This is a genomic window from Demequina sp. NBRC 110052, assembly GCF_002090075.1.
Classification (GTDB): Bacteria; Actinomycetota; Actinomycetes; order Actinomycetales; family Demequinaceae; genus Demequina.
In genome coordinates, this window is record NZ_BBRI01000002.1 from 1 (window position 1) to 115,052 (window position 115,052).

107 protein-coding genes and 2 tRNA genes (1 of these 109 running past the window's edge) are annotated in these 115,052 nt (G+C 69.7%); 80 read left to right on the top strand and 29 right to left on the bottom strand.

The genetic code is table 11. The features are described from left to right. Positions 1 to 1,361: hypothetical protein (locus tag B7K21_RS00010; protein WP_144015995.1), on the bottom strand; the 1,361-nt coding region annotated here is incomplete at its 3' end. On the opposite strand from B7K21_RS00010, the gene B7K21_RS00015 reads away from it, so the two are divergent. From B7K21_RS00015 to B7K21_RS00055, 10 genes are all read left to right on the top strand, one after another. Then, positions 1,350 to 2,018, top strand: a complete 669-nt coding sequence (locus tag B7K21_RS00015; protein WP_084072895.1) for a tetratricopeptide repeat protein — start codon at positions 1,350 to 1,352, stop codon at positions 2,016 to 2,018. The genes B7K21_RS00010 and B7K21_RS00015 overlap by 12 nt on opposite strands. Further along, complete coding sequence (locus tag B7K21_RS00020) at positions 2,015 to 3,028, top strand: HAD-IIA family hydrolase (RefSeq protein ID WP_084072896.1); 1,014 nt, start codon at positions 2,015 to 2,017, stop codon at positions 3,026 to 3,028. Before B7K21_RS00015 ends, B7K21_RS00020 begins: the two co-directional genes overlap by 4 nt. A 4-nt stretch (positions 3,029 to 3,032) precedes the next feature. Further along, positions 3,033 to 3,203, top strand: a complete 171-nt coding sequence (locus B7K21_RS12515; protein ID WP_159448364.1) for a hypothetical protein — start codon at positions 3,033 to 3,035, stop codon at positions 3,201 to 3,203. Positions 3,204 to 3,210: 7 nt separating this feature from the next. Continuing rightward, positions 3,211 to 4,059, top strand: coding sequence for a TlyA family RNA methyltransferase (locus B7K21_RS00025; RefSeq protein WP_084072897.1), 849 nt, complete (start codon positions 3,211 to 3,213; stop codon positions 4,057 to 4,059). Continuing rightward, complete coding sequence (locus B7K21_RS00030; protein WP_084072898.1) at positions 4,056 to 4,922, top strand: NAD kinase; 867 nt, start codon at positions 4,056 to 4,058, stop codon at positions 4,920 to 4,922. The genes B7K21_RS00025 and B7K21_RS00030 overlap by 4 nt, the downstream gene beginning before the upstream one ends. Then, positions 4,922 to 6,610 (top strand): DNA repair protein RecN, encoded by a 1,689-nt coding sequence (gene recN / locus B7K21_RS00035; RefSeq protein ID WP_084072899.1) that lies wholly within the window; start codon positions 4,922 to 4,924, stop codon positions 6,608 to 6,610. Before B7K21_RS00030 ends, recN begins: the two co-directional genes overlap by 1 nt. Positions 6,611 to 6,615: 5 nt before the next feature. After that, a complete protein-coding gene (gene steA / locus B7K21_RS00040; protein ID WP_084072900.1) occupies positions 6,616 to 7,797 on the top strand; it encodes a putative cytokinetic ring protein SteA in 1,182 nt (393 codons plus the stop codon). Further along, a complete protein-coding gene (locus B7K21_RS00045; protein WP_084072901.1) occupies positions 7,794 to 8,708 on the top strand; it encodes a copper transporter in 915 nt (304 codons plus the stop codon). Before steA ends, B7K21_RS00045 begins: the two co-directional genes overlap by 4 nt. Positions 8,709 to 8,769: 61 nt before the next feature. Further along, positions 8,770 to 10,470, top strand: coding sequence for a CTP synthase (locus tag B7K21_RS00050; protein ID WP_084072902.1), 1,701 nt, complete (start codon positions 8,770 to 8,772; stop codon positions 10,468 to 10,470). Between the two features lie 3 nt (positions 10,471 to 10,473). Next, positions 10,474 to 11,115, top strand: a complete 642-nt coding sequence (locus B7K21_RS00055) for an NUDIX hydrolase (protein ID WP_084072903.1) — start codon at positions 10,474 to 10,476, stop codon at positions 11,113 to 11,115. Between the two features lie 7 nt (positions 11,116 to 11,122). On the opposite strand, the gene ilvA is transcribed toward B7K21_RS00055, so the two are convergent. Together ilvA and B7K21_RS00065 are read right to left on the bottom strand one after the other, a co-directional pair. After that, positions 11,123 to 12,355, bottom strand: coding sequence for a threonine ammonia-lyase (gene ilvA / locus B7K21_RS00060; protein ID WP_084072904.1), 1,233 nt, complete (start codon positions 12,353 to 12,355; stop codon positions 11,123 to 11,125). Next, on the bottom strand, positions 12,352 to 13,278 hold the full coding sequence (locus B7K21_RS00065) for a heme A synthase (RefSeq protein ID WP_084072905.1): 927 nt from the start codon (positions 13,276 to 13,278) through the stop codon (positions 12,352 to 12,354). The genes ilvA and B7K21_RS00065 overlap by 4 nt, the downstream gene beginning before the upstream one ends. A 188-nt stretch (positions 13,279 to 13,466) precedes the next feature. Between B7K21_RS00065 and B7K21_RS00070 the strand changes: the two genes are divergently transcribed. From B7K21_RS00070 to B7K21_RS00110, 9 genes are read left to right on the top strand one after another with little or no spacing between them, the layout of a single operon-like run. Next, positions 13,467 to 14,120 (top strand): metalloregulator ArsR/SmtB family transcription factor, encoded by a 654-nt coding sequence (locus tag B7K21_RS00070; protein ID WP_084072906.1) that lies wholly within the window; start codon positions 13,467 to 13,469, stop codon positions 14,118 to 14,120. Between the two features lie 2 nt (positions 14,121 to 14,122). Next, the gene (gene sufB, locus B7K21_RS00075) at positions 14,123 to 15,559 is read left to right on the top strand and encodes a Fe-S cluster assembly protein SufB (RefSeq protein ID WP_084072907.1); all 1,437 of its coding nucleotides are present in this window, start codon (positions 14,123 to 14,125) and stop codon (positions 15,557 to 15,559) included. Then, positions 15,556 to 16,746: a Fe-S cluster assembly protein SufD gene (gene sufD, locus B7K21_RS00080; RefSeq protein ID WP_200806217.1), complete on the top strand. Its 1,191-nt coding sequence runs from the start codon at positions 15,556 to 15,558 to the stop codon at positions 16,744 to 16,746. The genes sufB and sufD overlap by 4 nt, the downstream gene beginning before the upstream one ends. Further along, entirely contained in the window at positions 16,743 to 17,081 is a 339-nt protein-coding gene (locus B7K21_RS00085) for a non-heme iron oxygenase ferredoxin subunit (protein ID WP_084072909.1), read from the top strand. Before sufD ends, B7K21_RS00085 begins: the two co-directional genes overlap by 4 nt. Positions 17,082 to 17,111: 30 nt before the next feature. Next, complete coding sequence (gene sufC / locus B7K21_RS00090) at positions 17,112 to 17,867, top strand: Fe-S cluster assembly ATPase SufC (RefSeq protein WP_084072910.1); 756 nt, start codon at positions 17,112 to 17,114, stop codon at positions 17,865 to 17,867. 3 nt (positions 17,868 to 17,870) lie between these two features. Then, the gene (locus B7K21_RS00095) at positions 17,871 to 19,145 is read left to right on the top strand and encodes an aminotransferase class V-fold PLP-dependent enzyme (protein ID WP_084072911.1); all 1,275 of its coding nucleotides are present in this window, start codon (positions 17,871 to 17,873) and stop codon (positions 19,143 to 19,145) included. Further along, complete coding sequence (gene sufU / locus B7K21_RS00100; RefSeq protein ID WP_084072912.1) at positions 19,142 to 19,621, top strand: Fe-S cluster assembly sulfur transfer protein SufU; 480 nt, start codon at positions 19,142 to 19,144, stop codon at positions 19,619 to 19,621. Before B7K21_RS00095 ends, sufU begins: the two co-directional genes overlap by 4 nt. Beyond that, complete coding sequence (locus tag B7K21_RS00105; RefSeq protein WP_084072913.1) at positions 19,614 to 19,940, top strand: metal-sulfur cluster assembly factor; 327 nt, start codon at positions 19,614 to 19,616, stop codon at positions 19,938 to 19,940. The genes sufU and B7K21_RS00105 overlap by 8 nt, the downstream gene beginning before the upstream one ends. 6 nt (positions 19,941 to 19,946) lie before the next feature. Further along, entirely contained in the window at positions 19,947 to 20,489 is a 543-nt protein-coding gene (locus B7K21_RS00110) for a DUF1697 domain-containing protein (protein WP_084072914.1), read from the top strand. Between the two features lie 5 nt (positions 20,490 to 20,494). Here the strand turns inward: B7K21_RS00110 and B7K21_RS00115 are convergent, their stop codons facing one another. From B7K21_RS00115 to B7K21_RS00130, 4 genes are read right to left on the bottom strand one after another with little or no spacing between them, the layout of a single operon-like run. Continuing rightward, positions 20,495 to 21,904, bottom strand: coding sequence for a basic amino acid/polyamine antiporter (locus tag B7K21_RS00115; RefSeq protein WP_307155642.1), 1,410 nt, complete (start codon positions 21,902 to 21,904; stop codon positions 20,495 to 20,497). A 48-nt stretch (positions 21,905 to 21,952) separates the two neighbouring features. Further along, entirely contained in the window at positions 21,953 to 22,672 is a 720-nt protein-coding gene (locus B7K21_RS00120) for an energy-coupling factor transporter transmembrane protein EcfT (RefSeq protein WP_084072916.1), read from the bottom strand. Further along, positions 22,669 to 23,373 carry an energy-coupling factor ABC transporter ATP-binding protein gene (locus B7K21_RS00125; protein WP_084072917.1) on the bottom strand — a complete coding sequence of 235 codons (705 nt, stop codon included), beginning with the start codon at positions 23,371 to 23,373 and terminating at the stop codon, positions 22,669 to 22,671. The genes B7K21_RS00120 and B7K21_RS00125 overlap by 4 nt, the downstream gene beginning before the upstream one ends. Before the next feature lie 9 nt (positions 23,374 to 23,382). Continuing rightward, positions 23,383 to 23,988 (bottom strand): biotin transporter BioY, encoded by a 606-nt coding sequence (locus tag B7K21_RS00130; RefSeq protein WP_084072918.1) that lies wholly within the window; start codon positions 23,986 to 23,988, stop codon positions 23,383 to 23,385. Positions 23,989 to 24,121: 133 nt separating this feature from the next. On the opposite strand from B7K21_RS00130, the gene B7K21_RS00135 reads away from it, so the two are divergent. Beyond that, positions 24,122 to 25,720: an ABC-F family ATP-binding cassette domain-containing protein gene (locus B7K21_RS00135; RefSeq protein ID WP_084072919.1), complete on the top strand. Its 1,599-nt coding sequence runs from the start codon at positions 24,122 to 24,124 to the stop codon at positions 25,718 to 25,720. Between the two features lie 6 nt (positions 25,721 to 25,726). Here B7K21_RS00135 and B7K21_RS00140 read toward each other — a convergent pair whose 3' ends face one another. Both B7K21_RS00140 and B7K21_RS00145 read right to left on the bottom strand, forming a co-directional pair. Beyond that, positions 25,727 to 26,272: a hypothetical protein gene (locus tag B7K21_RS00140; RefSeq protein ID WP_084072920.1), complete on the bottom strand. Its 546-nt coding sequence runs from the start codon at positions 26,270 to 26,272 to the stop codon at positions 25,727 to 25,729. A 74-nt stretch (positions 26,273 to 26,346) separates the two neighbouring features. Further along, positions 26,347 to 27,240, bottom strand: coding sequence for an SURF1 family protein (locus B7K21_RS00145; protein ID WP_084072921.1), 894 nt, complete (start codon positions 27,238 to 27,240; stop codon positions 26,347 to 26,349). 150 nt (positions 27,241 to 27,390) lie between these two features. On the opposite strand from B7K21_RS00145, the gene fabG reads away from it, so the two are divergent. From fabG to B7K21_RS00165, 4 genes are read left to right on the top strand one after another with little or no spacing between them, the layout of a single operon-like run. Beyond that, on the top strand, positions 27,391 to 28,095 hold the full coding sequence (gene fabG, locus B7K21_RS00150; protein WP_084072922.1) for a 3-oxoacyl-ACP reductase FabG: 705 nt from the start codon (positions 27,391 to 27,393) through the stop codon (positions 28,093 to 28,095). Between the two features lie 36 nt (positions 28,096 to 28,131). Then, entirely contained in the window at positions 28,132 to 28,899 is a 768-nt protein-coding gene (gene fabI / locus B7K21_RS00155; RefSeq protein ID WP_084072923.1) for an enoyl-ACP reductase FabI, read from the top strand. Between the two features lie 4 nt (positions 28,900 to 28,903). Then, positions 28,904 to 29,410, top strand: a complete 507-nt coding sequence (locus B7K21_RS00160; RefSeq protein WP_084072924.1) for a histidine phosphatase family protein — start codon at positions 28,904 to 28,906, stop codon at positions 29,408 to 29,410. After that, positions 29,407 to 29,862 (top strand): hypothetical protein, encoded by a 456-nt coding sequence (locus B7K21_RS00165; protein ID WP_084072925.1) that lies wholly within the window; start codon positions 29,407 to 29,409, stop codon positions 29,860 to 29,862. The genes B7K21_RS00160 and B7K21_RS00165 overlap by 4 nt, the downstream gene beginning before the upstream one ends. On the opposite strand, the gene serB is transcribed toward B7K21_RS00165, so the two are convergent. Then, positions 29,849 to 30,478, bottom strand: a complete 630-nt coding sequence (serB, locus tag B7K21_RS00170) for a phosphoserine phosphatase SerB (protein WP_084072926.1) — start codon at positions 30,476 to 30,478, stop codon at positions 29,849 to 29,851. The genes B7K21_RS00165 and serB overlap by 14 nt on opposite strands. Further along, positions 30,475 to 31,716, bottom strand: coding sequence for a glucose-1-phosphate adenylyltransferase (locus tag B7K21_RS00175; RefSeq protein WP_084072927.1), 1,242 nt, complete (start codon positions 31,714 to 31,716; stop codon positions 30,475 to 30,477). Before B7K21_RS00175 ends, serB begins: the two co-directional genes overlap by 4 nt. A 72-nt stretch (positions 31,717 to 31,788) precedes the next feature. Here B7K21_RS00175 and glgA point away from each other — a divergent pair, with 72 nt between their 5' ends. From glgA to B7K21_RS00195, 4 genes are all read left to right on the top strand, one after another. Beyond that, positions 31,789 to 32,991: a glycogen synthase gene (glgA, locus tag B7K21_RS00180; protein WP_084072928.1), complete on the top strand. Its 1,203-nt coding sequence runs from the start codon at positions 31,789 to 31,791 to the stop codon at positions 32,989 to 32,991. A 10-nt stretch (positions 32,992 to 33,001) separates the two neighbouring features. After that, positions 33,002 to 33,784, top strand: coding sequence for an ABC transporter ATP-binding protein (locus tag B7K21_RS00185; RefSeq protein ID WP_084072929.1), 783 nt, complete (start codon positions 33,002 to 33,004; stop codon positions 33,782 to 33,784). A 141-nt stretch (positions 33,785 to 33,925) separates the two neighbouring features. Further along, on the top strand, positions 33,926 to 34,360 hold the full coding sequence (locus B7K21_RS00190; RefSeq protein ID WP_084072930.1) for an NfeD family protein: 435 nt from the start codon (positions 33,926 to 33,928) through the stop codon (positions 34,358 to 34,360). 5 nt (positions 34,361 to 34,365) lie between these two features. Then, positions 34,366 to 35,445 carry an SPFH domain-containing protein gene (locus tag B7K21_RS00195; protein WP_084072931.1) on the top strand — a complete coding sequence of 360 codons (1,080 nt, stop codon included), beginning with the start codon at positions 34,366 to 34,368 and terminating at the stop codon, positions 35,443 to 35,445. Positions 35,446 to 35,495: 50 nt separating this feature from the next. Here the strand turns inward: B7K21_RS00195 and B7K21_RS00200 are convergent, their stop codons facing one another. Then, entirely contained in the window at positions 35,496 to 36,500 is a 1,005-nt protein-coding gene (locus tag B7K21_RS00200; RefSeq protein ID WP_084072932.1) for a DUF2157 domain-containing protein, read from the bottom strand. Positions 36,501 to 36,595: 95 nt separating this feature from the next. On the opposite strand from B7K21_RS00200, the gene B7K21_RS00205 reads away from it, so the two are divergent. Continuing rightward, positions 36,596 to 37,390 carry an RNA methyltransferase gene (locus B7K21_RS00205; RefSeq protein WP_084072933.1) on the top strand — a complete coding sequence of 265 codons (795 nt, stop codon included), beginning with the start codon at positions 36,596 to 36,598 and terminating at the stop codon, positions 37,388 to 37,390. Positions 37,391 to 37,404: 14 nt separating this feature from the next. Here the strand turns inward: B7K21_RS00205 and B7K21_RS00210 are convergent, their stop codons facing one another. After that, positions 37,405 to 38,292 carry a hypothetical protein gene (locus tag B7K21_RS00210; protein WP_084072934.1) on the bottom strand — a complete coding sequence of 296 codons (888 nt, stop codon included), beginning with the start codon at positions 38,290 to 38,292 and terminating at the stop codon, positions 37,405 to 37,407. A 120-nt stretch (positions 38,293 to 38,412) separates the two neighbouring features. On the opposite strand from B7K21_RS00210, the gene B7K21_RS00215 reads away from it, so the two are divergent. Further along, positions 38,413 to 39,099 (top strand): hypothetical protein, encoded by a 687-nt coding sequence (locus B7K21_RS00215; protein WP_084072935.1) that lies wholly within the window; start codon positions 38,413 to 38,415, stop codon positions 39,097 to 39,099. Then, the gene (locus B7K21_RS00220) at positions 39,096 to 40,814 is read left to right on the top strand and encodes a hypothetical protein (RefSeq protein WP_084072936.1); all 1,719 of its coding nucleotides are present in this window, start codon (positions 39,096 to 39,098) and stop codon (positions 40,812 to 40,814) included. The genes B7K21_RS00215 and B7K21_RS00220 overlap by 4 nt, the downstream gene beginning before the upstream one ends. A gap of 71 nt (positions 40,815 to 40,885) precedes the next feature. Here B7K21_RS00220 and B7K21_RS00225 read toward each other — a convergent pair whose 3' ends face one another. Then, the gene (locus B7K21_RS00225) at positions 40,886 to 42,346 is read right to left on the bottom strand and encodes an LPXTG cell wall anchor domain-containing protein (RefSeq protein WP_084072937.1); all 1,461 of its coding nucleotides are present in this window, start codon (positions 42,344 to 42,346) and stop codon (positions 40,886 to 40,888) included. A 206-nt stretch (positions 42,347 to 42,552) separates the two neighbouring features. On the opposite strand from B7K21_RS00225, the gene B7K21_RS00230 reads away from it, so the two are divergent. From B7K21_RS00230 to B7K21_RS12715, 4 genes are all read left to right on the top strand, one after another. Beyond that, entirely contained in the window at positions 42,553 to 45,936 is a 3,384-nt protein-coding gene (locus B7K21_RS00230) for an error-prone DNA polymerase (RefSeq protein WP_084072938.1), read from the top strand. Positions 45,937 to 46,012: 76 nt separating this feature from the next. After that, positions 46,013 to 47,506 carry a DNA-3-methyladenine glycosylase 2 family protein gene (locus tag B7K21_RS00235; RefSeq protein WP_084072939.1) on the top strand — a complete coding sequence of 498 codons (1,494 nt, stop codon included), beginning with the start codon at positions 46,013 to 46,015 and terminating at the stop codon, positions 47,504 to 47,506. Further along, complete coding sequence (locus B7K21_RS12885; RefSeq protein ID WP_304441272.1) at positions 47,490 to 47,990, top strand: methylated-DNA--[protein]-cysteine S-methyltransferase; 501 nt, start codon at positions 47,490 to 47,492, stop codon at positions 47,988 to 47,990. Before B7K21_RS00235 ends, B7K21_RS12885 begins: the two co-directional genes overlap by 17 nt. 93 nt (positions 47,991 to 48,083) lie before the next feature. After that, the gene (locus B7K21_RS12715; RefSeq protein WP_200806218.1) at positions 48,084 to 48,230 is read left to right on the top strand and encodes a GPGG-motif small membrane protein; all 147 of its coding nucleotides are present in this window, start codon (positions 48,084 to 48,086) and stop codon (positions 48,228 to 48,230) included. 188 nt (positions 48,231 to 48,418) lie between these two features. On the opposite strand, the gene B7K21_RS00245 is transcribed toward B7K21_RS12715, so the two are convergent. Next, entirely contained in the window at positions 48,419 to 50,641 is a 2,223-nt protein-coding gene (locus tag B7K21_RS00245) for a sodium-translocating pyrophosphatase (protein WP_084072940.1), read from the bottom strand. 23 nt (positions 50,642 to 50,664) lie between these two features. Further along, positions 50,665 to 51,444: a hypothetical protein gene (locus tag B7K21_RS00250; RefSeq protein WP_084072941.1), complete on the bottom strand. Its 780-nt coding sequence runs from the start codon at positions 51,442 to 51,444 to the stop codon at positions 50,665 to 50,667. Between the two features lie 205 nt (positions 51,445 to 51,649). Here B7K21_RS00250 and B7K21_RS00255 point away from each other — a divergent pair. Both B7K21_RS00255 and B7K21_RS00260 read left to right on the top strand, forming a co-directional pair. Beyond that, positions 51,650 to 51,735: transfer RNA gene (locus B7K21_RS00255), tRNA-Leu, on the top strand. A gap of 76 nt (positions 51,736 to 51,811) precedes the next feature. Next, positions 51,812 to 53,110, top strand: a complete 1,299-nt coding sequence (locus tag B7K21_RS00260) for a M20/M25/M40 family metallo-hydrolase (RefSeq protein WP_084072942.1) — start codon at positions 51,812 to 51,814, stop codon at positions 53,108 to 53,110. A 48-nt stretch (positions 53,111 to 53,158) separates the two neighbouring features. Here B7K21_RS00260 and B7K21_RS00265 read toward each other — a convergent pair whose 3' ends face one another. Further along, complete coding sequence (locus B7K21_RS00265) at positions 53,159 to 53,416, bottom strand: DUF5703 family protein (protein ID WP_234989111.1); 258 nt, start codon at positions 53,414 to 53,416, stop codon at positions 53,159 to 53,161. 43 nt (positions 53,417 to 53,459) lie between these two features. Here B7K21_RS00265 and B7K21_RS00270 point away from each other — a divergent pair, with 43 nt between their 5' ends. Then, a complete protein-coding gene (locus tag B7K21_RS00270; RefSeq protein WP_234989112.1) occupies positions 53,460 to 53,771 on the top strand; it encodes a primosomal protein in 312 nt (103 codons plus the stop codon). 25 nt (positions 53,772 to 53,796) lie between these two features. Here the strand turns inward: B7K21_RS00270 and B7K21_RS00275 are convergent, their stop codons facing one another. Continuing rightward, positions 53,797 to 54,759, bottom strand: coding sequence for an aldo/keto reductase (locus tag B7K21_RS00275; protein ID WP_084072944.1), 963 nt, complete (start codon positions 54,757 to 54,759; stop codon positions 53,797 to 53,799). 67 nt (positions 54,760 to 54,826) lie between these two features. On the opposite strand from B7K21_RS00275, the gene B7K21_RS00280 reads away from it, so the two are divergent. After that, positions 54,827 to 55,687 (top strand): undecaprenyl-diphosphate phosphatase, encoded by an 861-nt coding sequence (locus B7K21_RS00280; protein WP_084072945.1) that lies wholly within the window; start codon positions 54,827 to 54,829, stop codon positions 55,685 to 55,687. Between the two features lie 9 nt (positions 55,688 to 55,696). Here the strand turns inward: B7K21_RS00280 and B7K21_RS00285 are convergent, their stop codons facing one another. After that, positions 55,697 to 56,569, bottom strand: a complete 873-nt coding sequence (locus tag B7K21_RS00285; RefSeq protein ID WP_084072946.1) for a PAC2 family protein — start codon at positions 56,567 to 56,569, stop codon at positions 55,697 to 55,699. A gap of 23 nt (positions 56,570 to 56,592) precedes the next feature. On the opposite strand from B7K21_RS00285, the gene B7K21_RS00290 reads away from it, so the two are divergent. Beyond that, on the top strand, positions 56,593 to 57,282 hold the full coding sequence (locus tag B7K21_RS00290) for an HAD family phosphatase (RefSeq protein WP_234989113.1): 690 nt from the start codon (positions 56,593 to 56,595) through the stop codon (positions 57,280 to 57,282). Positions 57,283 to 57,288: 6 nt separating this feature from the next. Here the strand turns inward: B7K21_RS00290 and B7K21_RS00295 are convergent, their stop codons facing one another. Next, the gene (locus tag B7K21_RS00295; protein WP_084072947.1) at positions 57,289 to 58,110 is read right to left on the bottom strand and encodes a PD-(D/E)XK nuclease family protein; all 822 of its coding nucleotides are present in this window, start codon (positions 58,108 to 58,110) and stop codon (positions 57,289 to 57,291) included. An 82-nt stretch (positions 58,111 to 58,192) separates the two neighbouring features. Between B7K21_RS00295 and B7K21_RS00300 the strand changes: the two genes are divergently transcribed. The 22 genes from B7K21_RS00300 (at position 58,193) to pyk (ending at position 84,821) form a co-directional block, all read left to right on the top strand. Next, on the top strand, positions 58,193 to 59,305 hold the full coding sequence (locus B7K21_RS00300) for a site-2 protease family protein (protein ID WP_084072948.1): 1,113 nt from the start codon (positions 58,193 to 58,195) through the stop codon (positions 59,303 to 59,305). An 18-nt stretch (positions 59,306 to 59,323) separates the two neighbouring features. Beyond that, positions 59,324 to 60,352 (top strand): tRNA (adenine-N1)-methyltransferase, encoded by a 1,029-nt coding sequence (locus tag B7K21_RS00305; RefSeq protein ID WP_084072949.1) that lies wholly within the window; start codon positions 59,324 to 59,326, stop codon positions 60,350 to 60,352. Next, on the top strand, positions 60,352 to 61,755 hold the full coding sequence (arc, locus tag B7K21_RS00310; RefSeq protein WP_084072950.1) for a proteasome ATPase: 1,404 nt from the start codon (positions 60,352 to 60,354) through the stop codon (positions 61,753 to 61,755). The genes B7K21_RS00305 and arc overlap by 1 nt, the downstream gene beginning before the upstream one ends. Beyond that, positions 61,756 to 63,267 (top strand): depupylase/deamidase Dop, encoded by a 1,512-nt coding sequence (gene dop / locus B7K21_RS00315; protein WP_084072951.1) that lies wholly within the window; start codon positions 61,756 to 61,758, stop codon positions 63,265 to 63,267. It abuts the gene before it with no gap. Between the two features lie 9 nt (positions 63,268 to 63,276). Then, entirely contained in the window at positions 63,277 to 63,456 is a 180-nt protein-coding gene (locus B7K21_RS00320; RefSeq protein ID WP_084072952.1) for a ubiquitin-like protein Pup, read from the top strand. A 29-nt stretch (positions 63,457 to 63,485) separates the two neighbouring features. Next, positions 63,486 to 64,889 (top strand): Pup--protein ligase, encoded by a 1,404-nt coding sequence (gene pafA, locus B7K21_RS00325; protein WP_084072953.1) that lies wholly within the window; start codon positions 63,486 to 63,488, stop codon positions 64,887 to 64,889. Positions 64,890 to 64,933: 44 nt separating this feature from the next. Next, positions 64,934 to 65,821, top strand: coding sequence for an FKBP-type peptidyl-prolyl cis-trans isomerase (locus B7K21_RS00330; RefSeq protein ID WP_084072954.1), 888 nt, complete (start codon positions 64,934 to 64,936; stop codon positions 65,819 to 65,821). Continuing rightward, on the top strand, positions 65,821 to 66,594 hold the full coding sequence (gene hisF, locus B7K21_RS00335) for an imidazole glycerol phosphate synthase subunit HisF (RefSeq protein WP_084072955.1): 774 nt from the start codon (positions 65,821 to 65,823) through the stop codon (positions 66,592 to 66,594). The genes B7K21_RS00330 and hisF overlap by 1 nt, the downstream gene beginning before the upstream one ends. Next, positions 66,591 to 68,525, top strand: coding sequence for an ABC transporter ATP-binding protein (locus tag B7K21_RS00340; RefSeq protein ID WP_084072956.1), 1,935 nt, complete (start codon positions 66,591 to 66,593; stop codon positions 68,523 to 68,525). The genes hisF and B7K21_RS00340 overlap by 4 nt, the downstream gene beginning before the upstream one ends. Further along, positions 68,525 to 70,297, top strand: a complete 1,773-nt coding sequence (locus B7K21_RS00345; protein ID WP_084072957.1) for an ABC transporter ATP-binding protein — start codon at positions 68,525 to 68,527, stop codon at positions 70,295 to 70,297. Before B7K21_RS00340 ends, B7K21_RS00345 begins: the two co-directional genes overlap by 1 nt. 65 nt (positions 70,298 to 70,362) lie before the next feature. Further along, the gene (gene hisI, locus B7K21_RS00350) at positions 70,363 to 70,731 is read left to right on the top strand and encodes a phosphoribosyl-AMP cyclohydrolase (protein ID WP_084072958.1); all 369 of its coding nucleotides are present in this window, start codon (positions 70,363 to 70,365) and stop codon (positions 70,729 to 70,731) included. Then, the gene (locus tag B7K21_RS00355; protein ID WP_084072959.1) at positions 70,724 to 72,265 is read left to right on the top strand and encodes an anthranilate synthase component I; all 1,542 of its coding nucleotides are present in this window, start codon (positions 70,724 to 70,726) and stop codon (positions 72,263 to 72,265) included. Before hisI ends, B7K21_RS00355 begins: the two co-directional genes overlap by 8 nt. Before the next feature lie 43 nt (positions 72,266 to 72,308). Further along, entirely contained in the window at positions 72,309 to 72,548 is a 240-nt protein-coding gene (locus B7K21_RS00360; protein ID WP_084072960.1) for an HGxxPAAW family protein, read from the top strand. Between the two features lie 48 nt (positions 72,549 to 72,596). Next, positions 72,597 to 72,905, top strand: coding sequence for a CD225/dispanin family protein (locus B7K21_RS00365; protein ID WP_084072961.1), 309 nt, complete (start codon positions 72,597 to 72,599; stop codon positions 72,903 to 72,905). Positions 72,906 to 72,909: 4 nt separating this feature from the next. Then, entirely contained in the window at positions 72,910 to 73,353 is a 444-nt protein-coding gene (locus tag B7K21_RS00370) for a DUF2752 domain-containing protein (protein WP_084072962.1), read from the top strand. 93 nt (positions 73,354 to 73,446) lie between these two features. Further along, on the top strand, positions 73,447 to 74,256 hold the full coding sequence (gene trpC, locus B7K21_RS00375; RefSeq protein WP_084072963.1) for an indole-3-glycerol phosphate synthase TrpC: 810 nt from the start codon (positions 73,447 to 73,449) through the stop codon (positions 74,254 to 74,256). Then, complete coding sequence (gene trpB, locus B7K21_RS00380; protein ID WP_144015998.1) at positions 74,253 to 75,461, top strand: tryptophan synthase subunit beta; 1,209 nt, start codon at positions 74,253 to 74,255, stop codon at positions 75,459 to 75,461. The genes trpC and trpB overlap by 4 nt, the downstream gene beginning before the upstream one ends. Beyond that, entirely contained in the window at positions 75,458 to 76,261 is an 804-nt protein-coding gene (gene trpA, locus B7K21_RS00385; protein ID WP_084072964.1) for a tryptophan synthase subunit alpha, read from the top strand. Before trpB ends, trpA begins: the two co-directional genes overlap by 4 nt. Further along, positions 76,258 to 77,274, top strand: coding sequence for a prolipoprotein diacylglyceryl transferase (lgt, locus tag B7K21_RS00390; RefSeq protein ID WP_084072965.1), 1,017 nt, complete (start codon positions 76,258 to 76,260; stop codon positions 77,272 to 77,274). The genes trpA and lgt overlap by 4 nt, the downstream gene beginning before the upstream one ends. Positions 77,275 to 77,392: 118 nt before the next feature. After that, the gene (gene gltB, locus B7K21_RS00395; RefSeq protein ID WP_084072966.1) at positions 77,393 to 81,928 is read left to right on the top strand and encodes a glutamate synthase large subunit; all 4,536 of its coding nucleotides are present in this window, start codon (positions 77,393 to 77,395) and stop codon (positions 81,926 to 81,928) included. Continuing rightward, complete coding sequence (locus B7K21_RS00400; protein ID WP_084072967.1) at positions 81,921 to 83,387, top strand: glutamate synthase subunit beta; 1,467 nt, start codon at positions 81,921 to 81,923, stop codon at positions 83,385 to 83,387. Before gltB ends, B7K21_RS00400 begins: the two co-directional genes overlap by 8 nt. 15 nt (positions 83,388 to 83,402) lie before the next feature. Next, the gene (gene pyk, locus B7K21_RS00405) at positions 83,403 to 84,821 is read left to right on the top strand and encodes a pyruvate kinase (RefSeq protein WP_084072968.1); all 1,419 of its coding nucleotides are present in this window, start codon (positions 83,403 to 83,405) and stop codon (positions 84,819 to 84,821) included. 67 nt (positions 84,822 to 84,888) lie between these two features. Here the strand turns inward: pyk and B7K21_RS00410 are convergent, their stop codons facing one another. The 3 genes from B7K21_RS00410 to B7K21_RS00420 form a co-directional block, all read right to left on the bottom strand. After that, positions 84,889 to 86,247 carry a hypothetical protein gene (locus tag B7K21_RS00410; RefSeq protein ID WP_084072969.1) on the bottom strand — a complete coding sequence of 453 codons (1,359 nt, stop codon included), beginning with the start codon at positions 86,245 to 86,247 and terminating at the stop codon, positions 84,889 to 84,891. A gap of 273 nt (positions 86,248 to 86,520) precedes the next feature. Continuing rightward, positions 86,521 to 86,976, bottom strand: a complete 456-nt coding sequence (locus tag B7K21_RS00415) for a methylglyoxal synthase (RefSeq protein WP_084072970.1) — start codon at positions 86,974 to 86,976, stop codon at positions 86,521 to 86,523. A 58-nt stretch (positions 86,977 to 87,034) separates the two neighbouring features. Next, positions 87,035 to 87,108 (bottom strand) — tRNA-Leu (locus B7K21_RS00420). Positions 87,109 to 87,129: 21 nt separating this feature from the next. Between B7K21_RS00420 and B7K21_RS00425 the strand changes: the two genes are divergently transcribed. Further along, a complete protein-coding gene (locus tag B7K21_RS00425; RefSeq protein WP_234989114.1) occupies positions 87,130 to 87,753 on the top strand; it encodes an ANTAR domain-containing response regulator in 624 nt (207 codons plus the stop codon). Between the two features lie 290 nt (positions 87,754 to 88,043). Further along, entirely contained in the window at positions 88,044 to 89,306 is a 1,263-nt protein-coding gene (locus B7K21_RS00430) for an ABC transporter substrate-binding protein (RefSeq protein ID WP_084072972.1), read from the top strand. A gap of 378 nt (positions 89,307 to 89,684) precedes the next feature. Here the strand turns inward: B7K21_RS00430 and B7K21_RS12385 are convergent, their stop codons facing one another. The 5 genes from B7K21_RS12385 to B7K21_RS00450 all read right to left on the bottom strand — a co-directional run bounded on the left by B7K21_RS12385 (position 89,685) and on the right by B7K21_RS00450 (position 93,903). After that, positions 89,685 to 90,413, bottom strand: a complete 729-nt coding sequence (locus B7K21_RS12385) for an ABC transporter ATP-binding protein (RefSeq protein ID WP_234989115.1) — start codon at positions 90,411 to 90,413, stop codon at positions 89,685 to 89,687. After that, positions 90,414 to 91,295, bottom strand: coding sequence for an ABC transporter ATP-binding protein (locus B7K21_RS12390; protein ID WP_144016000.1), 882 nt, complete (start codon positions 91,293 to 91,295; stop codon positions 90,414 to 90,416). It lies immediately after the preceding gene. Beyond that, positions 91,288 to 92,271: a branched-chain amino acid ABC transporter permease gene (locus B7K21_RS00440; protein WP_084072973.1), complete on the bottom strand. Its 984-nt coding sequence runs from the start codon at positions 92,269 to 92,271 to the stop codon at positions 91,288 to 91,290. Before B7K21_RS00440 ends, B7K21_RS12390 begins: the two co-directional genes overlap by 8 nt. Before the next feature lie 3 nt (positions 92,272 to 92,274). Then, the gene (locus B7K21_RS00445; protein WP_234989116.1) at positions 92,275 to 93,384 is read right to left on the bottom strand and encodes a branched-chain amino acid ABC transporter permease; all 1,110 of its coding nucleotides are present in this window, start codon (positions 93,382 to 93,384) and stop codon (positions 92,275 to 92,277) included. Between the two features lie 105 nt (positions 93,385 to 93,489). Further along, positions 93,490 to 93,903 (bottom strand): PaaI family thioesterase, encoded by a 414-nt coding sequence (locus B7K21_RS00450; protein ID WP_084074741.1) that lies wholly within the window; start codon positions 93,901 to 93,903, stop codon positions 93,490 to 93,492. A gap of 19 nt (positions 93,904 to 93,922) precedes the next feature. On the opposite strand from B7K21_RS00450, the gene polA reads away from it, so the two are divergent. The 6 genes from polA to B7K21_RS00480 all read left to right on the top strand — a co-directional run bounded on the left by polA (position 93,923) and on the right by B7K21_RS00480 (position 103,208). Further along, a complete protein-coding gene (gene polA / locus B7K21_RS00455) occupies positions 93,923 to 96,577 on the top strand; it encodes a DNA polymerase I (protein ID WP_255373699.1) in 2,655 nt (884 codons plus the stop codon). A gap of 10 nt (positions 96,578 to 96,587) precedes the next feature. Beyond that, positions 96,588 to 97,610, top strand: coding sequence for a 6-phosphofructokinase (locus B7K21_RS00460; RefSeq protein ID WP_084072976.1), 1,023 nt, complete (start codon positions 96,588 to 96,590; stop codon positions 97,608 to 97,610). Between the two features lie 164 nt (positions 97,611 to 97,774). Further along, positions 97,775 to 99,268 (top strand): 30S ribosomal protein S1, encoded by a 1,494-nt coding sequence (gene rpsA, locus B7K21_RS00465; RefSeq protein ID WP_084072977.1) that lies wholly within the window; start codon positions 97,775 to 97,777, stop codon positions 99,266 to 99,268. Between the two features lie 127 nt (positions 99,269 to 99,395). Then, positions 99,396 to 99,989, top strand: coding sequence for a dephospho-CoA kinase (gene coaE / locus B7K21_RS00470; protein ID WP_084072978.1), 594 nt, complete (start codon positions 99,396 to 99,398; stop codon positions 99,987 to 99,989). A gap of 40 nt (positions 99,990 to 100,029) precedes the next feature. After that, a complete protein-coding gene (gene uvrB / locus B7K21_RS00475) occupies positions 100,030 to 102,093 on the top strand; it encodes an excinuclease ABC subunit UvrB (protein WP_084072979.1) in 2,064 nt (687 codons plus the stop codon). Between the two features lie 89 nt (positions 102,094 to 102,182). After that, entirely contained in the window at positions 102,183 to 103,208 is a 1,026-nt protein-coding gene (locus tag B7K21_RS00480; protein WP_084072980.1) for a TerC family protein, read from the top strand. Positions 103,209 to 103,218: 10 nt separating this feature from the next. Here B7K21_RS00480 and B7K21_RS00485 read toward each other — a convergent pair whose 3' ends face one another. Continuing rightward, positions 103,219 to 103,500, bottom strand: a complete 282-nt coding sequence (locus tag B7K21_RS00485; protein WP_084072981.1) for a YciI family protein — start codon at positions 103,498 to 103,500, stop codon at positions 103,219 to 103,221. 101 nt (positions 103,501 to 103,601) lie between these two features. On the opposite strand from B7K21_RS00485, the gene uvrA reads away from it, so the two are divergent. The 10 genes from uvrA to B7K21_RS00535 form a co-directional block, all read left to right on the top strand. Further along, positions 103,602 to 106,448, top strand: a complete 2,847-nt coding sequence (uvrA, locus tag B7K21_RS00490; RefSeq protein WP_084072982.1) for an excinuclease ABC subunit UvrA — start codon at positions 103,602 to 103,604, stop codon at positions 106,446 to 106,448. 9 nt (positions 106,449 to 106,457) lie between these two features. After that, positions 106,458 to 108,338, top strand: coding sequence for an excinuclease ABC subunit UvrC (uvrC, locus tag B7K21_RS00495; protein ID WP_084072983.1), 1,881 nt, complete (start codon positions 106,458 to 106,460; stop codon positions 108,336 to 108,338). Continuing rightward, positions 108,335 to 109,246 carry an RNase adapter RapZ gene (rapZ, locus tag B7K21_RS00500; RefSeq protein ID WP_084072984.1) on the top strand — a complete coding sequence of 304 codons (912 nt, stop codon included), beginning with the start codon at positions 108,335 to 108,337 and terminating at the stop codon, positions 109,244 to 109,246. The genes uvrC and rapZ overlap by 4 nt, the downstream gene beginning before the upstream one ends. Beyond that, positions 109,243 to 110,196: a uridine diphosphate-N-acetylglucosamine-binding protein YvcK gene (gene yvcK / locus B7K21_RS00505; protein WP_084072985.1), complete on the top strand. Its 954-nt coding sequence runs from the start codon at positions 109,243 to 109,245 to the stop codon at positions 110,194 to 110,196. The genes rapZ and yvcK overlap by 4 nt, the downstream gene beginning before the upstream one ends. A 20-nt stretch (positions 110,197 to 110,216) precedes the next feature. Continuing rightward, positions 110,217 to 111,200, top strand: a complete 984-nt coding sequence (gene whiA / locus B7K21_RS00510) for a DNA-binding protein WhiA (protein WP_084072986.1) — start codon at positions 110,217 to 110,219, stop codon at positions 111,198 to 111,200. Between the two features lie 175 nt (positions 111,201 to 111,375). Continuing rightward, the gene (gap, locus tag B7K21_RS00515) at positions 111,376 to 112,380 is read left to right on the top strand and encodes a type I glyceraldehyde-3-phosphate dehydrogenase (RefSeq protein ID WP_084072987.1); all 1,005 of its coding nucleotides are present in this window, start codon (positions 111,376 to 111,378) and stop codon (positions 112,378 to 112,380) included. A gap of 102 nt (positions 112,381 to 112,482) precedes the next feature. Then, entirely contained in the window at positions 112,483 to 113,673 is a 1,191-nt protein-coding gene (pgk, locus tag B7K21_RS00520) for a phosphoglycerate kinase (protein ID WP_084072988.1), read from the top strand. 3 nt (positions 113,674 to 113,676) lie between these two features. Continuing rightward, positions 113,677 to 114,468, top strand: a complete 792-nt coding sequence (gene tpiA, locus B7K21_RS00525; protein ID WP_084072989.1) for a triose-phosphate isomerase — start codon at positions 113,677 to 113,679, stop codon at positions 114,466 to 114,468. Between the two features lie 90 nt (positions 114,469 to 114,558). Further along, a complete protein-coding gene (gene secG, locus B7K21_RS00530) occupies positions 114,559 to 114,807 on the top strand; it encodes a preprotein translocase subunit SecG (protein ID WP_084072990.1) in 249 nt (82 codons plus the stop codon). Positions 114,808 to 114,835: 28 nt separating this feature from the next. Next, positions 114,836 to 115,052, top strand: the 5' portion of a protein-coding gene (locus tag B7K21_RS00535; RefSeq protein ID WP_084072991.1) for an RNA polymerase-binding protein RbpA. It continues 161 nt past the right edge of the window; only the first 217 of its 378 coding nucleotides appear in the window; the start codon lies at positions 114,836 to 114,838; its stop codon lies beyond the right edge, outside the window.

Below are 115,052 nucleotides of genomic sequence, written 5' to 3' on the forward strand. Positions count from 1 at the left end.
TTTAGTACGAAGGGCCGCCCAACGATGGGCGGCCCTTCGTCGTTTGCCTCACAATAGACATACCTGAACAGCGAGAACGGAACACCATGCCCCACGATGACGAGCGCCCCCGCAGGGACGACAACGAGCGACGTCCCCGTCGCGACGGGCAGGGTCCCCGTTCTGGTTCGAACCGCAACGACGGCCGCCGTGGCGGTGATCGTCCGTACCGTTCGCGTGATGGCGAGCAGCGTTCGTACGGCAACCGTGATGGCGGCCAGCGCGCCGGTGGCGACCGCCCGTACCGTTCGCCCGACGGTGAGCGTCGCCCCTACAACAACCGCAATGACCGTGACGGTCAGCAGCGTTCTGGCGGTGATCGTCCGTACCGTTCGCGTGATGGCGAGCAGCGTTCGTACGGCAACCGTGACGGTGGCCAGCGCTCTGGTGGTGATCGCCCCTATCGCTCGCGTGATGGTGAGCAGCGTTCTGGCGGTGACCGCCCGTACCGTTCGCGTGATGGTGAGCAGCGTTCGTACGGCAACCGTGACGGTGGCCAGCGCTCTGGTGGTGACCGCCCGTACCGTTCGCGTGACGGTGAGCGTCGCCCGTACAACGACCGCAATGGCCGTGATGGTCAGCAGCGTTCCGGTGGTGATCGTCCGTACCGTTCGCGTGATGGTGAGCGTCGCCCGTACAACGACCGCAATGACCGCGATGGTCAGCAGCGTTCTGGTGGCGATCGCCCCTATCGCTCGCGTGATGGTGAGCGTCGCCCGTACAACGACCGCAATGACCGCGATGGTCAGCAGCGTTCTGGTGGCGATCGCCCGTATCGTTCGCGTGACGGTGAGCAGCGCTCCGGTGGCGATCGCCCGTACCGTTCGCGTGACGGTGAGCGTCGCCCGTACAACGACCGCAATGACCGTGATGGTCAGCAGCGTTCCGGTGGCGATCGCCCGTATCGTTCGGGTGACGGTGAGCAGCGCTCGTTCGGCAATCGTGACAGCGGCCAGCGCTCTGGCGGCGACCGCCCCTATCGCTCGCGCGATGGCGAGCAGCGCTCCGGCGGTGATCGCCCGTACCGTTCGCGCGACGGTGAGCGCCGCCCGTACAACGACCGCAATGGCGGTGATGGCGGCCGGCGTTCCTACGGCAACCGCGACGAGCGGGGCGACCGCGACAATAGGACGCGCGCGCCGCGTCGGGACGGCGGAGGAGAGGCACCGGCCTCGCGTCCGCCTCAGGCAGAGCGTGCGCTGCGCCCGCGCATCGATGCTCCGGAGATTCCCGAGGAGGTCACGTACGCCCAGCTCGACCGCGAGGTGCGCGCACGTCTGAGGACGCTCAGCAAGGACAATGCCGAGGATGTGGGCCGGCACCTCATCATGGCGGGGCATCTGATCGACACGGATCCTGAGCTCGCGTACCGTCACGCGCAGGTCGCTTCGCAGCGTGGGGGACGCGTGGACGTGGTGCGTGAGGCCGCGGCGCTGACCGCCTACGCGACGGGTCGCTACGCGGAAGCGCTCCGCGAGTTCCGTACGGTGCGCCGACTCAACGGCCTGCATGATCACCTGCCGCTCATGGCGGACTGCGAGCGCGGCCTGGGTCGGCCCGAGCGTGCGCTTGCGCTTGCTCAGGAGGACGGGGCGAAGTCTCTGGACGCGGTCGGTCGGGTCGAGCTTGAGATCGTCGTGGCTGGTGCGCGCCAGGATCTGGGCGAGGCCGATGCCGCACTCGTGCTTCTCAACCGCATCAAGGCACCGAACGAAGAGCTGCGGCTGCGCGTGCTCGAAGCTCGCGCGCAGACGCTCCGTGCTCTCGGCCGGGAGGACGAGGCGGCCGCCATCGAGGCGGAGCTGCCGGACCCTGCGGATGTCGAGGAACCTGAGGAGGACGTGATTCTCTACGACACGGCTGAGCTTCCCGAGGAGTTCGATGAGCACGACGGTGACGAGTCGGTCGAGGTCGCTGATGGTGACGGCGACATCGTGGGTGATGGCGCGACCCGGGGGAGCGAGGACGACGGCGAATGAGTTCGTTGAGCGATCTCAAGGGCACGTCCGCGCCCCTGCAGGAGTTCCACGATGTGGCGCTCGTCGACCTTGACGGGGTCGTCTATCGCGGGCCGCACGCCGTGGAGTCCGCTCCGGAGGCGCTGGCCGACGCGCGGACTGCTGGCATGCGGGTCATGTACGTCACGAACAACGCCAACCGTCCGCCCTCGAGCGTCGCGGAGCACCTGACGTCACTCGGGATGCCGACGTCGACCGATGAGGTGATGACCGCTGCGCAGGCAGGCGCGCTGCTGCTCGCGCAGCAGCTGAAGGCACCCGCGCGGGTGCTGGTGGTCGGAGGCGAGGGGCTGCGCATTGCGGTCGCTGAGCTCGGCTACGAGATCGTGGAGTCCGCGGACGATGCCCCCGACGCGGTGATCCAGGGCTTCAACCCTGACCTTCGCTGGCGGGACCTCGCGGAGGGCGCGTACGCGGTGCAGCGTGGCGCGATCCACGTGGCGACCAACCTGGACCTCACGATTCCCAACGAACGCGGAATCGCGCCGGGAAACGGCGCGCTGGTGCAGGCCATCGTCACCGCGACTGGTGTACGTCCGCCAGCGGCAGGCAAGCCGGAGCCCGCGATGTTCCACCTCGCCGCGGAACGTGCGGGTGCGGAGAACCCGGTGATGATCGGCGACCGCCTCGACACAGACTTGCAGGGGGCCCGTGCGGCGGGCTATCGAGGCCTGCTGGTCCTGACCGGTGTCAATACGGCACGTGACGCCGTGCTGGCGCCGCCAGAGCACCGCCCGTCGTACATCGCGGAGGACCTCACGGGGCTTGCGCTGGCGCATCCCGCGCCCGTCCGCGAGGGGGACCGGTGGACAGTCGGTGGCGCGTCGGCTTCCGTCGAGGACGGCCGGCTCGTCGTGGCAGGAGGGTCGGCGATCGACCAGATCCGCGCGGCATGTGCTGCCGCATGGGCGAGTGCGGACGCAGGTCGACCGCTCGATCTTGAGTCGGTTCCTGACTTCGGAGTAGCCTGACACCATGGGACAGATCAACGAGCACCGCAAGCCCCTGGGCGAGGTCGACTACCCGGATGAGGTCAAGAAGGCGTTGCGCTCGGTTACCGAGATGCCGTCGGACCTGAACGAGCAGGCGGAGTTCTTCGACAAGATTCAGGAGTCGCTCTCCTCGCGTCTGCGCGACGACAGCTGAGGGGCGGATGCGCCTCGACCGCGCTCTTCCTGAGCGTGGCCTCGCTCGGTCGCGCTCGCACGCCACCGAACTGATCCGCGCGGGGAGCGTCCGTGTGGACGGCGCCGTGGTCATCAAGCCCGCCTTCGACGTCTCGTCGGATTCGACTGTTGAGGTCGAAGCGCCGGCGGGGTACGTCTCCCGTGCGGCGTTCAAGCTCGCGGGGGCGCTGGATGCATGCGAGCCCTTGGGGCTCGACGTCACGGGCGCCCACGCACTCGACGCGGGCGCCTCGACGGGCGGGTTCACGCAGGTCCTCCTCGAGCGTGGCGTGGCCCACGTGCACGCCGTCGACGTGGGCCACGGACAGATCGCTCCGGCCATTGCGAGCGACCCTCGCGTCACGGTGCGCGAGGGTATCAACGTTCGCGAGTTGACCGCGGCGGACGACGGTGCCGGCTGCGACCTTGTGGTCGCCGATCTGTCGTTCATCTCGCTTCAGTTGGTCGTTCCCGCGCTCGTGGACTTCGCCGCGCCGGATGCCCAGATGCTGCTCATGGTCAAGCCTCAGTTCGAAGTGGGCCGTGAGCGTCTGGGCAACGGTGGCGTCGTCACTGACCCCGCACTCAGGATTGAGGCGGTCAGCGGCGTCATCGAAGCATGCGTGCGCGCGGGGCTTCACGTCCGCCACGTGGAACGCAGCTCCCTGCCTGGTCCGCACGGCAATGTGGAGTTCTTCGTGTGGGTCGGTGGTCCGTGGCAGGCTAGGACCGATATGGATGCGGACCCGGGCTGGCCCACTCTCGACGAGGATGAGGCGAGGGAGGCCGTGGTCCGCGAGGTGCTCAGCTCCGACGACGTGGGGAGGAACTCATGACACGCAGGATCCTCATCGTCGCGAACCCGCATCGGGCTGACACGGTCGCTGCCGCTTCGGTCGCGCGTGCTGCGCTCACGAGTGCGGGCGTCGAGTCGTGCACGGCCTTCGACGCCGCGGTCGATGCGCCCATTGAGGCGGCGCTGGTGCTCGGCGGCGACGGCACGATGCTGCACGCCGCGCACCTGACACGTGACGCGGGCATACCGCTGCTGGGCGTCAACATGGGTCACGTGGGTTTCCTCGCCGAGCTCGAGCGAGACGACGTCGCGCACGCCGCGCAGCGTCTCGCGAGCGGCGACTATGAGGTGGAGGAGCGTGGGACGCTCGACGTGACGGTGATCGCGCCCGACGGCTCTGCTGAGACCGCGTGGGCGCTCAATGAGGCCACGATCGAACGCGCGAACCCGCGCACGATGCTGGAGGTCGCCGTCGAGGTGGATGGGCGACCGCTGTCGAGCTTCGGCTGCGACGGCGTGGTCGTCGCTACCGCGACTGGCTCGACTGCCCACGCGTTCTCCGGTGGAGGTCCCGTGCTGTGGCCGAACGTGGACGGCCTGCTGTTCGTGCCGCTGGCCGCACACGCACTGTTCGCGCGTCCTCTTGTCGTGGGACCCGACTCGGTGTTCGCGGTCGAGGTAGTCGAGCGGTCGTCGACCTCGGGCCATGTCGTCCTCGACGGTTCGCGGACCTTCGACCTTGCTCCCGGCGGTCGTGTCGAGGTCCGGTACGGATCGGAGAGGGTGCGTCTCGCTCGCATGTCCGATGCGCCGTTCACTGAGCGGCTCGTGCGGAAGTTCCACCTGCCCACGACCGGCTGGCGGGGCGATGGGCACGCGCGCGTGCACGAGGAGGAGCGCTAGTGCTCCACGAGCTCTCGATCGAGAATCTGGGAGTCATCGAGTCGGCACGTCTCGAGCTCGGCCCCGGACTGACCTGCGTGACCGGTGAGACGGGTGCCGGGAAGACGATGGTCCTGACGGGGCTCGGCATGATCCTCGGATCGCGTTCCACACCGGCGACGGTGCGCACCGGTGCCGAGGCCGCTGTCGCCGAGGCCGTGGTGGACGTCGCTGCTGACTCGCCTGAGGCCGCGCAGCTGGACGAGGCTGGCGTTGCGCTCGATGACGACGGCACGGTCATCGTGAGCCGGTCCGTCGGTGCGACGGTGCGCTCCCGCACCGTGATCGGTGGCCGCTCGGTTCCGCAGTCGGTGCTCGCGGAGGTCTCGTCCGCGTGGGTGACGGTGCACGGACAGGCGGATCAGCAGCGCCTGCGCAGCGGCGCCCATCAGCGGTCCCTGCTCGACGAGTACGCGGGGGAGAAGCACCTCGATGCGGTGCGGCGCGTCGGCGAGGCGTACGGCGCGTGGCGCGACGCGGTCCACGCGCTGGAAGCCATGGTGGAGGGTGCGGACGCCGCTCGTGCCGAGGCGGCACGCCTGCGCGACGACCTCGACGCCATCGACGAGGTGGGCCCTCAGCCGGGGGAGGACGACACTCTCGCATCTGAGGCCGCAGTGCTGCAGAACGCCGAGGCGGTGCGCGAGGGCGTGGCCGGTGCGCGCGAGGCCGTCGACGGCGAGGGCGAGTTCTCGCTGGTCGTCGCGGTCGAGGCAGCGCGGCGAGCCCTTGCCGAAGCGTCGCGCCACGATCCAGCGCTCGAGGAGCTTGAGCAGCGGCTCGCGGAGATCTCGTACTCGGCGGCCGACATTGCCACGGAGCTCGGCTCCTACCTGGATCGCCTCGACGCCGACCCGATGCGGCTGGACGCCGTCCTCGAGCGCCGTTCGGCGCTGGCGGGCCTCATGCGACGACTCGGCACGGACTTCGAGGGAGTGCTCGAGCACCGCGAGCGCGCTGCCGCCCAGATCGCTGCGGATGAGGCGTGGGACGAGCGGCTTGACGAGCTGCGTGAGGGCGTGGCGGCCGCGCGTGCGTCCCTGGAGCGGCACGCGCGCGAGGTCACCGAGGGGCGCAGGACCGCCGCGGCGCAGCTCGCCGCAGACGTGGACGCGGAGCTCGACGGGCTCGCGATGCGGGACGCCAGCTTCGCAGTCGAGGTTGCGCCAGCGGAGCTGGGGCGTCACGGGGCGGATGAGGTGACCATGACGCTCGCGGGCCACGTCGGCGCCCCCGCGCTGCCGGTCGCGCAGGCGGCCTCGGGCGGCGAACTGTCGCGCGTGATGCTGGCGATCGAGGTATCCCTCGCGCGCCGCTCGCGCGCTCCGGGCCACACGTTCGTATTCGACGAGGTCGACGCGGGCGTCGGAGGCAAGGCCGCGCAGGCCGTCGGACGGCGTCTCGCGGAGCTCGCGCGGACCCACCAGGTGCTCGTGGTCACCCACCTCGCGCAGGTCGCGGCGTTCGCCGACACGCACATCGTGGTGCAGAAGGCTTCGGACGGCGCCGTCACCCGCTCGCAGGTGCGTGCCGTCGAGGGCGAGGACCGTGTGCAGGAGGTCGCACGCCTGCTCTCGGGCCATGAGGACTCGGTGGCGGCACGCGCCCACGCATATGAGCTGTTGGAGGCCTCCACCGTGGCACGATGAGCCGCATGAGCCGAGACTCCTCCCGCGTCGCCTCCAGCGAGGTCGACGGCCTCATCCAGGGGCCCGCGCGCGTGGAGGGATCCCTGCGGGCGCTGCTGAGGCGCGTGCGGCCTGGAGACGTGGCAGTGATCGACGTGATGGACCTCGATGCCCGCTCGGCGGAGGCCCTCGCGGCTCGTCGACCGGCATGTGTGATCAACGCGCAGCGCACGCTCTCGGGGCGGTACCCGGCGGGCGGGGCGAAGGTGCTGCTCGATGCGGGCGTGGCGGTCGTCGACCACGCAGGCGGTGCCGTCCTCGGCATCAAGGACGGAGCCAGGGTCGCTGTAGACGCCGAGGGAACTGTGACGCGAGGCGGCACTGCGATCGCCAGCGGCGTGAGGCTCACGCAGGCTGACATCGACGACGCGACCGCGGCCGCGACGGAAGGCATGCACGTGCAGCTCGCGTCGTTCGCGGCCAACGCCATGGACCTCGTGGAGCACGAGGCTCCGCTTCTGCTCGAAGGCCATGGCCTGTCCGACGCCGTGCTCGAGGTCGAGGGTCGGCCGGTGCTGGTCGTCGCGCCCGGGTATCTCCACCAGAGGCGGCTGAAGGAGCTGCGTCCGTTCCTGCGCGATCACCGGCCGGCGATCATCGCGGTCGGCGAAGCAGCGCAGACCGTCCTGGATGGCGCCTATCCGGCCACGCTGATCGTGGGCGACGTGGAGCCGCTGGGGGAGCGCGCGCTCACCAAGGCGGGCCACGTCCTGCTGCACGACCCTGCCGGTGGAGAGGCAGGTGCGAGCCGCGTGGATGCTCTCGGCGTGCCCCACAGCGCCGTGTCCTCGACGCTGGCGAGCGAGGACCTCGCGATCCTTCTCGCGCACGCGGCGGGCGCTTCGGCGATCGTGACGATCGGCGTGCCTGCGACGCTGACGGAGCTGCTGGAGTCCGGGTCCGCCGAGGGCCGTCCTGGTGAGGGCGCGGGGACGTTCCTCGCGCGTCTGCAGACCGGTTCCCGCGTCGTGGACTCGACGGTGCTTGCGAGCCTGTACCGGCAGCGCTACCCGTGGTGGGTGCTATTCGCGCTGCTCGCCTCCGCGCTGCTCGCGCTGGGCGTGGCGATCTGGGTCACCCCTGGCGGCCAGTCGTGGATCGAAGGGGCGTGGCAGTCGCTCGCCCGCGCGATCGGACTCGACGCATGACCTCGTTCCGCTACCACGTGGTCTCCCTGGCCGCCGTGTTCCTTGCTCTCGCGGTGGGCGTGGTCCTGGGCTCGGGGCCGATGCGCACGGCGCTGGTGGGGGACCTGAACGACGAGGTCGACCGGCTTGAGGCGGAGGTCGCCGAGGGCGAGGCGCAGGTGGAGCAGGCGCAGCTGAGCGGCGTCGTCGGCGAGCAGTTCGCGATGGAGGCCGAGCCGCTGCTGCTGGGCGGCACGCTCGACGGCGCGACCGTGGCTCTCGTCTCGGTGCTGGGCGCGACGACCGGTCAGGCTGACGCGGTGCGGGATGCGCTCGTCGTCGCGGGAGCCGAGGTGGTGGCGGACGTGACCCTGGATGAGGCGTGGACGGACGCCGGGCAGGCGCCGTTCCGTGCAGCGCTGGCGGACCAGCTCGGTGGTTCGGTCGGCGGCCTGGTGGGCGATGAGACGACCGACGAGGTGCTTGCGCTCGCGCTCGCGCAGGCGCTGCTCGCCGGCGAGGGCGAGCCGGGCGACGGACCACAGGTGCTGCTCGACCTGCTGCGGCAGGCTGAGCTCGTGGACGGCACCGTGACGTCGCCGGCGGAGTCGATCGTGATCGTGAGCGGCGACGTCGGATCGGACGACGACGCCCTCGCCGCGGCGTCGGGCATGGTCGCGCGCACCGTGGGCGTGCTGACGGGCGAGGCGACGGGGGCGGTGGTCGCTGGCGGGCCGGAGGCGCCAGGTGACCTGGCGTCCGCGGTTCGCAATAGTCCTGCTGCGGCAGGTGCGAGCACCGTCGTCGACGCGTTCACGACGTATGGGCGGATCGCCGCTGCTCTTGCGCTCGCGGAGCAGCGCGACGGGGGCTCTGGCCACTACGGTGCGGGCGAAGGTCGCGACCTGATTCCCGCAGGAACGGCGGAGTGAGCGCGGTCGTCGGCGAGTCCGGCGCGACGGCACCCCCTGACGACTGTTAGCATTGAAGCCCGTGGAGCGCACGAGATTCTCGTCCAATACGGACCATGTCACCCGTCACATCTTCGTCACGGGAGGCGTCGTGTCCTCCCTCGGGAAGGGTCTGACGGCGTCGAGCCTCGGCCGTCTTCTCCGGTCGCGCGGACTGCGCGTCACGATGCAGAAGTTGGATCCCTATCTGAACGTGGATCCGGGCACGATGAACCCGTTCCAGCACGGCGAGGTCTTCGTGACCGACGACGGCGCTGAGACCGACCTGGACATCGGCCACTACGAGCGCTTCCTCGACGTGAAGCTCTCGGCGAGCGCCAACGTCACGACCGGCCAGGTCTACTCGCGAGTGATCGCGAAGGAGCGCCGCGGCGAGTACCTGGGCGACACCGTGCAGGTGATCCCGCACATCACCGATGAGATCAAGCGCCGCATGCGCGAGCAGGCCGGCCCTGAGGTCGACGTGATCATCACCGAGATCGGCGGCACCGTCGGCGACATCGAGTCGCAGCCGTTCCTCGAGGCCGCGCGTCAGGTGCGCCACGACGTGGGCCGCGACAACGTGTTCTTCCTGCACGTGAGCCTGATCCCGTTCATCGGCCCCTCCGGTGAGCAGAAGACGAAGCCGACGCAGCACTCCGTCGCGGCCCTGCGCAGCATCGGCATCCAGCCCGACGCCCTGGTGCTGCGTTCGGACCGCCCGGTGCCCGCGTCGGTCAAGAACAAGGTCGCACTCATGTGCGACGTGGAGCCCGACGCTGTGGTCAACACGATCGACGCGCCGAGCATCTACGACATCCCCAAGATCCTGCACTCGGAGGGCCTCGACGCCTATGTGGTGCGCCGCCTCAACGTGCCGTTCCACGACGTCCAGTGGGGCGCGTGGGACGACCTCCTGCGTCGTGTGCACCAGCCCGCCGACCACGTCGAGGTCGCGCTGGTGGGCAAGTACATCGACCTGCCCGACGCGTACCTCTCGGTGAGCGAGGCGCTGCGCGCCGGCGGCTTCCACCACAATGCGAAGGTGTCGCTGCGGTGGGTCCCCTCTGACTCGTGCCAGACGCCGGAGGGCGCGCAGAAGGCGCTCGGCGGCGTCGATGCGGTGCTCGTGCCCGGTGGATTCGGCGTGCGCGGCGTGGACGGCAAGATCGGCGCGCTGCGCTGGGCCCGCGAGAACAAGGTGCCCACACTCGGCATCTGCCTGGGCCTGCAGACGATGGTCATGGAGTACGCCCGCAATGTCGTGGGGCTCGAGGGCGCGTCGAGCTCCGAGTTCGACCCGGACACCAAGCACCCCGTGGTCGCGACCATGGAGGAGCAGCTCGCGATCGTGGACGGCCAGGGTGACCTGGGCGGCACGATGCGTCTGGGCGAGTACAAGGCGCTTCTGGTGCCCGGCTCCGTCGTGGCGGAGACGTACGGCACGACGACGGTGGGCGAGCGTCACCGGCACCGCTACGAGGTGAACAACACGTACCGCGCGCAGCTCGAGGAGGCGGGGCTGGTGGTCTCGGGCGAGTCTCCTGACCGCTCGCTCGTCGAGTTCGTCGAGCTCCCGCGCGACGTGCACCCGTACTACGTGTCGACGCAGGCGCACCCCGAGTTCCTGTCGCGGCCGACCAAGGCGCACCCGCTGTTCGCCGGCCTGATCGGCGCCGCGATCGCGCGCCAGTCGCAGGCTGAGGAGGCAGGCGAGGAGCAGGCCGCCGTCGCGGGAGCCTGACGCATGCCCGACGCGCTGGCCGACCTGCCGGGCTCCCGTCCGGTCCGCACGACGCATGAGCGCTTCACCGGCAAGGTCTGGGACGTCGCCAGCGACGAGGTGGACCTGGGCGATGAGCGGGTGGTGACGCGCGACTACGTGCGCCACACCGGCGCGGTGGTGATCGTGGCTCTCAACGAGCGCGACGAGGTCTACCTTGTGCGCCAGTATCGCCATCCCGTGGGTGCCGAATGCTGGGAGCCGCCCGCCGGTCTGCTCGACATGGCGGGAGAGTCCCCCGTGGACGCCGCGCGCCGCGAGCTGCACGAGGAGGCGGATCTCACGGCCACGCGCTGGGACACCCTCGTCGACTACTACCCCTCCGGCGGGGGCAGCTCTGAGGCGGTCCGCATCTTCCTCGCGCGCGACCTCGATGAGGTGCCGGAGTCCGAGCGGCACGAGCGCACCGATGAGGAGCGCGACATGATCGGCGCCTGGGTGCCGCTTGACGACGCCGTCACGGCCGTCCTGGAGGGCCGCGTGCACGCATCCTCGGCGGTCGCCGGCATCCTCGCCGCTGACCATGCCCGACGCTCGGGCTTCGCCGATCTGCGGCCTCACGATGCGCCGTGGCTGCGCCCGGAGGCGACGCGGCTCGAGCGCTAGCGTGCCGTCAGACGCCGACGACCTCGGGGGAGAAGCCCGCTGACGTGAGCGTCTGCATGACCTCCGCCTGATGGTTCGGCCCGCGCGTCTCGACGGCGACCTGGAGGACGACGTCGTTGAGCGTGAGCCCCAGGTCGTGGCGCGTGTGCAGCACCTCGATGACGTTCGCTCCCACCGCCGCGAGGATCCTTGACACTTCCGCGAGCTGGCCGGGCCGGTCGGGGAGAGGGATGCGCAGCGTCATGTACCTACCGGCGGCGACGAGGCCGTGCGACACGATGCGCTGCAGCAGCAGGGGATCGATGTTGCCGCCCGAGAGCACGGTGACCGTGGGGCCTGTGGGCGCGACGAGCCCCGCGAGGATGGCGGCGACTCCGATCGCGCCCGCGGGCTCGACGACGAGCTTGGTGCGTTCGAGCAACGTCAGCACGGCTCGCGCCAGGTCGTCCTCCTCGACGGTGACGATGTCGTCGACGAGGTCGCGCACGAGTGGGAACGTGTGGTCGCCGGGCCTCGCGACGGCGATGCCGTCCGCGATCGTCGCGCCGCGGTCGATCGTCACGGGGTGACCTGCAGCGAGTGACGCAGGGAGCGAGGCGGATGCAGAGGCCTGCACCCCGACCACGCGGATCTCACGGCCCTGCTGCGCGGCGATCTCCTTCGTGGCGACCGCGATCCCTGAGATGAGTCCGCCTCCGCCGACGGGCACCAGGACCGTCTGGACGTCTGGCACATCGCGCAGGATCTCGAGCCCGATGGTGCCCTGACCTGCGATGACGTCGGCGTGGTCGAACGGATGGATCATCACGGCGCCCGTGCGCTGTGAGTGCTCGGCGGCGAGGGCGAGGCACTCCTCGACGGTGGCTCCGTCCGTGATGACGGACGCGCCGTACGACTTCGTGGCGAGCAGTTTGGGAACGGGGGCACCCAGCGGCATGAATATCGTGGCGTCGATGCCCAGCTGCTGTGCGGCGAACGCGACGCCCTGCGCGTGGTTGCCGGCGGAAGCCGCGACGACGCCGCGGGACTTCTCCTCATCGGTGAGTCGCGAGAGTCGATAGGTCGCGCCGCGGAGTTTGAACGAGCCCGTCCGCTGCAGGTTCTCGAGCTTCATGTACGTCGGCACGCCGAGCAGGTCGCTCAGGTGGGACGCGTGATCGACCGGGGTGTGCTGCGCGACGCCTGCCAGCTCCCTCGCGGCCGCCTCGATGTGGCCGAGCGTTACCTCGCGCGCGGTCATGCCTGCTCCTGGCTCGCCCTCGTAAGGTGGAAGAACGCGGCATGGGCCGCCGTGAGCGCAGCCGCGCCCAGGAGATGCGTGCCCACGATGACCTCGGGCAGCCCGGTGAAGTACTGGAGATAGCCGATCGCCGCCTGCGCGAGCGTGACCGTGAGCAGCACGATCCACGAGCGACGCACCTCGTCGCGATCGCCGAGGGAACGGTCGCCGCGCAGGCGCCACACCAGGAGGATAAGCAACGCGACGTAGGCCCACACTGCCATGGCGTGCGTACGGGCGATCAGCGCCGGGTCGAGCGCGAGCCGCTCGGTCGCGTCGGCGTCGCCCGAGTGGGGGCCCGCACCGGTGGTGAGCGCGCCGAGGAAGAGGACGGCGACGAGTAGCACCACGGAGGCGCGGCGCAGCACCGTCAGCGGCGCGCCGACACGCCGGGGCGCGCGCCGGTACGCGAGCGCGAGCCAGACCGCCTGCCACACGAGCAGCAGCGAGAGCCACAGGTGGGGAGCGACGACGAGAGGGTGCAGGGACACGAGCACCGTGATGCCGCCCACGACGGCCTGCAGGATCACGCCGATCCCGGGAACGAGTCCCCACCACTTGAGGTCGGGCCTGGAGTTCCACACACCGATCGCGAGCAGCAGCGCCACGACCAGCAGCACGCCCGTGAGGGTGCGGTTGCCGAACTCGATGAACGGGTGGATGCCCGCCTCCGCGTGGAACTCGGGCGCGAACTGCCCGGGCTCGCACTGGGGCCACGTGGAGCATCCGAGCCCCGAGCCGCTCAGGCGCACCGCGCCGCCCGTGACGATGATGCCCGCCTGGGTCGCGATGTTCGCAAGCGTGAGTCCGCGCGTGTGCCTGCCCAGGAAGTCGGCGGCGGTGCGGGGGAGACGGGCGGTGCTGGCGTCGGCGGTGTCGGTCACCCGTCGATTCTAGGCGGGAACGTGAGCGGCGGCGGCGACGTTCCTCCAGCGTCGGCCGGGCCCGACGCGAACCGCCGCATGGCACTTAGGTCCGCCTTGCTTGCGGGATTGTTTTTAATGAACCAAAATGTTGCCTAATTGGTCCGCGCGACGCCGGACCGATCCAGCACGAGCAGGGAGGGCACCGCATGCAGCACGCCGACACGACGCGCGATCAGGTGCTCAGCCTCATCGTCACGGCCGGCCCGATCACCGCGGCGGCCCTCGCGGAGGAGCTTCACCTCACGCCCGCGGGCGTGAGGCGCCACCTCTCGATGCTCCTCGACGACGGGCTCATCGTGGACCACGAGCAGCCCGGCCCGTCGGTCCGCGGCCGCGGCCGGCCCGCGCGCTCGTTCGTCGCGACCTCGCACGGGCAGGAGTCCCTCGCGTCCGACTCGTCCGCCGTCGCGGTCGACGCGGTGCGCTTCATGCGCGACCACGGCGACCTCGAGGCGTTCGTCGAGGCGAAGGCCGCCGAGCTCGAGGCCGACATCGCACCCGGCGTCCCTGCCGATGGCACGATGGAGGACAGGGTGGCGGCCGTCTCCGCCGCGCTCGGCACCAAGGGCTACGCCACCTCGGTGAGGCCCGGCCCCGGCGGGTACACGCTCCAGCTGTGCCAGGGCCACTGCCCGGTCCAGGACATCGCGACCGAGGCGCCCGAATGGTGCGAGGCAGAGACCCGCGCCATCGCCCGACTTCTCGACGTCCACGTGCAGCGTCTCTCCACCCTTGCGGGCGGCGCTCACGTGTGCACTACGACCATCCCCGTCTCCCCGGTGACGGCCAAGGAAGGATGACCATGAGCACCCCTACCGACAACGCACCCGCACGGAGCGATGACGAGATCATCGCCTCGATCGGCGGCTACGAGTACGGCTGGCACGACTCCGACGAGGCGGGCGCCATCGCTGCGCGCGGCCTCAGCGAGGACGTCGTCCGCAACATCTCCGCGCTGAAGAACGAGCCCGAGTGGATGCTGAACATGCGCCTCAAGTCGCTGCGTCTGTTCGGCAAGAAGCCGTTGCCCACGTGGGGCTCTGACCTCACGCAGATCGACTTCGACAACATCAAGTACTTCGTGCGCTCCACCGAGAAGCAGGCGACCTCGTGGGAAGACCTGCCCGAGGACATCAAGGCCACCTACGACAAGCTGGGCATCCCGGAGGCCGAGAAGCAGCGCCTCGTCGCGGGCGTCGCCGCGCAGTACGAGTCCGAGGTCGTCTACCACCAGATCCGCGAGGACCTGGAGGAGCAGGGCGTCATCTTCCTCGACACCGACACCGCGCTCAAGGAGCACCCGGAGCTGTTCGAGCAGTACTTCGGCACTGTCATCCCCCCGGGCGACAACAAGTTCGCCGCGCTCAACACCGCCGTGTGGTCGGGCGGCTCGTTCGTCTACGTCCCGCCGGGCGTGCACGTCGAGATCCCGCTGCAGGCCTACTTCCGCATCAACACGGAGAACATGGGCCAGTTCGAGCGCACGCTGATCATCGCGGACGAGGGCTCGTACGTGCACTACGTCGAGGGCTGCACCGCGCCCATCTACTCGTCCGACTCGCTGCACTCCGCAGTGGTCGAGATCATCGTCAAGAAGAACGCCCGCGTGCGCTATACGACCATCCAGAACTGGTCGAACAACGTGTACAACCTGGTGACCAAGCGCGCCACCGCTGCCGAGGGCGCCACCATGGAGTGGGTCGACGGCAACATCGGCTCGAAGGTCACCATGAAGTACCCCGCGATCTACATGCTCGGCGAGCACGCCAAGGGCGAGACCCTGTCGATCGCCTTCGCCGGCGAGGGCCAGCACCAGGACGCGGGCGCCAAGATGGTGCACGCCGCCCCGAACACCTCGTCTTCGATCATCTCGAAGTCCGTAGCCCGCGGCGGCGGACGCACCTCGTACCGCGGCCTCGTGCAGGTGCTCGAGGGTGCGAAGAACTCGAAGTCCAACGTGCTGTGCGATGCGCTGCTCGTGGACCAGATCTCGCGCTCCGACACCTACCCGTATGTCGACGTCCGTGAGGACGACGTCCACATGGGTCACGAGGCCACCGTGTCCCGCGTCAGCGAGGACCAGCTGTTCTACCTCATGTCCCGAGGCATGGAGGAGACCGAGGCCATGGCCATGATCGTGCGCGGGTTCGTCGAGCCCATCGCGCGCGAGCTGCCCATGGAGTACGCCCTCGAGCTCAACCGCCTCATCGAGCTCCAGATGGAAGGATCCGTCGGTTGACCGTCACCGATCACACCCGAGCCACCGCCGACGCGGCTCACAGCCACGGCGTGGGGACCGCGCCTGACGCCTCGCGCGCCGACCGCCCCACCTCGTTCGACCCTGAGGTCTTCGGCGTGCCGAACGGCCGCGAGGAGCAGTGGCGCTTCAGCGCGCTCGCCGACCTCAAGCCGCTCCTGGCGCTCGAGGGCGGCGAGGGCCACCTGGCGTGGGACGTGCCCGAGCTTCCCGCCGGCGTCTCGTTCGTCGAGGTGCCCGCCGATGAGGCCCAGGCACGCTCCGTCCGCGCCCCCGGAGACCGCGCGTCGGCCGTCGCCGTCGCCCGCTCGGGCGGCGCCATGGCGCTCAAGGTCGACGCGAACGCCGTCATCGACGAGCCGATCGCGATCGGCATGCACGGCGCGGGCGAGGACGTCCGCGGCCACCTGCTCGTCGAGATGGGCCCTGGCGCCGAGGCGACCGTGGTGCTCACGCGCACCGGATCGGCGCAGTACTCCGAGTTCGTCTCCGTGGACCTCGGCGATAACGCCGGGCTCAACCTCGTGCTGCTCCAGCAGTGGGACGCCGACGCGGTGCACGCAGGCGAGGTCGTCGCCCGCCTCGGTCGCGACTCGCGTCTGCGCGGCTCGGTCGTGACGCTCGGCGGCAAGGCTGTGCGCCTGAACACCTCGGCCGCGTTCGCGGGTGAAGGCGCCTCGGTGGATCTGTTCGGCCTGTACTTCGCGGACGCCGGCCAGCACCAGGAGCACCAGCTCTTCGTGGACCACGCCGTGCCGCGTTGCACGTCGCGCGTGACCTACAAGGGTGCGCTCGCAGGCAAGACTGCCCGCACCGTGTGGATCGGCGACGTGCTGATCCGCAAGGAGGCCGAGGCGACCGACACCTACGAGCTCAACCGCAACCTGGTGCTCACGGACGGCGCCCGCGCCGACTCCGTGCCGAACCTCGAGATCGAGACCGGCGAGATCGAAGGCGCGGGCCACGCCTCCGCCACGGGACGCTTCGACGACGAGCAGATGTTCTATCTGCGCTCGCGCGGCATCTCCGAGGACGAGGCGCGCAAGCTCGTGGTCCGCGGCTTCTTCGCCGACCTCATCCACGAGATCGGCGTGCCCGCGGTCGAGTCCAGCCTGATGAAGCTCATCGAGCTCGAGCTGGAGCAGATCGAGGAGGATGAGGACGCGTGAGCGAGCAGGTCGCCTGTGACGTCGCGGACGTCGCGCCCGGCACCGCGATGCTGGCCGAGCTGACGCTCGCGAGCGGGGCGGACGTGCCGGTCGCGATCGTGCGCAGCAGCGAGGGCGACTTCTACGCGATCGACGACCTGTGCACGCACGGCGCCGTCTCGCTGTCCGAGGGCGAGGTCGAGGGCTGCTTCGTCGAGTGCTGGGCCCACGGCTCGCGCTTCGACGTGCGCACCGGGGAGCCCGACGAGCTCCCGGCGATCACGCCCGTCAAGACCTATCCCGTCCGCGTCGACGGCGAGCGGGTGCTCGTCGACGTCGACCACCCGAACTCTTAAGACCTACCTTCCCCAAGGAGACACACACTCATGAGCACTCTTGAGATCAAGAACCTCCACGCCTCCGTGGAGACCCCTGACGGCACCAAGCAGATCCTGAAGGGCGTCGACCTGACCATCAAGTCGGGCGAGACCCACGCGATCATGGGCCCCAACGGCTCCGGCAAGTCCACCCTCGCGTACTCGATCGCCGGCCACCCCAAGTACACGATCACCGAGGGCACCGTCACGCTCGACGGCGAGGACGTCCTCGCGATGTCCGTGGACGAGCGCGCCAAGGCCGGCCTGTTCCTCGCGATGCAGTACCCCGTCGAGGTCCCCGGCGTGTCCGTCTCGAACTTCCTGCGCACCGCCAAGACCGCGGTCTCAGGCGAGGCCCCCAAGCTCCGCACCTGGGTCAAGGACGTCAAGAAGTCGATGGACGACCTCCGAATGGACTCGTCGTTCGCCGAGCGCAACGTCAACGAGGGCTTCTCCGGCGGTGAGAAGAAGCGCCACGAGATCCTGCAGATGGAGCTCCTGGAGCCGAAGATCGCGATCCTCGACGAGACGGACTCCGGCCTCGACGTCGACGCGCTGCGCATCGTGTCCGAGGGCGTGAACCGCGTGAAGGAGAACACCGGCCTGGGCGTCATGCTCATCACGCACTACACGCGCATCCTCCAGTACATCAAGCCCGACTACGTGCACGTGTTCGTGAACGGACGCGTCGCCGAGGAGGGCGGCCCCGAGCTCGCCGAGCGTCTCGAGGCCGAAGGCTACGACCGCTTCCTGGTGGACGCGTAAGCGATGCTTCCCGACCTGCGCGGCGACTTCCCGCTCCTGGCCCGCACGGTCAGGAACGGGAAGCCGCTGACGTACCTCGATTCAGGCGCCACTTCGCAGCGGCCCTACGCGGTGCTCGACGCGATGGAGTCGTTCGAGCGTGAGCACTTCGGTGCCGTGGCACGCGGGGCGCACCTGCTCGCCGAGGAGGCGACGGAGGCGTTCGAGGCCGCCCGCGCGTCCGTCGCGCGGCTCGTGAACGCGGCCTCGCCCGACGAGGTCGTGTGGACCGAGAACGCCACCGCCGCGATCAATCTCGTGGCGAACGGCATCGGCAACGCCTCGGCTGGTCAGGGCGGCTCCGAGTCCGCGCGCTTCCGCCTCGGCGAGGGCGACTCCATCGTCGTGACGCAGGCAGAGCACCACGCGAACCTGATCCCGTGGCAGCAGCTCGCCGCGCGCACGGGCGCGACCCTGCGGTGGATCGAACTCGACGACGACGGCCGCCTGCGCCTGGATCAACTCGCCACAGTGATCGACGGCACCACCAAGGTGGTCGCCTTCACCCACGCGAGCAACGTGACGGGCGTCGTGACCGATGTCTCGGCGTTCGTCGCGCGTGCCCGCGAGGTCGGCGCGCTGACGGTGCTCGATGCCTGCCAGTCCGTGCCGCACCTTCCCGTGGACGTGCAGACGCTCGGTGTGGACTTCGCCGCCTTCTCAGGCCACAAGATGCTCGGGCCCACCGGCGTCGGCGCTCTGTGGGGGCGCAAGGAGCTGCTGGACGTGCTGCCGCCGTCCGTGTTCGGGGGCGGGGCGATCCAGATCGTCACGCTCGAGAAGACGACGTGGCACCCGGCGCCGACGCGCTTCGAAGCAGGCACGCAGCCCGTCACCCAGGCGGTGGGCATGGGGGCCGCAGCCGAGTACCTCTTGGGGCTCGGCATGGCGGACGTCGCCGCGCATGAGCGCCGGCTCGCCCAGATCCTGAGGGAGGGCGTGTCCGGCGTGCCGGGCGTGCGCCTGATCGGCCCCGTCGGCGATCCCGGCGCGGACGATGTGCTCGGACTCGCCTCCGTGGTCGTCGACGGCGTTCACCCGCACGATGTGGGCCAGGTGCTCGACGACCAGGGCATCGAGGTGCGCGTCGGCCATCACTGCGCCCAGCCGCTCCACCAGCGCTTCTCCGTTGCGGGCTCGACCCGCGCGAGCGCACACGTGTACACGACCGAGGACGACGCCGCGAGGTTCGTCGAGGCGCTCGCCTCGGTCCGAGAGTTCTTCGGAGTGCCCGCATGAGCAGCCTTGAGCAGATGTATCAGCAGGTCATCATGGACCACGCGCGCGCCCGCCACGGCGCGGGCCTCGTGGACCTCGACCTCGCCGCGGTGGGGGAGTCCCACCAGGTGAACACCACGTGCGGCGACGAGGTCACGCTACGTGTGGGACTCGAGGGCGACACCGTGGCCTCGGTGCACTGGGAGGGTCAGGGATGCTCCATCTCGCAGGCCTCCGTCTCTGCGTTGACCGAGCTCGTGGAGGGACATTCGATCCGCGAGAGCGACGAGCTCTACGAGGCCTTCCGCGCCCTCATGGGGAATCGCGGCGAGGACCTCGGCGACGACCGCGACGACATGCTCGGCGATGCCGGGGCCTTCGTCGGGGTCGGCAAGTATCCTGCCCGTATCAAGTGCGCCCTCATCGGCTGGATGGCGCTGCGCGACGCGATCGCGCAGGCCCAGGCCTCAGGCGCGGAAGGAGAGCAGCATGACTGATACCGCCACGCCGGCGAACGCCGCCGACGTCGAGGAGGCGCTGCACGACGTCATCGATCCTGAGCTCGGCATCAACGTCGTGGACCTCGGACTCGTGTACGGCGTGCAGCTCGACGAGAACCGTCACGCCGTGATCGACATGACGCTCACGTCCGCGGCGTGCCCGCTCACCGACGTGATCGAGGACCAGGCCGCTCAGGCGCTCGACGGGCTCGTGGACGGCTTCCGCATCAACTGGGTGTGGATGCCGCCGTGGGGCCCTGACAAGATCACGGACGATGGTCGCGAGCAGCTGCGCGCGCTCGGCTTCAACGTCTGACCTGACATGGCGGCGACGCACGCCGCGCTGATCAGGGGCATCAACGTCGGCGGCAACAACAAGGTGCCGATGGCGCCGTTGCGAGAGGCGCTGGCATCCGTCGGCCTCGCGGACGTGCGCACGTATATCCAGTCGGGCAACGTGCTGGTCGATGCTTGCGAGCGCACTGCGGCCGAGGTGACTGCCCTCGTGGGCGAGGTGCTACGTGCCGAGTTCGGCGTCGAGACGCCTGTGGTGACGGTCACGGCCGACGCGCTGCGCAGCGCCGTGGTCGACGCGCCCGAGGGCTTCGGTCAGGACGCCGCGTATCGCTGGGACGTCATCTTTCTGCGTGAGACGCTTCCGGCCGCGCAGGCGCATGCGGTCGTCCAGGTGCGCGAAGCGGTCGACGCCGCCTGGAAGGGAGACGCCGTGCTGTACTTCCGGCGTGCGGAGGCGCAGGCAGGCAAGAGCTACCTGTCGCGCATCGTCGGGACGCCCGAGTACAAGCACATGACGATCCGCAACTGGCGGACCACGACCACGCTCGCGTCGATGCTCGACGCCTAGCCGCGTCAGATCGAGATCGCGCCGGTGGCGAGCGCGACGACGGCGACAAGAGCGCCCGCGACCGAGAGCGCGCACAGGATGGCTTCGGCTCGTGAGAACACGCGGAGCCCCCGTTCGCGCCTCGCCCACACGTACAGGGCCGACGCGGGGGCGTACACGAGCAGCGCGAGCAGCAGATACGTGGGTCCGGCCGCGTAGACAAGGTAGGCGGTGTAGACGACGGCGACCGCAGCGATCGCGACGGCACCGCTGAGACGTCGGGGTCCGAGCGCCTCCTTGAGCCCGAATCCTGCGGTCAGCAGGTACGGCAGCAGCGCGAGGGCGCTCGTCAGTGCGAGCGAGAAGTCAAAGGCGCTCGAGGACAGGTGCGTCAGTACGAGGAAGACCTGCGTGGCGAGCGAGGACGCGGTGAGAGCGGCGATAGGGACGCCTCGCGCGTTCGTGCGAGCGAGCACGCGCGGCGCATCGTCCTGCGTGGCGGCCTCGAAGAGGACCTCGGCGGCGAGCATGAGCCACGCGAGGTAGGCGCCGAGCACCGAGATGCTCAGCCCGATGCCGATGAACCACACGCCCCACGCGCCGACGACGTGCTCGAGCACCCCGGCGACGGATGGCTGGCGCAGGCCTGCGAGTTCCTCGCGGGGCATGACGCCGTACGAGAGCATGGTGACCGCCACGAACAGTGCGAGCACCGTGAGGAAGCCCAGCACTGTTGCGCGACCCACGTCCTCGCGGCGCCGCGCATAGCGCGAGTACACGCTCGCGCCCTCGACGCCGAGGAACACGAACACCGTGACGAGCATGGTGGACCTCACCTGGTCTGCGAGGGGCCCGAGCGCGTCCGCTGCTGTCAGGTTCGTGACGAAGGTGTCCCACGAGAAGCCCGCGAAGATGAGCACGATGATGAAGACGGCCAGCGGCACGACCTTCGCGACGGTCGTGATGGCGTTGAGCACTGCGGCCTGCGAGACGCCGCGCGCGAGCAGCAGGTGGAACGCCCACAGGCCGAGGGTGCCGAGCGCGAACGCCCAGCCCGTGTCACCGTCGCCGAGCGCGGGCATCCATGTCCCGAGCGTCGAGGCGAGCAGCACCCAGTAGGTGACGTTGGCGATGCAGGCGGAGGCCCAATACCCGAAGGCGGAGAAGAAGCCGACGTAGGGGCCGAACCCTGCCTTCGCATAGGCGACGATTCCTGAGTCGAGGTCGGGGCGCCGCATCGCGAGGCGCTGGAAGACGAGCGCGAGCATCAGCATTCCGCCACCCGCGACGGCCCAGGCGAGCAGCGCGCCCGTCCCGCCCGCGGACTCGGCGAACGAGGAGGGCAGCGAGAAGATGCCCGCGCCGACCATCGAGCCGACGACCATGCTGGTCAGCACCGGCATCGACATCGTGCGGCGGGACGTCACAGCAGTCACGGTGTCCCCGATCAGAAGAGGGCCAGGCGAGTGCGGCCCACGACGAAACTATCGCGTGCGGCCGCGGCGCGCGCGTGCGGCCTCGCGGCGTGCGCGACGCGAGGCGGGCACCTCGTCCGCACGCGGAGCGTCGGCGTCGAGAGGGGAGTCGGCTTCGGCGGCCGCCGCGTCGGAGATGCCGCGCGCGTGCAGCGCGGCCCCCAGATCGAGCGCGAACCCGACGGTGCGGGTCGCGGTCGGCACGAGGATCGCGCGTGGCGACCGCTCGACCCCACGCGCCATGGCGGCCTGGCGGGACTCGCCCAGGAGGCGCACCATCTCGGGGATCAGGCGAATCAGGAGCGCGAACATCAGGCCGATGGTCTCGTGCGGCACGAAGCGACGCAGCGGTCGAAGCGCCGCGGAGGCGAGGTCGAGCATCCGCTCCATCGACGTGGAGGCAGAGACGGCTAGGGCCAGGAAGACCACGGTGGCAAGATCGGCGGCGACGTCCACGCCAAGCGCCCACTCGCCCCGCCAGAACTGGTACCCGGCCGCCATGACGGCGAAAAGCAGCGTCCAGGCCACGGCCGCGAGCGCCGGGCGCCACGGGGGAGCCGTAGAGATCAGCAGCAGCAGAGACGCGGCCGCGAGACCGAGGCTGGTGACGGGATCCTGGACGAACAGCACCAGGATCGCGACGGCGGCGAGCAGCGTGACCTTGAACCAGGCCGGCGCGCGGTGCATGGGCGTGCGCAGCGGCCGGTACATGCCGATCACAGGCGTCACGCGGACCCCTCGGCGGCGCGGCCGAACATGAGGTCGCGGTACAGCGCCACGGCGTCGCCGGGAGCGCCGTCGAACGCGACCTTGCCCTGGTCGATGACGATGGTGCGCTCCGCCCTCAGCGCCGAGTCGAGGTCGTGAGTGACCTCGATCAGCTGCACGGGAAGGGAGCGCAGCAGCGCGCCCACGTGGGCACGCCAGCGCAGATCGAGCAGGGTGGTCGGCTCGTCCGCGACGATGATCGACGGCGCGACGGCGAGCACGCCCGCGAGCGCGAGGAGCTGGCGCTGGCCCCCGGAGAGGGAGCTGACCGCCACGTCGGCCTTGTCGCCGAGCCCCAGGTCCTCGAGGGCCTCGAGGGCGGCGCGCACGCGCTCATCGCGCCGGGGCACGGTGCGCCGCAGCGACAGCATCACGTCCTCGGCCGCGGTGGGCATGATGAGCTGCGCGCTCGGGTCCGTGAAGAGGAATCCGACATTGCGGCGTACCTCACGCCCCTTCTTGACGGTGTCGAGGCCCTCGACCGTGACGGTGCCGGACGTCGGCTGGATGAGGCCGTTGATGAGCCGTACCAGGGTCGACTTGCCGGAGCCGTTCGCACCGATGATGGAGATGCGGCGCTCGGTCAGGGTCAGCGTCGTCGGCTCCAGGATGGTGATCCCGGAGTCGGGCGCGACGACGGTCGCGTCCTCGAATGCGATCATGCGTCAAGGTTAGGCGGTGGTGGCGGCCTCGCGGGACACGGGTGCCTCCACCGTCGGGAGCAGGCCCGGGTACGCGCGGTGGACGGCCGCGGCGGTGAAGGCCGCGACGACTACCTTGATGATGTCGCCCGGCACGAACGGCAGCATCGCGACCAGCACGTCGCGCGGTGCGACGCCGAAGCGTACGCCGATCCAGCCCCAGCCGATGACGTTGATGACGATGAGGGAGCCGACGGCGCACGCGATGAGCAGCGCGGGCAGGCCGAGGCGGCCCGCGCGTCGGGCGCTGCGGGCGATCCATCCGGTCACGAAGGCGCCCGCGACGAAGCCCGCGAGGAAGCCGCCGGTGGTGCCGGCCCACACGCCCAGGCCTCCCACGTGGCCGGCGAAGATCGGTGCTCCGGCGGTGCCCACGATCAGGTACAGGAGCACCGCCGATGCGCCGCGCCAGGGGCCTAGGCACGCGCCTGCGAGCACTACCGCGAAGGTCTGAAGGGATAGCGGCACTCCCACCGCGAGCTCGAACGCGGGCACGAGCGTCGAGGCGGCGATGAGCGCGGCGAAGACGGTGACGAGCGCGATGTTCGCGCCGGTGAACTGCTGGTGAAGCCTCATGTCTGCTCCCGGGGATAATGGTTGGCGGACACGTTACCGGCCCAACAAAGATTCGGGCCCACCTCCCCCGAGAATGCGTGAATCCTTGTGGGATTCCAACAAATGGGGTGCAGATGTCAAGGAGAGGGATTCTGTGATCGTCGCCCAGGGACTCGAGATGCGCATCGGTGCGCGCGTGCTGCTGCACCCCGCCTCGTTCCAGGTGGGGCCGGGGGACCGCGTCGGGCTCGTCGGACGCAATGGCGCAGGCAAGACCACCCTCACCAAGATCCTCGCGGGCGAGGGACAGCCCACGGCAGGCAAGGCCGTCCAGAAGGGCTCGCTCGGATACCTTCCCCAGGACCCGCGCACGGGCGACCTCGAGCAGATCGCGATGGACCGGATCCTCTCCGTGCGCGACCTGGCGGGGCTCATGCGCAAGATGCGAGAGGCCGAGGAGGGCATGGCGAGCGAGGACCCGAAGGTCCAGGAGAAGGCGATGGACGCCTATCCGCGCCTCGAGGAGCGCTTCCGCGCGGCAGGCGGCTACGCGGCCGAGTCGGAGGCCTCACAGATCGCCGCGAATCTCGGCCTCGACTCCCGCGTGCTCGCGCAGCCGATCGGCACGCTCTCCGGCGGTCAGCGCCGACGTGTGGAGCTGTCCCGCATTTTGTTCTCGGGTGCCGACACGCTGCTGCTCGACGAGCCCACGAACCACCTGGACGCCGACTCGATCCAGTGGCTGCGCGGGTTCCTCTCGTCGTTCCAGGGCGGTCTCATCGTCATCTCGCACGACGTCGAGCTGCTGCGCCAGACCGTCACCAAGGTCTTCCACCTCGACGCCAACCGTGGCGAGCTCGACCAGTACGCCATGAAGTGGGACCTGTACCTGCGCCAGCGCGAGGCGGACGAGCGCAGGCGTCATCGCGAGCGCGACAACGCGGAGAAGAAGGCAGCCGCGCTGATGGCGCAGGCGGACAAGATGCGTGCCAAGGCCACCAAGGCGGTCGCCGCTCAGCAGATGATCAAGCGTGCCGAGCGCCTCTTGGGCGAGACCGAGGGAGTCCGGCAGGAGGACAAGGTCGCGTCGCTGCGCTTCCCGACGCCGGCTGCGTGCGGGAAGACCCCGCTGCGCGCCGAGGGCCTGAGCAAGACGTACGGTTCGCTCGAGGTGTTCATGGACGTCGACCTCGCGATCGACAGGGGCTCGCGCGTCGTGGTGCTCGGGCTCAATGGCGCGGGCAAGACCACGCTCCTGCGGTTGCTGTCCGGCGTGGAGCAGCCCGACACGGGCGAGATCCAGCCCGGCCACGGGCTTAAGCTCGGCTATTACGCGCAGGAGCACGACACGCTCGACATGGCTGCGACGGTCGGGGAGAACATGGCGCACGCCGCACCCGACCTCGGCGAGACCGAGGTGCGCAAGGTACTCGGCTCGTTCCTGTTCTCGGGCGACGACGCCGATAAGCCCGCCGGCGTCCTGTCCGGAGGCGAGAAGACGCGCCTGGCTCTCGCGACCCTCGTGGTGAGCCAGGCCAACGTGCTGCTGCTCGACGAGCCGACCAACAACCTCGATCCGGCGTCGCGCGCGGAGATCCTCAATGCCCTGCGCACCTACGAGGGCGCCGTCATCCTCGTCACGCACGACGAGGGCGCGGTCGATGCGCTCGAGCCCGATCGCGTGCTGTTGCTTCCCGACGCGGTCGAGGACCTGTACAACGAGTCCTACCGCGACCTCATCTCGCTCGCCTGACGGCGCTCAGCCCGCCATCGCGGCGTCGACGAATCTCTCGGGATCCGCGTACAGCGCGAGCGACACCTGCAGGACGCCGTGGTGCACCCGCATCCATTCGCCCATGACCGGCAGCACGCTCACGGCCGTGACGGAATCGCGCTCGCACGCGAGCGACTCCCACAGGCGCCAGCCAGGGTCGCTGCGCGCACCCAGCGACGACAGCTCCACGAACTCGGCGTGCCGCTCGGCGATCCACTCGTCGATCGGCTGGGATGCGTCGTCGTCGCGCATCATCCCGAGCGCGCGCAGTTCGACCGGCCCCACGAGGGGGATGTCGGCGGCCTCCCGCCAGTGCTCGGTGGTCGCGCGGCGCCACACCTCGGCGAGCAGGCGTGCGTGGCGCACGCGCTGCACGTCGCGATCGCTCGCAAGCGCGACCTCGGGCGCGCAGGGCGGCACGTCCCAGGCGAACGGAAGGCACCACGCGTCGCGGCGGTACAGCAGGCGCGCCAGCAACGGCTCCCATCGGACCGTGAGAGCGGCTCCCTCGTCGGCGCCGTCCGGCTGCATCCGCTGCCCCTCGCTGACGGGCCGACGCGTGCGTCCCGCCTGAGCCCACGGTAGCCAGCGCGATCGCCACTGGTCTAGAGCGCGTCCTCGATCTCCTCGTCGCTGAGGGCACGCGCCCGACGCCGGGACGGCTTGGTCTCGACGCGCGGCGAGGGCGCCGGGCCGCCGGGGGAGCGCTTCAGCTCGAGATCGCGGCGCGTCAGCAGCACGGCGCCCACGGGTACGAGCGCCGCGAACGCCCACCACTGCCACGCGTAGCTGAGATGGGGCCCCAGCGACAGCGTCGGCAGGGGCACCTCGCCGAGCGGGCCGTCGTCCCTGCACAGCGTCGCGCAGTCCGCCGTGGCGACGACGTAGCCGGGCACGATCGCACCTGACGGTACGCGTACCTGGGCGGGCACGATGCGCGTCGCGCCGTCGTCGCGGCGCCCGTCGTCCGCCTCGAATTCGCGCAGCGTGCCCTCGAACGCCACCTGGCCGGATGGGAGGGCTGAGGCGAGTGCGGGCGCGGTCTCGTCGGCCAGGGAGGCCGGTGCCCATCCGAGGTTTACCAGGACGGAACCGCCGTCGGCGAGATCCACCCACGCGAGATACTGCAGCGCCGCCGCCGAGTCGACGGCTCGATTGCGCAGCTCCACGATCGAGTCAGGATCGATCGTGCCCGTGACCGTCACCGTGCGCCACTCGGCGTCCGCGGGGAGGCCGGCCCCAGCGTCGGGCGTGTCCCAGGAGGGGACTCCAGAGGCCGGGGCGACGTCCTCCACGGCGGCGACCGGCGCAGTGTGGTTCGACTCGAACTCGGCGATCGCGTCCGCGCGCGTCACGTGCCGCCCGTACTGCCACCGGCCCGCGATGACGCACAGCGTGACCAGCGCGGCGACCACCAGCGCCGTCACGAGCAGGCGCAGCCAGCCGATCTCGCGTGCGACCGCGAGAGCGCGTGAGGCGCGAGAGCCGGGGGAGTCCACCCCCCGATGCTATTGCCGCCGCCGCGCGCACCGAGCCAGGGCGTGGCACACCCGCGCGTGCCCGAGCATGCACGCGCCCCACAAAACCACTCGCAGATCCCGGGGGCTTCCACAGCCGTACGCCGCCCCGACTCGGCTAGCGTGGACGCCATGACTCGACATGTGGTGGTGACAGGAGCGAACCGAGGCATCGGCCGCGCGCTCGCCGAGGCCTTCGTCGCGAACGGCGACACCGTGAGCACGATCTACCGCGGGGGCGACCTTCCCGAGGGCGTCACCGGCGCCATCGCCGACGTCACCGACACCGACGCCGTCAACGCCGCGTTCGACGAGCTCGAGGCGCAGCACGGTCGCGTCCGGGTGCTGATCGCCAACGCGGGCATCACGCGCGACGGACTGCTCATGCGCATGAGCGACGAGGACTTCCAGCAGGTGCTCGACGTCAACCTCACCGGCACGTTCCGCTGCGTGAGACGCGCCGTCAACTCGATGATGCGCGAGCGGTTCGGACGGATCGTGCTGATCGGGTCCGTGGTGGGACTCATGGGCAACCCCGGGCAGGTCAACTACTCGTCGTCCAAGGCTGCGCTCGTCGGCATGGCCCGCTCGATCACTCGAGAGGTGGGGGCGCGCGGCATCACGGCGAACGTGATCGCGCCCGGGTTCATCACCACGGACATGACGGACGAGCTCCCGGACGACACGAAGAAGCAGTACGAGGCCACCATCCCCGCCAAGCGGTTCGGCGCCACCGACGACGTCGCCGCCGCTGCCGTCTACCTCGCGTCCGACGCTGCGGGCTACGTCTCCGGCGCGGTGCTGCCGGTCGACGGCGGCCTAGGCATGGGACACTGACCGACGGCTCGGCTCGAGAACACGGAGGAACACGACATGGGCATGCTCGAGGGCAAGAACATCCTGGTGACCGGAGTGCTGACGGAGGGCTCGATCGCCTTCCACGTCGCGCGGCTGTGCCAGGAGCAGGGTGCGACGGTGCTGCTGTCAGGCGTCGGACGCTCGTTGAAGATCACGCAGGCCATGGGTCGGCGCCTCCCCGTCGAGGCGCAGGTCGTCGAGCTCGACGTCACTGACGAGGAGCAGGTGGCCGCCCTCCCCGAGCGCGTGCGCGAGCACCTCCCGCACCTCGACGGCGTGGTGCACTCGATCGGCTTCGCCCCGCAGTCGGTGATGGGCGGCAACTTCATGACCGGCGAGTGGCCGGACGTCTCGACCGCCGTGCAGATCTCCGCGTACTCGCTCAAGGCGCTCGCGGCCGCGACGGCTCCCCTCATGAGCGAAGGCGGGTCGATCGTCGGCCTCACGTTCGACGGCCGCTACGCCTGGCCGGTCTACGACTGGATGGGTGTGGCCAAGGCCGCGTTCGAGGCCGTCTCGCGCTACGTCGCACGCGACCTGGGCCCGCAGGGGATCCGTTGCAACGTCGTGTCGGCGGGGCCGATCAAGACCACGGCCGCCAAGCACATCCCTGGCTTCGACCAGATGGAGTCCAACTGGGACACGCGTGCGCCGCTGGGCTGGGACTCGTCCGACCCGGAGCCTGCGGCGAAGGCCGTGACCGCGCTCCTCACGGACTGGTTCCCTGCCACGACTGGAGAGATGATCCACGTGGACGGCGGCGTGCACGCCATGGGACAGTAGGCGCGTGCCCACACTGATCCTCGCGCGTCACGCGAAGGCCGAGGCTCCCGCGCCCGGTCTTCACGACATCGACCGCGCGCTGGCGCTCATCGGACGCAAGGCATCGCAGCGACTGGGTGAGGCGCTCGTCGAGGCAGGCCTGACGCCCGATGCGGCGCTCGTGTCGCCAGCGACGCGCACACAGCAGACGTGGAAGCTCATGTCGGGCGCCATCCCCAGCTGCGAGTCGCGCACCGTGGAGTCCCTGTACGAGACGCACGTGCCCGGCGTGATCGAGGTGCTTCGGGGCCTGAACTCGCAGAGCGTGGTCGTCGTCGTGGGTCACGAGCCGACCTCATCCGCCACAGCCGCACACCTTGCGGGGCCGGGATCGGACAAGGCGTCGCTCCAGCGCGTGGCTCTCGGGCTGTCGACGGCGACTGCGGCAGTCCTCGAGTTCGACGGCGCGTGGAGCGAGCTCGACTCCCGTGGCGCGCGCCTCACCGCGGTGGTCTCCGGCCGCGACGTATGACCGCCGGACAACCTGAGGTCGCTGCGACCGCCGAGCTCGACACGCTGCGCTGGTGGCTCCTGAGATGGGGCCCGCGCGCGGACTCCGGAGTGATCCTCGCGGGAGAGCCAGACGCCGATGGCAACGGCCGCGTGGACGCCGCGACGCTCGCCGTCGCACTGCCTGTGCTGGCCATGACGCGCGACTTCGCTCCCGCCGACATGCAGTACCGCATGCATCGCGAGCTGCTGTGGGACGAGTCGTCTCAGGCGTGGGCCGCGTCCGCCCCGGTCGACGCGAGGGGTGTCGCCGCCAGCGCGCACAGACCGGCGAGCGCCGCTGCGACGCGCGTCGTGATCGACGCGCTGCGCACCGCGCTCGCCATCGGCGGCGACGCCGTGCCGGAGGAGATGCGTGGTCGCTGGGCGCGACAGCTCGACGAGCTTGTGGAGGCGCGCGTCAGCGCGGGATGATCTCGAGCGCCTCGTCGAGGCGCGGCCCGTTGAGCGCGACGTCGGCCTGCTGCTGCACCACGGGCTTGGCGTGCCACGCGATCCCGAGGCCCGCGGCGCTCATCATGTCCAGGTCGTTCGCACCGTCGCCGATGGCAGCCGTCTCGCTCAGCTCGCACCCCAGCTCAGCTGCGAAATCGCGCAGCGCTTGCGCCTTCGCGGCGCGGTCGATCACGGGACCGAGGGTACGTCCAGTGAGACGGCCGTCGGACACTTCGAGAGAGTTGGCGCGGAACCGCGTGATTCCCAAGCGCGTCGCGAGGTGCGCGACCACCTCGACGAAGCCGCCGGAGACGAGAGCGACCTCGCAGCCTCGTTCCTGCAGCCCTGCGATGAGCTCAGTGACGCCAGGGGTGAGCTCCACCTCGGCGAGCACGTCGGCGAACACGGTATCGGGCACCCCTGCGAGCGTCGCGACTCGCTGACGCAACGATTCGGCGAAGTCGATCTCGCCGCGCATCGCCGCCTCGGTGACGGCGGCCACCTCGGCGCGCGTGCCCGCCCGCTCGGCGATGAGCTCAATGACCTCCTGGGTGATGAGCGTCGAGTCGACGTCCATCACGACCAGTCGGGTCATGCGGTGACCACGGTGTTCTTAGCGACGACGGTGATGCCGGACTCCGTGACGGTGTAGCCGCGCGCGATGTCGGACTCGCGGTCGATGCCCACGCGCGCGCCTTCCTCGATGACGACGTTCTTGTCGAGGATCGCACGGTGCACCTGGGCATGGCGGTTGATCACCACGTCGTCCAGAAGGACCGAGTCCGAGACCGTGGACCACGAGTGCAGGCGCACGCCAGGGGAGAGCACCGAACCTGTCACGGTCGCGCCGGAGACGATGACGCCTGGCGAGACGATCGAGTCGGCCGCGTGGCCCAAGCGTCCCTCCTCGGAGTGGATGAACTTGGCCGGCGGGTGCGTGATGAGGCCCTGATGCAGCGGCCACTCGTCGTTGTACACGTTGAACACCGGCTGCACCGCGATGAGGTCCATGTGGGCGTCGTAGTACATGTCGAGCGTTCCCACGTCGCGCCAGTAGTCGCGGTCGCGGTCGGTCGAGCCGGGCACGTCGTTGCGGATGAAGTCGTAGAAGCCGCACGTGCCCTTGTTCACGAAGTAGGGGACGATGTCGCCGCCCATGTCGTGCTTCGAGCCGGGGTCGTCGGCGTCCGCGATGAGCGCCTCGAGCAGCGCGTCGGCGTTCGCCACGTAGTTGCCCATCGAGGCGAGGATCTCGTCGGGGCTGTCGGGCAGGCCCTCCGGGTCCTTGGGCTTCTCGAGGAAAGCGCGGATGCGGTCAGGGCTGGCGGGATCGATGTCGATCACGCCGAACTGGTCCGCGAGGCCGATCGGCTGGCGAATGCCCGCCACCGAGAACTCGGCGCCAGACTCGATGTGCGCGTCCACCATCTGCGAGAAGTCCATGCGGTAGACGTGGTCAGCGCCGACGATCACGACGATGTCCGGCTTCTCATCCTCGATGATGTTGACGGTCTGGTAGATCGCATCGGCCGAGCCGAGGTACCAGTGCGGGCCGCGACGCTGCTGCGCCGGCACCGGCGCCACGTAGTTGCCCAGCAGCGGCGACATGCGCCATGTCCGCGCGATGTGGCGGTCCAGGGAGTGGGACTTGTACTGCGTCAGCACGACCACGTGCAGATAACGCGAGTTCACCAGGTTCGAGAGCGCGAAGTCGATCAGCCGGAACGTGCCTCCGAAGGGCACGGCGGGCTTCGCGCGAGAGGCGGTGAGGGGCATCAGACGCTTGCCCTCACCTCCGGCAAGGACGATGGCGAGAACTTTCGGCGCTGACATACGTCCAGCATAGGGGGACCGGCGCGCGCCGCGTCGGGCGCATCGCCGAATCCGAGGCGATAGCGTGGGAACATGCGAGTCGACATCCTCACCCGTGAGTACCCGCCCCACGTCTATGGAGGCGCCGGGGTCCACGTCAACGAACTCGCGGCGGTGCTGCGAGCGCATGCGGACGTGCGCGTCCGTGCGTTCGACGGCCCGCGCGACGAACCGGGAGTGACCGGCTACACGGCGCTGGGCGGCGGAGTCGGTGACGCCTCGCTCGACGTGCTCGCTCACAACCTGCCGATGGCGAAGGACTGCGCGGGCGCCGACCTGGTGCACTCGCACACGTGGTACGCGAACATGGCGGGTCACCTCGCGAAGACCCTGCACGGCGTGCCGCACCTGATCTCCGCGCACTCGCTCGAGCCGTTGCGGCCGTGGAAGGCCGAGCAACTGGGGGGTGGCTACCGCGTCTCGAGCTGGATCGAGCGCACCGCCTACGAGGCCGCGGACGGGATCATTGCCGTGAGCGCCGGCATGCGCGAGGACGTGCTGCGGTCGTACCCGGCCGTGGATCCCGACAGGGTGCACGTCATCCACAATGGCATCGACGTGGATGGCTGGGCAGCGCCCTCGACGGACGCCGAGCGGGAGGCCGCCGACGCCGTGGTCGCCCGCTATGGCATCGACCGGTCGCGCCCCGCGATCGTCTTCGTCGGCCGCATCACGCGCCAGAAGGGCCTGCCGTACTTCCTCAAGGCCGTCGAGCAGCTGCCCAAGGACATCCAGGTGGTGCTGTGCGCGGGTGCGCCCGACACGAAGGAGATCGCCGCCGAGGTCTCGGGTGCCGTGGCACAGCTGCAGGAGACGCGTGACGGCGTGGTCTGGATCGAGCAGATGCTGCCCAGGCCCGAGCTGGTGGCCGTGCTCGATGCGTGCACCGCATTCGTGTGCCCCTCGGTGTACGAGCCGCTGGGCATCGTGAACCTCGAGGCGATGGCAGTCGGCCTGCCCGTGGTCGCCACGGCCACGGGAGGCATCCCTGAGGTCGTCGTGGACGGCCGCACAGGGACGCTCGTCCCGATCGAGCAGGTCCAGGACGGCACGGGCACTCCCTTGAACCCCGACGCGTTCGCGGCTGACCTCGCGGCCGCCCTCACTGACATGGTCTCTGACGAGGCACGCGCCCGGGAGTGGGGCGCGGCGGGCCGCAGTCGGGCGGCGGAGCACTTCTCCTGGGAAGCGATCGGCGAGCGCACCATGGCGCTCTACCAGCGCGTCCTCGGCTAGGCTCGCGACCATGGCCCCGGTGCTCGAGATGACCGGCGTGACGCTGCGCCGAGAGGACAACACGATCCTGCGAGGAGTCGACTGGACCGTCGACTCCACCGACCGCTGGGTGGTGCTCGGCCCCAACGGAGCCGGCAAGACCACTCTGATCACGCTCGCTGCGGCGCGCATGCACCCGACCGAGGGATCCGTCGTGGTCCTGGGCGAGCGTCTCGGCGAGGTGGATGTGCAGGACCTGCGCATCCGCGTCGGGCTCTCCAGCGCGGCACTCGCCGACGCGATCCCCCCGCAGGAGCGCGTCTTCGACGTCGTCATGACCGCCGCGCACGGCATCACTGGCCGCTGGCGCGAGGAGTACGACGGCATCGACGAGGACCGTGCGGCCGCGGTGCTCGCCGCGTTCGGCATGGACGGCTACCGCGACCGTGAGTTCTGGACGCTGAGCGAGGGCGAGCGCAAGCGCGTGCAGATCGCCCGTGCCCTCATGGCCGACCCCGAGCTGCTGCTGCTCGACGAACCCGCCGCGGGTCTCGACCTCGGCGGCCGTGAGGAGCTGCTCGGTGCACTCACCGAACTCGCCGGCGACCGTCGCTCGCCTGCGATCGTGATGGTCACGCACCACGTGGAGGAGATCCCCGTGGGCTTCACCCATGCCCTGCTGCTGCGCGACGGGGACGTCGTCGCGGCCGGACCGCTCGCCGAGACCCTCACCTCCGAGAGCCTCTCCGAGACCTACGGGATGCCGGTGACGCTCACCGAGTCCGGCGGCCGCTACAGCGCTCGCCGCGGCTGAGCGACTTAGCGGCGTCTCCCCACGTATCCGCACTGACGGCGGGTCATCCGCCGGGAGGAACCGACCACGCCGCGCGAGTCATCCCCAGGGCCGATGCCGGGGCAGGGGGCGCGCTGTTAGCGTGGCCGCAGGAGGTGGGAAATGGATTCCCTGTGGTGGTTCATCGCAGCACTCGCCCTCGGCATCGCCGAGGTGTTCACGCTCGACCTGACCCTGCTCATGTTCGCGGGAGGAGCGCTCGCGGGCGGCATCGCTGCCGCGCTCGGCGCGCCGCTGTGGGTGTCGATCCTGGTCGCGGCCGGTGTGTCGGCGCTGCTGCTGTTCGCGCTGCGGCCGTATCTGCTCAAGCACCTTCGGCTGCGCGGTCCGGTCGCCGAGACCAACGCCGCGCGCCTGGTGGGCATGGAGGCATTCACGCTCGACGAGATCACCGAGCGCTCCGGCCGCGTGAAGCTCGCGGGCGAGGTGTGGACGGCTCGCACGCGTGACGACGCTCCGACGCTCCCTGAGGGCGTCGAGGTGGTCGTCGTAGAGATCAAGGGGGCGGCGGCCATCGTCGCCGAGAAGGAGGAATAAGGACCATGGAAGACTTCAACGCTGCGGCGATCATCGGCATCGTCGCACTGGTCGTCTTCGCGATCTTCGTCGTCTCGACGATCGCGAAGGCTCTGCAGATCGTGCCTCAGGCGGAGACGCGTGTGGTCGAGCGACTGGGTCGCTACTCGCGCACCCTGGAGGCCGGACTGCACTTGCTGGTGCCGTTCATCGACAAGGTGCGTCAGCGCGTCGACATGCGCGAGCAGGTCGTGTCGTTCCCGCCGCAGTCGGTCATCACATCGGACAACCTGGTCGTGGAGATCGACACCGTCATCTACTTCCAGGTCAACGACTCGAAGGCGGCCGTCTACGAGATCGCCAACTACATCGTCGGCATGCAGCAGCTCACCGTCACCACGATCCGTAACGTCATCGGAACGATGGACCTCGAGCAGACGCTGACCAGCCGTGACCAGATCAACGGTCAGCTGCGCGGAGTGCTGGACGACGCCACCGGCAAGTGGGGCATCCGCGTCAACCGCGTGGAGCTCAAGGCGATCGAGCCGCCGATGTCCGTCAAGGACTCGATGGAGAAGCAGATGCGCGCCGAGCGTGACCGTCGCGCCGCGATCCTCACTGCTGAGGGCGTCAAGCAGTCCGCGATCCTCACCGCCGAGGGCGAGAAGCAGTCGGCGATCCTGAAGGCCGAGGGTGAGGCGCAGTCCCGCATCCTCAAGGCTGAGGGTGAGGCGCGAGCGATCCTCCAGGTCTTCGACGCGATCCACGAGGGCGACGCCGACTCGAAGCTGCTCTCGTACCAGTACCTGCAGATGCTCCCGGAGATCGCCAAGGGCAACAACAACCAGATGTGGTTCGTGCCCACCGAGTTCACTGGGGCCCTCAACGCCATCTCCGCGGGCTTCGGCGTGCCGCAGGAAACCGAGCCGCTCGAGAAGGCAGAGGGGACCGGTCGCCGCAAGTCGCGCATCACGTCCGCTCTGGCCGACCCGCGCGCCGCTCTCGAGGAGGCTCGTCGTCAGGCCGAGGGCGTGTCCGCCGAGGCGGACCGCGCCGGCACCGAGTCGGGCCGTCCGTTCGACCCGAACGCCGAGAAGGGCCAGTAGGACCCACGCGGGAGGGCCCGGGAGCGCATGCTCCCGGGCCCTCCCGCTTTCTAAGGATCCTCGCCAGTGAGGGGTGCCCTCGGAGTCCGTGGGGTGCGCAGCATCCGCACCGCCACCACGATGAGGATGACGCCAGTCACGAGGATCCCCGCCCAGGTCGCGATCGCGCTTCCCACGAAGTGCTCGATGAGCTGAGGGACCAGCGTCAGGAGTCCGATCGCGCCTGGGATCATGAGCAGGATGAGCTCGCGACGCATGATCGCGAGGGCCAGCATCGCGACCGCGAGCGCGACGCCGATCACAAGAGTCAGCCCTCGCGTCGACTCGTCGAACACGATGGTGTTCACGCCGAACAGCATCACGAGGCCCCCTGCGACCAGCGCCGGAGCCTGCGGCGTCAGGACGTTGAGGATCGCCAGGGCAACCCACGCGGCTCCCATGGATCCGATCACGATGCCCGGAACGGCGCCCTCAGTCGCGTCGAGCACCTCGATCGTCATGGCAGCAACTCCCACGCAGCCCGCCAGCAGCGCGAGCTGGGCGAGCGCCCGGCGCCTGAACGCGTAGATCATGCCCGCTGCGATCGCGGCGACCGAGAACGTCCACAGACCCGCAACCTCATCCTGGACGCCGGCCGCGTCGACCGAGACCCAGGCGAGCCAGCCGAAACACACGACCGTGGCGACGAGAAGCGCCGAAGCCAGTCGCTGCCCTGCGTCCTGGAGGGAGCGTGAGGCGAGCACGCCCGCGACCGCGACGATAGCCGTGAGAGTCGCGACAAGCGCGACGCGACCCGCGACGGGGATCTGCGCCCACGTCTGCCCGACGATGAAGCTGATGGCCGTGATCGTGAGGATCGCGCCGAGGTACCCGAGGATCTCGCCCACCAGTGCCAGCGCCCTGTGAGGCTGCGCTGGGGCGTGAGAGAGGGGCTCTGGATGCTGCTCGGGTGGAAGCGCTCTGGTCGCCTCGTAGTCACGAAGACGCGCGGCCGTCTCGGCCTGCAGGAGACCAGCCGAGACCCATTCGTCGAAGCGATCCTGCTGCGCACGCATCGCCGCGTCCCTCCAGCTCGGACCCTCGCGGGCCCTCACCTCCAGGCTACGCCCGCGCGGGTCCGTTCGCCGCGGCGTGCTGGGATGATGGAACCGTGGCCATACGCATCGACGACCCTGCGGATCCTCGGCTCGCGCTGTATGCGAGCCTCACCGACGTGGCGCTGCGGCGCCGGTTCGAGGCGGAGCGCGGCGTGTACATGGCCGAGGGCGCGAAGGTGATCGAGCGGGCGGTCAGGGCCGGACATCGGCCCCACTCGTTCCTCGCGTCAGAGCGATGGCTCCCCACCGTGGAGCCGCTCGCTGGCGAGGCGCCGGTGTACGTCGCGTCCGACGCACTGCTCGAAGCGGTCACTGGATACCAGGTGCATCGCGGTGCGCTCGCGGCGATGGAGCGTCCTGCACTCCCGTCCGTCGCGGAGCTGGTCGCAGACGCGCGGCGGGTGGTGGTCCTCGAGGAGATCGTCGATCACACGAACGTGGGCGCGATCTTCCGCTCCGCCGCGGGGATCGGCGCCGACGCGGTCCTCGTCGCGCCCACGTGTGCGGACCCGCTGTACCGACGCTCGGTCAAGGTGTCGATGGGCACCGTCTTCCAGGTGCCGTGGACGCGGTCCGAGGACTGGCCGGGTGACCTCGATCTGCTGCGCAAGCAAGGCTTCGTGGTCGCAGGGCTGGCGCTCGCGCCCGACGCTGTGACGCTCGATGCATTCTCTGCGGCCGGTCACGAGAGGATCGCGATGGTGATGGGCGCCGAGGGCGATGGGCTCACCGGGGCGGCTCTGTCGCACGTCGACGTCGCCGTGACGATTCCGATGGCAGGGGGAGTGGACTCGCTCAACGTCGCCGCCGCATCGGCCGTCGCCATGTGGGAGCTGCGCGTGCGATGAGCAGGCGGCGTCGGCTAGCCCCAGAGCGACGCGAGCGTGCCGTCGGGGTCGATGAGCTCCCGGATCTGCTCGAGTTCGCCTCTGGTAGGCGCCGCGGCGAAGTCGCTGTCGCGGGGCACGTGGCTCCCGCCGCTCATGAGAGTGGCGACGAGCTCTGCGAAGTCCTCCTCGCCGTAGTGCCAGCGCGCGTCGCCCGTCGGGTGCTCACCGGCGCCCCGACTCCATCGCGTGTCTGGAGGAAGTCCGCGGATCGCGAGGTACTCGGCCCTCAGCGCATCGTCCATCGCCTCGACGTCGATCACGTGCCCGATCTCGTGGCGGACGGTGAGCACATACTCCTCGTGCGTGCGGCCGGGGGTCGCGTTGATGGTGACGATCCGGCGCTCGGCGTCCGTGGTGCCACCGACGCCGGACATCTGGCTGCCGACGACGAAGGTCCAGTCGGGGAAGGTCGTGGCGGCGCCGGTTCCGGCGAGCACCTCGTCGAGCGCTGTCTGGGCGACCTCGGCGGCGGCCTCGGGCGTCTGAGCCTCGGGATCGGTGACGTATACGCGCCCGCACTGGTCGGCGAGGCAGAAGGTCTGAGCGCCGACGATCGGGCTGGAGATTGACGCGATGAGGGTGCCGTCCTCGTCTGCGATGAGCGTGACGGCCCCGAGGCTCTGCCCGTTGGTGCTCGCGTCGACCTGCCCGGCGGCGCCGAGGGCGACGACGTCCACGTAGCCAGGGATGGGGGCGGAGAGGGAGACGATCTCGGTGACCTCGGCCTGAGCGTCGGGCACGCCCGACGCGTCGGTCGGCTCGGTCGTGGCGTCCGGCGCGGTAGGGGCGCAGGCGGCCAGGCCCGACGCGAGGGCGAGGGCGACGACTGCTCGCGCGGCGTGCGGGCCTGGCTTCCTCACGATGCTCCCTCGGTGCCGCGCCGTTCCGGGTGCCGGCGGTCGGAGCCGAGGCTAGCGCAGCGTCGGGCGGGGAACCAGGGAGGCTCGCGCGTGTCAGGGGAGCGTGGCAGAATCGAACATGTGTTCGAACAGTCACCTGGGATCCGCCTCGAGGCCGCACGCGCGGCGCTCGCGCAGGTCGAGGCGCGCGTGGGGGTGACGCGTGAGGCGGGGGAGCGCGCCTGGCCGCTGACCGAGCCGTGGAGCGAGCTGCTGCCCGCGGGGCTGCCGCGCGGCAGGGTGGTGAGCGTCGAGTCGTCCACGTCGCTGCTGCTCGCGCTCGCAGGGCAGGCCTCGGGGCAGGGCGCCTGGGCGGCTGTCGTGGGAATGCCCACGTTCGGCGCGGTCGCGGCGGCGCGCCGGGGCATGGACCTGTCGAGGGTCGCGCTGATCCCGCATCCGGGATCCCAGGCGGCTGAGGTGATCGGGCTGTGCCTCGAGGGGGTCGACGTGGTGCTCGCAGGGCCTCGGCTCGCGCTCTCGGATGCCGACCGCAGGCGCCTCGCGGCGCGGGCGCGTGAGCGGGGTGCGCTGATCCTCGTCGTCGCCCCGTGGGCGGGGGCGGATGTGACGCTGACGGTCGAGCGCGTGCGCTGGGCGGGCCTCGGTGCGGGCGAGGGCCGACTGCGCGAGCGCGAGGCGACCGTGGCGGTCGGCGGCAGGCGCGTGGGCGCCGTGCGCCGCGTGCGCCTCCTGCTGGACGTGGACGCCGGGCTGCGCTCGCGCTCCGCCGTGACAGGCGCGCAGTCCCGCGAGGAGGTCGCATGAGCGCCTCGCCTCGGGCGGCCTTCCGCCCCGACGGCGCCGTGGGGGCGGTGCGTCGCGCGGTGCTGTGGGTGCCGGACTGGCCGGTGGTCGCGGCGGCGGCGGAGGCGGGGATCGGCGCCGACGCGCCCGCGGCGGTGCTGCACGGGCGGGGACTGGTGGCGGTGTCGGCCTCGGCTCGCGCCATGGGGGTGCGTCGGGGGATGCGCCGCCGCGCCGCGCAGCGCGTGTGCCCCGACCTGGCGATCCTCGGCTATGACGAGGGACGCGACTCGCGCGAGTTCGAGGCCGTCGCTGCGGCCGCGGAGCGCGTCGTGTCGGGGGTGGAGATCTCGCGCCCCGGGCTGCTGATCGTTCCCGCCGGGGGTGCGGCGCGCTATCACGGCTCGGAGGAGGCGCTCGCGGAGGCGCTGGTAGGTGCGGTTGCGGAGGACGCCGGGTGCGAGTGCCAGTTCGGCGCTGCGGACGGGCTGCTGGGGGCTGTGATGGCAGCTCGCGCCTCGGTGCTGGTCCCCGCAGGCGCCTCTGCGGACTTCCTGGCACCCTTGCCTGTGGGGTCTCTTGCGCACGCCGCCATGGACCGCTTCCAGCGGGTCGCGGTGGAGGAGCTCGCGGGTGTGCTCGACCGCCTGGGCCTGCACTCGCTGGGGCAGTTCGCCGCGCTGCCTGCCGGGGACGTCCTCGCGCGCTTCGGTCCCACGGGAGCGTGGGCCCGGCGTATGGCCCTGGGTGAAGACGTGGCGCCGCCCGTGCTCAGGCGTGCGGAGCAGGACATCGCCGTAGTCCACGCGTTCGAGGAGCCCGCGGAGCGCACCGAGCAGCTGGTGTGGCTCGCGCGCGAGGCGGCGCAGCGGCTCGATGCCGCGCTGCTGGACGCGGGCATGCGCTGCGGCAAGGTCCGCATCGGCGCGCGCACTGCGAAGGGCGACGCGCTCGAGCGTGTCTGGCGCACCGATGTCGCCACGCGTGCGGGAGCGTTCGCCGGTCACATGGCGGACCGCGTCCGCTGGCAGCTCGAGGGCTGGCTGTCGGGGACTGCAGGCGGGCCTGAGCCCGCTCCGCTGGTCGAGCTGTCGCTGGTCGCGGAGGACGTGGTGCCACTCGGCGCCGAGCAGTCCTATCTGTGGGGAGGTTCCTCGGGTGCGGATGCACGGGCCAGGCGCACGTTCGAGCGGCTCCAAGGACTGCTCGGCGGCGAGGGTGTGCTGTCCGTCGCCGAACAGGGAGGACGCTCGCCCAGGGACAGGGTGCACGCGCTCGCCTGGGGGCAGGAGGGTGAGGCGCCGCGCCGCATTGCGCACCCCTGGCCGGGGCGCATCCCCGACCCGGCCCCCGCGACCGTGCTGGCTGTCCCGCTTGAGATCCAGGTGCTGGATGCGGGTGGGAGTCCCGTCATCGTGGATCGACGCCTGGCGCTCAGCGCTCCGCCGACGTGGGCGAGGCTGCAGGCCGACCCGTCCGATCGTCGGGCGCGTGCGGCACATCGTCACCCCTCGTCGGGGCACGTCGGGGGAGCCGAGGGGCCGGTGTGGGAGCTGCCGCGCCCCGTGGAGGCGTGGGCTGGGCCCTGGCCCGTGGTCGAGAGGTGGTGGGCGTCCGACTCCGACCGGCGCGCCTACCTGCAGCTCGCGCTGCGCACCGATGACGGGGAGCCGGGCCTTGCGGTGCTCGTGGCGTTCGCGGACGGGAAGTGGAGGCTCGAGGCGCTCTACGACTGAGGTGACGGACCAGAGCATGCGGAAGGGGCGGCCCCGCGTATGCGGGACCGCCCCTACGGTCATGGAAATCGCTAGATCTGTGCGCGTCGACGCATCAGCAGGAACGCGCCCACGAGGATCGACGAGGCCGCCGCTCCAGCAGGGGCCCATGGCGAGGTCGGGCCGGTCTCCGGAAGCTCCGGAGCGGCGGGCGTATCGGCGAGCACGATGGTCTCGGCCCTGACGGACATGACCGCGCCCGTCGCCGTGGTGCCGTTCAGCCAATCCGTCGAGAGGACTGCGGTCGAGCCCTCGACGCCCAGAGGCTCAGCGAGTGCGCCGAACTCGAAATAGTCCACTGTGGTGGACGCCGACGAGGCGCCGAGCGCTCCGTCAGGTCCCCGCAGACCAAGCGAGTAGGACACGGAGTCCCAGTCGAAATCGATCGCCGAGTCGGTGAAGGGCAGCGAGAACGGCGGTGCGACCATGATGACTGCGCACGCCTCGGGGTTGACGACCAGGTCGTAAGGTGACTCCGGGTCGACACTCTCCGTGGGGATGCACATGTCCTCGGACGGGTCTGTGCCCTCCGCGACGAGCGCGCCGTCCTCGTCGTACACCTCGATGACGATGTCGGCCAGCGGAACGTCAACCTGAGACGGGTCGACGTCGATGAACAGGGGAATGCCGGCGCCGAAGTACTGAAGGCAGTAGGTGAACTGCCCCGGAGTGTCGATCGTGAAGCCGGCGGTGGACTCGGTGAAATGGGGGAAACCCTCCTCGTAGGGCTCTGCGACGAGGCAAGTCATCTCGCCGACGACGGCGCCTTCAGGGAAGCCTGACCCGGAGAGCGTGTAGGTGCCGAGTGGCAGGCCCTCGCAGGCGATCGAGGCGAGACCCTCGAATGGTGCCTCGTAGTCGCATGCGGGGACGTCGCTTTCCGGGAGGCTGGAGCCGTCGAAGGTGAAGTCGAAGCCCGTGCTGCCGGTGAGGCGGTACTCCAGCTCGCCGAAGCCCAGGAACGTGTCGGTATACGTGAAGAAGCCCGCGCCGAAGATGGAGACCATCATTGCGCCGTATGCGGGGTAGAGCGCGCAGAAGATGTCGTCGCTCTCGCCGAGGCTGATCTCGCCGGTGCCGTCCGCCGCAGGCTCGAGATCAAGGCCCGTGCTGCACTCCGCGTAGAAGCCGAGTGAGGGATCGGCTCCGGCGGCACCGATCGCGTAACTGCCTGCCGGAAGATCGCCGCAATCGAGCGTGTACTCGGTGTAGTCCACATAGTCGTCGACGTAGACGTAGCACTCGCCGCCGCCAGGGACGGCGACGGCGCTGGCCGGGACGGTCGCGTCGATCTCGAAGACAAGGGCGCCGGTACCGCCGAAGATCTCGAAGGTGAGACCGTCGAAGACGTCGGGTGCATCGTCGGGCACCGTGAGTGACACAGTCAGGTATCGGTCGTAGGCAACGGCCTGAGCGGGCGCGGCGACTGCGGCACCTACGGCTGCGATGGACAGAACGGCCGCGGCGCGGCCGAGCATGGCGCGAAGGCGCATGGGTACTTCCCCTCAGTCGGCGCGCCTCGGGGTTGGCGCGTCTGGCGATGAGCGTAGTGCCTGGCAGGCGCGAAAGGGAAGGGATCGTTCCGCGTGTTGTTCGCCACCTTGACGTCCGCGGAGAGCGCGGTTCCTCTGGCGGTCCTCACGTGTCGTAGCCAGGTGGCAGAATCGAACATATGTTCGAACACGCGGGGAGGTGAGGCATGCACGAGTACGCGGAGCTGCACGCGCATTCGGCCTTCAGCTTCCTCGACGGGGCGAGCCAGCCCGAGGAGATGGCGGCCGAAGCGGGACGCCTGGGACTGAGCGCAATGGCGCTCACCGATCACGACGGGCTGTATGGCGCAGTGCGCTTCGCCAACGCCGCGCGCGCAATAGGCTTGCCCGCGATCTTCGGAGCCGAGCTGCATATGTCAGTGCCCGACGGCCCTGGAGGCGCCCCGGTGCTCGACGCCCCCACGAACCGCCCGGACCCACGCGGGAGCCACCTGCTCGTGCTCGCGCGCGGCGCGCGCGGCTACGCGAGCCTGTCGCACGCGATCGGGATGGCGCACCTGGCGACGGGCGAGAAGGGCACGGCGCACTACACGCTCGAGCAACTGGCCTCCGACGGCGGGGGAGACCTGCTGGTGCTCACGGGCTGTCGCAAGGGATCGGTGAGGCGCGCGCTCGCGGGCGTCGGCGTTCCCGGCGTCGGGCTCGACGCTCAGGGAGCGGGCGTGACCTCCCAGGGCTTTGCGGCGGCCAGGGGTGAGCTGGAGAGGCTCGCGGCGCTGTTCGGGCGCGACAACGTGGCTGTCGAGATCACCGACACGGACCAGCCGTACGACTCTGAGATCCATGACGCACTCGCCGACCTCGCGTTCGACGCCTCGCTGCCGCTCGTCGCCACCACGAACGCCCACTATGCGACGCCGCGCGACGCGGATCTCGCCGCCGCCCTCGCCGCCGTGAGATCTCGGTCGTCGCTGGACGATATGGACGGCTGGCTGCCGGGCGGCACCGGGCAGCACCTGCGCTCGGCGGGGGAGATGCTGCATCGGCACCGCCGCCACCCGCAGGCCGTCGTCACCGCAGCCCGACTGGGGGCGGAGTGCGCCTTCGATCTCCAGCTGGTCGCTCCGAACCTGCCGCCGTATCCCGTGCCGGAGGGGCACACCGAGGCGACCTGGCTGCGCGAGCTCACCTATCGCGGCGCGCGCGAGCGCTACGGGCCGCCCGACGCGGAGCGCGTGCCCGGCGCCTGGAATCAGATCGAGCACGAGCTCGCCGTGATCGAAGCCCTCGACTTCCCCGGCTACTTCCTCATCGTCCACGACATCGTGAGCTTCTGCCGCCGCGCGGACATCCTCTGTCAGGGGCGAGGATCCGCCGCGAACTCCGCCGTGTGCTTCGCGCTGGGCGTCACCGCCGTGGATGCCGTCACACATGGGCTGCTGTTCGAGCGCTTCCTCGCTCCCGAGCGCGACGGCCCGCCCGACATCGACGTGGACATCGAGTCCGACCGCCGCGAGGAGGTCATCCAGTACGTGTTCCAGCGCTTCGGGCGCATCAACGCCGCGATGGTCGCCAACGTGATCCAGTACCGGCCGCGCTCCGCAGTGCGCGACGCGGCGCGCGCGCTCGGGTACGACGCGGGCCAGCAGGATGCGTGGTCCACGTCGATCGACCGCTGGTCCACGCTGCGCTCCGATCAGGAGGCGGAGGCGGCGTGGGCCGCGCGCCAGCGCGACGCCATGTGGCCCGAGCCTCCGCCCGCGCAGCCGCTGGACCACATCCCCACGCCGGTCGTGGACCTCGCGGAGCGCATGCTGCGGCTCCCGCGACACCTCGGCATCCACCCAGGCGGCATGGTGCTGTGCGACAGGCCCGTGATCGACGTGTGCCCCGTCGAGTGGGCGCGGATGCCGGGACGCACCGTGCTGCAGTGGGACAAGGACGACTGCGCCGACGCGGGCCTCGTGAAGTTCGACCTTCTGGGCCTGGGCATGCTCTCGGCCCTCAAGTATGCGTTCCGCTACGTCCACGAGGTGGAGCGCGAGGACCTGGGGCTGCACTCGCTGCCGCAGGAGGACCCGGCGGTCTACGACCTGCTGTGCGCCGCGGACACCGTGGGGGTGTTCCAGGTGGAGTCGCGCGCGCAGATGGCCACGCTGCCCCGACTGAGGCCGCGACGCTTCTACGACATCGTCATCGAGGTCGCGCTGATCCGGCCCGGCCCCATCCAGGGCGGCTCGGTGCATCCCTACATCAACCGGGCCCGCGGGCGCGAGGAGGTCACCTACCTGCACCCCCTGCTCGAGAAGTCGCTCGGCAAGACACTCGGGGTGCCGCTGTTCCAGGAGCAGCTCATGCAGATGGCCATGGACTGCGCAGGCTTCGACGGCGCGCTCGCGGACCAGCTGCGGCGCGCAATGGGGTCCAAGCGCTCGCCCGAGCGGATGGAGGCGCTGCGCGCGCGCTTCATGGTGGGTGCGCACGAGCGGGGCATCACGCCAGACGTGGCCCACCAGATCTTCGACAAGCTCAAGGCGTTCTCCGACTTTGGCTTCCCCGAGTCGCACTCGTACTCGTTCGCGTACCTCGTGTACGCCTCGAGCTGGCTCAAGGTGCACAAGCCCGCAGCCTTCTACGCGGGGCTCCTCGCCGCGCAGCCGATGGGCTTCTACTCGCCACAGTCCCTGGTGGCGGACGCCAGACGCCACGGCCAGGTCGCGCTGAGGCCGTGCGTGGTGCGCTCCGAGGCATTGGCGAGCGTCGAGCGCCTCGCTGAACCGTTCGCGGCACCGCAGGAGATGCGCGAGGACATGGCGCGGCTCACGCGCGTGGACCCCACGCTCGCGGTACGGATGGGCTTGCGTGCCATCAAGGGGCTCGGGGCGGAGGCGGCCGATGCGATCGTCGCCGCCCGCGAGGAGGCGCCCTTCTCCTCGCTGTCCGACATGGCCCGCCGCGTGCGCGTGCGGCCCGCCGGTGTGTCCGGGAAGGCCGGGCTCGCGCCCGAGCGCGGACTGAGCGTCGCGCAGTGGGAGGCGCTCGCGACCGCAGGGGCTCTCGAGGAGCTGGGCGTCACGCGGCGCGAGGGCCTGTGGGCGGCAGGCGTCCTCGCGCTCGAGGGCCCAGGGACGCTGCCCGACGCCGTGCCCGGGGTCGAGGCGCCGACGCTGCCGGGCATGTCGGCGGTCGAGGAGGCGGTGGCCGATGTGTGGGCCTCGGGGGTGTCGGTCGACACGTATCCGACCGCCTTCGTGAGGGATGGGCTCGATGCGCAGGGCGTGCTGCGCGTGGCGGATGTCCTCACGCACGAGGCGGATCGTCGGGTCGCGACCGCGGGCGTGGTGACGCATCGGCAGCGTCCCGGCACGGCCAAGGGCGTGACGTTCCTGTCCCTCGAGGATGAGACGGGCTTCCTCAACGTCATCTGCTCGCAGGGTCTGTGGCGGCGCTTCCAGGCCGTGGCGCGGCGGTCGCCAGCCCTGGTGATCCGCGGACGCATCGAACGCGCCGACGGCGCGACGAACCTGGTCGCCGAGCATCTCGCCCCGCTGAGCCTGGCGGTCCCGTCGCGTTCGCGAGACTTCCGCTGACCATGGCCCGCCATCCATCGCTGCGATGTCCGATAACCGCCAGCGCGAGCGCGCTGCGTAGGTCATGCTCGTAGGCATGTGGGACGACGACGCGCGATACGCGGTGATCCGCGGACGCGACGCGCGCTACGACGGCCAGTTCTTCACTGGCGTGCTCACGACCCGCATCTACTGCCGACCCTCGTGCCCTGCGCGCACCCCCGCGCGACGCAATGTCACCTTCTACCGCACCGCAGCCGCCGCGCAGGCCGCGGGCTTCCGCTCGTGCAAGCGGTGCCGGCCCGAGACGACGCCGGGTTCGCCCGACTGGAACGTGCAGGGCGACCTCGCCGCGCGTGCGATGCGACTGATCGACGACGGCGTCGTCGATCGCGAGGGCGTGGATGGACTCGCCGTTCGGCTCGGATACTCGCGCCGCCAGGTGCAGCGCATCCTGCTCGACGAGGTGGGCGCGGCCCCGCTGGCGCTCGCCACCGCGCATCGGCTCCACACTGCCCGAGCGCTGCTCGAGAGCACGGCCATGCCCGTCTCCGATGTTGCGCATGCCTCCGGCTTCGGCTCGGTGAGGCAGTTCAACGACGCCGCTCGCGCGGCTTGGGACCTCGCTCCCACACAGGTGCGTGAGACAGCACGCGGACGCCGGGCCGTGGTCGAGGGCGGCGAGAGGCCGCACGGCGCGGACACGAGCGCCGCGATCACGCGCGTCAACCTCCGGCTGCGGGTCCGCACTCCCTTCGATGGCGCGCGCGTGCTGGAACACCTGGCGGCGCGCGCCGTCGAGGGCGTCGAGATCTCGTCTCCCGGCGCTCACGAGCGCACGCTCACGCTCCACCACGGGCCCGCCGTGCTGCGGGTGCAGCCGGCGCCGGACGCGGTGGCCGCGACGCTTGAGGTCGCGGACCCACGTGACCTCGGAGCCGCCGTCGCGCGATGCCGTGCGCTGTTCGATCTCGACGCGGATCCGGCAGCTGTCAGTGAAGCGCTCGCTGAGGATCCCCTCATAGCGAGGCTCGTGGGAGGTGCGCCGGGACTGCGCGTGCCGGGCACCGTGGATCCCTTCGAGACGGTCGTGCGCGCGGTGGTCGGTCAGCAGGTCTCCGTCGCAGGCGCGGCGCGGACGCTCGGCAGGATCGTCGCGCGGCATGGAACTGCGTGGTCCCCCGACGGTGAGGTCTGTTGGCGCCTCATGCCGGGTCCCGCGCAGCTCGCGGACGTGGACCCCGACTCGGGCCTGCTTCCCACATCGCGGTGGCGCACCATCTCGGCGGTGGCGCGCGCGGTGCTCGAGGGCGAGCTCGACCTGCGGCCCGGAGCGGACCGGGAGGGCGTGCGCGCGGGACTCGCGCGCATCAAGGGCATCGGGCCGTGGACGCTCGAGTACGCCATGCTCCGAGGCTTCGCCGACCCGGACGCGTTCCCTGCCGGAGACCTGGTGCTCCAGCGCGTGACGGGCCTGGGGTCTGCGTCGTTGGAGCGGCGTGCCGAACACTGGCGCCCCTGGAGGGCCTACGCCGCGCAGCATCTCTGGGCGGCCCACACGGAAGGACGGAACGATGCAGAGCAACGGTGACACGAGGGTGCACGGGGCGATGACGATCACCACGCCTCTGGGTGCGATGACACTGACGGGCACTGAGCGCGGGCTGGACTCGGCATGGTTCAACCGCGCCGACATGCCCGCAGACCAGTCGTCGGGGCGTGCGACGGATGCCGTCGCGTCGGGCGCGCGCGCCCTCTCGGCGTATTTCGCGGGCGCGGAGGACTGCGAGCCGCCGCCGCTCGACCTGCAGGGCACGGAGTTCCAGCGGCAGGTCTGGGGCGCGCTGCTCACGATCCCGTTCGGTGAGACGCGCACGTACCGCGAGATCGCGGCGGCGGTGAACAGGCCGCGCGCGATCCGCGCTGTGGCAGCGGCAATCGGCGCCAATCCGGTGGGAGTCCTGGTGCCGTGCCACCGCGTGATCGGCTCCGACGGAACCCTCACGGGCTACGCGGGAGGCATCGAGCGCAAGCGCTGGCTGCTGGCGCACGAGGGCGCTGCGCTCGCTCTCTGAGGTCCGCCGCGGCGGCGCCCGTGGGAATACCAGTGGTGTCGTAGTCGGTTGACCACTGCGTCAGACAAGCACGATCACGAGGAGGCAGTACCTATGTGGGATCTCATCCTGTGGATCATCGCCGTCGTCATCGGCATCATCGGCGTCGTCCGACTGTTCCAGAAGCAGTTCCTGTGGGGCATCGTCCTGATTGTCGTCGCCCTGCTGATCGGGCCTGGAGGCGTGAGTCTGTTCACGTGACCCACGCCGCACGCTGAAGGCGAGGGCCACGGGTCCGCGCTGCAGTGTGCGGCGTCATCGATCACGCAAGGCGAGGGCCGCGCTCCGGTGGGAGCGCGGCCCTCGCGGCGCGTCCGGGGGAGCCGGAGCGCCTGCCCGCCGCGGGTTGGTGGTAGCGCGGCGGACGGCCTTCCTCGAGCACAGGCAGATCAGAGAAGATGCACCGCGGCGGTGACACCGGCGATCACGATCGACTCCATGGACATGAGCTTCACGAGGATGTTGAGACCGGGGCCGGACGTGTCCTTGAACGGGTCGCCGACGGTGTCACCGATGACGGCCGCCTTGTGCGACTCGGATCCCTTGCCGCCATGGTGCCCCTGCTCGATGTACTTCTTCGCGTTATCCCATGCACCGCCGGAGTTCGCCTGGAACATCGACAGTGAGAATCCGGTGACCATCGCTCCGATCAGGAGTCCAAGCACGCCCGGCACACCGAAGATGAGTCCGATGATCACGGGTGCCGCGAGGGCGAGTGCGGCTGGCATCATCATCTCCCTCTGGGCCGCCTTCGTGGAGATCGAGACGCAGCGCGCGTAGTCCGGGTCCGATTCGCCGCTCATGATTCCGGGAATCTCCCGGAACTGGCGGCGCACCTCGTCGACCATCTGACCCGCGGCGCGGCCCACGGCGTTCATCGTGATGCCGGAGAAGGCGAACGCGAGCATCGCTCCGGTGAACATGCTGACGATCACCTTGGGGTTGATCAGCACGACCTCGAAGAAGGACATCATCTCCATGAGGTTGAACGCCTGGAGCTGGTCGACGGCACCCGCGGCGACGACGGTGCCGTCCGGGAACACGAAGTCGGTGCCGCGCTCGAGGATGTGCGAGATGCCGATCTTCACCTCTTCGATGTAGGAGGCGAGCAGCGCCATGCCCGTGAGCGCGGCAGAACCGATCGCGAAGCCCTTGCCGGTCGCCGCGGTGGTGTTGCCGAGCGAGTCGAGCGCGTCGGTGCGTTCGCGTACCTCCGGGGGCAGTCCGCTCATCTCGGCGTTTCCGCCGGCGTTGTCGGCGATGGGGCCATAGGCGTCGGTCGCGAGCGTGATGCCCAGGGTGGACAGCATGCCGACCGCTGCCATGCCGATGCCGTAGAGGCCCAGATTCATGGTGTCGGTCGAGTACTCGAAGCCCGACCCGAAGAAGTACGCGAGAGACGTGCCGAGCACCACGGCGAGCACCGGAACAGCGACAGACACCATGCCGACGCCGATGCCCTCGATGATGACCGTCGCGGGTCCCGTCTTGGAGGCCCCGGCGATGCCGCGCGTCGGCTTGTAGCTCTCCGACGTGAAGTACTCCGCCGCGCGACCGATCGCGATGCCGGTCAGCAGGCCTACGACGAGCGCGAGCCACAGTCCCCACAGGTTCGGCATCTGCATCAGCGCGAGCAGGCCGAGCGACAGTGCCGCGATCAGCACGGCGGAGCCGTTGACTCCGCGACCGAGTGACGCCAGCAGCTCCTTCTGCGAGGCGCCCTCCTTGGTGCGCACGAAGAAGACTCCGAGCACCGACAGGAGCGCGCCTAGCGCTCCGATCACCATCGGGGCGATGACGGCGAGGAGCTGAGTCTCCGCGCCGGCCGAGAAGTAGGCGGCGGCGCCGAGCGCGGCGGAGGCGAGGATCACGCCGACGTAGGACTCGTAGAGGTCGGCGCCCATGCCCGCGACGTCTCCCACGTTGTCGCCCACATTGTCCGCGATCGTGGCGGGGTTGCGTGGGTCGTCCTCGGGAATGCCCGCCTCGATCTTGCCGACGAGGTCGGCGCCGACGTCGGCCGCCTTGGTGAAGATGCCGCCGCCGACGCGGGCGAACAGCGATTGCACGGCCGCTCCCATGCCGAAGGTCAGCATGGTGGTCGTGATCACCACGACCTGCTGCGAGTCGTCGACGTTGTAGAAACGCGTGAGGACGAAGAACCAGATCGCGATGTCGAGCAGGCCCAGGCCGACGACGGTGAGCCCCATCACGGCGCCAGAGCGGAAGGCGACACGGAGGCCGCTGTTCAGTGACTCGCGCGCGGCGTTCGCGGTGCGCGCGGACGCGTAGGTCGCTGTGCGCATGCCGATGAAGCCGGCGAGTGCGGAGAACAGTCCTCCGGTGAGGAACGCGAACGGCACCCACGGATTCTGGAGGTGGAAGCCGTACGCGAGGACGCAGAAGATCGCGGTCAGCGAGGCGAGCACGATGCCGACGATCTTGTACTGCTGCTTGAGATAGGCGAGCGCGCCGTGGCGGACGTGGGCGGCGATGCGTGCCATCGTCTCGGTGCCCTCGGACTCCTTCATCATCTGCGAGAAGAAGTAGTAGGAGGCGCCGAGCGCCATGACGGACGACAACGGCACGAGCCAGAACCAGGTGGGAAGCATGAAGGGGATCCTCTCCTCGGCGGCTACTGGCCGAAGCTCGACAGTGCGGAGCGCCACCACGCGAGATGCTCACGTTCGAGCTCGTCGCGTGACGGCATGTGGAAGGCGGTCAGGCCTGTGGAGTCGCCCACGTAGAAGGCGCCCTGGACGGTGCGGAACAGCACGTCCTGGTTCATCTGGCGCATCACCGTCTTGGTGGCCTTGTGGGGCGAGGCCTGGAGCTCGCGGATGCAGTCGCGCAGATGCCCGACGTTCGGGTAAGGGAGGTCGTCGACGTCGGTCGCGTCGGGGTCGAGCCGCAGCGAGCCGAGGGTCAGTTCCGCGAAGACGAGGCGCGGCACGTGCACGTGGCGGTCGGTATCCGTGATGAACCGGGTGAACTCGGCGGGATCGAGCGACGAGACGACGCGCGGCGTGACGGGGCAGAACTCCTGGTAGAGCCTGGATCCGACCTCGCCGTCCGCAGCGGTAGGTGCGGGCTCGAGCGTCAGCACACGGCCGTCGTCGGTGGCGAGGTGCAACGCGGTGAGCGCGTGGCGGGGGATGTGCTCGAGCACGCGGTAGATCGACAGGTAGACCGAGTGCTTCGGCCTGCCGTCGGGGTGCGGCGCACATCGGGCGTCCAGGTCGGTGAGGTCGAAGGCCTCAGGCGGCAGCGCGTCCTTGTCGACCGAGAAGAACACCGCTTGTCCGCGTGCGCGCTTCGCGTTGCCGATCGAGTAGTAGAGGCCGAACTCGTCAGGCTCGAGGCCCGAGGCGATGAGAGCCTCGGGGATGAGCGAGAGATACAGGTGTGTCGTCATCGCCAGTCCCGTCGTCGTTGACGTGAGTGGGGACTCACCTATGACGCTAGGCGCGTCGTCGCCGCCGTGTTAGGGCGAAAGTCCCGGAGCGTGTGACACGACAGCGATGGACGCGCCGGTGGGCGGCCGATGGTGAATCGACCAGCGCCGCGCGTGCTATTCTTCTATCCGCGCTGAGGCGCCCCGCGGGGTCCTCGGTCCACTCGTCCGGGTGGCGGAATTGGCAGACGCGCTAGCTTGAGGTGCTAGTGCCCTTTATCGGGCGTGGGGGTTCAAGTCCCCCCTCGGACACTCTTCGCAAGGCCCCTCCTCGAGAGGGGCCTTCGTCGTCTCGGAGCGGTGCGCGCCCGACGCTAGGCTGGCTCGCATGGCCGACGAGACTCTCATCTCCCTGACCCAGGACCTCATCCGGTTCGACACGACGAACTACGGCGACGAGCCGGGCCCTGGTGAGCGCGCCGCGACCGAGTATGTCGCCACGTTCCTGAGCGATCTGGGGCTCGAGCCGGTGATCCGTGAGGCCGAGCCCGGGCGTACGACCGTGACGGCGCTATGGGAGGGCAAGGACCGCTCGCGGCCGCCGCTCGTGCTGCACGGCCACCTCGACGTGGTGCCCGCCTTCCCGGAGGAATGGACGTACCCGCCGTTCGCCGCCGAGGTGCACGACGACATGATCTGGGGCCGCGGCGCGGTCGACATGAAGGGCATCGACGCGATGTACCTCGAGGCCGTGCGACGGATCATCACATCCGGCCGCAAGCCAGCGCGCGACATCGTGATCGCGTTCTTCGCCGACGAGGAGCACGGCGGCCGGCGCGGGGCGGCGTGGATGGTCGACAACCACCCTGACGACTTCCATGGCGCGACCGAGGCGATCTCAGAGGTCGGCGGCTTCTCCGTCCAGATCGCCGGAAGGCGCACTTACCTGATCCAGACTGCGGAGAAGGGCATCTCCTGGCTGAGGCTCGTGGGCACGGGTGTGCAGGGGCACGGCAGCCTCGTGCACTCGGACAATGCCGTCGCGCACCTCGCCGGCGCCATGTCTCGCATCAGCGACCACCGGTGGCCGCTCGACATCACCCCGACGGGCGAGGCGCTGCTGCGCGGCGTCGCGGAGCTGCTCGAGATCGAGTACGAGCCGACCGAGGAGCGGGTGGCGCAGATCGTCGCTGGCATGGGGCCCGTCAGTCGCATGATCGAGGCCTCCCTGCGCAATACCTCCAATCCGACGATGCTCGACGCGGGCTACAAGACAAACGTGGTCCCCGACGTCGCCACGGGATACATCGACACGCGCTACCTTCCGGGACAGCAGGAGCAGGTGCTGCGGCAGCTCGAAGAGCTCGCGGGCACCCACGTCAAGATCGAGCAATACATCGAGCAGCCCGCAGTGGAGGTGCCGTTCGAGACGCCCCTGGTCGAGAAGATGATCTCGGCGCTGCGTATGTCGGATCCCGAGGCGATCGCGCTGCCGTACATGATGATGGGCGGCACGGATAACAAGCACCTGGCCCGGCTGGGGATCAAGGGCTACGGCTTCGCGCCGCTCATGCTTCCCGACGGGCTCGACTTCTCGAGCCTCTTCCACGGCATCGACGAGCGCATCCCGATCGAGTCGCTGCGCGTGGGCGCCGACGTCGTGGAGCAGTTCCTGCTCGACTGCTGAGCGCTGTTCTGCAGCCTAGGGGAGTAGCACTCGCGAGCAGGGCAGCCCTCAGGCCGCGTCGGTGCGCGGCACCCTGGTGACGCGACGCCGCAGCCAGACGCGCCGTGCTCCGCCAAGGAACAGCTGGCTGCGTGCGAGCTCCCACTGCCCATACTCGGCCTGCTCGGTGAGGAGGCTGCGCGCGTCGGCGCGCGACACGTCGCGCGGGATGTCGACCACGCGCCACTCGAAACGAGACGCGCGGGACGGGGTGCCGCGCGTCGGCGTGACGACGTGCGTGCGCTCGCGGGCGATCGGATCCTTCATCTGGGCCTCCCGTTTCACAGTAGCGGCGGGTACGGTCATGTCTATGGACACCTCACGCGAGGCGCTGGAGCGGCTGACGGCGGCACTCGAGAAGCACCTGGATGCCGTCATGGGTCGGCGCGGCGACGAGGACGCGGCGGTGGACGACGCGTACGACGCCGTCGCCGAGGCCTTCGAGACGTACGAGGCTGCGCTCGACGAAGACTTCGGGGAGACGCTCCCGATCGTGCTCGACGACCTGGGCGATGACGACGAAGACGGCGACGATGAGGACGTCGACGAGGAGCTCGACGGCCACGCTGACGAGGACGAGGACACGATGGACGACGACATCGAGGAGTTCGACCTGCGCTGACGCGTGACGGTCGCCCCGAGCATCGTCAGCGCCGCTCCGGGTACCCGAGAGCGGGAGCCGTCACCTCATCGAGCGCCTCACGGATCGCGTCGGGGAGGGACAGGCTCTCCGCCTCGAGCGACGGGCCCAGCTGGCGCGCCGTGCGCGCGCCGACTATCGCAGACGAGACCCACTCGCGCGCGAGCACCCACGCGAGCGCCACCTGCTGGGGCGCAAGTCCGAGCCCGTCCGCAGCCGTCGCCAGCGCGTCGACGATCACTCCCGCGCGGTCGTCCAGATACGGCTCGACGAACCCTGCGAGGTGCTCCGATGCGGCACGCGAGTCCGCCGGGACGGCATGCCGGTACTTGCCCGTCAGGACGCCCCGCCCCAGGGGAGACCACGCGAGCACGCCCATGCCGAGGCTTCGCGTCGCAGGCACGGCCTCGCGCTCGATGCCTCGCTGCAGGAGTGAGTACTCGAGCTGCGCGGCTGCGATGGCGGGTCTCCCGGTGGCCTGGGTCGCGATCCTTGCCGTGGCCCACGCGGGGTAGTTCGAGACTCCGACGTAGCGTGCACGGCCGGAGTTGACGGCGATCTCGAGCGCGTGGAGCGTCTCGTCCGAGGGGGTGATGGCGTCGAACGCGTGCACCAGCCACAGGTCCACGTGGTCGGTCCCGAGGCGGGCGAGGGAGGCGTCGAGGGTGTCGAGCATGGTGTCGCGCGACGCATCGATCATGCCGCCGTCGCCGGTGCGGCGGATGCCCGCCTTGGTGCAGATCTGCACGTCCTCGCGGGCTACGGCGCCGCCGAGCAGGGAGCCGATCAGTGCCTCGGAGCCGCCATCCGCGTACGACGCTGCGGTGTCGAGCAGCGTGCCGCCCGCGTCGAGGAACATGTCGAGTTGATCGGCGGCCTCCTCTGGCGACGTGTCCCTGCTCCACGTCATGGTGCCGAGTCCGAGCCTCGAGACCTCGAGACCGCTCGTGCCGACCCTCCTGCGCTGCATGGCCACGACGCTACCGGGGCGTGGGCGGGGGAGGGCGACGCGACGCGCGGGCGCTAGCCTTGCCGTCATGACGTGGTGGGAAGCCGTGGTGCTTGGACTCGTACAGGGACTCACGGAGTTCCTCCCGATCTCGTCGAGCGCGCACGTGCGCCTGCTCGGAGAGCTCCTGCCGCATGCGGCAGATCCCGGCGCGGCCTTCACGGCCGTGATCCAGATCGGCACCGAGGCGGCCGTGCTCGTGTACTTCCGCAAGGACATCGTGCAGATCGTCGGTGCATGGTTCCGCGCACTGGCCGGCCACGACGGCAAGGACCGCGCCGCACGGTTCGGCGCCCACAGTCCGCAGGCACGTCTGGGGTGGTGGGTGATCATCGGCTCCGTGCCGATCGTGGTGCTGGGCGTGCTGTTCAAGGACGCTATCGAGACCTACGCGCGCAACCTCTACCTCACCGCGACGATGCTCGCGGTGTTCGCGATCGTGCTCGCGTGGGCGGATCGCGTGGGCCGCAAGCAGCGCGACGTGACCGAGCTGAAGGCGAAGGACGCGGTCGCGCTCGGCTTCGCGCAGGCGATGGCTCTCATTCCCGGTGTGTCGCGCTCGGGAGGGACCATCTCGATCGGACTGTTCCTGGGGCTGACGCGGACCGCCGCAGCACGCTACTCGTTCCTGCTTGCCATCCCCGCGGTTCTCGGCTCGGGCTTCTTCGAGCTCATCAGCGAGTACGAGGGACTGACTGCAGCAGACGGTCCGGGGCTTGCCGCGACCGCCATCGCCACCGTGGTCGCGTTCGTGGTCGGCTTCGGCGTGATCGTGTGGTTCCTGCGGCTGATCTCGCACCGCTCGTTCCTGCCGTTCGTCGGCTACCGGCTCGTGCTGGCTGCGGCGATCTTCACGCTCCTGGGCGCGGGCGCCATCAGCGCGACCTAGGACCGCGCCTCACTCGCCGGACTTGCCGGGGCCGCCCTCGCGCCGGCGCAGGAAGCGCTCGAACTCGGCGGCGATCGCATCGCCGGACGCCTCGGGCAGGTTCGCCTCGTCCATCATCGACTCGAGGTGGCGCACGTGCTGCTCGATCTCCTCGTCCTCCTCCGCGAGCTCGTCGGCCCCGCGCTGCCAGGCCTCGGCCTCGTAGGGCAGGTCTCCGAGGTCCAGCGGATCGCCGAGGAAGCGCTCCAGCTGCCCGAGCAGCGCGATCGTGCCCTTGGGACTCGGGGGCTGCGCGACGTAGTGGGGGATCCCCACCCACATCGACAGCACCGTGATGCCGCGCAGCTCCGCCTCGTGGCCCAGCACGCCGAGGATGCCGGTGGGTCCCTCGTAGTCCGAGCGCTCGAGGTCGAACAGCGCACGAGCCGTGGCGCTCTCGCTCGTGACGAAGATGGGCAGGGGGCGCGTGTGGGGCACGTCCACGAGGAGCGCGCCGCAGGTGATCAGCGTGGTGACGTCGAGCGCCTCAGCGTGGTCGAGGATGTCGTCGCAGAATGCGCGCCAGCGCATCGACGGCTCGATGCCGCGCGCCAGTGCGATGGTGCGCTCTCCGGGCCACGGATCCGCGGCGGTGGAGATGATCGTGCCGGGCCACGAGACGATGCGCTCGCCATCGGGAGCGCGCGAGATCGTGGGCCGGCTCACCTGGAAGTCGTGGTACTCCTCCGAGTCGAGCGCGGCGTGCTGCTGGAGGTCCCAGGTCTGGGCGAGATGGTCGAGAGCGCCAGACGCGGCGGAGCCGGCGTCGTTCCACCCCTCGAACGCCGCGATCATGATCGACTCGTCGCGGGGCAGGTGCCCGGCGTCCATCTCCTCGCTCATTCGGTCAGCCTAGACTGAGTCGCGTGAATCCTCAGCCCCCTCTTCCAGCGGCCGTGCTGTGGGACATGGACGGCACACTGATCGACTCCGAGCCGTACTGGATCGAAGCGGAGACCGCACTCGTCGAGCGGTTCGGGGGCACGTGGAGCGAGGAGGACGGGCTCACGCTCGTCGGTCGTCCGCTGCCGTACTCCGCGCGGATCTTGCAGGGTCGCGGAGTCGCCCTGCCTGAGGACGAGATCGTCGCGACCCTCACCGCGTCGGTGGCAGAGCGGATACGTGGCGCGGTGCCGTGGCAGGAGGACGCTCGCGCGCTGCTCCAGGAAGTGGTCGCCGCAGGCGTGCCCTGCGCCCTCGTGACGATGTCGTATCGCCGCATGGCCGATGCGCTCCTCGCCGCAGTGCCCGAGGCGTTCCAGGTCGTCGTGACTGGCGACGAAGTGCGCCACGGCAAGCCCGATCCCGAGTCCTACCTGCTCGCGGCGCACCGACTCGGCGTCGACATCGCGCGCTGCGTGGCGATCGAGGACTCTCCCAGCGGCATCGGCGCCGCATGGTCCTCGGGGGCGGCGACGATCGCGGTGCGTCGCCTCGCAGAGCTCGAGGCACGCCCGGGTCTGACGAGACTGACGACGCTCGATGGGCTGGGGCTCGAAGGGATCAGGGCCATCGCGAACGGCGAGGTGCGCGACGAACTGACGGGCGGCGCTTGAGCGATCTCAGGCGGTGACGCCGAGCGCGTCGAGCGCACGCTCCGGCGACAGCGCAGGCGGTGTGCCGCCGAACTCGGGGCACAGCTCTTTGAAGCTGCACCAGTCGCATAGCTTGGAGCGCTGCGGGCGGAACGCGCCGGCCTTCGCGGCGGCGACGATCTCGTCCCACAGCGCGCGGATCTCGAACTCGACCTGGGCGAGGTCGTCCGGAGTGGGCCGCAGATCCAGGCGCCCGCCGTCCTTGAGGAAGAGCAGCTGAAGCAACGCGGGCCTACGTCCCCGGATGCGATCCACGAGGAGCGCGTAGAACCGCATCTGGAAGCGCTCCTTCTGGCCGTAGTTCGGAGGAGGCGTGCGACCTGTCTTGTAGTCGGACAGCCGGATCGAGCCGTCTGGCGCGACCTCGACGCGGTCGATGATGCCGCGCAGCAGGGGGCCGTCCTCCAGCTGGAGCTCCACGAACTCCTCGCGACCGGAGGGCTCGAGCCGCATCGGGTTCTCAAGCGTGAAGTACGTCCGCAGACGCGCCCGCGCTTCGTCGAGCCACGCGGCCAGCGCCGCGTCATCCGCGTGGAGTTCCGCGAGCGCGGGATCCTTCGCGAGCATCTCCTCCCACCCCGGGCGCAGCGCGCGCGCCGCAGAGTCCTCGGTGCGGTCCTCGGCGGGGAGATCGAACAGGCGCTCCAGGACGAGGTGGACCAGCGTGCCGAGCGTCGCCGCTGACGACTTCGGTTCCGGGAGGCGGTCGATCGTGCGCAGCCGGAACAGCAGCGGACATTGGCGGAAGTCGTTCGCGCGCGAGGGCGACAGTGCGGGTCGGCGTGCCATGCGAACACCCTAGGCGCGGGCTCCGACATCGTGACGCGGCGCGGCGGCAGGGGCTGAGGCGGGCGTGACCTACGGTGGACGCATGCCGTCGTCTCCTCGCCCCACACGCGGATTCCAGCTCGGAACCCTCGTCGGGGCGCGCGTCATCGTGCAGCCGTCCACGCTGCTGATGCTCGCCGCCCTCGCGTTCCTGTTCGCGTCTGGCACGGAGGGCGGCATGACTCGCCGCGCCTTCACGCTCGGCCTTGCGCTCGCCGTGAGTCTCTTCGTGTCCGTCTTCCTTCACGAGGCTGCGCACGCCGTCGCTGCGCGCGCGTTCGGGCGGCGCGTGGACGAGATCGTCATCACGCTGTGGGGCGGACACACCTCGTTCGACTCGACGGCGCTGACGGCGCGTGTCTCCGGAGTCACGGCAGTCGCGGGTCCGCTCGCCAACGTCGCGATCGGACTTGCACTCATGGGCATCGGTGCCGCGTTGCCGCTCACGGGCATCGGTGCGGGAATCCTCTCGTGGGCCGCCTACGCGAACCTGTTGCTGGCAGCCTTCAACCTGCTGCCTGGCATCCCCATGGACGGTGGGCGCGTTCTCGAGGCGATCGTCTGGGCCGTGACCGGGCGGCGTCACACGGGAACGATCGTCGCAGCGTGGGGAGGACGCGTCGTCGCGGTCGGCGTGCTGCTGTGGGCGGTCGTGCCGCCGCTGCTGCGCGGAGCCGCGCCCAGCCTGTTCACGATCGTGTGGGCCTTCCTGATCTTCTCGATTCTGTGGCCTGCCGCGTCGCAGGCGCTGCGCTGGTCCCAGACGCTCGCGCGGCGCGAGGGCGTGTCCGCGGCCTCGCTGATGCGGCCCGCGGTCGCGCTCCGCTTCGACGCCTCCGTGGCGGCAGCACTGAATCTCGCGGACGACGCGGGCGCCGAGGAGGTCGTCGTGCTCGCGGCGGACGACGCGGCGGCCGGCCGCTTCCCCGTGACGACCGCCCGCGAGGTGCCCGCGGACCGGCGCGAGACGACGGGCCTCGACGCTGTGACGACGCCGTTGCCCCGTGGCGCTGCGGTGACGGTCGGTGCGGACGCCGAGGCGCTCGTCGAAGCTCTCCGTGAATGGTGGGGTCGCACCGACGCCTGGGTAGTGCTGAGCGAGGGGGAGCCAGTCGGCGTCGTGCGGCTCCTCGACGCGATGAACGCGTTGCGCTGACCCGCCTAGGATTGCGGCATGACCCCTGACTCCGTCGCGCCCACGGGCGCCCAGCTCCGCCGTGGCCCTCTGCGCGAGGGCGAACGCGTGCAGCTCACCGACGCGAAGGGCCGCCCTCACACGATCCAGCTCGCCGCGGGCAAGGTGTTCCACACCCATCGCGGTCATCTGTCGCACGACACTCTGATCGGCAGCGACGAGGGAGTCGTCGTGCGGACCTCGTCGGGTGCCGGGCTGCTCGCGCTGCGGCCGCTCCTCAACGATTTCGTGATGTCGATGCCCAGGGGAGCGGCGGTCGTCTATCCCAAGGACGCCGGCCAGATCGTCCAGTACGGCGACATCTTCCCCGGCGCGCGCGTCGTCGAGGCGGGAGTGGGCTCGGGAGCGCTCACCATGTCACTCCTGCGCGCGATCGGCGACGAGGGCGAGCTCATCTCGATCGAGCGCCGCGAGGACTTCGCCGACATCGCGCGGGCGAATGTGGAGACGCACTTCGGGGCTCCGCACCCCGCGTGGCGTCTTGAGATCGGCGACTTCGCGGACCGCGTGGCCGAGGTCGCGGCGCCAGGCACAGTGGACCGCATCGTGCTCGACATGCTTGCGCCGTGGGAGAACCTCGAGGCGGCCGCGGGCGCGCTCGCCCCCGGCGGGGTGTTCCTCGCGTACGTCGCGACGACGACGCAGCTGTCGCGACTCGCAGAGGACCTGCGCGAGCATGGCGGCTTCACCGAGCCACAGGCGTGGGAGACCATGGTGCGCACGTGGCATCTCGAGGGCCTGTCCGTCAGGCCGGATCACCGGATGATCGGCCACACGGGGTTCCTGCTGACCGCAAGGCGTCTCGCGCCTGGCGTCGAGGCGCCGCTGAGGCACCGCCGTCCCGCCAAGGGCGCCTATCCGGTGGATGACGAGTGGACCCCGGAGGACCTCGGCGAGCGCGCGGTGTCCGACAAGAAGGTGCGCAAGGTGCGCCGCGACGCGCTGCGCTCGATCGAGGCGATCGAGGGCACGGAGGCGATGCCCGCGCAGCCGGATGAGGAGGACTGATGGTGGCCGAGGGCCAGGACAGGACCGCCGCGCTGGAGCGGCGCAACGCTGAGCTTCAGCGACTGCTCGAGCTCGCGCGCGAGCAGCTTGGGGAGATGAAGGAGAAGCTTGCCGAGGCGTCTCAGCCGCCGCAGACCTTCGCGACCTTCGTGCAGAAGGTCGGACGCCTCGTGGACATCGTGTCGCAGGGGCGCCGCATGCGTGTCGCGGTGCTGCCCGGCGTGGACGTGGACCTGAAGCCAGGAGACGAGGTCCTGCTCAACGGCATGAGCGTCGTGGTCGGCAAGGCACAGCCCGAGCGCACGGGCCAGGCCGCGATCGTGCGGGAGGTCATCGACGACGACCGCATCCTCGTCGTCTCGCGGGGCGAGGACGAGCGAGTCGCCGTGCTCATCGGCGGCGACGCCGCGGCACGCGTCCACGAGGGCGACACCGTGATCATCGATCCGCGCACGGGCTTCGCCTCCGAGCGGGTCGAGCGCACAGGCGTCGAGGCGCTCCTGCTCGAAGAGGTGCCGGACGTCGACTACGCCTCGATCGGAGGGCTGACGCCCCAGATCGAGCGCATCCGCGACGCTATCGAGCTACCGATCCGACACCCCGAGCTCTATCGCGAGCATCTGCTTCAGCCCCCGCGTGGCCTGCTGCTGTACGGCCCGCCCGGGTGCGGCAAGACGCTCATCGCCAAGGCCGTCGCGCACTCGCTCGGCGATGCCGTGGGCGCCGACCGGAGCTACTTCCTCTCGGTCAAGGGCCCCGAGCTTCTCAACAAGTACGTGGGTGAGACCGAGCGCTACATCCGGACCATCTTCGAGCGTGCGCGCGCCAAGGCGCACACGGGTGCACCCGTCGTCGTGTTCTTCGACGAGATGGACGCGCTGTTCCGTGCGCGGGGCTCGGGCGTGAGCTCGGACATGGAGACGACGATCGTGCCGCAGCTGCTCACGGAGCTCGACGGCGTCGAGGCGCTCAGCAACGTCATCGTGATCGGCGCCTCCAACCGCGAGGACATGATCGATCCAGCCATCCTGAGGCCCGGCCGCCTGGACGTGAAGATTGAGATCTCGCGGCCCGATGCGCGGTCGGCGGAGGACATCTTCGCGAAGTACCTCACGACGCGCCTCCCGATCGACCCAGGGGCGATCAAGGAGCACGGCGGGGACGCTCACGCGACCGTGCGTGCGATGACCTCCGACGCGGTGGCCCACCTGTTCGCGGCGCCCGACGCCTCCGACCATGTCTCAGGCGCGATGATCCGCAACATCGTCGACCGCGCCAAGACCGCGGCGATCAAGTCGGTCATCTCCGGGGGAGCGAAGGGCATCTCGTTCGCCCACCTCCGGTCCGCATGCGAGCAGGAGCTGATCGAGGCACGCGCGGTGGCGGCGAGGGAGCTCGGCTGAATGCGCATCGTCGGCATCGAGACCGAGTACGGCATCACTGACCCCGACGATCCGCGCGCGAACGCGATCCTCCTCGCGTCTCGACTCGTCAGCGCGTGCCGCGCCGAGCTCGGCGACCTCTCGGCACGGTGGGACTACGGCGGGGAGGACCCGCTGCAGGATCAGCGCGGCATGCGCCGCGACCGGCGCTACGCCACCGCCGACCTGCTGACCGATGCGCCCGAGTACTCCGAGGCCGAGCGAGGCATCACGCTGCGTCGGCGTCGCGGCTCATGGGAGGACCCCGCGCACCTCAACGCGGTGCTTCCCAACGGCGCGCGGTTCTACGTGGACCACGCACACCCCGAGTACTCCGGCCCCGAAGTGCGATCCGCGCACGACGCCGTCCTGTGGGACGTCGCGGGCGATCGCATCGCGCTCGCCGCGGCCGCGCGCTACGAGGCGATCGAGGGCGAGCGCGTGACCCTGTACAAGAACAACGTCGACGGCAAGGGCGCCAGCTACGGCACGCACGAGAACTTCCTGGTGCGTCGCGACGTCGACTTCGACGCGCTCGCGTCGCGCCTGACCGCGCACCTGGCGACGCGCCAGGTCTACACGGGGGCGGGCCGCGTCGGGCTCGGCGCTCACGGCGAGGACGCGGGCTTCCAGATCTCGCAGCGCGCCGACTACATCGAGACCGAGGTCGGCCTCGAGACGACCCTGCGGCGACCGATCGTGAACACGCGCGACGAGCCCCACGCCTCGCGTCAGCGGTGGCGCAGGCTCCATGTGATCATCGGCGACGCGAACTGCCTGGAGGTGCCGACGTACCTCAAGATCGGCACCACGGCGCTCGTGCTCGCCGCGATCGAGGCGGAGGACGAGCGGCTCGACGCGCTCGTGCTGGCCGACCCCGTGGGTGACGTGCGGACAGTCTCGCGTGACCTCGCGCTCGAGACCTCCCTCGCGCTCGCCTCGGGCGAGACGGCCACGGCGCTCGAGATCCAGCGGGCGCTCCTCGAGATCTGCCGCGACTACGCGCGCGACGGCGACGACGCGCTGGTGCTTGCCCGCTGGGAGAGCGTGCTCGATCGCCTTGGCAGGGACATCTTCGAGGCGGCGCGTGAGGTCGAGTGGGTCGCGAAACTGCAGCTACTCGGACGGCTGCGCACGAAGAATGCGGGGCCGGACGGGCGCCCGTTGCCGTGGGACGACGCGCGCCTCGCCGCGGCCGATGTGCAGTGGTCGCGGCTCGGCGACGGCTTCGCGTTCCGCCTCGCCGCCGCAGGCGCCGTGGAGCGCCTCACGACCGACGAAGCCGTGGCGCAGGCGGAGACGAACGCACCGCAGGACACGCGGGCGCGGCTCAGAGGCGCGATCGTCGCGGGGCGTCCCGACATCGTCGATGCCGCGGGATGGTCCACCGTCGTGCTCGACCGTGACGCGGACCACGGCAACCTCGAGGTCGTGCATCTGTACGACCCGCATGAGGCCAGCCACCCGCTGCTGGACTCCTTGCTGCGCGGATAGACTGCACTCATGCCTCAGGTCAACGCTTCCGGACAGCCCTACGAGGACGACGCGCCCGAGCCCGCAGCGGCACCCGCGCAGCAGGCCTCGACCGACGCGCTCGACGACCTGCTCGACGAGATCGACGGGTCGTTGCAGACCAACGCAGAGCAGTTCGTGCGCTCGTTCGTCCAGAAGGGCGGCGAGTAGCGCCGTCCGGCGCCTCGCACGCCGTCGCGATGCAGATCGCCGAGGTTCCGCCGCCACTCGAGGTCGATCCGGCCCGCCGCATCTTCGGGCTCGAGACCGAGTTCGGCCTCCATGTGCATGCGCCTCACTCACGGCCCGTGACTCCCGAGGAGGTCGCGGGGCACCTGTTCCACTCCGTGGTGCAGTGGGGCCGCTCCTCCAACGTGTTCCTCCCGAACGCGTCGCGCCTGTACATCGACGTGGGCGCGCACCCCGAGTACGCGACGGCGGAGTGCGACACGATCACCGACCTCATCGCGATGGACAAGGCGGGCGAGCGCATCGTCCACGATCTCGTGGCGGACGGCGAGAAGCGACTCCGCGAGGCGGGCGTCGACGGCACGATCTACCTCTACAAAAACAACACCGATTCGGCCGGCAACAGCTACGGATGCCACGAGAACTACCTCCTGCGGCGCCGCGCCGACTTCGCGGGCTTCGGGCGCCAGCTTCTGCCGTTCCTCGTGACCCGGCAGATCGTCACCGGAGCCGGCACCATCACTCGCACGCCTGAGGGCGCGCACTACAGCTTCTCGCCGCGAGCCGACCACATGTGGGAGGGCATGAGCTCCGCCACCACTCGCTCGCGCCCCATGATCAACACGCGCGACGAGCCGCACGCGAGCGCCGAGCTGTACCGGCGCATGCACGTGATCGTGGGCGACTCGACCATGGCCGAGCCGACCACGCTGCTCAAGGTCGGGGCCACCGACCTCGTGCTGCGCCTCTTGGAGGCACGGGTGCTGATGCCCGACCTCGCCCTCGCCAAGGAGATGCAGGCGATTCGCGACGTCGCGCACGACCTGACCGGCACGGCCACAGTCGAGCTTGCCGACGGTCGGACCATGACCGCGGTCGAGGTCCAGCAGAGCTTCCTGGACACCGTCGTGGTCCACCTTGACGGGATCATCGAGCGCACGGAGGAGGTCGAGCGCATCCTCGACCTGTGGCAGCGCGGCATCGACGCAGTCCGCTCCCAGGATTTCTCGAGCGTCGACACGGAGCTCGACTGGGCCATCAAGCTCAGGCTGATCCAGCGCTACCAGGACCGCCTGGGGTGTGCGCTCGACGACCCCCGCCTCGCGCGACTCGAGCTCGCGTTCCACGACATCTCTCCCGAGCGCGGGCTCGCGAACCGGCTCCAATCGCAAGGCCTCATCGCCAGAGTGGTGACGGACGACCAGATCGCGCGCGCGAAGACCTCGCCGCCGGCCACCACGCGTGCCGCCCTGCGCGGCCGCTTCGTGCAGGAGGCGTTGGCGGCAGGGCGTGACTTCACCGTCGACTGGGTGCATCTGAAGCTCACCGGCAACGAGCATCGGACCGTGCTGCTGAAGGATCCGTTCCGGTCCGTCGACGACCGCGTGGACCTGCTGCTCGCCGACCTCGGCTGAGCGCAGCCGCACGTACACTGTTCTGGCCGTCCGAAAGGGGAAAGATGCGTCGCGCCTTCGCGCTCGCTGTCGCCGGGAGCCTCGCGCTCGCCGGCTGCGTCAGCGCACCACCGGAGGAGTCGGTGACCGCCACCCCGACGGGAGACGTCGAGCTCATCACGGTCGGGGCCGACGAGACGGGCGCGCCGACCCTCGAGTTCGATACCGACGTCGACTGGACTCGCGTGCAGACCGACGTGGTGTGGGAGGGCGACGGCGACGCGCTCGTGGACGGTCAGCCGTTGCTGCTCGACCTCTACGGAGAGTCCCTGCTCGACGGTGCGATCGTGGTCGACAGCTACACCGGCCTGGCGCGGTCGTTCCTGCTCGCTCCCGAGCTGCTGGGCGACGATCTGTACGAGCTGCTGCTTGAGCAGCGCGTGGGCGCGAGGCTGCTCCACGTGTCGCCTGCGTCGTCCGGTGGCGTGGACGATGAGCCGCCGATCGCGCTGATCATCGACGTGCTTCCGACGCGCGCGGCCGGGATGAGCGCCGACATGCCCGAGGACTGGCCCACCGTGTTCCTCGCGGAGGACGGCGAACCGAGCGTCTCGATCCCTGAGAGCGTCGAGCGCCCCGCGCAGACGCAGGTCGTGACGACGATCCAGGGCACTGGCACGCAGGTGCGCGAGGGCTCGTGGGTGCTCGCCAACTACGTGATGGTGTCGTGGGACGGAGAAGTGCTGGACTCGTCGTGGCCAGACGAGCGCGCCCCCCTCGAGTTCGAGGTCGGCGCTCGCACTCAGATCCCGGCGCTCGAGGATGCCCTCATCGACCAGCTCCAGGGCTCGCAGGTGATGATCCTCGCGCCGGCGACGCAGGCGTACCCCGACAAGGGTCCTGTCGTGCTGGTGGTGGACATCCTGGACGTCTTCACCCCGGAGGTCGAGTGATGTCGGTCGCGCTGCGGGTGATTCCCTGCCTGGACGTCGACGCGGGCCGCGTCGTCAAGGGCGTCAACTTCGAGAACCTCCGCGACGCCGGAAACCCCGTGGAGCTGTCGCGCGCCTACGGAGCAGGCGGGGCGGACGAGCTCACGTTCCTCGACGTGACCGCGAGCTCGGGCAGCCGCGAGACGACCTACGACGTGGTGCGCCGCACCGCTGAGCAGGTGTTCGTGCCGCTCACCGTGGGAGGGGGAGTGCGCTCTCCCGAGGATGTGGACCGCCTGCTGCGCGCGGGCGCGGACAAGGTCGGTGTCAACACGGCCGCGATCGCGCGCCCTGAGCTCATCCGGGAGATCTCTCAGCGCTTCGGCAATCAGGTGCTGGTCCTGTCGGCGGATGCCCGACGCTGCCGCGACGGGGCGAGCACCGCGTCGGGCTTCGAGGTGACGACCCACGGCGGACGCCAGGGCACCGGCATGGACCTGCTCGAGTGGGTCGAGACGGTCGAGCGGCTCGGCGCAGGCGAGATCCTGCTCAACTCGATGGACGCCGACGGCACGAACGATGGCTTCGACCTGGAGATGATCGGTGCCGTGCGCGAGCGCGTCTCGATCCCGCTCATCGCCTCGGGCGGTGCCGGCACGGCGGAGCACTTCGTCGAGGCTGCGCACGCGGGGGCGGACGCCGTGCTCGCGGCCTCGGTGTTCCACTTCGGCACGCTCACGATCGCTCAGGTCAAGGAGCACCTGAGCGCCGCCGGAATCGAGGTCCGTCTGTGAACGGACCCGCGCGGCCGGGCGAGTACGCGCTGCACGGCAGCTTCGCGCGACAGTCGGCGCAGCTGCTATGGCACGGCGTGCGCCAGGCGCCCTGGTACTTCACCGGGGGTGTCGCTGCGGCGACGATGTTCTCGATCATGACGATCGTGTTCGGCAATCTGCTGGGTGGCATCACGGACGACGTCGTCATCCCGGGCGTCTCCGAGGGAACCGTCACTGGGCGCTGGGGCGAGTTCACCGACGATCCATTCACTGCGATCCTCTACGCAGGCGCGGCCTTCTGCCTGATCGGCGTCGCGATCGCTCTCGCGCAGGCCATGCGGCAGGCCATGACCCAGGCGGGAGTGGCACGCGTGGGCGGCCGTCACCGGGAGGTCGTCGCGGAGTCGCTGTCGCGGCTCCCCATGGGGTGGCACCGCACCCAGTCCTCCGGACGAGTGCTCTCCGCGATGTCCTCGGACTCGGAGACGGCCACCAGTCCGCTGAACCCGCTGTCCTTCACCGTCGGCTCGTTCGTGATGATGGTGGCGGCGGGCGTCTCGATGTGGCGCTCTGACCCCTGGCTCGCGATCACCGGTCTCGCCGTCGTGCCCGCGATCCTCGGCATCAACCTGATGTTCGAGCGCATCATCACGCCGCTGTGGAGGCAGGGCCAGACGCTGCGCGCGGACGTGTCCAACATCGCGCACGAGAGCTTCGACGGCGGCACTGTCGTCAAGGCGCTCGGCGTCGAGCGCCGCGAAGGCCGTCGCTTCGCCGCCGCCGCCCGCGAGCTCGCGGCCGCGGACACTCGCGTGGGCCGTGTCAAGGCGTGGTTCGAGCCGCTGATGGACCTGATGGCGCCCCTGGGCGCTGTCGCGCTGATCGTGGTCGGCACGGCTCGCGCCGCTGCGGGGCACGTCACCGTCGGCGAGGTCGTGTCGGCGATGTACTTCGTGACGCTGCTCGCGATCCCCATCCGGGGTCTCGGCTGGATCCTGGGCCAGATGCCGCAGGCGCTCGTCTCCTTCAGGCGCGTCGGCGAGATCGCCGAGGCGGCGCGCGAGGTCGACGAGCCCGGTCACATCGAGATCGAGGGCGTGGGAGCGGGAACCGTGAGCTTCCTCGGCGCCTCGATCGCGGCCGACGACGGGCACGACGAGCTCACCGTGCTGGTCGAGGGTGCGTCGATCGAGCTGCGCGCAGGCACCGTCACCGCGCTCGTGGGCCCCACGGGCTCGGGCAAGTCCACGATCGCGCTGGCCGCGTCGCGCCTCACGATCCCGGCCTCGGGCAAGATCCTGCTCGACGGCGTACCGCTGTCAGACGTGAAGAACCTCGGCGCGCACGTCGCGCTCGTGCCGCAGACGGCCTTCGTCTTCGCAGGCAGCGTCCGCGAGAACGTGACGCTCGGCCGGGACTACACCGACGAGGAGGTGTGGGAGGCGCTGCGGCGCGCCGCCGTCGATCACGTGGTGCGGTCGCTCGTGGACGGCTCGAGCGACCCGCTCGACGCCGAGCTGGACGAGCGCGGCTCGAACCTCTCCGGCGGTCAGCGCCAGCGACTCGCTCTCGCGCGTGCGCTCGTGCGCAGGCCGCGCGTGCTGATCCTCGACGACGCCACGTCCGCCGTGGACCCCGTCGTGGAACGCGAGATCCTCACCGGGCTCTCGGCCTCGACCGACGCGCCCACGGTGCTGCTCGTGGCGTACCGGCTCGCGTCGATCGGCATGGCAGACCACGTGGTGCATCTGGACCGCGGCCGGGTGATCGACTCCGGGACGCACGACGAACTGTTCTCGCGTGACGAGGGCTACCGCGACATCGTGCTGGCCTATGAGCGCGACGCGCGTCAGGCCGCACGGGTCGAGACCGCGCCGAGTGACGAGGAGGTGCCCGACGCGTCGGGCATCGACGGCGGCGATGAGCAGCGAGAGGCGGTGACCGACTGATGGAGCCCACGACCCTGAGGCAGACCCTCAAGCGCGGCTTCGCGCTCAGCCCCGAGTTCGGCGCCGGCCTGGGGATCACCCTGGGTCTGGCCGTCGTCGCTGCGTTCGGCAAGACCGCGGTGCCCTTCGTGACGCAGCAGGTCACGGACAAGGGACTGCTCGCGCCGGGCGGCATCGACGTCTCCGTCGCGTACGGCTTCGCGGCGATCGGTGCGACGCTGCTGATCGTCGCGACGCTCGTGGAGCGCATCGTCCGCATCCGCATGGTCACGCAGGCGGAGCAGGGCCTCGCGACCCTGCGCATCACCGCCTTCGACACGGTGCACGACCTCTCCGTGCTCACGCAGAACGCGGACCGCAGGGGCCGGTACGTGTCGCGCGTCACCGGAGACGTCGAGACCATGCGCGACCTCATGCAGTGGACCGGTGCCGCCATGCTGGTCGCGGCCTTCGAGTCCACGATCATCCTCGCCGTGATGCTCGTGTACGCGTGGCAGCTCGCGGTCGTGGTGATCCTTGCGTACGTGCCGACGCTGCTCGTGCTGCGCTTCGTCCAGCCCCGCATCGTGCGCGCGTACAGTCGCGTGCGGGCGCGCAGCGGCGATCTGCTCGCCGCGACGGGGGAGCAGCTCGTCGGCATCGCCACGATCCGCGCCTACGGCGTCCACGGGCACATGCGCCGCGACCTTGCGCGCATGAACAAGGACATCGTCGCGGGCGACACCCGCGCAGGCTGGCTCGGCACGTCGCTGTTCTCGACGAACGCCGCCGCGCAGTCCATCGCCACGGGGCTCGCGCTCGTGCTCGGCACGCGCCTCGCGCTCGACGGCGCGCTGTCCGTGGGCACGGTGGTGGCCTTCGCGTTCCTCGTCTACCAGTTCGCGGGTCCGATCGGCTGGATCATCGAGATGCTCGCCGAGATGCAGCGCGCGCTCGTCGGCTGGCGACGCGTGATCGGACTCGTCGACACTCCGGTCACAGTCGCGGACCCCGGCGAGAACGGCACCGACATCCCGCGCGGGCACGGCGACGTCGCGATCGACGGCGTCCGCCTCACCTATCCCTCGGGTCCCGAGGTGCTGAAGGGGATCGACCTCGAGGTGCCCGCGGGCCGGCGCATTGCGCTCGTGGGAGAGACGGGCTCGGGCAAGACGTCGCTCGTCCGGCTCCTCGCGCGGTTCATCGACCCCACGCAGGGCATCGTGCGCGTGGGAGGCGTGGATCTGCGCGACGTGCCGATGGCGGGCCTGCGGCGCTCGGTCGCGATCGTGCCGCAGGAGGGCTTCTTGTTCGACGGCACCATCCGCTCGAACCTCGCGTATGCCCTCCCGGAGGGCACGGACGCGGCCGAGCTCGAGTCGCGGGCGCTGGCGGTCTTCGAGTCGCTCGGGCTCGAGGGCTGGATTGCGGCGCAGCCGGCCGGCCTCGACACTCCCGTCGGCCCGCGCGGAGAGCTGCTCAGCGCAGGCGAGCGGCAGCTGGTCGCGATCGCGCGTGCGTACCTCCGGGATCCCGAGGTGCTGATCCTCGACGAGGCGACGTCCGCCGTGGACCCTGCCACCGAGGTGCGCATCTCGCGTGCGCTCGAGGGCCTCATGCGCGGACGCACGTCCGTGGTGATCGCGCACCGACTGTCGACCGCCGAACGCGCCGACGCGGTCGCCGTCATGGACGCCGGTGAGATCGTCGAGTTCGGCTCGCACGACGAGCTCGTCGCGCGCGGCGGCGTCTACTCGCGCATGCACGACGCCTGGGTGGCCCAGACGCGGTGACGCCGGGCGCGATGCCTGCCGCCGCGTCGGACGTGTCCCGTCGCCGAGCGTGGAAGGATGTCCCCATGCCGCTCGACACCAGCATCGCCGCGCGCCTCAAGCGCACTCCCGACGGACTCGTCTGCGCCGTCGTGCAGCAGCACGACACGCGCGAGGTCCTCATGGTCGCGTGGATGAACGACGATGCGCTGCACGAGACGCTCACCACCGGTCGCGCCGTGTACTGGAGTCGCTCGCGCCAGCAGCTGTGGCGCAAGGGAGACACCTCCGGCCATGCGCAGACCGTGGTGCGCGCGTCTCTCGACTGCGATGGCGACGCGATCCTGCTCGAGGTCGACCAGGTGGGTGCTGCGTGCCACACCGGCGAGCGCACGTGCTTCCTCACGGGAGGCGACCTGGGTGCGGTGAACGGTCTCGAGGCATCGGATGGCTGAGCAGGAGCCGGTGTCCGTCGCCTGGGGCGAGACATGGCCGACGTTGGAGGGCTTTCGCGGGTATGGCGCGACGCATCGCGTGGTGCCCGTCGTGCGACGCGTGCTCGCGGACTCTCTCACGCCGGTGGCCGTGTACCGAGCCCTCGCGGGCGGGCGCCCGAACACGTTCATCCTCGAGTCAGCCGAGCCTGACGGCACGCTCGCGCGCTTCTCGTTCATCGGCGTGCGCTCGCGCGCGAGCCTGACGGTGGATGGGGACGAGGCGCGCTGGGAGGGCGACGTGCCGGTCGGCCTCACGTCGGGTGCGCCGCTGCCCACGATCCGCCAGGTGCTCGGCGAGCTCGCGTCCGAGGCGATCCCGGGGCTGCCGCCGCTCACGGGTGGCATGGTCGGCGTGCTCGGGTGGGACATCATCCGGCAGTGGGAGCCGACGCTACCCCACAAGGCACCTGCCGAGATCGACGTGCCCGACGTGCTGCTGCTGCTCGCCACGGACATCGCCGTCGTGGACCACCTGGACGGTTCAGTGTGGCTGATCGCAAACGCGGTCAACGCAGACGCGCGCGACGAGGGCATCGAGGAGGCGTACGCGGATGCGGTGACGCGACTCGATCGCATGCAGCATGCGCTCTCGGAGGCGCCCGCGGGCGAGGTGTCCGCGCTGGGCGAGGACGGGGAACCTGACGTCAGGCGCCGCAGCGCGCCGGGGGAGTACGAGCGCTACGTCGAGTTCGCGAAGGAGGCGATCCGCGACGGCGAGGTGTTCCAGATGGTGCCCGCGCAGCGCTTCGAGATCTCGTGCGAGGCCGCGCCACTGGACGTGTATCGCGTGCTGCGCACGCTCAACCCCAGCCCGTACATGTACTACTTCGAGCTCGAGGACGCCGACGGGCGGGCGTTCTCCGTGGTCGGATCCAGCCCCGAGTCGCTCGTGCGAGTGGAGCGCGGCGCCGTCTCGACGTTCCCGATCGCAGGGTCGCGTCCGCGCGGCGCCACGCCCGAGGAGGACCGCAGGCTCGAGGCCGAGCTGCTCGCGGATCCCAAGGAGCGCGCCGAGCACGTCATGCTCGTGGACCTCGCGCGGAATGACCTCGTGAAGGTGTGCGAGCCGACGTCGGTCGAGGTCGCGGACTTCATGTCCGTGTACCGCTACAGCCACATCATGCACATCTGCTCCACCGTGGTGGGCAGGCTCGAGGACGGCTTCTCCGCGTTCGACGCGTTCCAGGCGACGTTCCCCGCGGGGACCCTCTCGGGCGCGCCGAAGCCGCGGGCGATCGCGCTCATCGACGAGATCGAGCCTGCCCGGCGCGCGCTCTACGGCGGTGCGGTCGGCTACTTCGACTTCGCGGGCAACACTGACACCGCAATTGCCATCCGGACGGCCCTCATCAAGGACGGCGTCGCGTACGTCCAGGCGGGCGCGGGCATCGTCGCAGACTCGGTGCCGGAGACCGAGGAGGCGGAGACGCGTAGCAAGGCCGCGGCGATGGTGCGCGCGATCGGCCTGGCCTCTCGACTCGGGCCCGCCTGATCTGGCTAGAATGTCGCGTGACCCGAGCCGAGGAGGAACAACGATGTCGAGCAGCGTGAAGCTCACCGAGCAGGACCTGCCGGAGGTTGCACCCCACAACCACGGCCGCACTCTCGCCGGATGGGTGACCAACGCGGGCCTCGTGATCGCGGCCGTGCTGGCCTCGATCGGATTCGCCGTTCCCGTGACGGCCCTGGTGTGGGTCGGTATCGCTGTCGCAGCCGTGTCTCTCGCGGTCGGCGGCGCTCTAAGGGCGCTTGGCCACGGCCAGCCCCTCGCCTGAGTCCCGGGACCGCATGGCAGGCGGTCCCGTCCACCACAAGGAGAAGCAATGACCGACATCCCACCGCCCCCTCCCGCTCCCGGCGTGCCGCCGATGGGTGGCGCCCCGGCGCCGAACAACAACCTCGTGCTCGCGATCCTCACGACCGTGCTGTGCTGCCTCCCGCTGGGCATCGTCGGCATCGTGAAGGCCGCCGAGGTCAACTCGAAGTGGGCGCAGGGCGACTTCGCCGGCGCGCAGGCATCCGCCGACGCCGCCAAGAAGTGGTCGCTGTGGGGCATCGGCTCCGGAGCGATCGTCTTGGTGCTCTACGTGATCCTGCTGGCGGCAGGCGTGCTGTCCGCCTCGACGTACTGAGTCGGTGACACTCACCGCACGCGTGACGGAGCCTGGCGAGCGACTGCTCGCCAGGCTCCACCCGTCTGCGGCACCGATCGCGGTCGGGATCGCGGGCGCGGTCGCGACGGCCTACGTCGCCTCGGTCGACCCGCACGAGGGCGGCCACTACCCGACGTGCCCCTCTCTGTACCTCACGGGCTTCTACTGCCCGGGCTGCGGGTCGCTCCGCGCGATCCATGACCTCTCCCACCTGGACCTCGCCGGCGCATGGGGGATGAACCCCCTCGCGCTATTCGCCATCCCATGGCTCGGGTGGAGATGGCTCAAGTGGCTGCTCGCGACCCGCGGAGTCCACATCCGCACGAAGCCCGCGCCCGGCTGGGCGCTGTACCTGCTGTTCGCGGGCATCATCGTCTACACGGTGCTCCGGAACATCCCCGCGCTGGAGCCGTACCTGGCGCCGTGACCGGCCCCCGCGTCGGGCGCGTGCGCGTCTGCCGGGGCGGTCATCAGTGACCGTGCCCGGCGCTACCATGGTCGCGAGGGAGGAGGAGATCGCATGAGCGTGCTCGAGAGCATCGTCGCCGGCGTCCGAGAGGACCTTGCCGTGCGTGAGCAGTCCACGACCATGGAGGCGCTGAAGGAACGCGCATCGCGCCTCCCCAGCGCGATCGACGCGTACCAGATGCTGGCCCGCGACGAGGTCGCGGTGATCGCCGAGGTGAAGCGGTCGAGCCCCTCCAAGGGCGCGCTCGCCGAGATCACGGATCCCGCCTCGCTCGCCACCGAATACGAGGCCGGCGGAGCGTCAGTGATCTCCGTGCTGACCGAGCAGCGCCGGTTCGGCGGGTCGCTCGCCGACCTCGACGCGGTGCGCGCGAAGGTCGACATCCCGATCCTCCGCAAGGACTTCATCGTCACCCCCTATCAGGTGTGGGAGGCGCGCGCTCACGGCGCGGACGTGGTGCTGCTGATCGTGGCCGCGCTCGAGCAGAATGCGCTCGAGTCGCTCATCGAGCGCGTGCACTCCCTGGGCATGACCGCCCTCGTCGAGGTGCACGACGTCGAGGAGGTCACGCGGGCCGTAGACGCCGGCGCACGGGTGGTCGGCGTGAACGCCCGCAACCTCAAGACGCTCGAGGTCGATCGGCACACGTTCGCGAAGGTCGCGCCGGTGATCCCGGACGGCGTGCTGCGCGTCGCCGAGTCGGGGATCCGCGACAGCCACGACGTGGTCGAGTACGCACGGCTCGGCGCGGACGCCGTCCTCGTGGGCGAGGCCCTGGTCAAGGATCGTGACCCCCGCACCGCGGTCGCCGAGATGGTCGCCGCGGGCGCTCACCCCGCGCTGCGGTCGGTGCGCCCGTGACGGCATCGCTCCAGTCGGCGCCTGGGCCCTTCTTCGGTGAGTTCGGCGGTCGCTTCCTGCCCGAGGCGCTGATGGCCGCCCTCGACGAGCTCACGGACGCGTACGAGAAGGCCAAGGCCGATCCGAGCTTCGGCGGCGAGCTCGACAGGCTCGCGCGCGACTACACGGGCCGCCCATCGATCGTGACCGAGGTGCCGCGCTTCGCGGCGCACGCCGGGGGAGCACGGGTGTTCCTCAAGCGCGAGGACCTCAACCACACGGGTTCGCACAAGATCAACAACGTGCTCGGGCAGGCGCTGCTCACCAAGCGCCTCGGCAAGACTCGCGTGATCGCCGAGACGGGCGCCGGTCAGCACGGTGTCGCGACGGCCACCGCGGCGGCGCTCATGGACCTCGACTGTGTGATCTACATGGGCGAGGAGGACACGGAGCGTCAGGCGCTCAACGTCGCTCGCATGCGTCTCCTCGGTGCCGAGGTGGTGCCCGTGAAGTCCGGATCGCGCACCCTGCGCGACGCCATCAACGAGACCTTCCGCGACTGGGTCGCAAACGTCGAAACCACCAACTACATGTTCGGCACAGCGGCGGGCCCCCACCCGTTCCCCGCGATGGTGCGCGACTTCCAGCGCGTCATCGGCGTCGAGGCGCGCGAGCAGATGCTCGCGCTCGGCGGATTGCCCGACGCGGTGCTCGCGTGCGTCGGTGGAGGATCCAACGCGATCGGTTCCTTCGATGCGTTCCTCGATGACGAGGGCGTGCGGTTGATCGGCTGCGAGGCGGCGGGCGACGGCGTCGAGACCGGTCGTCACGCGGCCACGATCACGGGTGGCACCAAGGGCGTCCTGCACGGCTCGCGCTCATACATCCTCCAGGATCAGGACGGCCAGACGGTCGCCTCGCACTCCATCTCCGCGGGTCTCGACTACCCGGGCGTGGGTCCGCAGCACTCGTGGCTCGCCGACATCGGCCGCGCCGAGTACTGGCCCGTGACGGACGCCGACGCGATGGACGCCTTCCGGCTGCTCAGCCGCACGGAGGGGATCCTGCCCGCGATCGAGTCCTCGCATGCCCTCGCGGGGGCGATCCGGCTCGGCCGCGAGCTCGGCCCCGACGCCACGCTGCTCGTGACGCTGTCCGGCCGTGGCGACAAGGACGTCGAGCAGGCCGCACGCTGGTTCGACATGCTGCCGGGGGAGGACGCGTGACAGCTCTCGCAGAGCGCCTCGACCAGATCAAGGCCGAGGGCCGGGCCGCGCTCATCGGCTACCTTCCCGTTGGATACCCGACGGTCGAGGGCTCCGTGCGCGCGATGCAGACCATGATCGAGGCGGGCGTGGACATCGTCGAGGTCGGGCTGCCGTACTCGGACCCGGTGCTCGACGGTCCCACCATCCAGCACGCGGCGGAGCGAGCCCTCGCAGGCGGCAGCCGGGTGAGCGACGTCTTCACCGCGGTCAAGGGCTGCGTCGACGCGGGCGCCCCCGCCGTGGTCATGAGCTACTGGAATCCCATCCTGCAGTACGGCGTCGAGCGCTTCGCGGACGACCTCGTGGCCGCGGGCGGCTCGGGCGCGATCCTGCCCGACATCACGCCCGACGCCGACGTCACGTGGCTCCCGACGGCGCGTGAGCGGGACCTCGACACCGTGTTCCTGGTCGCGCTCACCACGACCGCCGAGCGCATGGCGCTCACCTGCACCGCCGGTTCGGGCTTCGTGTACGCGGCGGCGCTCATGGGCGTCACCGGCGAACGCTCGTCCATGGGAGGCGGCGTGCAGGACCTCGTCGCGCGCGCCCGCGAGGCGGGTGCGCCGCGCGTGTGCGTCGGTCTCGGTGTGACTACCGGCGAGCACGCCGCGCAGGTCGCCGAGTACGCGGATGGCGTCATCGTCGGCTCCGCGCTCGTGCGCTGCCTGACGGACCACCCGGACGACCTCGAGGCCGGTCTCGAGGCGCTCCGGGCCAAGACCACCGAGCTGGCGCGCGGCGTCAGAGGAGAGCTGTGATCCCCACTTCCATCCCGTCGCCTCCGATCGAATGGAGTTCGTTCTCGATCGGCCCGCTCACGGTGCACGCCTACGCGCTGTTCATCCTTGCGGGCATCTTCGTCGCGCTGTGGCTCACGGCCCGGCGCTGGGAGGCGCGCGGAGGCGATCCCGAGGTCGTGAGCGAGATCGGCTTCTGGGCGATCCCCTTCGGCATCGTCGGCGGACGGATCTATCACGTGATCTCCACGCCCGGCCCGTACTTCGGCGAGGGCGGCAACCCGATCGACGCGTTCAAGATATGGGAGGGCGGCCTCGGCATCTGGGGTGCTGTGGCGCTCGGTGCGCTCGGCGCATGGATCGGAGCGCGACGCGCCCACGTGTCCTTCACGGCGTTCATGGATGCGGCCGCACCGGGCGTGCTGCTCGCCCAGGCGATCGGTCGGCTCGGCAACTACTTCAACCAGGAGCTCTTCGGGCGCCCCACCGAACTGCCGTGGGGTCTGCAGATCGACGAGGCCTTCCGGCCGGAAGGGTTCGAGCAGTTCGCGACGTTCCACCCGACGTTCCTGTACGAGATGCTGTGGAACCTCGCAGGCGTCGCGGTGCTGCTGTGGGCCGACCGACGCTTCAAGCTGTGGGGCGGCCGCGTCTTCTGGCTTTACGTCGCGGTCTACACCTCGGGACGCCTGTGGATCGAGATGGTGCGCATCGACACCGCCGTGAAGGTGTTGGGCGTGCGGATCAACGTGTGGGTCGCGGCCGTGGTGCTGCTCGCCTCTCTCGCGACGTTCGTGTGGCTCGGCATCCGCCAGCGGCGGCTTGCAGAGGTGCCCGCGCGCGACACGCTTGCAGCCCCGCGGAACGGGGATGAGGCGTCCGGCTCGGCGCCGGTCGAGTCCGAGTCCGACGCGGCCGGGGCGACCACGACCGAGGCCGACGCCGGGGGAGCGGAGGCCGCCAGCGCGTCGGATACCCTTGACGATGAGGCGAACGCTGCCGGTGATCCCGGTGCGGCGCCCCGCGAAGGGTAAAGGGTTTCAAAAAGACTCGCCTGACGCGGTAGTCTGGTCACCCGTGTGTACCCCGGGTCGACGGCGCCCGCAACCCATGAGGCCCCCGCACGCGCGGAGGCCGGTGAAGGATGGTTCGATGGCCTCGCATCTCAGCGCCCCGCAGCCCCAGTCAGGGCTGTACAACCCCGCATTCGAGCACGACGCTTGCGGTGTCGCCTTCGTGGCGACCCTGCGGGGCACGGCCGGTCGCGACATCGTCGATGCCGGACTGACGGCGCTGAAGAACCTCGAGCACCGCGGCGCCGTCGGCGCCGAGACCGAGACGGGCGACGGTGCCGGCATCCTCACCCAGATCCCCGACGCGTTCCTGCGGGAAGTCGCGGGCCTCGAGCTCCCCGCCGCGGGCGAGTACGGCGTCGGCATCGCATTCCTCACCCAGGGCGAGGAGCGCGCCGAGGTCGCCGCGTTCGAGGCCGCGTGCGCGCAGGAGGGCGTCACCGTCCTCGGCTGGCGCGACGTGCCCGTCGAGCTCGACGCGATCGGTCCCTCTGCACGGGCCTCCGCCCCCACGTTCCGGCAGGTGTTCGTCTCGTGCGACGGACTCGCCGACATCGCGCTCGACCGTCGCATCTACCGGGCGCGCAAGCGTTCCGAGCACGCGGGCGGCCCCTTCTTCGCCTCGCTGTCGGCGCGCACGCTCACCTACAAGGGCATGCTCACCACCTATCAGCTCGAGAAGGTCTTCCCCGACCTGCAGCACCCGGCCTTCGCCTCGGAGCTCGCGCTCGTGCACTCGCGCTTCTCGACCAACACGTTCCCGTCGTGGCCCCTCGCGCAGCCGCTGCGCATGATCGCTCACAACGGCGAGATCAACACCGTTCAGGGAAACCGCAACTGGATGGCCGCGCGCGAGGGCACGCTGAGCTCCGACCTCATCGGCGACCTCGCGGACATCGTGCCGATCTGCGCGCCCGGCGCCTCGGACACGGCCTCGTTCGACGAGGTGCTCGAGTTGCTGCACCTCGGCGGCCGATCACTGCCGCACGCCGTGCTCATGATGATTCCCGAGGCCTGGCAGAACAACGCCGCCATGGATCCCGCCCGCCGCGCGTTCTACGAGTACCACTCGACGATCATGGAGCCGTGGGACGGGCCCGCCGCGCTCCACTTCACCGACGGCACGCTCATCGGCGCGACGCTCGACCGCAACGGGCTTCGCCCGGGCCGCTTCTGGGTGACCGACGACGGCCTCGTCGTGTGCGGCTCTGAGGCCGGACTGCTCGACATCGACCCTGCCAAGGTGGTCCGCAAGGGACGCCTGCAGCCGGGCCGCATGCTGCTCGTCGACACTGCCGGTGGGCGCATCATCGAGGACGAGGAGATCAAGTCCCAGCTCGCCGCGGAGCACCCCTACGCGGAGTGGGTCGAGAAGTACGCGGTGCGGCTGTCCGAGGTGCCGGACCGTGAGCACATCTCGCACTCGGCACGGTCGGTGCAGCGCCGACAGCGCGCATTCGGCTACACCGAGGAGGAGCTGAAGATCCTGCTGTCGCCGATGGCGGCTAACGGCATCGAGCCGATCGGCGCCATGGGATCCGACACTCCGATCGCCGTGCTCTCGAAGCGCCCGCGCCTGCTCTTCGACTACTTCGTGCAGATGTTCGCGCAGGTCACCAACCCGCCGCTCGACTCCATCCGCGAGGAGATCGTGACCGCGATCGGCGGCGCGATCGGTCCCGAGCCGAACATGCTCCAGGCGCTGCCGGAGCACGCGCGCAAGATCCTCCTCGACTTCCCCGTGATCGACAACGACGAGCTCGCGAAGATCGTGCACATCGACGCCGACCCGCGCCTGCGCGGCGTCTTCTCGGCGCGCAAGATCCGCGGTCTCTACAGGGTCGCTGACGGCGCCGCCGGCCTCGAGGCGCGACTCGAGGAGATCTTCGAGGAGGTCGATCAGGCACTCGCCGACGGCGTCTCGTTCCTCGTGCTCTCCGACCGCGACGCGAACAAGGACCTCGCTCCGATCCCGTCGCTGCTGCTCACCGCGGCAGTCCACCACCACCTGGTCCGCCACCACACGCGCACTCAGACCGCGCTCGTGGTCGAGGCGGGCGACGTGCGCGAGGTGCACCACGTCGCGCTCCTGATCGGCTACGGCGTCGGCTGCGTGAACCCCTACCTCGCCATGGAGACCGTCGAGGACCTCGCGAAGCGCGGGTACCTGGGCGACGTCAGCGCCGAGAAGGCCGTGAAGAACCTCATCAAGGCGCTCGGCAAGGGCGTCCTGAAGATCATGTCGAAGATGGGCATCTCCACGATCGCGTCCTACCGCGGCGCCCAGGTGTTCGAGGCCGTCGGTCTGTCGCGCGAGCTCGTGGCACGTCACTTCACCGGCACCCCGAGCCAGATCGACGGCGTGGGCCTCGACGTGATCGCCCAGGAGGTGGCACAGCGCCACGCCGACGCGTACCCCGCATCGGGCGAGCTGCCGCCGCACCAGCGTCTCAACACGGGCGGCGAGTATCAGTGGCGCCGCGACGGCGAGGAGCATCTGTTCGACCCCGAGACGGTCTTCAAGCTCCAGCACTCCACCCGTACGCGCCGGTACGACCTGTTCCGCGAGTACACGGACAGGGTGGACGAGCAGTCGAAGCGCCTCATGACGCTGCGCGGACTGCTCGAGTTCGACTCGGGCCGCGAGCCGATCTCGATCGACGAGGTCGAGCCCGTGTCCGAGATCGTCAAGCGATTCAACACCGGAGCCATGTCCTACGGGTCGATCTCGGGCGAGGCCCACGAGACTCTCGCGATCGCAATGAACCGCCTGGGCGGACGCTCCAACACCGGCGAGGGCGGCGAGTCCGTGGATCGCCTGTACGACCCAGAGCGTCGCAGCGCGATCAAGCAGATTGCCTCGGGCCGCTTCGGCGTCACGTCGGAGTACCTCGTGAACTCCGACGATATCCAGATCAAGCTCGCCCAGGGCGCCAAGCCGGGCGAGGGCGGCCAGCTGCCAGGCAACAAGGTGTACCCGTGGGTGGCGCAGACACGGCACTCGACCCCCGGCGTGGGGCTCATCTCGCCGCCGCCGCACCACGACATCTACTCGATCGAGGATCTCAAGCAGCTGATCCACGACGCGAAGAACGCGAACCCCAAGGCTCGCGTGCACGTCAAGCTGGTGTCCGAGGTCGGCGTCGGCACGATCGCGGCGGGCGTGGCCAAGTGCAAGTCCGATGTGGTGCTCATCTCGGGCCACGACGGCGGCACCGGTGCGAGCCCTCTGAACTCGCTCAAGCACGCGGGTGCGCCCTGGGAGATCGGCCTCGCCGACACGCAGCAGACGCTGGTCCTCAACGACCTCCGCGACCGCATCGTCGTCCAGGTGGACGGCCAGATGAAGACCGGTCGCGACGTGGTCGTGGCGGCGCTGCTCGGAGCGGAGGAGTTCGGATTCGCGACGGCGCCGCTCGTCGTCTCCGGCTGCGTCATGATGCGTGTGTGCCACCTCGACACGTGCCCCGTGGGCGTCGCGACGCAGAACCCTGAGCTGCGCGAGCGCTTCACCGGCAAGCCGGAGTTCGTCGAGACGTTCTTCGAGTTCATCGCGGAGCAGGTGCGCGAGCACCTCGCCGCGCTCGGGTTCCGGTCCATCGCGGAGGCCGTGGGGCACGTCGAGGCGCTGCGCACCCAGGCGGCGATCGAGCACTGGAAGGCCAAGGGTCTCGACCTGGCGCCGGTGCTCGCGCGACCGCGCGAGGGCGCCGCCCTGATCAACTCGACCACGCAGGACCACGCGCTCGACGCGGCGCTCGACAACGACCTGATCGCCGCCGCAGAGCCCGCGCTGGAGCGCGGCGAACCCATCCGCATCGAGCGCGCGATCCGCAACGTCAACCGCACGGTCGGCACCATGCTCGGCTTCGAGGTGACGCGTCGGTATCGCGGCGCCGGGCTCCCGGATGACTCGATCGACGTGACGTTCACCGGATCCGCAGGTCAGTCGTTCGCCGCCTTCGTGCCGCGCGGCATCACCCTGCGTCTCATGGGGGACGCCAACGACTACGTCGCCAAGGGACTCTCCGGCGGACGCGTGATCGTGCGACCGGCGCGCGAGGCCATGTTGGACGACTCTCGCGACGTCATCGCCGGCAACGTGATCGGCTACGGCGGCACGGCCGGCGAGCTGTTCCTGCGCGGAGTGGTGGGTGAGCGCTTCCTGGTGCGCAACTCCGGTCTCACGGCCGTGGCCGAGGGCGTGGGCGACCACGCGCTCGAGTACATGACCGGCGGTACCGCGGTGATCCTGGGACGCACCGGCCGCAACCTGGGTGCCGGAATGTCGGGCGGCACCGCGTATGTGCTCGACCTGCACGAGGAGCGTGTCAACTCCGCGGCCCTGGCGGCGGGCGAGCTCACGCTCGCGCCGCTGGACGCCGAGGACGAGGTCATCGTGCGTACGCTGATCGAGCGTCACGTCGCCGAGACGGAGTCGCCCTTCGGACGCGAGCTGCTCTCGAACTGGGAGCAGTCCGCGACACGTTTCACGCGGGTCCTGCCCGCCCAGTACGCCCGCGTGCGCGACGCGCTCGTCGAGCTCGAGGCCAGGGGAGGCGACCTCTCCGCCCCGGGCGCGTGGGCCGAGTTCCTGGAGGTGACCGGTGGCTGATCCCCGTGGATTCCTGAAGGTGCGGGAGCGCGAGCTCCCGCCGAACCGCCCGGTGTCCGTGCGCCTGCGTGACTGGAACGAAGTCAAGGACGAACTGGGCAAGGACGCGACCGTGCTCAAGCAGCAGGCGGGGCGCTGCATGGACTGCGGCATCCCGTTCTGCCACCAGGGATGCCCGCTCGGCAATCTGATCCCGGAGTGGAACGACCTCGCGTGGCGGGATCAGTGGAAGGACGCGATCGACCGCCTCCACGCCACGAACAATTTCCCGGAGTTCACCGGGCGCATCTGCCCCGCGCCGTGCGAGACGTCCTGCGTGCTCGGCATCAACCAGCCCGCCGTGACGATCAAGAACATCGAGGTCGAGATCATCGACCGTGCGTTCAAGGAGGGGTGGATCACCCCGCACGTCGCGCAGCGCCACACCGGACGCACGGTAGCGGTCGTCGGCTCGGGCCCCGCGGGGCTCGCGGCGGCGCAGCAGCTCACGCGCGCCGGTCACACTGTCGCCGTGTACGAGAAGGACGACCGCATCGGCGGCCTGCTGCGCTACGGCGTCCCTGACTTCAAGCTCGCCAAGCGCCACATCGATCTGCGCGTGTCGCAGATGGAGGCCGAGGGCACGCGTTTCCGCACGGGAGTGAGCATCGGCGAGGACATCACGTGGGATGACCTGCGCGCGCGGTACGACGCGGTGCTGATCGCCACGGGCGCGCCGAAGCCGCGGGACCTGCCGCTTCCCGGACGCGACCTCGACGGCATCCACTTCGCCATGCCATACCTCCACCAGGGCAACCAGGCGGCCGCGGGCGACCCGCTCGAGGAGCAGATCACCGCGGAGGGCAAGCACGTCATCGTCATCGGCGGCGGCGACACCGGCTCGGACTGCATCGGCACGGCGCTGCGCCAGGGCGCGGCGTCGGTCACCACGCTCGCGATCGGCAAGAAGCCGCCGCTCGAGCGCACCGAGTCGATGCCGTGGCCCACCGACCCGCGCGTGTTCGAGGTCTCCACGAGCCACGAGGAGGGCGGCGAGCGCGACTACCTCGCCTCGACCGTCGAGTTCCTCGGGGACGAGTCCGGCAAGGTGCGATCGCTGAAGGTCGCGGTGACGCAGTACAACCCCGACGGGTCGCGTACGCCGACTCCGGGCACCGAGCGGGAGATCCCTGCGGACCTGGTGCTCATCGCGATGGGATTCACTGGGCCGGAGGTCACGGACCTCGAGGAACAGGCTCGCGTAGCGTTGTCGCCGCGCGGGCAGATCGAGCGCGCCGAGGACTTCGCGACGTCCGCCGACGGCGTGTACGTGGCCGGTGACGCCGGCCGCGGAGCGTCGCTCGTGGTGTGGGCGATCGCGGAAGGACGCGCCGCCGCGGCGGCGATTGATGAATACTTGACTGGGAGCACCGAGCTCCCGGCTCCTGTGACGGGGCGCTCGACGGCGCTCCGCGCATAGACGAGGTTGGAGAACATGCGTAACGCGAAGATTGTCTGCACCATCGGACCGGCCACCGCGCCGATCGACCGCATGCGGGAGCTGGTGAACGCCGGCATGGATGTGGCCCGTATCAACCGCAGCCACGGCAGCGCCGAGGAGCACGAGCAGGTGTACCGCAACGTGCGCCAGGCAGCCGAGGAGTCCGGACGCAACGTGGCTGTCCTGGTCGACCTGCAGGGCCCCAAGATCCGCCTTGAGAAGTTCGCCGACGGACCGCACGACCTCGCGGTGGGCGACGTGTTCACCATCACCACGCGCGACGTGGTCGGCACCAAGGAGATCTGCGGGACCACCTTCAAGGGCCTGCCGGGCGACTGCAACCCCGGCGACACGCTCCTGATCGACGACGGCAAGGTGCGTCTCGAGGTGACCGAGGTGACGGATACCGACGTCATCACCAAGTGCGTCGTGCCCGGACCCGTCTCGAACAACAAGGGCATCAACCTTCCCGGCGTCGCCGTGTCGGTGCCCGCGCTGTCCGAGAAGGACGAGGACGACCTGCGCTGGGGTCTGAAGCTCGGCGCCGACTTCATCGCGCTCTCGTTCGTGCGCTCTGCGAAGGACTACGAGGACGTCGCCCGCATCATGGCCGAGGAGGGCCGCGTGGTGCCCGTCGTCGCCAAGGTCGAGAAGCCGCAGGCGGTCGACAACCTCGAGGAGATCGTCGACGCGTTCGACGGCGTGATGGTCGCCCGCGGCGACCTGGGCGTGGAGCTTCCTCTCGAGGAGGTGCCGCTGGTCCAGAAGCGCGCGATCGAGCTGTGCCGCGCCAAGGCCAAGCCGGTCATCGTCGCGACGCAGGTGCTCGAGTCGATGACCCACGCACCGGTGCCGACGCGCGCCGAGACCTCGGACTGCGCCAACGCCATCCTCGACGGCACCGACGCGGTCATGCTTTCGGGCGAGACGTCGGTCGGTGACTTCCCGATCGTCACGGTGGAGACGATGGCGCGCATCGTCACGAACACGGAGCAGAAGGGTCGGCACCGCATCGCGCCGTTCCCGACGACGCCCAAGACCCGTGGCGGCGCCATCACCCAGGCCGCTTCCGAGATCGCGGCGACGCTGGACATCAAGTACATCGTGACGTTCACGCAGTCGGGCGACTCGGCGCGTCGCATGTCCCGTCTGCGCCCCGAGACCCCGATGATCGCGTTCACGCCCGACCCGGACACTCAGCGTCGTCTGGCGCTGTCGTGGGGCATCACGGCCGAACTCGTGGAGAAGGTCGACTCGACCGACGCCATGGTGAAGGTCGTGGACTCGCACCTCAAGGACAACAACCTCGCCGCGGACGGTGAGTACGTGGTTGTGGTCTCGGGAACCCCCGTCGGGATCCCCGGCACCACCAACTCGATCTTCGTCCACAAGGTGGGTCAGGTCCGTCACTGAGACGCCTCTGAACTGACACGAGGGCCCCGCCGGATCCCGGCGGGGCCCTCGTGCATCTGGCCGCGCTCTAGGCGTCGGCGTCCTGGTCGAACAGCCAGTCGAGGATCACGTCGCTGTTGTACGTCGGGATCCAGGACAGGTGGCTGAACACCGGTGTCGTGCCGGCCTCGATCGTGGTGAACAGGTGCTCGCTGCCCGCGTGCCTGGCCTCCTTCGCGGTCGCCTTGGCGAGCCGCTCCTGCTCGGCGTCAGGCAGCAGGCCCGACCACTCCGACCAGACGACGGGCTCTCCTGCTGCCTCGAGCGCCTGGAACACGCGGAAGTCGGAGCCGTCCGCGTAGTAGTCGACGACCGCGTCGTCCTCCGAGTGGACGGCCCAGATCGGGAAGTCGGCGAGCGTCTGCGCGGCGGCGGTGACGTCTTCGACGCCTCCGCCGCACACGACGACGGCACCGGCGAAGAGGTCGGAGCGCTCCTGCAGGATCGCCCACGAGCCGTACGAGCCCATCGATAGGCCCGTCAGATAGATGCGCGAGGTGTCGATGTCGGGGTGAGCCGCGACGAAGTCCTCGATCAGCTCGACGACGGCATCCGCCATGACCGGAGACCACCAGGCGCCCTTGGTCGGGTCGAACGGGTCGGCCTGAGGCGACAGCACGTACGCCGCGTCCTCCTTCTGGCGCTCGTCGGAGGCGAACGCCGTCGAGATCTGGTTGCCCGCGATCTGGCTGAAGTTGTTCGCACCGCTCTCGCCGAAACCGTGGAGCGAGACCACCAGGGGATAGGTGGCGGACGGCTTCTTCTCCGGGGTGAAGTAGCGGTACTCGAGGAGCGGGCCCGCATCCGTCTGCAGGCTTCCCGCAGCGTAGTCGTCGATCACCTGGTTGATGACCGAAGAGCTCGGCACGACGTGGGACGGGTCTCCGGCGACCGTGTCGCGTGGTGCGACGAGGTCGCCTACCTGCGAGACCTCGTAGCCACCGTGGAGGTCGTAGTAGTACGTGAGCGTCGTCCCAAGCCAGTCCACGTAGGTGGGGCTGGCGTTCGCGTCGGCGGGGTCGAGCTCGAGGATCACGTAGCGTCCCGTGCGCTGCTGGCCGGTGATCTCTGCGGTCGCGCTCGTGTAGGCCGCGGTGACAGTGCGTTCTCCCCCTTGCGAGAAGCCGCCCGGCGCGGACAGGTCCACGTCGACGTCGAAGGCGCCGACGTCGAGGCCGGTGCCGCCGAAGCGAAGCTCACGGTCGTACTCGAGGGCGACTGCTGCGACCTTGAGGCCCTCAGGGGCCACTTCGGTGATCACGGTCGCGGCCACGATCGAGGCCTGCTCGTCCTTGTGCGGGTCGGCGACGGCGGTGCCGGCGCCGATCGCGGTGGCGGTGATCGCCGCCGCTCCGATCGCTGCGGTTCTTGTCCACTTCGCGGTCATAGGGGTGCTTCTCCTCATTGAGATCGCATCGGGGGCGGGCCCGTCGAGGGGACTCTCGCCCATCGCGCCGCATCGTCGCGGCCCGACGTTGGCACGCTAGCGAGGTGCAAAAGGGAGAAATGGGTAGCGGCGCACAGATTGTCGTCTCCAGTGCACAATCTGCAGGGCCATCCGCAATGTGGTTGATTGCACACTGATTACCAGGCACTTCACCGGTGTGGCGGGACGTGGTGCGAACGACGCGCGCCTACAGTGCGCGCGTGCAGGCGAGGCCTACGATTCGTCAGGAGAGCGCAGCTGCTCCCAGTCGCGAGGGCCCAGGTCCGGGATCGTGCGCTCGTAGTCGGTGTCGAACAGCGACGAGGAGATCAGGTAGTCGGCGGTGGCCACGTTGGAGGCCATCGGGATGTTCCACAGCGCACCCAGACGCAGCAGCGCCTTGACGTCAGGATCGTGCGGCTGCGGCTCCAGCGGGTCCCAGAAGAAGATCAGCATGTCGATCGAACCCTCGGCGATACGACCGCCGATCTGCTGGTCTCCCCCCACGGGACCGGACAGGAAGCGGTGCACCGTGAGCCCGAGCTCGTACTCGAGCATGGTCCCTGTGGTGCCCGTGGCGTACAGGCGGTGAGGGGCCAGGCGCGACGTGTTGTACCCCGCCCACTCCAGCAGCTCGACCTTCTTGTTGTCGTGCGCGACGAGGGCGATGTCGTGGATGACGGGCTTCATGGCGTGCTCCTCGGGCTCGACTCTCGGCGACCGTGCAGTGCGCCGAACGGTCGCGCAGTGCCCCGAGTGGGATTCGAACCCACACTGGTGCGGGTTTGAGCCGCATGCCTCTGCCAGTTGGGCTATCGGGGCGCGACGACTAGGCTAGCGCCTGTGACTGACGAGAACGACACGACGCCGGCCAGCGCCCCGGCGTCCCCCGAGAAGATACGCCGCGCAGTGGTGGCCGAGGACGAGGCGCTCATCCGTATGGACATCGTGGAGACCCTCCGCGAGGGCGGCTACGACGTCGTGGGCGAGGCGGGCAACGGCGAGGAGGCGATCGCTCTTGCGAAGGAGCTGAAGCCGGACGTCGTGGTCATGGACGTGAAGATGCCCGTCATGGACGGCATCACCGCGGCCGAGCAGATCGCGAAGGAGCGCGTCGCGCCGGTAGTGCTGCTCACGGCGTTCTCGCAGACTGAGCTCGTCGAGCGCGCGCGCGACGCGGGCGCGATGGCATACGTGGTCAAGCCCTTCACTCCCGGCGACCTGCTTCCCGCAGTGGCCATCGCGGCGTCGCGGTATCAGGAGATCCGCGCCCTCGAGAACGAGATCGCCGACATCAACGAGCGGATGGAGACGCGCAAGAAGGTCGAGCGCGCCAAGGGTCTGCTGATGGAGAAGATGAAGCTCAACGAGCCCGAGTCGTTCCGCTGGATCCAGAAGACGTCGATGGACCGGCGCCTCACGATGCGCGAGGTCGCTGAGGCCGTCATCGACCAGATGGGCAAGTAGCGCTGCACTCCGTGCTTCGAAGGGGCCCGCACCGACAGGTGCGGGCCCCTTCGTCGTCTTTGGGAGCAGCTCGCCAGTGAGGGGTCGGGCCGAGCCGTCGTGAGGAGCGCCTTCGCGGTCGAATGCGCGATCGGCGCTGGAAACCCGCATCCGACACCTGTCAAGGTCACGAAATCGTGATGATCGTGACGCGCCAGCGAAACAATGCGTCGCTAGGTTGGCGGCATCGAGTAGGGACCGTCCCTACAGCGATGCGCTGGCGGCTCCGCCGCCAGTTTGGAGGAAAGAACATGGCACGATGGAACACCATCGCTCGCGGCGGCGCCGTCCTCGCCGTCGCGACGCTGGCGCTCGCCGCCTGCTCGTCGGGCGACGACCCCGAGTCGAGTGAGACCGCCGGTGGCGGGGGTGGCTCGACCGACCCGCTGATCGTCGGCTCGCTGCTTCCGCTCACGGGTTCGCTGGCCTTCCTCGGCCCGCCCGAGGTCGCGGGAGTCGACCTGGCGATCAAGGAGATCAACGAGGCCGGTGGCGTGCTCGGCTCGCCCGTCGAGGTCGTCCACTCCGACTCGTCCGACACCGCGAACCCGCAGATCGCCGCACAGTCCGTGGCCGACATGATCTCTGACGGCGTGTCCGCGATCGTCGGTGCCGCGTCGTCGTCCGTGTCGCTGAACGTCGTGGATGACATCGCCGCGGCGGAGGTCGTGCAGATCTCGCCCGCGAACACCTCGACCGCGCTCTCGGGCTACTCGCCCTACTACTTCCGCGTGGCCCCGCCGGACACCGTCCAGGGCTCGGCGCTCGCCAACCTCATCATCGACGACGGCTACTCGAGCGTCGGCATCCTCGTGTTCGAGGACGACTACGGCACGTCGCTGCGCGACGTCATCGTGGGTGTGATGGACGAGAACGGCGTGGACGTCACCTACGGCACGACCGAGACGTTCGACCCGACCGCCTCGAACTACACCGCTGAGGTGCAGGCGATCATGGCGACCAACCCCGAGGCGATCGTGCTGATCGCGTTCGAGCAGACCGTCCAGGTCCTGCCCGAGCTCCTCGGCGCCGGATTCTCCGCAGAGAACCTGTACATGGTCGACGGCAACACCGCCGACTACTCGGCGGACTTCGACCCGGGCACGCTCGTGGGTGCGAAGGGCACGATCCCCGGCGCGAACCCGACCGAGGACTTCCAGGAGCTGCTGAACAGCGTCGCTCCTGAGCCTCTGACGTCGTTCGCGTACGGTCCCGAGTCCTACGACGCCACCATGCTGGTCGCCCTCGCCGCGATCAAGGCAGGCGCCACCGACGGTCCGAGCATCCAGGCGAACCTCGCCGCCGTCTCTGGTTCCACCGGCGGCACCGAGTGCGACACGTTCTCCGCGTGCGTCGAGCTTCTCGACGCAGGCGAGGAGATCACCTACGTCGCCGTGTCGGGCTCCGGTCCGATCAACGTGGACAACGACCCCTCCTCCGCCTTCATCGGCGTGTACGAGTACGACGAGAACAACGTTCCCGTCTGGGTCGACGCCGTCTTCGGCGAGGTCTGATCCTCAGCACCGCTGACGCGAAGGGCCCCCGGCTTCGGCCGGGGGCCCTTTCGCATGCCCGACGCGACGGCCGAGTCGCACTGTGGTCCCGCCACAGACGGGACGGAAGGGGTCGCGTGATGCCCGAAGCGGCGCTCAGGAGGGTGCTGGACGCGCGGGTCTCCAGGGTCGGGCGTCGCGGATGCCACACCTGTGCCGAAGTGACGGTGAGAGCGACGCACTGTGGCCGCCACGGGCCTGTCGGATCGCCTCCACCGTCACTCCTGTCCGGGTGCGAGGCTGCGGAACCCGGAGGCCTCCCTATACGGGGCTACGACGGCACGCACGAGGGCCCCGTCACGTTGCGGTGACGGGGCCCTCGTGACGGGTGTGCTGAGGCTACGCGCCGAGCGTTCCCAGGTAGAGCTCGATGACCTTGGGGTCCTTGAGAAGCTCCTGGCCAGTCGCCGTGTACGCGGAGGTGCCTTGATCCAAGACGTAGCCGCGATCCGCGATCTGGAGGCAGCGTCGGGCGTTCTGCTCGACCATGATGACCGTGACGCCGGTGCGATTGATGTCGCGGGTTCGCACGAAGGTCTCGTCCTGACGGACAGGGGAGAGGCCGGCGGAGGGCTCGTCGAGCAGGAGCACGTGAGGATCCATCATGAGCGCGCGTGCCATGGCGACCATCTGGCGCTCACCGCCTGACAGCGAGCCCGCGCGCTGATGGCGACGTTCCCCGAGCACGGGGAAGATGTCGATCACGCGGTCGAAGTTCTCGCGGAACTTCTTGTGTGCCTGGTAGCTGCCCATCTCGAGGTTCTCCTCGATGGTGAGCGAAGGGAACACGTTGTTGGTCTGCGGGACGAAGCCGATGCCCTTGTGCACCAGCTGGTCGGCGCGCATGTTCGTGATGTCCTCGCCGGACAGCGACACCGTGCCGGAGCGGATCGGCACCAGGCCGAACAGCGCCTTGAGGAACGTCGACTTGCCCGCTCCGTTCGGGCCGATGATGCCGATCAGCTCGCCCTCGCGAACCTCCATCGAGCATCCATTGAGGATGTCGATGCCGGGAAGATAGCCGGCGATGATGTCGTCGGCGTGCAGGATGACAGGTGCGTCGTTCACTTACCGCTCCTCGAACAGATCGGTGTCGTGGTGCGAGCCCAGGTAGGCGTCCTGCACCGCGGCGTTGGCCATGACGGTGTCCGGCGGGCCCTCGGCGATGATCTTGCCTTCGGCCATGACCACCACCCAGTCGGAGATGCGGCGCACCATGTGCATGTCGTGCTCCACGAAGAGCACGGTGACGCCCTCCTTCTTGAGCTCGACGATGTGGTCCAGCAGCGACTCGGTGAGAGCAGGGTTGACGCCCGCCATCGGCTCGTCGAGCATGACGATCTCCGGGTCGGACATGAGCGCGCGCGCCATCTCGAGCAGCTTGCGCTGACCCCCGGAGAGCTCACCCGCATAGTCGTTCTTCTTGGCGTCGAGCTTGAAGCGAACGAGCAGCTCCTCCGCCTTGGCCGTGATCTCCGCCTCCTGCTTGCGCCACAGCGCGGGGAACAGTGCACGGAAGAAGTTCTCTCCGACCTGCTGAGCGGCGCCCAGCCGCATGTTCTCCATGACGGTCATGCGGGAGAGCGCCTTGGTGAGCTGGAACGTGCGCACCATGCCGGAGCGCGCGACCTGCGCGGGCGACTTCGAGTGGAGCGAGAAGCCGTTGAACGACCACTCGCCCTCCTGCGGCCGGTCGAAGCCGGTGAGCAGGTTGAAGAACGTCGACTTGCCGGCGCCGTTGGGGCCGATCAGAGCCGTGATGGCGTTGCGCTGGACCTCGAAGTGCGCGACGTCCACCGCGGTGAGTCCGCCGAAGCGGCGCTTCACGTGGTCGGCGACGATGATCTTGTCCATCTTCGGGGCGCCCGGCTCGTGCGGGACGTTCGCGAACGGATCCTTGCTGCTCTTGGGGTTCTTGCCGCTCTTGGCAGGCGTGGCCTTGTCAGTCATTGATCGCCAGCTCCCTCCGGTTGCCGAGGATGCCCTGTGGTCGGAAGATCACGAGCAGCATCAGGGTGACTCCCACGAGCACGAGCGAGAAGGGCTCGCGCTCCGTGGCCGCCATCCAGGTCTCGGGGATGAACATCGCCGCGAGACTGCGCACGAGGACGAGCGCGGTCCAGAAGATGATCGACCCGAGAATCGGACCGAACACGGTGGCCGCGCCGCCGAGCAGCAGCAGGGTCCACAGCCAGAACGTGGTGGGGCGGCCCATGGAGTCCGGCTGAACGGCTGCGGAGAATGACCACAGCACGCCGCCCAGTGCGCCGATGACGCCTCCGATCACGAGCGCCTGCATCTTGTACGCGTACACGTTCTTGCCGAGCGAGCGCACGGCGTCCTCGTCCTCACGGATGCCCTTGAGCACGCGGCCCCACGGCGAGTTCGAGAGGCGCCAGAACAGCAGCGCGAACAGCCCTACGACGGACCATCCGACGAGCACCAGGAACCACGACGTGGACGCCGTGCCGTGCATCGTGAACGGTCCGATGGTGATCTGCTCCGACGGGAACGGGGAGAGCGACTCGAAGGGCTCCTTGTAGTCGGAGCCGCGAATGCCGGTCGAACCACCGGTGATGTTCTTCATCACGGACGATCGGCCGAGGAATCTCACGAACTCCGCGGCGGCGATCGTCACGATCGCCAGATAGTCGCCTCGCAGCTTGAGCGTGGGCCATCCGAGGATGAGCCCGAACACGACGGCGAGCAGCATGGCGACGATGAGGCCGAGCACCATGCCTCCGCCCTCGCGGACGGTGATGGCGTAGCCGTACATGCCCACCAGCATGAAGCCGGCGTGTCCCATGTTGAGCAGCCCGGTGAGGCCGAAGTGGAAGTTGAGCCCGATCGCGGCAAGCGCGAAGGCGGCCGTGGTGGGCGCAAAGATCTCGCGCCCTGCGTCGGTGAAGAGGTCGGCGAAGTCCATGGCCTATCCCACCCTTTCCGCTCGTCCCAGGATTCCCTGGGGTCGTACGAGGAGCACGCCGATGAGGATCACGAGCGCGGTGGCGACCTTGAGGTCCGCGGGCAGCCACAGCGTGGAGAGCTCGGCGACGAGGCCGATCACGAGGGAGCCGACGAGTGCGCCGAACGGCTGGCCGAGTCCGCCGAGCGTGACGGCGGCGAACATCAGCAGCAGGAGGCGCGCACCCGCGTCGAAGGCCGTGCCCTGCTCGTACAGTCCAAGGAGGATTCCGCCGAGGCCCGCGAGGCCGGCGGCGAGGATCCACACGAGGCGGATGATCGACTCGACCTTGATGCCAGAGGCCGACGCGAGCGCGGGATTGTCGGACACCGCGCGGGTCGCGCGTCCCAGCCGCGTGCGCAGCAGGAAGTAGGAGACGCCGAGGAGGCACAGGATGGCGATGAGCACCGACCACAGCGTCTGCGTGCTGATCTGCACGGGGCCGATCTGAAGGCGGTCCGCGATGCTGGTCGTCAGCCGCATGCGTCCGCCGCCCATCCACCACTGCAGCATGTTCAGCATCGCCAGCGAGAGGCCGATCGAGACGATCATCTGCTGGACGATGCCCACGCGACGGCGCCGCAGCGGGCTCCACAGGAACTTGTCCTGGAGCCAGCCGGTTCCCGCGGAGATCGCGACCGCGAGCAGCGCTGCGGGGATCAGCGGGATGCCGATGCCGAAGGTGCCTGGGATCAGCGGCAGGCTCACGTCGTCCGCGACGAGGAAGTAGGTCAGCACGGCGCCGAAGGACACCTGCTCCCCGTGCGCGAAGTTGCTCAGGCCCGTGGTGCCGTAGATGAGGGACAGGCCCACAGAGGCGAGAGCGAGAAGGCTTCCGAAGATGAGGCCGTTGACCACGGCTTGCAGCACTCTGCCGCTGCCCCCGGTGGTGGTCGTGGCGTCTGTGGTGGTCACGTCGTCGGTGCCGGCGTCGGCGGCGACCGCGTGGGTCGCGACGTCGGCCGCCTGAGCGCTGTCGGCGACGAGCACGGAGAACACCGTGATCGCCGCTGCTGCCAGCACCAGGACGACGATCGCGCGCAGCCAGACGCGGCGATCATGGATGGTCGTCACTGTTTCCTCCCAAGGTGGATTCCGACAATGTAGACCAGGGATGTTTCGGGCGTGTAGCGATTCGGTCACATAGGAGGCAGGATTCCACCACTAATCGGGCAGGTGTCAGACAGTTTCGTGCGCGACCAGCATGCACGTGAGGCGCGCGGTCGCGACTCTGCGACCGTCCTCGTCCGTCACCGTGACCTCATATGTGCACGCCCGACGACCGAGGTGCAGGGCTGTCGCGGTGCCGGTCACACGCCCCGTGCGGACGGCCCGGTGGTGGGTGATGTTGAGGTCCACCCCGACCGCGAGTCGACCCTCCCCGGCATGCGCCAGCGCAGCATAGGAGCCCAGGGTCTCCGCCAGCGCTGCGGTCGCTCCGCCGTGCAGCAGGCCGAACGGCTGCACATTGCCTTCGACAGGCATCGTGCCGACGGCACGGTCTGCGCTGATCTCCGTGAGGGAGATGCCAAGACGCGCCATGAGCGTGTTAGGGCCTGGAGTGACGGTGTCGTGGGGCAGCGTGTCGGTCATAGCGGATAGGTTGTCATGCGTGAGCGAAACTCCCCAGCGCACGCTGCTTCTGGTCGACGGACTGTCTATGGCATTCCGAGCGTTCTTCGGGCTCCCCGTCGAGAACTTCGCGACCTCGACGGGCACGCCGACCAACGCGGTATACGGCTTCACCACGATGCTCGCGACGCTCATGAAGGACCGTCAGCCGACCCACGTGGCCGTCGCGTTCGACCTACCCGGCGGCACCTTCCGCACCGAGCGCCTGCCGACCTACAAGGGCACCCGCGACGCGACGCCCCCCGAGTTCGAGCCGCAGGTGCCGCTGATCCGCGAGATGCTCGCAGCGCTCGGCGTGGCTGCGGTCGACAAGGAGCGCTACGAGGCCGACGACCTGCTCGCGACCTACGCGCGTCTGGGCCGCGAGGCCGGGATGCGTGTGCTGGTGGTCTCGGGCGATCGCGACACGATCCAGCTGGTCACCGAGGACGTGACGCTGCTGTATCCGCGCAAGGGCGTCTCGGATCTGATCGAGTACACGCCGACGTCCGTCGAGGAGCGCTACGGCGTCACGCCAGGCCAGTACCCGGACCTCGCGGCGCTCGTGGGCGAGACGAGCGACAACCTGCCGGGCGTGCCGGGAGTGGGACCCAAGACCGCAGCGAAATGGATCGGCGCCTACGGAGGACTGACGGGAATCCTCGACGCCGCGTCGGACGTGCCGGGCAAAGCCGGGCAGAGCCTTCGCGACCACGTCGAACAGGTCCGCCTCAACCGTGAGCTGAACCACCTGCTCACCGACCTCGAGGTGCCGCTGGGCCTCGAGCAGCTCGAGTACGCCGGCGCTGACGCGACCGCGATCCACGAGATGTGCGATGCCCTGCAGTTCAGGACGCTGCGCGACCGGCTCCTCCCCTTCGTCGCAGGCGAGGCAGCGCCCGCCGAGACTACGGGTGAGGCACGCGAGATCGTGCTCGACGGCGCCCTCGAGGCCGTCACCTCGCTCACCGGCGCCGTCAGCCTCCACGTCGCCGGCCGCATCGGCGCCGACGCCGACGCGTGGGCCGTGGGCGTGTCGCAGGGCGAGCAGTCCTGGGGGATCGATCTCGGCGCACTCTCGGCGGACGACGAGCGCCGCCTCGCAGGCTGGCTCTCGGACCCCGCCGTCGAGAAGACCCTGCACGCGGCGAAGGACGCGTGGCACAGCCTCGCCTCGCGCGGTCTCGCGCTCGAGGGCGTCGTGGGGGACACCCAGATCGCGGCGTTCCTCGTCAACCCCGACCAGCGTGGCTTCGACCTCGACTCGGTGCTGCAGCGGTACCTCGGTGTGATGCCTGAGACGGGGGCATCGGGCGACCAGCTCGACCTCGGGCTCGGCGCGCCGCCCGCGCAGGTCGCCGGAGAGCGTGCTGCCCTCACCGCCGATCTCGCCGCCCACCTCGACCGGGAGGTCGCGGACCGGGGGATGGCCGACCTCTACCGGGAGATGGAGATCCCGCTCATTCGCGTGCTCGCAGGCATGGAGGCCGCGGGAGTCGCCGTGGACGATGCCCACCTGGCGCGCCTCGCCGACGAGGCGCTGGCGCGGGCCGAGCGCGCCGCCGACGCGGCCTATGAGGCGATCGGCGGCGATCGCGTCAACCTGGGCAGCCCCAAGCAGCTCCAGGAGGTGCTGTTCGACCGCCTCGGCATGCCGAAGACGCGCAAGATCAAGACGGGATACTCCACGGACGCGGGATCGTTGCAGGACCTGCATGCCAAGCGCCCGCACCCTTTCCTCGAGGCCCTGCTGCAGCACCGCGACGCCACCAAGCTCGCACAGATCATCAAGGGGCTGGCGGCCGAGATCCGCGAAGACGGGCGCATCCACACCACGTTCTCGCAGACCGTGGCCGCGACGGGTCGGCTGAGCTCGCGCGATCCGAACCTCCAGAACATCCCCATCCGGACGGAGGAGGGGCACAGGATCCGCGAGGCCTTCGTCGTGGGATCCGAGTTCGAGACACTGGTGACCGCCGACTACAGCCAGATCGAGATGCGCATCATGGCCCACCTGTCTGGTGACGACGCTCTGATCGACGCGTTCCGTTCGGGCGAGGACCTGCACAGGTTCGTCGGCTCGCGCGTGTTCGGCGTCGACCCTGGCGACGTCACGCCCGCGATGCGTTCGCAGGTGAAGGCGATGTCCTACGGGCTCGCGTACGGGCTGTCGAGCTTCGGGCTCGCCAAGCAGCTGGGCCTCGACGTCGGCGCGGCCCAGGCGCTCATGGACGACTACTTCGCGCGCTTCGGCGCTGTGCGCGACTACCTGCGGCGCGCCGTGGACCAGGCGCGCGTTGACGGCTACACCGAGACGATCTTCGGGAGGCGTCGCTACATCCCCGATCTGACGTCGACCAACCGTCAGCGACGCGACATCGCCGAGCGCGTCGCCCTGAACGCGCCGATCCAGGGCAGCGCCGCAGATCTCATCAAGCGTGCGATGCTCGGCGTCGACGCGCGTCTGCGGGACGAACGTCTGGCATCGCGGCAGGTATTGCAGGTGCATGATGAACTCGTGGTCGAGGTCGCGCCGGGGGAGCGGGCGGCGGTCGAGACCATCCTCCGAGAGGAGATGGGCGGCGCTGCGGACCTCAGCGTGCCGCTCGATGTCAACGTCGGAACGGGCGCGTCGTGGCGCGCCGCTGGACACTAAGGTTGGTGGCATGCGGATCGGAATCCTCACGGGCGGCGGAGACTGCCCCGGCTTGAACGCAGCGATCCGAGCGGTGGTGAAGCGCGGCACCGCGCAGCACGGCTGCTCGATCGTGGGCTTCATGAACGGGTGGCAGGGCGTGATCGACGGCGACGCGAAGCCGCTGACGCGCGACGACGTCTCCGGCATCCTCGTCGAGGGCGGCACGATGCTCGGCACCGCGCGGTGCCACCCGCATAAGGTCGAGGGCGGCATCGAGGCCGTGCGCGACACGGTCACGAATGAGAAGCTCGACGGCATCATCTGCATCGGCGGAGACGGCACGCTCAAGGCGGCCGGGAAGGTCTCCGACGCGATCGGCATTCCCGTAATCGGCATCCCCAAGACGATCGACAACGACGTGGTGGGCACCGACGCGGCGATCGGCTTCGACACCGCGGTGACCGTCGCCACGGAGGCGATCGATCGGCTGCACTCGACCGCGGAGTCGCACAACCGCGTCATGGTAGTGGAGCTGATGGGTCGCCACAGTGGCTGGATCGCGGTCACCGCGGGCATCGCGGGTGGTGCGGACATCATCATCGCCCCCGAGGAGCCGTTCGACATCGACCAGATCGCCAAGCGCATCAAGCACCGTCACCGCTACAAGAACTTCTCGATCGTCGCGGTCGCCGAGGGCGCCGTGCCCGCCGAGGGCACCTCGTGGGACGGCAAGCCGACCCTGGACGCGAAGGGCAATCCGATCGCAGGGTCGATCGGGCACGAGATCACCAAGGCCATCGAGGCACGCACTGGCTTCCCCACGCGCCTGACGGTGCTGGGCTACGTGCAGCGTGGCGGAATCCCTACCGCGGCCGACCGGCTGCTCGGGACGCGCTTCGGTGTGGCGGCGATCGATGGCATCGTCGCAGGCGAGAGCCACAAGTTCACCGCGCTGCAGGGCGAGGAGGTCGTACTCAAGGACTTCGCTGTGATGTCAGGCAAGACCAAGTGGGTGCCGGAGAACCTCCTCGAGGCGGCACGGGAGCTCTAGCAGGGACTCGGCCTCGAACCGTTACCGGACGGTGACCTCGCGTCCTTTGTGCTGGACGCCTCGCGCGAGGTAGCATGGTCGTTGGCCTTCGGCGCGTGTTTGCGCGCCTGCCGACGGTCTGTCCATATTCATACGAATTCCCTGCCCACCGGAGCTACTCCTTAATGTCCGTTTCCACCCCCGAGTCCACCCCTATCGCCGTCAACGACATCGGCACCGCTGAGGACTTCCTCGCTGCCATCGACGCGACTATCAAGAACTTCGACGACGGCGACCTCGTCGAGGGCACCATCGTCAAGGTCGACCGTGACGAGGTCCTCCTCGACATCGGCTACAAGACCGAGGGCGTCATCCCCGCCCGCGAGCTCTCGATCCGCCACGACGCCGACCCCGATGAGGTCGTCAACGTCGGCGACACCATCGAGGCCCTCGTCCTCACCAAGGAGGACAAGGAAGGCCGCCTGATCCTCTCAAAGAAGCGCGCGCAGTACGAGCGTGCCTGGGGCTCGATCGAGAAGGTCAAGGAGGAGGACGGCGTCGTCACCGGTACCGTCATCGAGGTCGTCAAGGGCGGACTCATCGTGGACATCGGTCTGCGCGGCTTCCTCCCGGCGTCGCTCGTCGAGATGCGCCGCGTGCGCGACCTCGGCCCTTACATCGGTCAGCAGATCGAGGCGAAGATCATCGAGCTCGACAAGAACCGCAACAACGTGGTCCTGTCGCGCCGCGCCTTCCTCGAGCAGACGCAGTCCGAGGTCCGCTCGTCGTTCCTCACCGCGCTCAAGCCGGGCCAGGTCCGCAAGGGCGTCGTGTCGTCGATCGTCAACTTCGGTGCGTTCGTCGACCTGGGCGGCGTGGACGGCCTCGTGCACGTCTCGGAGCTGTCCTGGAAGCACATCGACCACCCGAACGAGGTCGTCTCCGTGGGCCAGGAGGTCGAGGTCGAGGTTCTCGACATCGACATGGACCGCGAGCGCGTGTCGCTGTCGCTCAAGGCGACGCAGGAGGACCCGTGGGCCGTCTACGCCCGCACCCACGCGATCGGTCAGATCGTGCCGGGCAAGGTCACCAAGCTCGTGCCGTTCGGTGCGTTCGTGCGCGTCTTCGAGGGCATCGAGGGCCTCGTGCACATCTCCGAGCTGGCCGTGCGTCACGTCGAGCTGCCCGAGCAGGTCGTGCAGGCCGACGAGGAGGTCTTCGTCAAGATCATCGACATCGACCTCGAGCGCCGCCGCATCTCGCTGTCCATCAAGCAGGCGAACGAGGGCGTCGACCCCGAGGGCGAGGACTTCGACCCCGCGCTCTACGGCATGACCGCCGAGTACGACGACCAGGGCAACTACAAGTACCCCGAGGGCTTCGACCCGGAGACCCAGGAATGGCGCGACGGCTTCGAGGAGCAGCGCGAGGCCTGGGAGGCCGAGTACGCCAAGGCGCACGAGCGCTGGGAGGCGCACAAGGCGTTCGTCGCGAAGCAGGACGAGCAGGCCGCCGAGGCCGAGTCCGAGGCTCCCGCCGCCGCTCCGCGTCGCCGTGCCGGTGGCAAGGGCGGTGCGCCCGCTTCGTACTCGTCGCAGGACGACGACGCCGCCGATGCTGGCACGCTGGCTTCGGACGAGCGCCTCGCCGCGCTGCGCGAGAAGCTCACGGGCAACTAACGCCGTATCCGTACGAGGGGCCGCGATCCGCAAGGGTCGCGGCCCCTCGTCGTTCCCGCAGCGCGCAGGGTGTGCGTTTGGCCACCCTCGGTTGCCGGAGCGCTTGCCCCGATGCTTGACTGCGTTCGTGCTGCGCATCGGACTCACGGGCGGGATCGCCGCCGGCAAGTCGACGGCGTCGTCGCGCCTGGCGGAGCTCGGGGCACGCGTCGTCGACCACGATGTGCTCGCGCGGAGAGCCGTGGAACCAGGCTCCGCGGCGCTCGTCGACATCGCACGTGAGTTCGGCGATCGCGTCGTGGTCGACGGTCGGCTCGACCGAGCCGCGCTCGCCGCGATCGTGTTCGCGGACGATGCGGCACGGGAGCGTCTCAACGCCATCGTCCATCCGACGATCTTCGCGATGGGCCAGGCGGAGGACCGCCGGGCACGCGCCGACGGCGTCGAGGTCGTGGTGCACGACATCCCGCTGCTGTACGAGGCGGGCTACGGCGGACGCTTCGACCTTGTCGTGACCGTCGCTGCGGACGACGCGATACGACTGGCTCGGCTCGTCGACGGCCGCGGCCTCACGCCAGAGGAGGCTTCGGCGCGGCTCGCATCGCAGGCCACTGATGCCCAGCGGGCGTCGATCGCCGACGCGATCCTCGACGGATCCGGGTCCGTCCAGGACCTCCGGCGCCAAGTGGACGAGTTCTGGGCGGAGCACGTGCCCGCCTGAGGCGGTTCCGGGCGTCAGAGGTGCGACGTACCGTAGTCGCATGAGTCCCGACCTGCGCCGTGCCGACCACCCGTTCCAGGTGGTGTCCGAGTACAAGCCCTCCGGCGACCAGCCGAAGGCCATCGACGAGCTCGCGTCCCGCATCCAAGCGGGTGAGCAGGACGTGGTGCTGCTCGGCGCGACAGGAACGGGCAAGTCCGCGACCACCGCGTGGCTCGTCGAGCGCCTCCAGCGGCCGACTCTCGTCATGGCTCACAACAAGACGCTCGCCGCGCAACTCGCGAACGAGTTTCGCGACCTGCTGCCGCACAACGCAGTCGAGTACTTCGTGAGCTATTACGACTACTACCAGCCTGAGGCCTACGTACCCCAGACGGACACTTTCATCGAGAAGGACTCGTCCATCAACGAGGAGGTCGAGCGGCTGCGGTACTCGGCCACCAACTCGCTGCTCACGCGTCGTGACGTGGTCGTGGTCTCGTCGGTGTCTTGCATCTACGGGCTCGGTACGCCCGAGGAGTACATCCAGGGCATGGTCACTCTCGCGGTCGGTGACGTCCTGGACCGGGACTCGCTGCTGCGCGAGTTCGTCCAGATGCAGTACGCGCGCAACGATCTCGCGTTCACGAGGGGCACGTTCCGTGTCAGGGGAGACACCGTCGAGATCATCCCGGTGTACGAGGAGTTGGCGATCCGCATCGAGATGTTCGGTGACGAGGTCGAGGCGCTCTACACCTTGCATCCCCTCACCGGCGAGATCGTGGAACGGCGCGAGCAGGTGCATCTGTTCCCCGCCTCGCACTACGTGGCGAGCGAGCAGCGCATGAACGCCGCGATCAGGACGATCGAGGACGAGCTCGGCGAGCGGCTCCAGGAGCTCGAGCGTCAGAACAAGCTGCTCGAGGCGCAGCGGCTCAAGATGCGCACCACGTTCGACCTCGAGATGATGCGATCAGTCGGCACGTGCTCGGGCATCGAGAACTACTCGCGGCACATCGAGCAGCGCGAGAGCGGCACGCCGCCGCACACTCTTCTGGACTACTTCCCGGACGACTTCCTGCTCGTCATCGACGAGTCTCACGTGACCGTGCCCCAGATCGGCGCGATGTACGAGGGCGACGCCTCCCGCAAGCGCACCCTCGTCGACCATGGATTCCGCCTGCCGTCCGCGCTGGACAACCGGCCGCTGAAGTGGGCCGAGTTCCAGGAGCGTGTCGGCCAGACCGTGTATCTGTCGGCGACCCCGGGGGCCTACGAGCTCGAGCGGTCTGACGGCGTCGTGGAGCAGATCATCCGGCCTACAGGGCTCGTTGACCCGCAGATCGTGGTCAAGCCGACCGAGGGCCAGATCGACGATCTGCTCGAGCAGGTGCGCCTGCGCGTCGAGCGCGACGAACGGGTGCTCGTGACGACTCTCACGAAGAAGATGGCGGAGGACCTCACGGAGTACTTGTCGGATCGTGAGGTGCGGGTCGAGTACCTGCACTCCGACGTGGACACGCTGCGCCGGGTGGAGCTGCTCCGCGAGCTCAGGCAGGGTCGGTTCGATGTGCTGGTCGGCATCAACCTGCTCCGCGAGGGACTCGACCTGCCGGAAGTCTCGCTCGTGGCGATCCTCGACGCGGACAAGGAGGGGTTCCTGCGTTCGGGCACCTCGCTGATCCAGACCATCGGGCGCGCTGCGCGCAACGTGTCCGGCGAGGTGCACATGTACGCGGACACCGTCACCGACTCCATGGCCTCCGCGATCGACGAGACGAACCGCAGGCGCGAGCTTCAGATCCGCTTCAACACCGAGAACGGCATCGACCCGACGCCGCTGCGCAAGCGCATCGGAGACATCACCGAGATGCTCGCGCGCGAGGAGGCTGACACGGTCAAGGCGCTCGACGAGGCGCGAGAGGCGCGGAAGGCGCCATCGCCGTCGACTGTCGAACCCTCGCGCAGCGAGCGACCCGCGGATGAGCTGACGGATCTGATCGAAGAGCTGTCAGCCCAGATGCGCGAGGCTGCGGCGCAACTGCAGTTCGAGGTGGCGGCGCGCCTGCGCGACGAGATCGCGGAACTGAAGAAGGAGCTTCGCGGGATGCTCGCTGCCGGCTGAGTCCGGGCGTACGCCAGAATCGTCCCCTGCGGGGCGTGCGCGCGCCGCGCCGGGGGAGTGGCGCCCAGCTGCGCACCTAGGATGGGCGAGTGGAATCGTCGCTCGTCTGGACCCTGACCCTGGTGGCGATCCTTGGGCTGTTCGTGTTCGACTTCGTGGTCGTCGTGGCCAAGCCCCACGTTCCTACGTTCCGCGAGTCGCTCCGGTGGTCCCTCTTCTACATTGCACTCGCGCTCGTCTTCGGGGCGTCGTTCTGGTGGTGGTCCACCCCTGAGAAGGGCAGTGAGTTCCTCGCAGGCTACGTCACGGAGAAGTCGCTGTCGGTGGACAACCTCTTCGTGTTCCTCGTGATCCTCAGCCGCTTCGCGGTGCCGGCGATCCAGCGCCAGAGGGTTCTGCTCATCGGCATCGCCATGGCACTCGTCCTCCGGGGAGTGTTCATCGCCGCGGGTGCCGCGGCCCTGAACGCGTTCCACTGGGTGTTCTTCCTGTTCGGCGGATTCCTGATCTACACCGCGATCAGCGTCGCGCGTGAGGGCGGTGCCGAGGAAGGCGACGTCGAGTACCGGGACAACCTGTTCCTGCGGCTCGTCAAGCGCGTCGCGCCGATCACCGACGGCTACCGCGAGGGCCACTTCACGGTGCGCGAGAGCGGGCGACGCATGGTCACGCCGCTGCTGCTGGTGATCATCGCGATCGGGAGCACCGACGTGATGTTCGCGCTCGACTCGATCCCGGCCATCTTCGGGCTCACGCAGGACCCCTACATCGTGTTCACGGCGAACGCTCTTGCACTGCTCGGCCTGCGCCAGCTCTTCTTCCTCGTGGACGGGATGCTGTCGCGCCTGATCTACCTCGCGTACGGGCTGTCCGTCGTGCTGGCCTTCATCGGCGTCAAGATGATCCTCGAGGCGCTGCACGGCAACTCGCTGGAGTTCATCAACGGCGGCGATCCGATCGAGTGGATCCCCGTGCCGTCGACATGGATGTCGCTCGCGGTCATCGTGGTCACGCTCACGGTCGCCGCGGTCGCCAGCCTGAGTGCCTCCAAGCGGTCCGGCGCGCGCCTGCCGCAGGGTGCGGGAGAGCAGCGCGCGGACGAGGAGCCCGAGTAGCGCTGAGGCGTCAGCGGCGCACGACCCCCGCCCACGGCCTCACGGTGTGAGAGCCCACGAGCCCCGCGCGCATGTACGGATCCTCGGCGAGATACGCCTCGACCGCGTCCGCGTCAGGGGCTTCCGCCAGGAGCAGCGCGCCCGGCGCGCCGTCGTCGTCGAAGCGGCCGTAGGCGAGCATGACGCCGGCGTCCATGAGCGACGCCAGGTATGCCCGATGCTCGGGGCGCACTTCGGCACGCTCCTGATCCTGCGCCTCGTCGTATCGGTACTCGATCGCCCACATGCTCATGGCACCCATGCTGGCAGATGTGGCCAGCAACCCGGAGGGTGCGCGCACGACACGCCGCCGCTCGAACAGACGTTCGAACCAGGACCACGTAGAGTGGGCGCGTGAACGACAGGATCCTGGTGCGCGGTGCGCGCGAGCACAACCTCAAGGGCGTCGACCTCGACCTTCCCCGCGACTCGCTGATCGTGTTCTCGGGACTGTCGGGGTCAGGCAAGTCCTCCCTCGCCTTCGACACGATCTTCGCGGAGGGCCAGCGACGGTACGTCGAGTCGCTCAGCGCGTATGCGCGCCAGTTCCTGGGGCAGATGGACAAGCCCGACGTGGACTTCATCGAGGGCCTGTCGCCTGCCGTGTCGATCGACCAGAAGTCGACGAACCGCAATCCGCGCTCCACGGTCGGCACGATCACGGAGGTCTACGACTATCTGCGACTGCTGTACGCGCGAGTCGGCGTACCGCACTGCCCGGTGTGCGGAGAGGAGATCCGCTCGCAGACTCCGCAGCAGATCGTCGATTCCGTGCTGACCCTGCCAGAGGGAACCCGCTACCAGGTGCTCGCGCCCGTGGTGCGCGGGCGCAAGGGCGAGTATCAGGATCTCTTCGAGGAGCTGCAGCAGCAAGGCTTCGCTCGCGCGCGCGTCGACGGCGAGACGGTGCAGCTCACGGATGTCCCGCAGCTGGAGAAGAAGCTCAAGCACGACATCGAGGTCGTGGTCGACCGCCTCGTGGCGCGCGACGGTGTGCGCCAGCGCCTCACGGACTCGGTGGAGACCGCGCTGCGTCTCGCGGACGGCCTCGTGGTGATCGACCCCGTCGACGGCGACGTGGAGGCGCGACGCTACTCGGAGAAGCGGGCGTGCCCGAACGACCACGTGCTGACGCTCGAGGAGATGGAGCCTCGCACGTTCTCCTTCAACGCGCCCTACGGTGCGTGCCCTGCGTGCACGGGCATCGGCGTGAAGCTCGAGGTCGACCCCGAGCTCGTGGTGCCGGATCCTGGGCTCTCGTTGAACGAGGGCGCGGTCGCGCCGTGGTCGCAGACGTCGTCGGAGTACTTCGGGCGCACGCTCGCCGCGCTCGCCGACGATCTCGGGTTCTCCATGGACGAGCCGTGGGAGCGTCTGCCTGCCGACGCCCGCAAGGCGATCCTCACCGGCAAGGACTACCAGGTCCACGTGAAGTTCCGGAACCGCTATGGGCGCGAGCGCCAGTACACGACGGGCTTCGAGGGTGTGATCACGTGGATCGAGCGCCTCCACTCGCAGACCGAGTCGGACTGGTCCCGCGAGAAGTACGAGTCGTACATGCGCGAGGTGCCGTGCCCGACGTGCAAGGGCGCACGGCTCAAGCCAGAGGTGCTCGCCGTGACCGTGGGCGGACTGTCCATCGCGGAGCTGTGCGAGCTGTCGATCGGTGCCGCGCGCGATTTCCTCACGCGCGCCGAGATGGACGAGCGGGGGCGCCAGATCGCGGTGCAGGTGCTCAAGGAGATCGACGCCCGGCTGGGATTCCTGCTGGATGTGGGCCTTGACTACCTGACCCTGGCGCGTGCCGCGGGCACCCTGTCGGGCGGGGAGGCGCAGCGCATCCGTCTCGCGACGCAGATCGGCTCGGGGCTCGTGGGAGTGCTGTACGTGCTCGACGAGCCGAGCATCGGGCTTCACCAGCGCGACAACCGCCGGCTGATCGACACGCTGACGCGTTTGCGCGACCTCGGCAACACGCTCATCGTCGTCGAGCACGACGAGGACACGATCCGCACCGCAGACTGGGTCGTCGACATCGGTCCCGGCGCGGGAGAGCACGGCGGCGAGGTCGTGCACTCGGGCAGCTACGCGGACCTGCTCACAAACGAGCGGTCGATGACGGGCGCGTACGTCTCGGGCCGACGCACCATCGCGATGCCCGACGCGCGTCGCACCCCGGATGACGAGCGCACCCTGACCGTCGTGGGCGCGCGGGAGAACAATCTCCAGGGGATCGACGTGGCGTTCCCGCTGGGCGTGCTCACGGCCGTCACCGGCGTCTCGGGCTCCGGCAAGTCGACCCTGGTCAACTCGATCCTGTACACGAGTCTCGCCAACACCCTCAACGGCGCCAGGCAGGTGGCGGGGCGCCACCTGCGCATCACGGGCACCGACCACCTCGACAAGATCGTGCACGTGGATCAGGGGCCGATCGGGCGCACGCCGCGCTCGAACCCGGCGACCTACACGGGTGTGTGGGACAAGGTCCGCAAGCTGTTCGCCGACACTCAGGAGGCGAAGGTTCGCGGCTATGGTCCCGGTCGGTTCTCGTTCAACGTCAAGGGCGGTCGATGCGAGGCGTGCTCGGGCGACGGCACGCTGAAGATCGAGATGAACTTCCTGCCCGATGTGTACGTGCCGTGCGAGGTGTGCAAGGGCGCGCGGTACAACCGCGAGACGCTGGAGGTGCATTTCAAGGGCAAGACCGTGGCCGATGTGCTCGACATGCCGATCGAGCAGGCGGCCGACTTCTTCGAGGCGATCCCGGCGATCTCACGCCACCTGCGGACGCTCGTCGACGTGGGGCTCGGCTATGTCCGTCTCGGCCAGCCGGCGCCCACGCTCTCGGGCGGCGAGGCGCAGCGCGTCAAGCTCGCATCCGAGCTGCAGCGCCGTTCCACGGGGCGCACGATCTACGTGCTCGACGAGCCCACGACGGGGCTTCACTTCGAGGATGTCCGCAAGCTGCTCGGCGTGCTTCAGGGCCTCGTCGACAAGGGCAACAGCGTGATCGTCATCGAGCACAACCTGGACGTCATCAAGTCGGCGGACTGGATCATCGACATGGGGCCCGAGGGCGGATCCGGCGGCGGTCTCGTGGTCGCGGAGGGCACGCCCGAGCACGTCGCGGGCGTCGCCGAGAGCCACACGGGCCGCTTCCTCGCCGAGATCATCGACGGGCGCGGCGGCGCGCGCGCGTAGGGTGTCGGCGTGACGAACCCGGCCGACTACCGACCTGCGACAGGCACGATTCCGGCGCGACCGGGCGTGTACAGGTTCCGCGACCCGCACGGGCGCGTGGTCTACGTCGGCAAGGCCAAGAGCCTCCGGGCGCGGCTCCAGAACTACTTTCAGCCCCTCGAGCGCCTGCACCCGCGCACGCGCGCGATGGTCACGACCGCGGCGTCCGTCGAGTGGACGGTGGTGCGCAACGAGGTCGAGGCGCTCATCCTTGAGCACACGTGGATCAAGGAGTACGACCCGCGCTTCAACGTGGTGTTCCGCGACGACAAGTCGTATCCGTTCCTGGCGGTCACCATGAACGAGCAGTTCCCTCGCATGCAGGTGATGCGCGGCGAGCGACGCAAGGGCGTGAGGTACTTCGGGCCGTACGCCAAGGCGTGGGCGATCCGCGAGACGGTCGACACGCTGCTGACGGTGCTTCCCATGCGCACGTGCTCCCCGTCGACGTTCAAGAAGGCCGAGCGCCAGGGTCGCCCGTGTCTGCTTGGGTACATCGACAAGTGCGCCGCGCCATGCGTCGGCCGAGTGAGCCCACAGGAGCACCGTGAGCTCGCCGAGCGGGTCTGCCAGGTGCTTGGGGGCGACGCGAAGCCGGTGGTCCGCGAGCTCACGCGGCAGATGGAGGAGGCGGCGGAGAACGAGGAGTTCGAAGTGGCGGCGCGGGCCCGCGATCGACTCACGGCGCTGCGGTCGGTGCTCGAGCGCAACGCGATCGTGCTCGCCGCAGGCACCGACGCGGACGTGTTCAGCCTCGTCGACGAGGATCTCGAGGCTGCGGCGCACGTGTTCTACGTGCGCGACGGCCGGATCGCGGGGGAGCGAGGCTGGGTCGTCGACAAGCCCGAACCGCTCACGGAGTCACAGCTCGTGACGCAACTCGTCCAGGAGGCGTACGGCGGAGCCGAGGAGAAGGACGTGCCGCCAGAGGTGCTCGTGCCGGTGCCGCCGGACGATCCGGCGCTCGTCGAGCTGCTCTCCGGTCTGCGTGGCGGGCGGGTCGCCGTGCGCACGCCGGCGCGCGGGAAGAAGGCCGAGCTGGCGGCGACTGGACGGCAGAACGCCCAGCTCGTGCTCGATCAGCACCGCCTCAAGAGAGCCACTGACCTCACGAGCAGGTCGGCGGCGCTCCAGGAGCTGCAGGAGGCCCTGGGGATGGACGACGCGCCGCTGCGCATCGAGTGCTACGACATCTCGCACACGCAGGGCACGAACCAGGTGGGATCCATGGTCGTGTTCGAGGATGCGCTTCCTCGCAAGGCCGAGTACCGCCAGTTCACGATCCGGGACGCCACCGACGACACGGCGGCCATGGACGAGGTGCTGGATCGCCGTTTCAGGCGCTATCTGGAGGAACGCGAGCTCCCACCGGAGGAACGCGAGAGCGCGCGCTTCGCGTACCCGCCCCAGCTCGTGGTCGTCGACGGAGGCCTCCCGCAGGTGCGCGCAGCGCGACGCGTGATCGACCGGCTGGGCATCACCGGCGTCACGGTGGTGGGGCTCGCGAAGCGCCTCGAAGAGGTGTGGGTGCCCGACGACGACTTCCCGGTGATCCTCCCGCGCGGTTCCGAGCCGCTGTACTTGCTGCAGCGCGTCCGTGACGAGGCGCACCGCTTCGCGATCGGCGCGCATCGCCGCAAACGAGGCAAGGCGATGAGCGCCTCCGAGCTCGACACGATCCCCGGCGTCGGGCCGTCGCGAGCGAAGGCCTTGGTCACGCACTTCGGATCCGTGGCACGGCTGCGCGAGGCCGACCCGGAGCAGATCGCGATGGTGCCCGGAGTCGGCGACGCCACGGCGCGCCGGATTCACGCGGCTCTGCACGGCTCCGGTGGCATGCTGGAGCCATGACGGACGATCCTTCCCCGGAGACCTACCCGTCGGGCCTTCCCCGGCCCGCACTCGCCGACCTCGACGCTGAGGTGCTGATCGTGACCGGCATGTCCGGGGCCGGCCGCACCAGGGCGGCTGCCGTCCTCGCGGACCTCGGCTGGTACGTGGTCGACAACCTCCCGCCGCAGATGCTCGGATCGCTCGTCGCGATGGTGACGACGCAGGAGGCGGGACGGCTCGCGGCTGTGGTCGATGTGCGGGGCGGCGCGTTCTTCGCCGACCTCGACGCGGTCGTGGACGACCTTGCCGCGCGCGGCGTGACCGTGCGAGTCATCTTCCTGGACGCGTCCGACGAGACCCTCGTCGCGCGATTCGAGGAGGCGCGGCGTCCCCACCCGCTGCAGCAGGACGGCACCATCCTGGAGGGCATCGCGAGGGAACGCGCGGCCGTGTCTGCGGCGCGCGACCGCGCGCACCATGTGATCGACACGTCCGAGCTGAGCGTGCACGACCTGCGCGATGTGATCACGGAGCAGGTGGCCCAGGAGGTCCCGTCGCTGCACGTGAACGTCGTGTCCTTCGGGTTCAAGAATGGCGCGCCGCGCGACGCCGACTACCTCGCTGACGTCCGCTTCCTCGACAACCCCCATTGGATCCCGGCGTTGCGACCGCTCACGGGACTCGACGAGGCGGTGCGCGACCATGTGCTCGGGTCCGAGGGCGCCACGGAGTTCCTCGAGAGCTACGCGGCGGCCCTCGTCGTCGCGCTGCGCGGATACCGCGCGCATGACAAGCACTCGGTGACGATCGGCGTGGGATGTACCGGCGGCAAGCATCGTTCGGTCGCCATGGCCGAGCGACTGGGAGCGATGCTCGCCCAGACCGGCCTCGAGGTGCGCATCACGCATCGGGACGCACCGCGATGACCGGCACGCTGCCGCACGTGGTGGCGCTCGGAGGTGGGCACGGCCTCTATGCGAGCCTCACCGCGCTTCGCGACGTCTCGGAGACTCTGACGGCGGTGGTCACGGTCGGCGACGACGGCGGCTCCTCGGGTCGGCTGCGCGAGGAGATGAGCGTCGTCCCGCCGGGGGACCTGCGCATGGCGCTCAGCGCGCTGTGCGAGGACACGGCCTGGGGACTGACCTGGCGCGACGTGCTCCAGACCCGCTTCGACACCTCGGGCCCGCTCGACGGGCACGCGGTGGGGAACCTGCTGATTGCGGGCCTGTGGCAGCACACCGGAGACATTGTGGGGGGCCTCGACTGGGTGGCACGGCTGCTCCGCGCGAAGGGGCGCGTGCTGCCGCTGGCGCTCGACCCGCTCGAGGTCGTGGCGCAGGTCGAGCGCGACGGCGAGCTGTGCGAGGTGCGAGGTCAGGTCGCCGTCGCGACCGCCGTCGGGCGCGTGACGGCGCTTCGGATGGAGCCGGTCGCGCCGCGAGTCCCTCCCGCGACTCTCGCGGCCATCGCCGAGTCCGACATGATCGTGCTCGGTCCGGGCAGCTGGTACACGTCGGTGATGCCCCACTACCTCGTCGGCTCCGTGGCGGCGGCGCTCGATGCAGCATCGGCGCGCACGGTGCTTGTACTCAACATCGCACACGAGGACGTCGAGACCGAGGGGACGGAGCGCATCGACGATATCCGCGCGCTGCGCGCGGCAGCCGGGGGGAGCGCCCCCGCCATCGTCGTCGTCGACAGCAGCCACGCCGCTGACGACGGGTTGCTCGACGAGATCCGCGACTGGGGAGCGCGACCGCTGGTCGCGTCGATGCTGGCCGATGGCACAGCCGACCGGCACGATCCGCGCGCACTTGCGGGAGCGCTGTCCGACGCCTGGGGAATGCTCGGCTCGGACATGGCACGGCGGTGACGCATGGAAGGATGTACCCCATGGCTCTGACGGCGAAGGTGAAGGACGAACTCGCGCGCGTGCAGGTGGACAAGGTCTCCGCGCGCAAGGCTGAGATCGCGACGACGCTGAGGTTCGCGGGCGGTCTGCACATCGTGGCCGGCCGCATCGTGATCGAGGCGGAGCTCGACACGGCCGCGAGCGCGCGCCGCCTCCGCCAGCACATCGCCGAGGTGCACAACCTCGGGTCGGAGATCATCGTCGTGTCGGGCGGAGCGCTGCGCAAGGGCAACCGTTACGTGGTGCGCGTCGTCAAGGAGGGAGAGAAGCTCGCACGCCAGACGGGGCTGCTCGACCACCGAGGGAGGCCCGTGCGCGGTCTGCCTCCGCAGGTGGTCGGCGGGTCCGTCGAGGACACCGTGGCGGCGTGGCGCGGGGCGTTCCTCGCCCACGGGTCCCTCACGGAGCCCGGGCGGTCGGCCGCGCTCGAGGTGACGGCCCCGGGTCCGGAGGCGGCGCTTGCGCTCGTCGGCGCTGCGCGACGGCTTGGGATCACCGCGAAGTCGCGCGAAGTGCGCGGCGTGGACCGGGTGGTCATCCGCGACGGGGATGCGATCGCGCAGATGCTCGCGCGGCTGGGCGCGCACGACACGATGCTCGAGTGGGAGGAGAAGCGCACGCGCCGGGAGGTCCGCGGCACGGCGAACCGCCTCGCGAACTTCGACGATGCGAACCTGCGCCGCTCGGCACAGGCGGCCGTCGCGGCCTCCGCCAGGGTGGCGCGCGCCTTCGACATCCTCGGCGACGACGTGCCGGACCACCTGGAGCAGGCGGGCCGGCTGCGACTCGAGCACCGCGACGCCTCGCTCGAGGAGCTCGGCAAGCTCGCCGACCCTCCGCTCACGAAGGACGCGGTCGCGGGGAGGATCCGCAGGCTGTTGGCTACCGCTGACAAGCGTGCGGAGGAGCTCGGGATTCCCGACACCGAGGCGGGCATCTCGCAGGAGCTCATCGACCTCGACTGAGGGCCGACCTCCCTGGTCCGTGACGGGACCTTCGTCGCGCGGTCGCGTGTGCGGCTTGAGTGTAGGGTGGGAACCAGTGACCCGCTCGTTGCGGCGTCATCTACGCACGTAGACGTGCGGCCCATCTGCTACCTACCGCGCCGCGACTCCGTGGCGCGAGCCGAGGAGAGAAACTGTGACCATCAAGGTCGGTATCAACGGCTTCGGCCGTATCGGACGCAACTTCTTCCGGGCCGCGCTGGCCCAGGGCGCCGACATCGAGATCGTGGGGGTCAACGACCTCACCGACAACGCCACCCTCGCGCACCTGCTGAAGTACGACACCGTGCTCGGCAAGTTCCCGAAGGAGGTCACCTTCGACGACGACGCGATCTACGTCGACGGCAAGGCCATCAAGGCCCTCGCGGAGCGCGACCCCGCGAACCTCCCCTGGGCCGAGCTCGGTGCCGACATCGTCATCGAGTCGACCGGCTTCTTCACCGACGCGACCAAGGCCAAGGCTCACATCGACGCCGGAGCCAAGAAGGTCATCATCTCGGCCCCGGCCAAGAACGAGGACGCCACCTTCGTCGTGAACGTGAACCACACGGACTACGACCCCGCGTCGCACCACGTGATCTCGAATGCCTCGTGCACCACCAACTGCCTCGCGCCCGTCGCGAAGGCCCTCAACGACGCGATCGGCATCGAGAAGGGCCTCATGACCACGGTTCACGCCTACACCGGCGACCAGAACCTCCAGGACGGTCCCCACAAGGACCTGCGCCGCGCCCGTGCCGCCGCGCAGAACATCGTCCCCACCTCGACCGGTGCGGCGAAGGCCGTCGCCCTCGTGCTCCCCGAGCTCAAGGGCAAGCTGGACGGCTTCGCGATGCGTGTGCCGACCATCACCGGCTCCGCGACCGACCTCACCTTCGAGGCCGGCAAGGAGACCACCATCGAGGAGGTCAACGCCGCGGTCAAGGCCGCTGCTGAGGGCGCCATGGCGGGCACGCTGTCCTACGTCGAGGACGACATCGTCTCGTCCGACATCGTGGGCGACCCGCACCAGTCGATCTTCGACGCCAAGCTCACCAAGGTGAACGGCAACATGGTCAAGATCGTCTCCTGGTACGACAACGAGTGGGGCTACTCGACCTCGCTCGTCAAGCTGACCGAGTACGTCGGCGAGCGCCTCTAACGGCATCCGCCTCACGTGACTCACGGCGACGCCCGCGTCCGCTCCGGCGTTCGCGGGCGTCGTCGCGTCTAGACCACCACACCCACGATTCCAAGGACTGAGATGAAGACCATCGACTCCCTCGGCGACCTCACCGGCAAGAAGGTGCTGCTGCGCGCCGATCTGAACGTTCCGCTCGACGGCACCACGATCACTGACGACGGCCGCGTGCGCGCGTCCGTCCCTACCATCGAGAAGCTTCTCGGCGCTGGCGCCTCCGTCATCGTGATGGCGCACCTCGGCCGCCCCAAGGGCGAGCCGGACCCCGCGTTCTCCCTCGCGCCGGCCGCTGCGCGCCTCTCGGAGCTGCTCGGCAAGCCCGTGAACCTCGCCGAGGACCTCGTCGGCCCGTCGGCCGCCTCCGTCGTCGCCGCGCTCGAGCCGGGCCAGGTGGCCATGCTCGAGAACGTGCGTTTCGATGCGCGCGAGACGTCGAAGGTCGACGAGGAGCGCCAGTCCCTCGCGGCTGAACTCGCCGCGTTCGCGGACGTGTTCGTCTCGGACGGCTTCGGCGTGGTGCACCGCAAGCAGGCGTCGGTCTATGACGTCGCACAGATCCTGCCCGCTGCTGCAGGTCTGCTCGTGCAGAAGGAGGTCGAGTCGCTCAGCAAGGCCGTGACCGACCCGGCTCGTCCGTACGCGGTCGTGCTCGGAGGCTCGAAGGTCTCCGACAAGCTCGGCGTCATCGCCAACCTGCTCACCAAGGCAGATCGCCTGCTCATCGGTGGCGGCATGGTGTTCACGTTCCTCGCCGCGAAGGGCTACGGCGTTGGAAAGTCCCTGCTCGAGGAGGACCAGCTCGACACGGTGAAGGGCTACCTCGCGACTGCGGAGGCCAACGGCGTCGAGATCGTGCTGCCGACGGACATCGTGGCGGCCGAGGCGTTCGCAGCGGACGCGGCGTACGAGGTCGTCGCGGCCGACGCGATCCCGGCCGAGAGCATGGGTCTCGACATCGGCCCCGAGTCTGGCGCGCTCTTCGCGTCCAAGCTCGCGGACGCCAAGACGATTGTGTGGAACGGCCCGATGGGCGTGTTCGAGTTCGAGGCGTTCGCCGGTGGCACCAAGTCCGTCGCGCAGGCCATGATCGACTCCGAGGGCTTCTCCGTGGTCGGTGGCGGCGACTCCGCCGCGGCTGTGCGTCGCCTCGGCTTCGACGAGGCCGGCTTCGGCCACATCTCGACGGGCGGCGGCGCGTCGCTCGAGCTGCTCGAGGGCAAGGTGCTCCCGGGCCTGGACGTCCTGGAGGGCTGACACATGGCACGTACCCCGCTCATCGCTGGCAACTGGAAGCTCAACCTGGACCACCTCGAGGGCACTCACACCGTGCAGAAGCTCGCATGGCTCCTGCGCGACGCGAAGCATGACTTCGAGTCCGTCGAGGTCGCGGTCCTGCCGTCCTTCACGTCGCTGCGCTCGGTGCAGACGCTCGTGGACGCGGACAAGCTCGACATCAAGTACGGCGCGCAGGACATCTCGCAGCACGCCTCAGGCGCGTACACGGGTGAGGTCGCGGGCTCGCAGCTCGCGAAGCTGGGCGTCTCGTACGTCGCGGTCGGCCACTCGGAGCGCCGTCAGTACCACGGCGAGACGGACGAGATCGTGGCGGCCAAGACCAAGGCTGCGTTCGCGCACGGCATCGTGCCGATCGTGTGCGTGGGCGAGGGCCTCGACATCCGCAAGGAGGGCACGCACGTCGAGTACACGCTCGCGCAGGTGGACGGCGCGCTGGCCGACCTTCCCGCGGAGCAGGCGAAGGACGTCGTCATCGCGTACGAGCCCGTGTGGGCAATCGGCACCGGCGAGGTCGCGACGCCGGCCGATGCGCAGGAGGTCTGCGCCGCCATTCGCGGTCGGCTCGCGGAGCTGTACGACGCGGAGATCGCTGACGGCGTGCGCGTCCTGTACGGCGGTTCGGTCAAGTCCTCGTCGATCGCTCAGCTCATGGCGGAGGCCGACGTGGACGGAGGCCTGGTCGGCGGCGCGAGCCTCGACCCCGAGGAGTTCGCGAAGATCGCGCGCTTCAAGGAGCACCAGGTCGGCATCTGACGTTGACGGCGTGGTCCGGGACCTGGTCCCGGGCCACGCCGTCCTCGCGTAAGATGGTCCAGACCGCTGTCGAAGATGCTTGGGAGAAGCGTGGACATCCTTGAGACCACCCTGTGGGTGCTGCTCGTCGTGCTCAGCGTGGTGATCATCGGACTCGTGCTGACGCACCGCGGACGTGGCGGCGGCATCACCGACATGTTCGGCGGAGGACTCGCGTCCGGGATCCAGTCGTCGTCGGTGGGTGAGCGCAACCTGACGCGCATCACCTGGGGCGCAGCGATCCTGTGGGTGCTCGTGATCGTGCTGCTGGGCCTGATCCAGCGGTTCGCGTCGCTGTAGACGGCTGCGACAGGACTGAGGGGTAGACATGGCTGGAGGAAACGCCATCCGCGGCTCTCGCGTGGGAGCCGGACCGATGGGTGAGGCCGAGCGCGGCGAGTCCGCGCCCAGGCGCACCGTCGACTACTACTGCGCGAAGGGTCACGTCACGAGCCCTAGCTTCGCTCTCGGCGAGGACTTCGAGGACCCGGAGATCCCGCTCGAGTGGGACTGCCCGCGATGCGGCCTCCCCGCGGGTCTCGACT

Coding starts and splice junctions, on each gene's coding strand:
- B7K21_RS00220 (WP_084072936.1), top strand. CDS start 39,096: ATGAGCGCCTCGCCTCGGGCGGCCTTCCGCCCCGACGGCGCCGTGGGG.
- B7K21_RS00230 (WP_084072938.1), top strand. CDS start 42,553: ATGCACGAGTACGCGGAGCTGCACGCGCATTCGGCCTTCAGCTTCCTC.
- B7K21_RS00055 (WP_084072903.1), top strand. CDS start 10,474: ATGCCCGACGCGCTGGCCGACCTGCCGGGCTCCCGTCCGGTCCGCACG.
- sufU (WP_084072912.1), top strand. CDS start 19,142: ATGAGCAGCCTTGAGCAGATGTATCAGCAGGTCATCATGGACCACGCG.
- trpC (WP_084072963.1), top strand. CDS start 73,447: ATGAGCGTGCTCGAGAGCATCGTCGCCGGCGTCCGAGAGGACCTTGCC.
- fabG (WP_084072922.1), top strand. CDS start 27,391: ATGACTCGACATGTGGTGGTGACAGGAGCGAACCGAGGCATCGGCCGC.
- B7K21_RS00095 (WP_084072911.1), top strand. CDS start 17,871: ATGCTTCCCGACCTGCGCGGCGACTTCCCGCTCCTGGCCCGCACGGTC.
- fabI (WP_084072923.1), top strand. CDS start 28,132: ATGGGCATGCTCGAGGGCAAGAACATCCTGGTGACCGGAGTGCTGACG.
- yvcK (WP_084072985.1), top strand. CDS start 109,243: ATGACCGGCACGCTGCCGCACGTGGTGGCGCTCGGAGGTGGGCACGGC.
- B7K21_RS00275 (WP_084072944.1), bottom strand. CDS start 54,759: ATGCAGCGCAGGAGGGTCGGCACGAGCGGTCTCGAGGTCTCGAGGCTC.
- pgk (WP_084072988.1), top strand. CDS start 112,483: ATGAAGACCATCGACTCCCTCGGCGACCTCACCGGCAAGAAGGTGCTG.
- B7K21_RS00105 (WP_084072913.1), top strand. CDS start 19,614: ATGACTGATACCGCCACGCCGGCGAACGCCGCCGACGTCGAGGAGGCG.
- B7K21_RS00355 (WP_084072959.1), top strand. CDS start 70,724: ATGGCTGAGCAGGAGCCGGTGTCCGTCGCCTGGGGCGAGACATGGCCG.
- B7K21_RS00225 (WP_084072937.1), bottom strand. CDS start 42,346: ATGCGCCTTCGCGCCATGCTCGGCCGCGCCGCGGCCGTTCTGTCCATC.
- tpiA (WP_084072989.1), top strand. CDS start 113,677: ATGGCACGTACCCCGCTCATCGCTGGCAACTGGAAGCTCAACCTGGAC.
- B7K21_RS12515 (WP_159448364.1), top strand. CDS start 3,033: ATGGGACAGATCAACGAGCACCGCAAGCCCCTGGGCGAGGTCGACTAC.
- B7K21_RS00200 (WP_084072932.1), bottom strand. CDS start 36,500: ATGCGTGCGCAGCAGGATCGCTTCGACGAATGGGTCTCGGCTGGTCTC.
- B7K21_RS00440 (WP_084072973.1), bottom strand. CDS start 92,271: ATGGACTTCGCCGACCTCTTCACCGACGCAGGGCGCGAGATCTTTGCG.
- B7K21_RS00300 (WP_084072948.1), top strand. CDS start 58,193: ATGCCGTCGTCTCCTCGCCCCACACGCGGATTCCAGCTCGGAACCCTC.
- B7K21_RS00430 (WP_084072972.1), top strand. CDS start 88,044: ATGGCACGATGGAACACCATCGCTCGCGGCGGCGCCGTCCTCGCCGTC.
- hisI (WP_084072958.1), top strand. CDS start 70,363: ATGCCGCTCGACACCAGCATCGCCGCGCGCCTCAAGCGCACTCCCGAC.
- B7K21_RS00345 (WP_084072957.1), top strand. CDS start 68,525: ATGGAGCCCACGACCCTGAGGCAGACCCTCAAGCGCGGCTTCGCGCTC.
- B7K21_RS00195 (WP_084072931.1), top strand. CDS start 34,366: ATGGAAGACTTCAACGCTGCGGCGATCATCGGCATCGTCGCACTGGTC.
- B7K21_RS00030 (WP_084072898.1), top strand. CDS start 4,056: ATGACACGCAGGATCCTCATCGTCGCGAACCCGCATCGGGCTGACACG.
- B7K21_RS00330 (WP_084072954.1), top strand. CDS start 64,934: ATGCGTCGCGCCTTCGCGCTCGCTGTCGCCGGGAGCCTCGCGCTCGCC.
- B7K21_RS00415 (WP_084072970.1), bottom strand. CDS start 86,976: ATGAAGCCCGTCATCCACGACATCGCCCTCGTCGCGCACGACAACAAG.
- glgA (WP_084072928.1), top strand. CDS start 31,789: ATGCGAGTCGACATCCTCACCCGTGAGTACCCGCCCCACGTCTATGGA.
- rpsA (WP_084072977.1), top strand. CDS start 97,775: ATGTCCGTTTCCACCCCCGAGTCCACCCCTATCGCCGTCAACGACATC.
- sufB (WP_084072907.1), top strand. CDS start 14,123: ATGAGCACCCCTACCGACAACGCACCCGCACGGAGCGATGACGAGATC.
- B7K21_RS12715 (WP_200806218.1), top strand. CDS start 48,084: ATGTGGGATCTCATCCTGTGGATCATCGCCGTCGTCATCGGCATCATC.
- B7K21_RS00250 (WP_084072941.1), bottom strand. CDS start 51,444: ATGACGACACACCTGTATCTCTCGCTCATCCCCGAGGCTCTCATCGCC.
- B7K21_RS00320 (WP_084072952.1), top strand. CDS start 63,277: ATGCCTCAGGTCAACGCTTCCGGACAGCCCTACGAGGACGACGCGCCC.
- ilvA (WP_084072904.1), bottom strand. CDS start 12,355: ATGACCGCGCGCGAGGTAACGCTCGGCCACATCGAGGCGGCCGCGAGG.
- B7K21_RS00235 (WP_084072939.1), top strand. CDS start 46,013: ATGTGGGACGACGACGCGCGATACGCGGTGATCCGCGGACGCGACGCG.
- B7K21_RS00365 (WP_084072961.1), top strand. CDS start 72,597: ATGACCGACATCCCACCGCCCCCTCCCGCTCCCGGCGTGCCGCCGATG.
- B7K21_RS00020 (WP_084072896.1), top strand. CDS start 2,015: ATGAGTTCGTTGAGCGATCTCAAGGGCACGTCCGCGCCCCTGCAGGAG.
- B7K21_RS00110 (WP_084072914.1), top strand. CDS start 19,947: ATGGCGGCGACGCACGCCGCGCTGATCAGGGGCATCAACGTCGGCGGC.
- B7K21_RS00485 (WP_084072981.1), bottom strand. CDS start 103,500: ATGAGCATGTGGGCGATCGAGTACCGATACGACGAGGCGCAGGATCAG.
- B7K21_RS00270 (WP_234989112.1), top strand. CDS start 53,460: ATGGACACCTCACGCGAGGCGCTGGAGCGGCTGACGGCGGCACTCGAG.
- B7K21_RS00185 (WP_084072929.1), top strand. CDS start 33,002: ATGGCCCCGGTGCTCGAGATGACCGGCGTGACGCTGCGCCGAGAGGAC.
- rapZ (WP_084072984.1), top strand. CDS start 108,335: ATGACGGACGATCCTTCCCCGGAGACCTACCCGTCGGGCCTTCCCCGG.
- B7K21_RS00260 (WP_084072942.1), top strand. CDS start 51,812: ATGGCCGACGAGACTCTCATCTCCCTGACCCAGGACCTCATCCGGTTC.
- gltB (WP_084072966.1), top strand. CDS start 77,393: ATGGCCTCGCATCTCAGCGCCCCGCAGCCCCAGTCAGGGCTGTACAAC.
- B7K21_RS00280 (WP_084072945.1), top strand. CDS start 54,827: ATGACGTGGTGGGAAGCCGTGGTGCTTGGACTCGTACAGGGACTCACG.
- dop (WP_084072951.1), top strand. CDS start 61,756: ATGCGCATCGTCGGCATCGAGACCGAGTACGGCATCACTGACCCCGAC.
- B7K21_RS00175 (WP_084072927.1), bottom strand. CDS start 31,716: ATGTCAGCGCCGAAAGTTCTCGCCATCGTCCTTGCCGGAGGTGAGGGC.
- B7K21_RS00265 (WP_234989111.1), bottom strand. CDS start 53,416: ATGAAGGATCCGATCGCCCGCGAGCGCACGCACGTCGTCACGCCGACG.
- B7K21_RS12390 (WP_144016000.1), bottom strand. CDS start 91,295: ATGACTGACAAGGCCACGCCTGCCAAGAGCGGCAAGAACCCCAAGAGC.
- sufC (WP_084072910.1), top strand. CDS start 17,112: ATGAGCACTCTTGAGATCAAGAACCTCCACGCCTCCGTGGAGACCCCT.
- hisF (WP_084072955.1), top strand. CDS start 65,821: ATGTCGGTCGCGCTGCGGGTGATTCCCTGCCTGGACGTCGACGCGGGC.
- whiA (WP_084072986.1), top strand. CDS start 110,217: ATGGCTCTGACGGCGAAGGTGAAGGACGAACTCGCGCGCGTGCAGGTG.
- B7K21_RS00295 (WP_084072947.1), bottom strand. CDS start 58,110: ATGGCACGCCGACCCGCACTGTCGCCCTCGCGCGCGAACGACTTCCGC.
- arc (WP_084072950.1), top strand. CDS start 60,352: ATGGTGGCCGAGGGCCAGGACAGGACCGCCGCGCTGGAGCGGCGCAAC.
- B7K21_RS00045 (WP_084072901.1), top strand. CDS start 7,794: ATGACCTCGTTCCGCTACCACGTGGTCTCCCTGGCCGCCGTGTTCCTT.
- B7K21_RS00165 (WP_084072925.1), top strand. CDS start 29,407: ATGACCGCCGGACAACCTGAGGTCGCTGCGACCGCCGAGCTCGACACG.
- B7K21_RS00460 (WP_084072976.1), top strand. CDS start 96,588: ATGCGGATCGGAATCCTCACGGGCGGCGGAGACTGCCCCGGCTTGAAC.
- B7K21_RS00130 (WP_084072918.1), bottom strand. CDS start 23,988: ATGAGGCTTCACCAGCAGTTCACCGGCGCGAACATCGCGCTCGTCACC.
- steA (WP_084072900.1), top strand. CDS start 6,616: ATGAGCCGAGACTCCTCCCGCGTCGCCTCCAGCGAGGTCGACGGCCTC.
- B7K21_RS00140 (WP_084072920.1), bottom strand. CDS start 26,272: ATGCAGCCGGACGGCGCCGACGAGGGAGCCGCTCTCACGGTCCGATGG.
- B7K21_RS00125 (WP_084072917.1), bottom strand. CDS start 23,373: ATGATCGCATTCGAGGACGCGACCGTCGTCGCGCCCGACTCCGGGATC.
- B7K21_RS00285 (WP_084072946.1), bottom strand. CDS start 56,569: ATGAGCGAGGAGATGGACGCCGGGCACCTGCCCCGCGACGAGTCGATC.
- B7K21_RS00070 (WP_084072906.1), top strand. CDS start 13,467: ATGCAGCACGCCGACACGACGCGCGATCAGGTGCTCAGCCTCATCGTC.
- B7K21_RS00360 (WP_084072960.1), top strand. CDS start 72,309: ATGTCGAGCAGCGTGAAGCTCACCGAGCAGGACCTGCCGGAGGTTGCA.
- uvrB (WP_084072979.1), top strand. CDS start 100,030: ATGAGTCCCGACCTGCGCCGTGCCGACCACCCGTTCCAGGTGGTGTCC.
- B7K21_RS12885 (WP_304441272.1), top strand. CDS start 47,490: ATGCAGAGCAACGGTGACACGAGGGTGCACGGGGCGATGACGATCACC.
- pafA (WP_084072953.1), top strand. CDS start 63,486: ATGCAGATCGCCGAGGTTCCGCCGCCACTCGAGGTCGATCCGGCCCGC.
- B7K21_RS00245 (WP_084072940.1), bottom strand. CDS start 50,641: ATGCTTCCCACCTGGTTCTGGCTCGTGCCGTTGTCGTCCGTCATGGCG.
- pyk (WP_084072968.1), top strand. CDS start 83,403: ATGCGTAACGCGAAGATTGTCTGCACCATCGGACCGGCCACCGCGCCG.
- B7K21_RS00410 (WP_084072969.1), bottom strand. CDS start 86,247: ATGACCGCGAAGTGGACAAGAACCGCAGCGATCGGAGCGGCGGCGATC.
- B7K21_RS00450 (WP_084074741.1), bottom strand. CDS start 93,903: ATGACCGACACGCTGCCCCACGACACCGTCACTCCAGGCCCTAACACG.
- serB (WP_084072926.1), bottom strand. CDS start 30,478: ATGACCCGACTGGTCGTGATGGACGTCGACTCGACGCTCATCACCCAG.
- B7K21_RS00025 (WP_084072897.1), top strand. CDS start 3,211: ATGCGCCTCGACCGCGCTCTTCCTGAGCGTGGCCTCGCTCGGTCGCGC.
- B7K21_RS00305 (WP_084072949.1), top strand. CDS start 59,324: ATGACCCCTGACTCCGTCGCGCCCACGGGCGCCCAGCTCCGCCGTGGC.
- B7K21_RS00190 (WP_084072930.1), top strand. CDS start 33,926: ATGGATTCCCTGTGGTGGTTCATCGCAGCACTCGCCCTCGGCATCGCC.